Below are 115343 nucleotides of genomic sequence, written 5' to 3' on the forward strand. Positions count from 1 at the left end.
CTCAACAGATTTTGTCTTTCATAGCCTTCATGAAAGACTTTTTTCAACAACCTCAACAGATTTTGTCTTTCATAAGCTCAATGAAAGACTTTTTTCAACAACCTCACCAGTTTTTGTCTTTCATCCCAGAACAAGCTCTTTTCTTCTTCTCCATTCTTACTAACAACCCTATAAAATCAACAAGAAAAAACGGCCATTACCACTTAGCACACAAGTGACAATAACCGTCTTATATAAAAATCTAATTTGTTACGAACTCTTTTTGATTTGTCTTTAAATATTCTAAAACATTTTGAACAGCAGCTTCTCCTTGATCAATACAATCAGGAAGCCCAAGCCCTTCATATGAACCACCTGCTAAAAAGATACCTGGTAGTTGCTCATTCATCGAAGCTTTGATATCCTGCAGTCGATCCTTATGTCCTACTGTATATTGTGGCATTGCGTCCTTCCAGCGTGTAACAATAGCAAATTCAGGACTTGACGTAATATTCATTGTCTTATTTAAATCATCTAATACAACTTTGATAATTTCATCATCTGATTGATCAACAATTGCTTCATCACCAGCTCTTCCAACATAACAACGAAGTAAGACTTTGCCTTCTGGTGTTGAATGTGCCCATTTCTTATGCGTCCACGTACAGGCAGTAATCGTATAATCATTATTTCGTGAAACAACAAAACCTGTACCATCAATATCCTGCTTTATTGCGGAAGCTGGGAATGCCATTGCTACATTGGCAACAGAGGTTGACGGCATTGTTTTAAACGTATCAAAGAAGGAATAGTCCGAGAACATTGATTGTGTAGCTTGATGCGGAGTTGCTACAACAACACTATCAGCTATCAAGTGTTCCCCATTACTTAAACTTAGACTATATTGGTCATAAATCTTTGAAATTTGATCAACCTTTATTCCAAGCTTAACTGAACCAGGATTCAACTTAGACTCAATTTGTTCTACAAAAGATTGAAGACCTGTGGAAATAGTTAGGAACATTCCTTTAGGTTTAGTCTCTTTAGTTCCAGTACTCTTTGTTTTAGATGGAGAAGTCTGTTTCATACCAAGAATCAAACTGCGATGCTTCTGCTCAACTTGATAAAATTGAGGGAATGTTGACATTAAGCTTAAATGATCAATGTCTCCGGCGTATATGCCAGAAAGCAAAGGTTCAATTAAGTTCTCAACCACTTCATTACCTAAGCGCCTTCTGAAAAACTCACCAAGAGATTGGTCACCTGTCACACCAGATCTAGGTAAAACAAAATCAAAGCCTGCTCTCAACTTTCCTATTGGTGAAAATAAACCAGTTGTAACAAAGGGCCCTATTTGAGTAGGGATTCCCATGATTGAACCACCAGGCATTGGGTAAAGTTTCCCTCTCACAAGTACATATGACTTGCCTGTAGAGTTATTTACCAGCTTATCGGCCATTCCTACTTCCTCAGCCAGTCTAGCAGCACTTTTTTTACGTTCTAAAAAGGAATCAGGCCCCTTTTCAATGACAAAGCCATTTTTAACAACCGTTTGAATTTTACCACCAAGCTTATGACTTGCTTCTAGTAATTCAACATCAATAGTAAGACCGTTCATCCTTGCTTCTTTTTGTAAGTAGTAAGCTGCTGTTAAACCAGCAATCCCCCCACCAATGATGACAACCTTTTGGCTTGCATCACTCACTTAGATCGCCTTCTTTTCATTGTTCATTACTGCTTTTAAAAGTGAACTAAACAGTATGCTGAACATTTTTTTCAATTAAATATGCTTTAAGACCACTGTTGCCAAACAATCAATAAATTCTTCTTGTACATTTGGCATTTCTGGTCGATAATACGAAGCTCCTATCTCGTCTGTCACGATTTTACACTCGACATCATTATCAAATAGAACTTCTAAATGATCTGACACAAATCCTGCTGGTACATACACAAAAGAAGTGTATCCTTTAGATTCATGCAATTCTCTTGTTAAATCCTGTACATCAGGTCCAATCCATGGCTCTGGAGTGTTACCAGCACTTTGCCAGCCAATATGATAATTCTTTACACCTGCAGATTCTGCGATTAGATCTGCTGTTTCTTTAAGCTGATCTGGATATGGGTCACCAGCAGCGATGATTTTTTCAGGTAAACTATGTGCAGAAACAATTAATACAGCTTTTTCACGTTCTGCTTCAGACATTCCAGCAAAGGTGTTCTTCACCTTGTTTGTCCAATATTGAATAAACTTAGGCTCATTATACCAGCTTTCAACAGACGCTATCGTTGGTCCACCTATTTTTTCGGCTTCTTCTTTCGCACGACCATTATAAGACTTTATACTAAACGTTGAAAAATGAGGAGCCAATACAATACTAACAGCCTCTTCAATACCATCCTGATGCATTTGTCTTACAGCATCTTCAACAAATGGCTCGATATGCTTTAAGCCTAAATACATTTTAAACTCAATTTCATCTTGAACCTTATTAAGATGCATTTCAAGAGCTTTTGCTTGCTCTTCTGTGATTTTAGCTAATGGAGATATTCCACCTATTGCTTGATAGCGGTCCTTTAAGTCTTGTAACATCTCAGCTGAAGGAGCACGACCACGACGAATATGTGTATAATACCGCTCGACATCTTCTTCTTTATATGGAGTTCCATAGGCCATTACTAATAAGCCCATTTTTTTCTTAGTCATTTATAAAAACACCTCTTATAGTAATTATTAAGTAATACTAATTTTAATCTATTCATTATCATATGTAAATGAAGATGTCTTTATTTCATTGAATATTCATGAACAAAGGTAGCTAATCGCTTTAATGTTTCAGGTTTAACCTCAGGGAAAACACCATGTCCTAAATTAAAAATATAACCTGGTTGTTTCATACCTTGGTCTAAGATTTCTCTCGTTCTATCTTCGATCACTTCCCAAGGAGCTAATAGAATGGCAGGATCCAAGTTCCCTTGAACCGTTTTATTTATACCCATTTCACGTGCTTGACTAATAGGTAATCTCCAATCCAGTCCAACCACATCGATCGGTAGGTCATTCCATTCAAGTGCTAAATGACTTGCGCCAACTCCAAACATGATTAATGGCACTCCTTCTCCGCGCAGTTCAGTGAAGATACGGTGCATAATCGGTTTGATGAAATGCCTATAGTCGGCTACATTTAGTGCCCCTACCCATGAATCAAAAATTTGAATAGCGCTAACACCAGCCTCAATTTGCGCTTTAACATAAGCAATCGTCATTGTACCCAATTTGTCCATTAATGCAAACCAAGCCTTTGGTTCAGCATACATAAAGGCTTTTGTTTTGTTGTAGTTCTTAGATGGACCTCCCTCAATCATATAGCTTGCAAGTGTAAATGGGGCACCAGCAAATCCAATTAAAGGAACAGATAGTTGTTCTGTTGTTAGTAATTTAATGGTATCCAACACATATGGTACATCGTCTTTTGGTTGAATTTGCCCAAGAGCTTCTACATCTCTTAAAGAATGAATAGGGTTACTAATTACTGGACCAATTCCAGTCTTAATCTCAACATCAACACCTATAGCAGGTAGCGGTGTCATAATATCCTTATATAAGATAGCGGCATCGACATTATATTGATCTACCGGAAGTTTGGTAACATAAGCACAAATTTCAGGTTGGTGGGTAATTTCGAATAAACTATATTTTTCTTTTAATGCCCGGTACTCAGGTTGAGAACGACCTGCCTGCCTCATATACCATAATGGGACATGCTTTGTATCTTCACCTTTAGCTGCTTTTAAAAATGTATCGTTTGTAATCTTACTCATTTTATTAATCCCCTTCCATAACTAAAAAACAATTAAGTAACTCATATTTCTACTATGTATAAATTAAAAATCACATAAAGGTATATAGAGAAGAGGTTCTCAAAAACGAAGCGCCAGTTACCACTTGACCGAGACCTAAAAATTAGGTATAAAGTGATTCTTGACATTTCCAGAGATACCTTCTTCTTTCACTATAAATGTTTCTCCTCTATTTTGCATAGATTCATGCTCAAAAGTCAAAATTTCGCCCACTATTTTTTAATGCTTTGAGAAGAAATCAGGGCGAACAATATTGGATGCTGAACCTTCCTCATCTGTTTGTGGATTGTATGGAACAATATAGAATGATGGTAAAGAGAAAATGTTCGTATTCTCAAGTTCATATTCTCCTTGACCCTCAACAGTCGCAATCAGTTCATCAGTCTTGTCAGCTTTTTTATAAATGTGATATTGTACTCTTTCATCCTGAGAGGGTGTCCATTGTAATGAAACCGTAAATAATCCCAGAGGTCGAAATGAGATTCCTGCTGTTAAGTCATCTACATCTGACAGTCGAATAGGAGGTTCTAATTCTGTTACATCTGTTGGTATCGTGAAAGCAACTTCTTTTGGAAGACTGGACTTTTCAAGGATATCCTTCATCAGTTTAGTAGGGTAGCTGCTTCCATGTTCCAAGTAATGATTAACATCGGAACGATCATAGCCCATCCAAACAGCACCTACAACAGAAGGCGTGTATCCTACAAACCAAGCATCCTTAATTGTACCTTCCTTCGCAGGAAAATTCGTTGTGCCTGTTTTTCCAGCTAATGCACCTGAATAGTTTCCGGATCTTGCTGTACCTACATCCACGACACCCTCAAGCATCCTAGTCATATACCAAGCCGTCTGTTTTGAAAAAACATCTTTCTCCTCAAGGCTTGCTTCCCCTACTATTTTCTCATTTCGATCCACAATTCGTGAGATCACATGAGGCTGGATGATATTTCCGTTAGATGCAAATGCTCGGTAAGCCTTAGCCATATCCATAGGTGAAATCCCTTCCTCAAGCCCTCCTAATGCAATAGATAGTCCACTATCTGGTATAGAAATTCCCGACTTTGAAAGGTATTTTTTCCCTGTGTCAATTCCTAATTGATCTAGCATCCAAACAGCAGGTGCATTTGATGACTCTAGCAATGCATCATACATTGTTATCTCGTCTTTATAGACATTGTTATAATTTTTCGGCTCATAATCTCCATAAGTTAGTTTTTTGTCTACTAACATTGAATAAGGCTCAAATTTCCCCTCATCTAGTGCAGGACCGAAGACAGCTAACGGTTTTAGGGTCGAACCAGGCTGACGATTTACCAATACCCTGTTTAAGCCTTTTTGAACATAATTACGTCCACCTATAGCTGCTAACACACCGCCTGTTTTGTTATCTAATAGAACAAAGGAACCCTCAGCATTTTCATCAGTTCCGGGAAAATAGGAAGGATCTTGAAATAGTTGATACGCTATATCTTGCACTTCACGATTTAACGGAACAGTAATCGTGTATCCACCACGAAGTAACTCTTCATTTGATAGACCATACACGGATTTTGCCTCATCAAACACCATATCAATATAGGTCATTAGTGATGGATTTGATGATTGTTGATGTATATCTAACTGCACAGTCTTTCCTTCAAAACGGACTGCTTCCTCAGGCGTTAAATAACCCCTATTCGCCATCAAGTTAATGATTAAATCACGCCGTGCTTTCGCTTTTTCTAGATTTGAAATTGGGGAATAAGTAGATGGTGCTTTCGGTATCCCCGCTAAGAGAGCTCCCTCTTCCACGGTTAATTCGTTAGCATCCTTGTTAAAATATAATTTTGACGCAGATTGAATGCCATATGCCCCATGCCCAAAGTAGATTCGATTTAAATACATTTCTAATAGTTTGCTTTTGCTATATTCTTTTTCAAGATTGATGCTAATAATCACTTCCTTGGTCTTACGTAACCAAGTTTTATCATTCGTAAGGAATACATTCTTCGCAAGTTGTTGAGTAATTGTACTTCCACCTTCAACCTTACTTCCTGCAATAATATCTTTATAAAGAGCCCTCAGTATTGATCTAACATCAATCCCATGATGCTGATAGAACCTTGTGTCCTCTACGGCAATAAATGCATTCTGAACATGTTCAGGGATTTCATCGATTAGAACTAAGTCTCTGTTCTCTAGGTATAGCTTTGAGATTAATTCTCCATCCTCATTTACAAGCTTAGTAGCAGAATTCATCACTAGTTTCTTTTCATCGATTACATAATCACCAGCGTAAAGAATAACTATATAACCGATTAAGCTAAGAATAATTGTAAATGTAATAGCAGAACTAACTAGTAATAGTTTCTTTCTCATATGCATACCACCTCCCCTTTCCATTCGCTTATACAAAATCGTTTCTTATTTTCACGAATCTGTATACAGGGATTTCCTCTACCAATCATATAGCAAATTCGACAAATTTTGTAGTCTTTAGCTCCTACATATGATTTATTATGACTGTTAAACTTTCACAGTATGTATAAATTAAGCATTTAATGTCTAATATTTCCTCAAGTACTGGTATAATCATTTTAAATAAGCTTGGAGGTGGTTAAATGAACTTTTATATAACTCAAGGTACTCCTAATTATCTAAACAAGATTGTTACTCAATATCCTAATGAGGAGTTAATCATTTATCAAAATGAAGATCGCTGCATCCTCATTCATGAGACAAGTGGTGATACCATTTTTAGTGAACCTAGAAAGTATGAAGTTGTGGATTCAGTCGGGGAATTTTTAACTGAAGGGTTTATCGTATGTAATAATATTCCAGTAACTGATGAGGGTCGACCTATTTTTGAATACAGATTTAAAAATAGAGCAGGGTTAATAGAAAAAGAACCAGGATTTATTGCAATCCGAGTTCTTCGTCCACTTAATAGTGACACATACATCATAATGACCATGTGGGAAAGTGAAAAAGACTTTAAAAATTGGCAACAATCGAAAGCATATGAGCAAGCACATAAAAAGAGAGGGACCTCAGAGGGAATTGATCATCAAAAAACCTATTTTCCACGTCCTTCTTATGTGACTACTTACATTGGATATCAGGAAGAAGAAGATACATTATAAGAATAATAGGAGAGGGAAATATCATATCGTATTTCCCTCTCCTTTCTGAATAAACCTTTATCCCAATAACCGCCATTCACCTCTGTCGGAGGAATTTGACAATATCCTTCATATTTCCAAGGAAATTTTCACAAGTTTGACACATCTCCCTAAATTCTTTTTATAAATTTACGTCCTAGACTATATCTTCAGTTAATCTTTTCATGAAAATGAATGTCTAAACACACAGACATGCTTACTTAATTAATCTTTTTCTAATAAATATAAACCCTATACCTATTACTAACACAACGATAGTCGCGTAAATTATGTTTGAATAAATCTCCATTATATTTACAATATCTTCCCAAGAAGATCCAACTGAAGCCCCTAAATAAACAAGTACAACATTCCAAACTAGTGTACCTAATGTAGTTAGAATAATAAAAATACCAAATTTCATCTTTGACATTCCAGCTGGTATTGAAATCAAACTACGGATCAAAGGGATAAACCGACAAAAGAATACTGTAAAAGGTCCGTATTTATCAAACCAAGCGTCCGCCTTATAAATATCCTTTTTTTTCAATCGAAGAACCTTACCCCATTTATCAATGATTTTCTCTAATCTGCCTATAACAAGTTGATTACCTATTAAATAGAGAATAACAGCCCCTATTATAGAGCCTATTGTAGAAGCAATTATAACTCCTGAAATTGACAAACTTGTTTTAGTAGTCATAAATCCACTAAAAGTTAAGATTACTTCCGATGGTATTGGAGGAAATACATTCTCCAATGCTATTAAAAGCATTACACCTAAGTAACCATACTCTTCTATAAACGTAGTCAAAAATTTTTCCATACATACTCCCTTAAAATTTATTTTAAATTAACCTTTAGTAAACCAAGGCGCATTCTAAAACCCAACAAAAGGCTGTTACTTTACTGTTTACATTAATATCTTGTTGAATAAGGCTATGCCCAAAACTACTTTGATTTTATGATGTATTAAAAATTATATATCAAAGCTTATTATATCATTCCCGCCTATTTAACTTTGACATATCTCCCTAAATTCTATTAAAAAATAATTGTAGCACCTTCGCCTAATTTTCATATTCTGTATTACATTCATTAGGGTAGGTTGAAGTATTGTTGAGTTTCATTATTTTATTCCAACTGACACCTATTCCACAAATTGTTTCTTCTTTATTCGAAACTCTCGTTTTCCTTAACTAATGATGCCAAACAGTAAGGAGGACATTTTATGCTCATTGAATTAACTGCTCTGCATTGGATTTATGTTTCTTTCATATTGCTCATTATCGGGTTTATGGTTATGAGAAGAGATACTTCTCTCATCTGTATTATCGGAATTTTCATTTTGGCGATAACTGCTACAGGTTCTTTAAGTAGCTCCATTAGTGGAATTTTTAATAGTTTTATTTTTGCTATCACTGAATTACTTTCTACGATTCTAGTGATCTCGATTATCGTTGCTATGAGTAAAGCTTTAACAATAACAGGGATTAATGACTATATGATTTCTCCATTCACGAAACTGATTCGAACTCCGGCATTAGCTTATTGGACGATTGGAATATTGATGATGGTTATTTCCTGGTTTTTCTGGCCTTCACCTGCAGTTGCACTCCTTGGGGCAGTACTACTTCCTGTCGCGATGAGAGTTGGCCTTCCTGCTTTAGGTGTGGCAATGGCAATGAATTTATTTGGCCACGGGATTGCTCTTTCAGGTGACTTTATTATTCAGGCTGCACCAAAACTAACAGCTGATGCTGCAGGTTTGCCTGTGATGGAAGTCATTACAGCTAGTGTCCCCTTAGTGTTTGTCATGGGTGCAGTAACAACCGTTGTTGCCTACATTTTCTTGAGACGAGATATGAAGAAGGGTAATTTACAAGTGGGAACAATATCTCAATCAAATTTTATAACAGGAGACTTAAACGAGAAAGAAAGAGATGTTTTATCACAATTACTAACACCAAATACAAAAAGAATCTTCGCAATCCTAATTCCTCTTCTTTTTGCATTAGATGTAGTAGCTATGTCTGTTCTCAATCTTCAAGGTGGTGACGCTACTGCATTAATCGGAGGAACTGCCATCTTCATTTTAATTTTAATCACAATTGCAGCCCATAAAAATAAAGGCCTTGAAAAAACAACCTCCTATTTAATAGAAGGTTTTCAGTTCGGATTCAAAGTCTTTGGACCAGTTATCCCGATTGCTGCTTTCTTTTATTTAGGAGATTCTGGTTTTACTCAAATCATCGGAGAGTTTTTACCTAAAGATTCTCAGGGAATTGTAAATGACCTAGGGGTAGCACTAGCTTCTGTCGTTCCATTAAATGCACCGGTTGGAGCTATTACGTTGACAGGAGTAGGAGCTATTACAGGGCTAGACGGATCAGGCTTCTCAGGAATATCCCTTGCTGGATCAATCGCTCAGCTTTTTTCGACGGCAATTGGGGCGGGCGCTGCAACTCTAACTGCATTAGGTCAAATCGCGGCAATCTGGGTTGGTGGTGGGACGCTTGTTCCTTGGGCGTTGATTCCTGCAGCAGCTATTTGTGGGGTCGATCCGTTTGAGCTTGCTAGACGGAACTTGTTGCCGGTTGTGATTGGGTTGGTTGTGACGACGATTGTGGCGATGTTTTTGATATAGTTATAGCAAAGGCCTCTCACATAGTGGGAGGCTAAATTTTTTGGGAGCTCTGTCTAACAGAGATTGCAAGTTGTGCTGAACAGTATTCTTGTACTGCGCAGCACCTCAACTTTATCTGAATGAAAATCTTTCCAACTAAGCAGGTAAAGGTACTACAATGCATACCCCAACTGATATAGCCCGGACTTATTGCCAAATGGCAAGATTATAAAAAATACAAAGTGACACGTAAAGTTTGTGTCTTAGTTTTTTTAACTTAATTCTTTTTTTCAATCAACGCAGCCATGAATGCAAGAACAAGCCCCTGACCCCATCCCTGTATTCTTTTCTTAGGAACCAGCTTGTAATCTTCGGCTGTATACATTACTGCCGTACCAGAAGATACATTTCTAACTGAACCTTCTTCATCAATGTTTGACAAAATTCCCTCATATGCTTTTGCAATATATTTCTGATGCAATGGATGTGCGTTTACTGTCAATGCAGCTGCAATTCCGGCTGTAGCCGACGTTTCAAGGTATGAGGTTTCATCGTCTAAGATGGTATGCCACATATTATCTGGAGACTGTAATCTGACGAGCGCACTCAATTGGTCTCTCAAAGCATCACCAATCTGCATCCACATAGGCATAAAGGGGTTGAGCATTCTGAATGCCTTTGCCATCGTATAAGCCGCCCATGCATTTGCCCTTGCCCAGTAAATTCCAGACAAATTATCCTTTCTAGTATTATCCCATGCGTGATAGAACAAATTTGTCTTATTGTCCTGCAAATACTCCTCATGCCAATAGAACTGTTTCAGTGCGTCATCGATATATTCCTTGTTATCAAGCTTAAATCCAATACGAAGCAGGAAGTAAGCTGCCATGAACAATGTATCTGCCCATGCCTGTTCGGGAAAATCATTCTTCGATGAAACGGTATGTTGGAATACTCCATCCTCGAAACGAATCGCATCATTTCGAAGATACTCAGCTTTCATTACTGCTAGTTCAAGGTATTTCGAATCCCCTGTGGCTTCATGCAGTGTCAGCAATGTATGTCCCATAGCACAAGCATTAACCATCATTTTCGGAAGCCCTATTTCAAGATATTCGTCTACCCATTTGACCAAGAAGTCAATATACTCCTGGTTTCCGGTAACTTCCCAGGCTTTTCCGATACCATAAAAAGCTACGCCACACGACCAGCCCCATGTAAAATCCATATTCATTGTTCTTCGGACTACGCGGTCAATGATTTCCTTAACTTCATTTTCATCATATTCAAACGTTGCCATTTCCTTCTCCCTCTCTTCATAAAGTTTTTTGATCCTCTCCGATTTTGAGCCAAATACAATTCCGGGTCTAACTAGTTATAACCTTGGCCAATCATATCGTGGATTTGCAACTCTTCAACAAGAAACTACGACAGTTAAGAAACACTAGACTGCACCTTTCTACTTATCGTCATCTGACGCCATTTCCCTTGGCGCCATCTCCAAAGCATGAGTCCCCCCCTTAACCATTCATCAACCATGAATGCAATCCATACTCCAACGAGTCCGAGTTCAAAGTGTATTCCAAGAATATAAGCTAACGGTACACTAACTCCCCACATCGAGAGAATCCCTATGAATACAGGAAAGTTCACATCTCCCGCTGCACGTAAAGAGGTGATTACAACCGCATTAAACGAACGGCCTGGTTCAACTAAGGCTGTCAATAACAGCAGAATACTCCCTGTTGCAATGATATTTTCATTGGCAGTAAAAAGAGTTAAGATTGGCTTACTAAATAGATAAATAATTAAGCCGACTATACTTGTTAAGCCTATGGCAATTAAAAGACTATCAATACATCGCTTATATGCAGCATCAAATTGCTTCGCACCTATTTGATGTCCAATGATAATTTGATTGCCTTGACCGATGGCGATTGAAAAAAGCAACACAAACATCCCAATGTTCTGAGCATAAACCTTCGTTGTTATTGCTTCCGTACCAAGCATCACAATAAAAGAGGTGATAACAAGCTGTGATCCATTAAATGAAAGGTGCTCTCCCGCTGAAGGAACTCCAATTTTAAGTAACCTTTTCAGCTCTATATGTGGGAATCTCTTAAGTACATAAGAGAAAGGTAGTGTAGGTTTAATTCTTTTATATAAAATGATTATGATAATGGCTAATCCAATGAATCTACTAAGTATAGTGGAAATCGCTACTCCTGTTACACCTAGCACTGGAAGGCCAAACATCCCAAAGATAAAAAGATAATTACCAATGATATTAATAACATTCATTGCAAGTGTGACATACATAGCATCTCTTGTGAAACGATAACTACGTAAAATGGCTCCCATCGTCATAATACCTGACTGTAGAAATAGACAACCGCCAACGATCTGTAGATAGACTGTCGCTTCTGAATTAAGATTACTAGAAACACCCATCATGGAAATAATGTCTGAAGCAAAAAAGACAAGGGCCACCCCAATAACAAGCCCAACTAGTATATTGGAAACAATGGAAACCACCGCTATTTGACTTGCTTCTTTAAATGAATTTGCACCGAGACTCCTAGAAACAAGTACACTAGTTCCAGTAGCTATGAAGCCAAACAACACACCAATTAACATTAATACTTGATTTGAAACACCAACTGCGGCAACGGCATCATCTGAATACTGACTAAGCATTAGTGTATCAGCGTTACCCATCAGTAAATGTAGCATAGTTTCGATAAAAATTGGCCATGTGATTGCAAAGAGAGTGAGCTTTTGAACTGGATATTCTCTCGTCTTCATGTTGATTTCACCCTTCTTTTGACAATGAATTTTTTATGGAATTCCTCCTCATGACTCGTTTCATCTTTCACCTCTACAGTAAAACGTTTATGACTCTCCTCTTTTCCAGCTTGACGGAATATACATAGAGTGTGAAGCCTGTGGAAAACGCTCATACCATTTCTCTTGAATCCCGACATTAGAAGGGACTTTTAGAAAGTCTCACGGACCGTTCACCTAACTCTGTAGCCCGGATATTATGCTCTTGAAATGTCCTTAACAACTGTATTTCCACTCACAATATAGAGCTTTATAGCCATCTTGGTTCTTATTTGATAGTATAGATAGTAACATATGATCATCTGTTTCTGAATGCAAAAAAACTCAAATAACTTGTAAAAATCGAGCTTTTATATATGAAACACTAAAGGGGAAATGCAGGTTTGGAAATCCGTAAATACAATTTGAGTCACCTTGGGGTACATATTCATTTTGTTCTCGATAAAGTAACATATCCTGGCTGGGAAGACATTCGAAATCTTGTGAATGTTCATAGTTTGTATTGGATTCATGAGGGTGAGGGGACATTCTTGACTAATACTGAACACAAGGTACAGGCTGGTATGATGACTTATTTAAGACCAGGTCTAGAAATGTCAATGCGCTCAGAACCACATGCTCCACTCCGTATAACCATGATACTCTTCGATTGTGCAGAGCTAGTTTACGATGCACTATGGAAAGATATAATTCCCATAGATAAACTGCGGCTTCCTTTCCTGAGTCAGTACACTCTCAAACAGTCAGAGGAACTCGGCATATTATGCAGGGAGATCCATCATGAGTGGGAACCAGGGATTGCAGATGGTGCTTCCGTGTCTCAAGCAAAATTACAGATTCTGCTTCACAAACTTCATCAAATCGAGCAACCTGATTGGAGCATCACTGAATCAGGTGCACTCTCCGCCTTCGAGCAGGTGAAAAAACGGATAGAAAACGGATATAAGGAAAACCCACGAATTGAATTGTTGGCTGAGGAATACAACATATCAGCATCATACCTTCGTAAGCTGTTTATTAAATATACTGGTATGGGACCAAAAGAATATCTTATTCATTTACGTAACGAGCAGGCTTGCCGTTATCTAATATTTACTGATTTCCCTATCAAGGAAATCGCCAAGCTATGTGGATTTTATGAAGAATATCATTTCAGCAAGATGTTCAAGAAGATAAATGGCGTATCACCTAGTATCTATCGAAGCATGGAGAGGAGCGTAGAGTAGCTATTCCAGAAGAACATTTCCCTTTCGTAAGATATTACTTCATCCATAACTTGTTTTTAATGTTTAAGATTACTCCGAGTAATCTCAAACATCTTTTAACCATTAAATCACATAACCTTAACTTGTTAATCTAGTTGTTTGCTGAACAGTATAACGTCTACTTTGCATTAAGGAATGACGAGTTCTGATACAATATTGCCGAACGTAGTATGAATTGCATATTGTGATAACCCCACTATAATTCACATCATTATTGCGACTTTAATTCCCTATCTTCAAAAATACACTAGTCACAAAAAACAAACTCTCAGCTTTTTGCAACAGCGATTGGAGCTGGTGCTGCCACTCTAACTGCATTAGGTCAAATCGCGGCAATTTGGGTTGGTGGTGGGACGCTTGTTCCTTGGGCGTTGATTCCTGCAGCAGCTATTTGTGGGGTCGATCCGTTTGAGCTTGCAAGACGGAACTTGTTACCGGTTGTGATAGGGTTGGTTGTGACGACGATTGTGGCGATGTTTTTGATATAGTTATAGAAAAGGCCTCACCTAACTATGTGGGTGGCTAATTTTTTGATACTCTTTCAACACAGATTGTAAATTTTCTTGACCAAAGATAGATAGTTTTACCGATTTTTAAATTTTGGCTCGTTCACTAAGTAATTAATCTTAAGTGATATTTCCAAATTTCCCGAAAAATGTATGCATTTATTAAACAATTAAAGGGAATTCTCCTATTATAAAGTTTTAGGAGGTATTTAGATGGATATTGCTATAATGGGTGCCGGTCTCTCCGGTTTAGCATGTGCCATCACCCTTGAAAAAAATGGAATTTCTCCTACTATTTATGAGAAGAGAAGTAAAATAGGAGATCGATTTGTTAATGGGGAGACCTTACTGTCGATATTTGCTTTTCCAGTTAAAGATTGCATTGCTTCATTATCAGAGGAGTTTGGTATATACCTTAAGCCTTCTTCAACAATACAGCGAATGGAGCTCTATTCAAAAAATCAGAAAGCAATTATTAATGGACATCTTGGTTTTACTAATATACGTGGTAGAGAAAGGGATTCCTTTGAAGCTCAATTGGGAAGGCAATTAAGTTCACCCATTGTTTTTAATTCTGAGAAAACCTATGAACACCTGTTAAGTAAGTATTCCCATGTTGTCTTGGCGACTGGAGATGGAGCAGATGCAAAAGAGACTAGAAATTTTAGGGAAGATTTAACAGTTTCCATCAAAGGAGCAACAATTGAAGGTAGCTTTGATCGATATTCTGTCATGTCCTGGATTGATTATAACATTTCTCCATTTGGATACTGTTTTCTTATCCCATATTCAAAAAAAGAAGCAAATATATCATTAGCAATTCCTGATTTACAACAAAATAAAGATCTAAATATAGGTCAACTTTGGGATTCATTTTATCAAATGGTACGGTCTCAACTAAATCAGAAGTTACCTATAACAGATGAGTTTCAAATTACTAAGTATCCGATTGGAATTTGTCACACAGCCCGAATAGGAAATACCTTCTATGTGGGAAATTGTTTTGGAACCACGATGCCTTTTATGGGATTTGGACAGTACGCAGCAATTTTAAGCGGCATTTATGCTGCATATGACATATGCGGATTAGGAAATTATGAAGAACTTATGAAGCCGGTTCGCCATAGTTATGAAGATTCACTTGTATTAAGAAGAGCAATGGAACAAATGTCAAATGACGGTCTAGACATAATCGTTCGGTCACTCCAAGGATATTGGGGAGATACGCTGTTCCATACCAAAAGAGTAAACCCTTTAAAAGTAGCTAGTTATTTACTACGTCCATTTATTCATAGAGGAGTGCATTCCGATGACCAATCATAAATCAATCCCTATAACATCATCTGAACTAGGATACCTTTGGACAGGTTTTTCTATTAACGATATGTCTAAATGGTTTTTAACAGCATTTTTGGGACTAACCAAAGATGAGGAAATTAAGGATTTATATGTATTTGCACTACAAATAACAAATGATCTCCTTTCAGAGAGAAATACAATACTTAATAATGAAGGATATCCTGTTCCAATAGGTTTTTCTGAAGAGGATATTGAGTTAAATGCAACCCCTTTATTTTCCAATCGTTTTTTGTTAAAGTACCTTCATACAGGGGCACGTCTAGGCCTTGAATTCCACTCTAAATCTTTAGCATTGTCTACTCGAGCAGATGTGCGTCAATATAATATCAATTGTTTAAAATCCTCTATAAGATTAAATGATAAAATCGTAGATCTTCTTTTAAAAAAGGGGATATATTGGAGGACACCAACACTCCCTGCTCCTCACGCACCAGAATACATACAAAAATCTAGTTATCTAAATAGCTGGTTTGGGGATACAAGACCATTAAATAGCATGGAACTTGCTAACTTGTACCAAATATTAGACCTCTTAATTATTATGGAAGCACTTTGTATTGGTTTTGAGCAGACAGCCAAGTTAGAAGAAACACTTGAATTAGTTCGAGAAGGAATGACATCTATCAAAAATCAATATAATACTTTGACTGACTTATTAAAGAGAAATAACTTGCCAATACCATCCAGTTATTCGGCTGAGGTTATCGATTCAAAGGAAAGAGTTTTTTCAGATCGAATCATGGTTACACATTTAGCTGGTTTATATGGATCGCTCATATCTCAATATGGTTTTTCTCTTGGAGCAGTAATGAGACACGATTTAGTCAAAATGTATACACAGCAAATAGTTAGGGCCGGAGTTTTATCAGAAAGTATTACTCGTTTCCTTATTGAAAAAGAATGGATTGAAAAGATACCTGGAGCTTTGTCCCGTGAAGTATGATAAAGATACATAACGATTAAAAGGTTAGAAGTTTAGTTTGGATCATAAGCTCTTCATAACGGTACCTTCTAAGCTTAGATGAAGTGCTCTATTTAATTTTCACATGGGGGATAAAATAAAAAGAGCTTAACCAGGAATTGGTTTAAAACCTCATAGTTTCTATATATTGTAAACAATATGCTTCAACCTATAGTTAATCGCTTCTCTTTTAATTTCACAGCAAATGCTTCATATGGTTGTAATTCAAGCTTTTGAAAATTAACGGTAGATCTTTCATAATTATTGATAACGATTTTGTTACTCTGACCTAGATGTTCAATTTGTACTGTTTCAATTTCCTCACCAAAATTGGCTACTACAGCCCAAGTCTCATCCTCATAATGTCTTAAATACATAAAAACTTGTTGAGGAGTGTCTGTTACTAATTCATAGTCTCCCCATACAATAATGGGATTATCTTTTCTTAGTTTAATCAATTTTTGATAGCAGTAAAAGATTGAATCAGGATTGTCTAGATTAGTCTCTACATTAATTTCCTGATAATTTGGATTCACGTGTAACCAAGGTGTTCCTTTTGTAAATCCAGCGTTTTCTGTGCGATCCCATTGAATCGGCGTCCGTGCATTGTCACGCCCTTTGAAGTTGATTGAAGCAATGATATCTTCCTTCTGATAACCATTTGCTAATCGTTCGTTGTACATATTTACACTTTCAATATCTTCAACTTCACTGATATCTTTGACAAGATAATTGGTCATTCCAATTTCTTCACCTTGATAGATATAAGGTGTTCCCTTCATTAGGTGAAGTAGTATTGCAAACATTTTTGCACTTTCCACACGGTAGGTTGTATCATTTCCCCAGCGAGAGACGATTCTTGGAAGGTCATGATTGTTCCAAAAAAGACTATTCCACCCTTCATTACCTAAAGCTGTTTGCCACTTACTAAGAACTTGTTTTAGCTCATTTACTTCTAAGGGCTTATAATCCCATTTCTCTTTGCCTGGTTGTTGGTCCAAGCTAATATGTTCAAACTGAAATACCATTGATAGCTCATTCCGTTTTGGGTCAGAATAAAGCTTCGCAATCTCTGGGGTTGCTCCCCATGTTTCTCCAACTGTTAAAACATCGTATTTACCAAAGGTTTCACGGTTCATTTCTTGTATATAATCATGTATTTTCGGTCCATTTCCTGTTATTTCTTCATCAGGAAGCTTACCTATTAAGTCAATTACATCCATTCGGAATCCGCCAACACCTTTTTCTAGCCAGAAATTCATCATATCCCAAACTTCTCTTCTAACTTTTTCATTTTCCCAGTTTAAATCAGGCTGTTTTTTACTGAATAGGTGTAAATAATATTCACCTGTTTCATCATCAAACTCCCAAGCGGAACCACTAAATATTGATTTAAGAGAGTTAGGGACATCACCGTTAACTGGATTTCTCCAAACATAGTAATCACGATATGGATTATCTTTACTTTTACGAGATTCAATAAACCACTTGTGTTCATCAGATGTGTGGTTGACAACCAAATCCATGATAATCTTGATCTTTCTTTTGTCTGCTTGTTTGATTAGCTCATCCATATCATTCATTGTTCCAAATTCCGTCATGATATCTTGATAGTCACTTATATCGTAGCCATTGTCATCATTGGGTGATTTATAAACAGGACTTAGCCAAATTGCGGTAATTCCAAGTTTCTCTAAATAATCTAATCGTTGTATGATCCCCTTTAAATCACCAATCCCATCAGCATCACTATCCTGAAAGCTGCGTGGATATATTTGATAGATAACTGTTGTTTGCCACCATTTCACGTTCATTTATTCCCACTCCTTAATAAATCTACCTTTTTATAATCCCATACTAAGGATGGCTTTTCAAATGGTTGTTTACTATAGAGGACGTAGCGGATAGAGTTGCTTAGAGAATGACAAAAAAGGGGCGCTTGTCCCCTATTAGTCTACATAAGACGTTTAAGTTGGATGGCATTATACATATATCTTGCATCTTTCCCCATCTTCGTCCGACTATTCATGATCGCCTTTAATTGGTTTAAAAACCGTTCATCACAAATTGGATTCGAACCAAATTTTCGGTAACAAGCATCATGTTGCTTGCAAATAGCATCAAGTCTATTTACTGGAGCACCTGGCCCACTGCAATTAGGTCCACAATATCGATAACCTGGAAAACATGGCACTATTAACACCTCCTGTCGTTCATTCTCAGTCTCTAACATCTTATGTTTCTTATAAATATGTGTACTGGGAATTAGCCAATTTTTAATAGGATCGTATCCTATATCGACCGAGTCAGGTACAGAGGTATTGTTTCATATAAATAACAAGGTGTTTCTATTTAGTGTATAATAAAAGGAGAATTTGCATGAGAGGAGAGACAAGTTTGTTTACAAATGAAATAATCACATCATTCAATGAATTGGAGATGTTGATTTACAATTATGTTATGCAAAACAAAGAAAAAGTCATTTATATGCGTATACGAGATCTTGCTGATGAGGCTCATGTTTCCACTTCTACCATCATGCGTTTTTGCCGGAAATTAAACTGCGAAGGATTTTCAGAATTTAAAGTAAAACTAAAGCTTACCATTGATAAGAAAAGCGAAACAACTATTAAAAGCGGTCAACATATTTTAGCAGAATTTTTTGAACGTACTCAAAATGAAAAATTCAATTCTAAGCTTGAAGCCGCTGCAGAAGCTATATCTAAAGCAGATCATATCTACTTCATCGGAATGGGTAGTTCAGGCACTCTTGCTGAATATGGTGCTAGATACTTCTCTAGCTTAGGTAAATTTTCTACCTATTTAAAAGACTGGTTCACGCCCATTCACTCCAACTTAAATAATAGTATTACAATTGCACTGTCTGTTTCTGGGGAAAATGAGTTTACCATTTCTCACATTCACAAACTAAAAGAAAAAAACAGTAGCATTTTAAGTATTACAAACAATGGAAAGTCGACGATTGCCAAGATTTCCGACCAAAATGTTTCTTATTATGTGACAGAGGAATTCTTTGATATTTCAAATATTACTACACAAATTCCAGTTATTTTTATATTAGAGGAAATGGCACGAAAGGTGTATGAAAAGAGTATAAGGAGTGATTAGATTGGTTCAGATTGAATTAAAAAGGTAGCGCTATTTGTTGTTACACTACCTTTTTCCGGTTAATATCTTATCACTAAATATATTTAAATGTTATTTCCATTACCCCTTAATAAATTAATCTTGAAATTTAAATTAAAGCATAGTATGATAATTAAGATGAAATTTTATAACTTTATATACTACCTGTATAACCTCTAGAATATGGCTTGAGGGTCTCTACCAGGAACCATAAAATCCTGATTACAGAAAATGAATTCTTTTCATTTTTTGTAATCAGGATTTTTTCTTTTAAGAAAAGTCTCTTATCCTAATTATCTGCTAAATTACTAAGAAAGGTTGGAAAACAAATTGAATTTGAAAGTATTTATTTTAGCATTATCAACTGTTGCTGTTGGGTTAGTTGAATTGATCGTAGGCGGTATTTTACCGACAATCGCAGACGATTTCAATATTTCATTAAGTTCTGCCGGGCAATTAATCACTGTTTTCGCACTTATTTATGCCGTCGCCGGGCCAGTTCTACTAGTTATGACCAGCAAAATCGAACGTAAGAAGTTGTATCTTATTTCGTTATTCATCTTCTTTCTGGGGAATGTTATGACCTATTTTAGTCCTAATTATACTTTTATGATGATTGCTAGGGTGTTAACAGCAATGAGTACAGCATTGATTGTGGTGCTCTCCTTAACTATTGCCGCAAAAGTTGTTGCTCCTGCTCATCGTGCAAAGGCTTTAGGACTTATTTATATGGGGATTAGTTCATCACTTGTATTAGGTGTCCCTCTAGGCATTCTTGTTGCCAATTCATTTGGTTGGAGAGTCATATTCCTTGGAATTGCTGTATTGTCAATTGGATCTATGGTGCTTATTGCATTATTTCTTGAACGCATCCCTGGTGAAAGATCCATTCCACTTTCTCAACAATTAAGGGCTGTAGCTAGTGCGAAATTGGGAAGTGCTCATTTAGCGACATTGTTTATGTTAGCAGGTCATTATACACTTTATGCTTATTTTACTCCTTTTTTAGATACTGAGCTTCATTTAGACTCTTATGCGATAAGTATCTGTTATTTTGTATTTGGTCTTGCAGCAGTAGGTGGAGGAGCATTCGGTGGCACTCTATCAGATTGGATAGGAGCTCCTAAAAGCATTATCATTGTGATTAGTACATTTGCTGTTGTCCTATTCTTATTACCATTTACGACTTTTTCACTAATCTTATTCATACCAATGATGATGATTTGGGCAGCTTTAAGTTGGAGTCTTGCTCCACCACAACAAAGCTATTTAATCCAAACCGACCCTGCTACCTCAGATATTCAACAGAGCTTTAATAATTCCGCTTTGCAGGTAGGTATTTCACTAGGATCTGGAATTGGTGGTATCGTTTTAAACCAAACTGGTTCAGTATCAAGTACAGCTTGGTTTGGGGGTATTGTTGTCATCATATCCTTAGTATTTGCAGTATACTCTCTGACAAGACCAACAGTTCAAAGAGAAAGTACAAATTCCTCTCTTTTTGCAAGACAGTGATTTTTTGTCAAAAACAGATTTTAGCTTCTAAAAAAGGACTAAATGAGCAGCCATGGTAGCTCATTTAGTCCTTTTTATGTTTAGTTATTAGAAAATATCAGTTAATTGTGATTGAATAGAATTGGGTAATAATTGATAAATTAACCCTTCATATTTAATATCAAGTATACCTGCAATGATGAAGATAATAAGTATGATAAACAAAAATACTTTCTTATTTTTTGCTATTAAGTTCAACATTTCTCCTCCAGTGTTACGTCACTTGTATAAACCCTGGTCTCTCAGCCTTTTGGGTGAGAGACTAATCATCTTACTCTTATTTTATATAACGGTATTCTCTAAGACTGTTTAAGATTGATACTTCCTGTAATAATTCAACTCCAACATTCGTTTCCAACACCTTTTTCCGTTCTAACTCTTCATCTACTAACCTTTTTACAGATAATACATCTGTTCCATTTAGTAAAACTTCTTCTTTTGAATTAAATTGTTTATGGGCAACTATCTGCATTCCATATGAATTATATAACAATGTATATCCTGCAATACCTGTTGTAGATTGATAGGCCTTAGAAAAGCCTCCATCAATGACAATCATCTTTCCATTTGCTTTTATTGGGTCTTCTCCATCAATTTCCTTAACTGGTGTATGACCATTTATGATACGACCTTGTTCAGGATTAAGGTCAAAATCCATTAAAATTTTGCGACAAATTTCCTCTTGCTCACGTAAATAATAGTATGGATTTTTTCTCTCTTTATGAGTGGACTTATCTTTAATGAAATATCTTTCAAAGGTTGTCATTTCTCTCTTTCCAAATAATGAAGAATATTCTCCAGTCCATAAATACCAGATCATATCTGTAGAAAGATCATCCTTTTCTTCGGGATGTGAAAAAGAATGGCGTAAATGCCGTTCAAATATATCAAATAATTCCCGACCTTCATACCTTCTATTTTCAATCATCATTTTTTCCATATTTCCATTTTCATCCAATGGAATACAACCATGTATTAATAAATTTCCATTATATTTTAAATATAAACTTCCCTTTTTCATTAGAAAATTCATATGTCTTGCCAATTTTTCTGAATGTTGGACAGAAAATAGTAATTTTTCAATAACCTGCTCTTCTTCCTCTGTTAATTGTTCAGGAAGTTCTCTATTGACTGTTGTAAAGCATGTATTTTCTAAAGGATATGTTTTCCCATGAATCGTTATTTCGTTTTTATCAAAATCAACATTTTCCAGCAAAAGTCTATGTGACATATTAAAGGAAGGACGCCTTTTGATTATCGGTATTTCAAGTTTAAACTGTATCATTGCGATTGCTTGATGTATTTTTGTAATTTGTAATTTTTCATGTTCGGAAAATTGTTTATCAGAGTGTCTCTTTGGCCTGAAAGCCTTATTGTCACTATAGTACTTTTCCGCGAGATTGAGAAGTGGTCTAAGATTGATCCCGTAAACATCTTCAATAATATCCAAATTGTCATAACGAGCACAAATCCGAATAATATTTGCCAGACAAACCTTTGATCCTGCAAATGCACCAAGCCAAAGTACATCATGATTACCCCATTGAATATCAACTGAATGATAGTTTATAAGGGTATCCATAATTTTATCAGGTTCAGGTCCACGGTCGTAAATATCCCCTACTACATGAAGATGGTCAACAACTAATCTTTGAGTAGTGTAGGCAAGACCAGTTATAAGCTTATCAGCCTGTCCAAGGGAAATAACTTGTTGAATGATTTTAGAATAATACTGTTTCTTATTTGTGAATTCATCCGTTTTATATAGTAATTCTTCTACAATATATACAAACTGATTAGGCAGTGCTTTTCGTAGTTTTGAACGTGTATATTTGGAGGAAGCGTATGAGATAAGTTTGATCATATGATCAATATACTCTTTATACCATTGGTTTAAGTCCTGTACATTACTAAAATTGTTCTTTATTAATTGTAATTTCTCTTCAGGATAATAAACTAGTGTGGCAAACTCATTGATTTCTTTTTCAGATAAAGTATCTTTAAAAATATCTGTTATTTTCTCCTTCACTTTCCCTGAACCATTTCTTAATACATGTTGAAAGGCTTGATATTCGCCATGTAAATCACTGACAAAGTGTTCTGTCCCCTTTGGTAAATTAAGAATTGCTTCAAGGTTAATGATTTCAGTTACAACTTTCTCTTCACAATCATATCTTTGAGCCAATAAATCTAAGAATTTTGAGTTCAAATGAGTGCATCCCCTTTTATAATTAGCCTTATAACATCCAGAATATTGCAATTATAATTCTATTATAAACGAAAACTACCACTGAAGTGACTATAAAATCAATACAAAGGTACCCACAGTAATAACAATACCACCAATAATAGTATGTTTGACTGCTTTCTCTTTTAAAATAAGAAAGCTAAGGATGATCGTAATAACAACACTAAATTTATCAATAGGAGCTACTATAGATACTTTACCTAATGTAATGGCTGCAAAATAACATAACCAGGATAAGCCGGTTGCAATCCCAGATAGAATGAGAAAGAGATAACTTTTCTTAGAAATATTTTTCATTTCTTTATATGTTTTTTGAAAAAGCACAATTCCCCAAGCAAATATTAGAACAACAATGGTCCTTAGTAATGTTCCAACGTTAGAATCAATACCTTCCATACCAACTTTGGCTAGAATTGCAGTAAATGCAGCAAAAACTGCCGCTAGAAAAGCATAAAGGATATATACTTGCGATCCTGTAAATCTTTTATCCTGATTTTTCTTTCCAATCAGTATAAAAGTACCGATGGTGATAATAAATCCTCCTATCAACACTTTAGGTTCAGCAGGTTCTCCTAATATGAGGATAGATAATATAATTGTTAGCACGATACTAGATTTATCAATTGGTACCACCTTAGAAACCTCACCAATTGATAATGCTCTAAAAAAGAAAAGCCAAGATAGACCAGTTGCAAATCCTGAAAGGACAATAAATACTAATGCTCTAGTTGGTATTGTTGAAATTGCATGTAATTGATCAGTAAATAAAACAACAATAAAAGCCATTATTAGAACAACAATCGTTCGAATAGCTGTTGCTAAGTTTGAATTAACCTGATCCATTCCTATCTTGGCTAATATTCCAGTAATGGCTGCAAAAATAGCTGCAAAGAACGCTAAAATAATGCTCATTCTATTCCCTCTTTATTTTCTCTCTAAAGAAATTACGAAAGGTACTTTATTTTTTCTTGAATAGGTGTCCGCTCTTTTGGTTTGTTTATTTCTTCTGGATAACCTACACCAAATACGCCAATGACATCATATCCTTCCGGTACACCTAGAACTTGACGATTTTTTTCAACAATTCCCATCGATGACCAGAATGTACCTACACCTTCTGCCCAAGCAGCAAGATTAAAATTCTGTACAAAACAAGCTGTAGCTTGTGCGTTTTCAGCTGTTTCAATATCTGTAGCACCGTGCTTTGATAACACTGCAAATACAACAGGAGCACCAAAGAAATTAGTTTTGTGGTTTAACTTTGTTCTTGTATTGTCACCAATAAAATAGACTTCCCATGGTTCAGTCATTTTATGGTTAGGGGCCATTGAAGCAACTTCTAGCCATTTGTGGATTTGGTCCATACTAACCGGATTTGATTTGAAACTTTTTATATTACGACGAGAGTAGATGACTTCTAAAATATTCATGAAAAATTCCTCCGATAATTTTGTTTTTTTATTCATCTTGGCATGGGTCTTTTGTTTCGTTTTCATGAATTTCAAATAGTTGAGTGAATTCGTTAATAACCATATCAATGGCTTTTAATTCACCGATAAGAATTTGATTAATCGATTGAAATTCTGGAGCATCTAGTTGTTGCTTTATTGTTGAACGTTTAAGATTCATCATTTCGAGAAAAGCAAGCGCTCTACCTCTCCGAAAGGTTTTGGCACCCCGTTTATGAGAAGAATGTTCTCGTCTTTTGTGACGCTCACCACGGTGATGCACTTCGTCATCAAAACCCTTAAATTCATTTTCCATATTTTCAGGCCTCCTTTACATGTATATATCTGCAATTACATTGTATACAATTGTATACACGAAAATCAATCCATTTTTAAAAGGTTCTTTTATAAAAGATTGTTGTTTTAAGACTTATTTAATGTGGTAGAGCCCGTTGATTGGAACGGAAGGTATGTGACTCCTGCGGGATGCGCAGGATATCCCATGAGACCGTAAGATAAAGGAGGCTCATCACCTGCCCCGCGGAAAGCACATACCTGGAGTGCAAATCAACCTAACCTAGTCAAATACCAACAAAGTTTGCGAAAAGAGCCATTTAAAAACATTTTAATTATATAATTGATACTTAAGTTAAATAGTTACTGTCATATTTTTATAGGTTGGAGGTTTTCTTTTGAAGGATCAAAAAAAGCACAATAAACAGTTTGTTTACTATTTCCTACTAGCATTTTGTTTTTTTACTTCTGTCATATTCGTTCATAACAATCATTCATTCTATGAACATTCAATCGCCAAAGTGATTGAAACAAACCTGATAGAATCAGATGAAACAATCGACCTCTATCAAAATGAAGATCTGCTATACATACAGACTATAATTGCAGAAATACAAAATGGGAGCGAAAAAGGAAAGTTGATTCACCTAACAAATGAATACTCGTCATCTGGAGCTTATGATCAAGAGTATCATGTAGGAAATGAGCTATTTATCTCTCTTAATGAAAAGTCATCAGAAAAAGTCGGTTTAACCGGTAATATAGAAGATGTAAAACGTGATAAATTCATTTTAATTATAGGTTGGGTGTTTATTTTCACCTTACTAGTCGTTGGAAAAAGACAAGGTTTGTTTTCAATAATAAGCTTAGCAGTCAATGCTCTATTGTTATCATATGCATTAGATGTATATCTGAATACATCAGATCAAGGCTTGCTATTAATCTGCAGTTTAGCAGCGATCCTATTTACAGTCATTTCCCTGTTACTCGTTAATGGTTTTAATGAAAAGACATATGCCGCCATTTTTGCAACTCTACTTGGTACGTTTCTTTCTCTACTCATTACCTATCTAGTCATGAAGGTAACGTTTGAAAATGGCCTTCGCTATGAAGGAATGCAATTTCTATCTAGACATCCTCAAATGGTCTTTATGGCAGGTGTCTTAGTCGGATCGTTAGGGGCTGTAATGGATGTAGCTATCACGATGTCATCTTCTATCTTTGGGTTGTATGAAAAGAATCATCGCATCTCAGTAAAAGCACTTAAAACATCAGGAATGGAGATTGGAAAAGATATTATGGGGACCATGACCAATATTCTGTTTTTTGCCTATATAAGTGGTTCCATCCCAATGCTCATTTTATATTTAAAAAATGAGTCACCAATGGGATTCACCTTTTCTATAAATCTTTCATTAGAATTAGCTCGAGCACTAGCTGGTGGCATTGGCATTGTATTAACGATTCCGATTGGTTTATATATTTCTATTTTATTTGTGAATCGAAAGAGGGCACAAGTATGAATGTATTAGTTTTGCTTGCAGCTATTCTATTTATATTAATGATAATGATAGGTGGTAAAAAAGGGGCAAGGTCTTTTCTGACTTTATTCATTAACTTTATTGTACTCTTTTTTACAATCCTTATTATGTTAGATCCGAATGTGAATCCGGTTATTCTAACAATCATTTCAAGTATAATCATTAGTGGTATTACTCTATTTTTTATTAATGAGGTTAATAGTACTACAATTCCAGCATTTATCTCTACGATGATTACAATTATTATTATGATTGTCTTTATTGTTGTAGTAACAGAAATAACGATGATTCAAGGATTTAGTGAAGAAGAGATTGAAGAAATCGGTATATTTTCCCTCTATATAGGGGTTGATTTTATTAAAATAGGCGCTTCCATGATTATCATGAGTACAATAGGTGCCATTACAGATATTGCTATTTCTATTGCATCTCCTATGCGTGAAATATATAATCATCACCCAACAATTAGTAGAAGAGATTTATTTACCTCTGGATTAAATATTGGAAAGGATATACTAGGTACAAATACAAACACTTTATTTTTCGCTTTCTTTGGTGGTTACCTGGCATTACTTATTTGGTTTAAAGACTTATCTTATTCTCTTGGAGAAATTGTAAATTCTAAAATTTTCAGCGCTGAACTGATTACTATATTTTGTGCTGGAATAGGTGTAGCACTTGTCATTCCAATTGCTTCGTCCATTACAGTTTTATTTCTAATGAAAAAAAGTAACTTCTCATAAAAAAACAGCCATTCATTTTTTTGAATGGCTGTTTTTTTAATCAATGATGCCCTTCATGTTCGACACCAGTATTATTTTTTGGTAATGATTGAAGGTCTTCCTCTGTAAGAGAACCAACTATAAATTGTTTAGTTGGCATCACCTTAGATTCTATCGTATTAGCTTCTACTTTAACGAAGTATAGTCCCTCTTCTTCAAAGGTTTTCTCAATCGTATAAATACCTTTTCCTTTATTCTCTGGTATTAACTCTTCACCATTTTCCCCATTTTTCCAGAAAGTGAATTTTATATTTTCTATGTCAGTCACATTTCGGTCTCGTTCTGTGAAGATTGCTTTGAATTCGTATTGCTCATTAATCTTTATTTCAGCTGGTAGTTCAACTTCAATTTTCAATACATTCTCTTGTTTATATAAGGCTTCTGTTCCTTCTTTTAACGAACAGCCTGATACTACTATTGTAAAGATCATTAAGAATAGTAAGTTCTGAAATTTCATAATAGCCCCTTCTATGTTTATGAATTAAAGTACTTTTTTAATCTAGGGATTTTTCTAATGATTAGGAAATCAACTAAGAAAATGGCTACTAATGATAGCCCGACTAAAGGGAAAAGAACTCCCATAATCACCATCAAAAGGATAAAGCCTTTTGACGTTTTCTCTTCTAGTTTAGAAGCCCCTAAATGATTTGATGGCTTTCTTTTCCACCATAACAAAATACCACTTATGATAACCCCTATAACGCCTAGACATAGAAACAATAAAGCAAGTTGATTCGCGAAACCATACTCTAATCCTTTATGGACTGTTATTCCCCATGCCATGATCTTTCCAATTAACTCGTAATCCTTATAACGATAGTCAGCTAGAACCACTCCCGAATATTGATCTATATGAATGGTTGCTTCATCTCTTGCTTTAGGCGGAAATGCCGATAATGTATATACGCCCTCTTTCGTTTTTGGAAAAATGACTTTATAGGTTGGATGAACTTTCAGATCACTTGCAGTTTTGACAATATCATCAATGGACACTGGAATATAACCTTGTATCTGTGATGAAGGAACTGGTAGATTTTGTGCTGCCCATGAGACATCTGCAATTTCTTTCGTTTTAACATTCGTACTCGGAGCACTTCCCACCCATATAGAAGGAGGGTAACCAACACCATTATTAGTCGCTATGTTCTGGACATTTGTTCCCCAAAAGCCTGACCATAATAAACCTGTAATGATTAAAAAAGCTAAACCTGCTGAAATCCAAAATCCAGGAACAACATGTAAATCTCTCAATAATAGCTTCTTTCCTTTTCTAACTCTCGGGACTACCACACCAAATATCTTCGTTTTACTATTGGGAAACCATAAATAGAAACCTGTCACGATTAGAACAAGAGTCCAACATGCGGTTAGTTCAACAACTCTGTCGCCAAAGGTACCGAGCATTAATTCTCCATGAAATTCTTCCACTCGGTCAAATATACGCAAATCATTTGAAAGTTCCCCTATTAGGTTTCCGTTATAAGGATTAACAAATATGGTAAGAGATTCACCATCAACTAGGATGTGAACTTCAGAAGATCGATACGGATTCTCACCAGGTCTGTATTGAGTAATTACTGCCTCTGGGTAAGATTTCAAAACAGAACCTATTTGTTCTGAAGTTAGTATTCTCTCACCATTAGGTTCAACTTTATAGTATTCTTCATACATTAAGCTCTCAATTTGAGGTTTAAATAAATAGATGGAACCTGATATTGTTAATAGTAAGAGTAGAGGCGCAAAAAACAAACCCGCGTAAAAATGCCATCGCCACATCGACAAATATAGCTGTCTATTCTTTTTATTATTCATTTATTTTTAATAACCTCTTTTCGATATAGTAGAATTAGTTTGCTAGAGTTCATTTAATGCAAAATAATAGTATACCATGTATGAAATAAATTCTTATTAAATACATTCTTTTAACAATATTTTTCTGTAGGCATAACCTAATGTATCAAATAAAGGAGGAAAGACAAAATGACTTTACCTGCGGTTGATCTTGGGATTATGTCCGAACATTTAAGTACCCACGAAGGAGTAATCAATAAACTAAAGATGTATTACGTATCGGTTAGCAATCCTGTATTGAAAAAAATGTTAATGTTGCATATCCAAACTTTACGAAATCATGTGACCACGATGCTTGAACTAATGAATCCAAGTAGCCATCATGTTCATTTAAAAGAAATGGCTAATTTTGAGTCCCATTCTGTATTAGTTCAACTAACTGAAGTTGAAAAAGATATCACACTCGAGGTAAGAGCGACAGCAAAGTTGATGGGAAGTGATAACTTTAATTCTGCTTTGATGATGAAGGATCCTAAAGTTAAAAATATTCATCTTAAGATGTCCTATCAAGATATAACTTTACAAATGCTTTATGATAAACTCTTAAAAGACTTAGGTGGAGGAGAGTATATTCCAAAGGTAAGTGATGAAGTTCAAAGAATGACCTTTGAAAAATTTCATCATGTAAAAAATGAGTAGAATTTACAGGTAATCAATACAAAAAGTTCCTTGGATTAACTTCGGAGAGGGCTAATACCCCTCTTCTTTACCAAACTTATTTATCTTTTTTGCATCTATCTGTTCACTATTTCACATAATAAAAAAGAAATATTCGTAAAGGAGATTCAACAATGGATAAAAAAATGAATTTAATTATGTTTAGTGGTGAGTATGATAAAGCAATGGCTGGTTTAATTTTGGCAAATACAGCTCGTGAAATTGATGTTGAAGTGAATATGTTCTTTGCATTTTGGGGATTGTTTCTCTTAAGAAATCCTGACACCATGACAAATAAAGATAAAACGATTTATGAAAAAGTACTTGGAACGATCACACCAAAAGGTCCCGAGGATCTTCCTCTATCGAAAATGAACTTTGCAGGTTTTGGCAAAAAGCTATTAATTGAAATGATGGATGATGAGGAGGCCCCACATTTGATTCACTTCCTAAAAGGAGCAAGAAAGAAGAAGGTGAACTTTTATGCTTGTAAGCTTTCGGTTGAAATCATGGGGTTTAAGAAAGAAGAGTTTCTTCCAGAAGTTGATATTGTCGAAGCAAAGACCTATCTAAAGGATGCACTAGATTCAGACATACAATTATTTATCTAGCGGTAATCAATGAGTTGGCTAGTAATTTCCCAAAAAAGAGACAGCCCCTGAAAATCAAGCTAAAATGAGGGACTAATCTCTTTTTTAATATAAACAAATCTCTCTATTGATAAAGATCGATAAATATACCTTCGTTCTTTTTAAAATCTGCAAAAAAGACATCCTTAATGCTGCTAATCGATTTTTTCTTAAGTTGTCCCTCCAACCAGTTCTCATCTTTATTGATACTGGTCAGATTATCCCACAGGACCTCACCATCAATAATAAGAGTCACTGGAAGCACTGCAGGTTGGATTTGAATTTGCAGGTCCTTTTTGGTAGGTGATGCAAACTCAGGTTTTTTCATTACACTTAATTGACCATCTGTCTCTAAAATGGCAAAGTCAACCTCACGAATCGAAAATGCATTTTGCAAACGTAATAGATGCTGTAACTGATTGATATCAAGCTTGTTTCTTTTTAGAGCATCTCTCTGAATTTTACCCTCTCGAATGACGATAGCAGGATTTCCTTCCAGAAATCTCCTTGTTCTCTTATACCGTTGAGTAATTTGTTCTGTTATGTAGATCAGTAAAAACCATATAAATAAACCATATATAAGGTGCCTTACCTTAACATCTGGGTCAAATACCGCACTCCCCACTAACTCCCCTAACAAAATGGCTGCAATAAAATCAAAGGGAGTAAGCTGGGATATGGTCCCCTTACTCAATACCTTAGTTATCACAAAAAGGCCTATATACCCAACAACTAGCTCAACTGTAATTGTAAAAAAGTTCATTGTATACTCACCTATCATTTATTTATTCTAAATATAGTATAGGTAGATACAGGAAGATTTAAACAATATGAATACCATAATGAAAATTGAGTATAAATAAGGCCGTTTTCTCAAAGTTTGTTGTTTTAGAGATAAGTATTGAAATGTTGGATACGAGCAGGATGAATACACGTAGACTCCTGTGGGACCAGTGGCCAAAGTGAGACCCCGCAGGAGCGTTAGGGACGAGGAGGCTCACTGGTCACCCACCGGACGCGGAGTGTATTCAGCCTGCGGCTTTAAAAACAACAATTAATCGAAAACAGCCATAAATAAAAAAAACTTGTAGATCACTCTACAAGCTAACACTTTATCCTTATTTAAATATACTTTTAATATCTTCAAATAGTTGTTTAAAAAACGCTGCTACTGTATCTAGAAAATTTTGATCGCCAATTGCTTCTGAAATTTTATCTTGAATTGCATTTGATAAGTCCTCCAACTGACTTTTCACATTATCAAAATTAATATTTAAATCCCTCATTTTATCAAAAAGATCAATAAGCAACTGCCTGTCTTCCTCACTTAATTGAATGTTATGGGAGGCAAGTTGTTCATCAATAATTTTAACAATTTCTTCCTTTGTTTTTGGGGACTGTTCTGCCATTTGAGTCTTAATTTCTGCTAGAAGTTCACTAACAACTTCTTGGTTCAAGCCTTCTTGTTTGGCAAGTTCAGTTGCAAGTTCTAACTCTTCATTTGCAACTTCGGTGTGTTCTTTATTTAAACCTGCCCCTTCCTCATCATATGCTTTATAAATTCCAACAAGAGCTGAGTGACCGGTCACTTTAAGTGGTGATGTAACTTCAACAAGTGCGTCTTCAATACCAGCTGTAAGTAAGGCGTTTTTGTAGATATCTGTAGTCACTTCGGTGATGTTTTCTGGTGTATTTATTACAACTGTTAGCCCTTCCCCACTATTCTTCCGAGTGATTTTTGCACTCGAATAGAGATTTGAATGAGGATCTCCATCAATGTAATACACTAAATCCTTTGCTGTCACCACCAGTTCGCGAACTGTGGACGGATCAGTAATGTCTAAGCTTTGCATAACTAATTTTCGTTGTTCAGTTGATAAAGTCTCTCCATATACTACGATTGGCAAACCAAACTTTTCGTTAATGGTTTCAGTCTCATTTGAATCTGCCCAAGCATATGGTGCTTGGAAAAGTAGTATTAAACAGAGAAAGAAGAAAATGGTTTTTTTCATTAAGTTTGCTCCTTTTAAAATTATAAGTGGACAAATCTTCATTCTTTATCTTACTGTTTTTTTGGACATTTAAAAAGAAAATTTTAAAACAAGTTCTACATACTCGTAAATTCAAGTGGGAAGCAATTTAAACACTGTTTTGGAAATAATTATTTTAATACTTTTAAACAACCCTGGTGATATTAAAAAAGATTAAATATGAAAGGTAGGTTTTGTCCATGTTTTATCATGTGAAAGAACTTCAATATAATGCAAAACCTTCAAGTCCTGATCCTGTATATGCAAAAAAGCTACAAGAAATCCTTGGTGGTCAGTACGGGGAAATGTCAGTTATGATGCAATACCTTTTTCAAGGATGGAACTGTAGAGCCGAAAGTAAATATAAGGATATGCTCCTTGATATTGCGACAGAAGAAATAGCACATGTTGAAATGATTGCTACTATGATTGCACAACTTTTAGATGGAGCTCCTGCACATGATCAAGAACAAGGTGCAAAAGATCCTGCTGTAGAGGCTGTACTAGGTGGTATGAATCCACAGCATGCAATAGTTAATGGTCTAGGTGCTCAACCTAATGACAGTGTAGGATTCCCTTGGACTGCTCGGTATACAATTGCGAGTGGTAACCTGTTAGCAGACTTTAGAGCCAATTTAAATGCAGAATCTCAAGGAAGACTTCAAGTTTGTCGTTTGTATGAAATGACAACAGACCCTGGTGTAAGGGATATGCTCTCGTTCCTTATTGCAAGAGATACGATGCATCAAAATCAGTGGATGGCTGCTATTGAAGAACTTGAGAAAACACAAGGTGCTGTTGTTCCTAGTTCATTTAATCAAGAATACGAAAAACAAGAGGTTTCGTATTCCTTCATGAACTATTCCGAAGGTGAGGAAAGTAGTACAGGTCGTTGGGCGAGTGGTCCGACTCTTGATGGTCAAGCGAACTTTGAATATGTTCAAGCACCTAAAGCAATGGGACAGAAGCCACAACTTGCACCTGCTCCTAATTATATTCACGGCACACCACCTCTAGAAATGAGATTAATGCAAGGTGCCAACAAAATGGAACCACAAAGTGGTCAATCATTTCTTCAGTAGATATAAGATATCCCTCCAATTTATTCCTTAAGTAATAAATTGTGGGAATACAAGAAACCCTCTAGGAATCAGTTCCTATGAGGGTTTCTTGCTTTATAAGTGAATAGTAAAAAAATGAGTAAATTATACATTTTAGCAAGAAAGATATAGGACAACGGTGCGATAGTAAGTTACCTGAAAATCTGACAAAATTGCTGTTATGAACAAAAACATAATACATTTCAGTAAGGAGAAGAAGATGAAATCAATTCGTACAAAACTATTATTAGGATTTGCCATTGTTCTATTATTAGTGGTTTTCATGTCAGGATTTACGATTATAAATAGTAATAAAACAAATAATATTGCAGAGGAATTAGTTACAGATAATCTAGAAGAATTAATCATCTACCAAACACTCCGCTTTAACGTAGCAGAAAGAATAGCCGTTACTAGAGGGTATTTACTATATGGTGACCAAGAACTGAAGGATAAGTTCTTTAGCTATACTGAGGAAAGTAAAGAGCTAGAAAAAAAATTAGAAGGTTATTTATCTGAAACAGAAAGGAATGCAGCGGAAGAAGTAATTAAAAAGAGTATAGCTTGGGGTAATTATATTACTGAAGAAGTATATGGTGTATATGATACAAATCAAGAACTTGCAATTGAAAATAATAAGCTCTCTAGAGATCAAGCTGTAGAATTAATGAATTTACTAGGCAATTTAGTAGAAGAAGAGGACAAGGCTGTCCACGATTTGGGCGATCAAATTCTTAGCAATGCAAAGACTACTGAAACTTATAATCTAACACTCTCAATCATTGTTATATTAGCAGGTATCGCAATTGCTCTAGTAGTAGCAAATATCATTGTAAAACCAATTCTTAAAGTAGTCGAGCGTCTACAAGCAGTTGCAGATGGAGATTTCACAGGTGATGCACTTGTAACAAAATCAAAAGACGAAGTAGGAATCTTAACCACAACTATGAATAAAATGGTCACAGATTTAAGAGCGGTTATTGAACAGGTGCGTTTTACATCAGAACAGGTTGCGGCTTCTTCTGAAGAATTAACAGCTAGTGCAGAACAAACAAGTACGGCAACTGAGCAAATCTCAACAGCGATACAAGAGGTTTCAGAAGGTTCAAGTGAGCAACTTTCTACAGTCAATAAATCGAACGATATCGTTGTCGAAATTTCGAAAGGTATGACCCAGGTTGCAGATTCAATTCAGTCAGTTGCACACCTTACAGTTGAAGCTACAGAAAAAGTAACAGAAGGAAATAGAGTAGTAAATAGTACAATAGATCAAATGAATGATGTTCAAAAGCAAGTATTAGAAACATCTACAGTTATTAATGCATTGGATATGAAATCGAAAGAAATTGGCCAAATTGTTGAACTGATAAGCCAAATTGCAAGTCAAACGAATCTTTTGGCACTTAATGCTGCAATTGAAGCTGCAAGAGCTGGTGAGCATGGACTAGGATTTGCAGTAGTAGCTGATGAGGTAAGAAAACTGGCTGAACAATCAGGACAAGCAGCCGGTCAGATTAGTTCATTAATTGGTGATATTCAAAGTGAGACACTTAAAGCAGTTACTTCAATGGAACGTGGAACATCGTCTGTTAATGATGGAATCAATCTAGTCGCTCAAACAGGAAGTTCCTTCAATGAAATTTCAAGTAGAATCGAAGTAATATCTTCTCAATCACAAGAAGTATCAGCAATCGTTGAACAAGTAACAGCTGGATCTTCTGATATGGTTGCTATGATTGAAAATGTTGCTAATTTCAGCGAACAATCGGCTGGAAATGCACAAAACGTAGCAGCATCGGCAGAAGAACAACTTGCATCGATGGAGGAAATCTCTTCATCAGCCCAATCTTTGTCTACTATGGCAGAAGAGTTGCAAAACCTAGTAAGAAAGTTCAAGATATAAATAAAATAATTAAGCCAAAGGATCAGTGTTCATTACACATCCTTTGGCTTTTTTTGTATTGTAGTGAAAACTTTGTTGCTATTTGACTAAGTTAGGTTGATTTGCACTCCAGGTATGTGCTTTCCTTGGTGCAGGGATGAACCTATCGTCGCCAAGCTCCTGTGGGGTCTCATCCTTCCTGCGCATCCCGCAGGAGTCACATACCTTCCGTTCCAATCAACGAGCTCTACCAAATTAAACAAGTCTTAAAACAACAATCTTTTATAGAAGAGTCATTATTAATGAAGTACATCTTCATTCGGACTGGTATTATTAGCACATTTTTCAGTGAACGGACATTCACTACATTCTGAAATTGAATTGGTTTTTATATATTCACTAGGCTCAAGTAGAAGGCTTTTCATGTACTTTAAATACTGAATTCCTTGTTCAACATCATTCACAGTTGGAGAATATCTATATGTTTCACCTTTTACTAGTGTAATAATCTCGATACTTTCTGGAATCTTCCCAAAAGCTTTCTTTGAAAAAACCACAAGTAATTGATTATACAATCGAATCATTTCTTCATCAGCATCTAGTAAGTATTTTTTTACTGTAAATGTTTTTGTTGACCATTCTACTATATCAAAAGTTAGTGATAACTGCGTTTCCAACTCATTTATATATGTATTTATCTTTTCAAATAAAAATAATGGGGGCTGGTTGTTTTTCCTTGTTGTAAGAGATTGAAGCAACTGATCTGTTGTTGTCGCCAAAACATTATAGTAGTGTAATTTCGAACTAAATATTTTAATGTTTACATTTTCCCAGTATCTATCAACTAATTTTAATATATTTAACTTAGTTTGCTCTCTTTCAGGAAGCAAGTAATAGTTTAGTACAATCTTATTTATAAGTTGTTGAACTACCTGTCTCCACTTCATTTGGCTAGTGTGTAAAGATAACACATGTTGGTAATAAAATCTGTATGGACACCTAATAAAAGACTCTAGGTGATAATCGGTCATCGTTTCCATAGATATCTGGTGGTGTCTATTTAACATTTCTTTACCTCTCTTTTCCTCATGTTAAAATTTATATTTCATACATATCTTAAATGATAACGATTATCATTGTCAATCGTTTTTTATCTCAATTACTCGCTTTCATATAAAAAGGATGTTCCTTAGTGATAGACTAAGGAACATCCTTTATTGACCCATATACTATTTTACTGGAATGATAATTTGTGAACCTATGGTTAAATCAAAAACATTTACATTTGGATTTGCATCCATTAGATTTTGTACAGTAACACCATCATATACACTTGCTATTTCGTAAAATGTATTTCCTGGTTGAACCGTATGATAAACAATACTATCTGATTCAGCACTTCCCTCACCACTATGATTAACAACCACTACTTCCGAACCAATAGCCAATTGATAAGGATCAATTCCTTCGTTATATTCATATAAATCGCTTAGTGAAACACCTTCATAAACACTAGCAATCTCATATAAGGTATTTCCTGGTTGTACAGTGTGAGTTACGTGTTCTTCATTATTATTAGTGGTACTAATTTGAATTTCTGTACCAACAGGTATAGCAGTTGGATCTAGGTCACTATTCATTTCCACTAATTCATCTACTGTAACATTTTCATGATTCTGTGCAATGCTCCACAAAGTATCTCCCTTTTCTACTATTTCGGTAGCAGCGCTAGCTGAAAAACTAGTTGCCCCAAAAATCATTCCCGTTATAACTGCTGGTGCTAAAATTTTTGTTGCCTTTTTCATCTTTAACTCCTCCTTTAGTAGTTTGTTGCTTATATTAATGTGTACCTCGATTCCTCTATAACTAAACATAAAATGAGTAATTTCGACATTTTTCAATCAATCATGTAACAAAAAAAGGACCTCTAGTCCTTTTTTTATCCGTTCTCTATGAATTTAGTAGTTCATAATTCTACCCTTAATTACTATTAACATGTTTAATACATAAACTTATAAGATCTTCCGTATCCTCTCTCCACTCTTGGACTTGGTCCTTCAGGCTACAAAATGAATTGTAATTTTGACCACGAAAAAACACTTCAACACAGGTGATAAATTCGGAGTATTCAAAAAATTCAACTGTTAAATCTTCATTTAGCCTTAATGAATCATTCATTTCCGCTCACTCCCTTTTTTACTACTTAAAGCTATTGTATAGCCCCACTATCTATATAATACCAAAATTATAGTAAAACGCTTACATTTTTTTAGAAAACTTTAAAACTTGTACTGGTCACCCGCCGGACGCGGAGTGTATTCAGCCTGCGGCTTTAAAAGGAAGAATGAAATAAACGAATTTCACACTTCCTCATTGATAGTAAAACACTACTTAAAAATATTATCTAAAAACACTCTTATAACATCCGCGCCACCTATAAATGTCCCTAATGAACTTCCTAGGTTTGCTAATACCACAATAAGGAGGATTCTACTTACTTTATTACGCCAAAAACCCTTAACAGTAAAGACATCCTCAGATAAATTTTCAAAGTCATTAACACTTGGTCTTCTGATATATGCTTGAGTTAATCCTGCAAACCATCCAGCCGCTAGCAACGGATTTAACGAAGTAATAGGTGCAGCTACAAAAGCTGTAAGAATGGTTAGTGGATGCCCCATAGCAATTGCAGCTCCAATTGCTGATAACAAGCCATTCCATAAAATCCAACTAATGGTTTGTGCAAGTCCCGCTGATGGGTTTGCATAAAATGTATAAGCAATTATGGCTAAAATTAAAACTGGGATACTCCAACCAATAAGTTTAGGAATCTTAGATTTCGGTGGTATCTCAGTCAAACGAGCCATATTCTGTTCTTTCTTAATCTCCTCTTTAATCCCTGGAACATGTGCGGCACCAAGTACAGCAACTATTTTTTGACCTGGTGCATCTTTGATTTTTTGTGCAAGATACTGGTCTCTCTCGTCAATTAACGGAGTCTTTAACTTTGGAAAACTCTCAGTAAATTCATTTAGGAGTGTATTAATCATATCTTGGCTTTTCATTTTTTCTAAGTCTTCCTCGGAAATACTTTCTTTGCTGAAAATACTAGCAATCACTTGACTCAAAAGAAGTGCTTTTCCCTTAAGGCCAATATTCCCCCAAATTCTCGAAAACGTAATCTGGATATTTCGATCGGCTAAAACGAGCTTGGCACCAATTTCTTTGGCAGACTCAATCCCTTGTATCATTTCCTGTCCTGCTTTAATATCAAATTGCTTTGCCAAGCGGTTTTGAAAGGAAGAAATAGCAAGGTTTATTAATAGTAATGAAGCCTTCTTTTCTTTAACAACCTGAATGATGTCCATTTCCTTCCATTTACTGCCTTCAGTTATCGACTTATATCTTTGCTCATCTAATTCCACACAAACCGAATCTGGTTGTTCTTGTGCGATTACTTCCTTCACGAGCTCTGCACTATGTTTAGAAACATGAGCTGTACCAATAAGTATGTACTCTTTACCATCTAAATGAATTCTCGTTATATTATCCTCAACCATAGATACCTTCCTTTAAAAACAACATATTTCTTATCTGTTTACATTCGTTAATTATAACACGAATCATTAAAACAAGCCCTACAAGATGAAATAATCATGTAGGACTCACACTTAATTTTCCTTCAGTTCTTTACGGTTCTTCTTAAATATTTTTGATAAAACTTCATAAACAATTGGAACAACAATTAATGTTAACAATGTCGAACTTGTTAATCCACCAATTACTGTAATACCAAGGCCTTTGGAAATTAATCCACCACCGCCAGAGCCAACTGCTAAAGGAACTAAAGCACCAATTGTTGCAATTGCTGTCATAAGAATTGGGCGCAATCTTGTTGCTCCAGCTTCTAAGATTGCTTCACGCATACTCATACCGTCACGTTCCATATGAATAATTCGATCTACAAGTACAATCGCATTCGTAACAACGATACCGATTAGCATTAGTAGGCCCATCATAACAGGTACAGAAATAGTCTCACCCGCGATTAATAGCCCAACAAACGAACCAATTACGGCAAATGGTAAAGAGAAGAGAATTGCAAATGGTGCCACTCCTTCACCAAATGTTACCACGAGAATGAAATAAACGATTGCGATTGCTGCAAGCATCGCTAGCCCAAGTTGTGTAAATGTTTCGTTCATATCTGCTGCTACACCTGCAACACCAACGGTCACACCCTCAGGTAAGTCTAGCTTTTCTATAGCTTTATCAACCTCTGTTGTTGCTTTTGTAATATCATCACCTTTAATTGTACCGGAAACAGTGGCATAGTATTCACCTTTACTCCGTGCCAATGTATTCAATGTAGTGCCTTCTTCAACGGTTACAAGATCAGAAAGTGGTAATGTTGTCCCTAATGCAGTCGGTATCTCCGTTGCCAGTATATCATCGATTGACTTTGGCTGTTCCTCCTGCTTTTGCTGAACAATAACCTCTAATGTATTTCCATCTTTTTCAACCGTTGTTAAAACCTCTTGAGTACGATTCGGACTTAGCATCATCACGATTTGTCCAGTTGTTAAACCGTATTGTAGTAATTCATCTTGTGTTACTTTGAAAGTATACTCAACATATTCATCCTCAGCACTTGATGAAACATCTTCTAAACCATCTTCCTCGCGCATAACTTCTTCTACCATTTTCACACCTTGGTTTAGCTTGTCTAAATCCTCACTGTAGAAAGTGTAGCTAACCTCATTGGTAGACATAGACATGGACGTAAAGTTTTGACTTTTCCATTCACCTGTTTGACCTATGTTGAACACATACTCTTCAACTTCTTCACGAGCCTCTTGGAAGTTATCCATTTCGGGATCAAAGATCAGGTACATTAATGCACCATCTCCTCCGCCTCCCATCATTGCAGCTGATGGATCGCCACTTTCTGTTACTGATAATTGGATGATATCTATGTCTTCATGCTTTAATAACTCATTCTCAACAGATTCAATGTTTGCTAATGTCTCTTCCATTAGCTCACCTGTACCTGGTGTGTAGGTTAAATACATAACCTTTTCTTCTTCACTACCAAGAAAACTAAAGCCAATTAGCGGTGTTAGTGCCAAACTTCCTGCTAATAAAACCACTGAAATAATAGAAGTAATCATTTTATGATTAAGTGTCCATTCAAGGATACCCTTGTACCATTCTGATAACTTACCGACCTCTTTATGACTACTTTCCGTTTTTTCACTATACAGTTTTTTCCTAAATAGGTAGTGAGAAAGTGCAGGAACTATTGTAATCGCAACAATCAATGAAGCACCAAGAGCAAATGTCATTGTTAATGCAAATGGGGTGAAAAGTTCCCCGACCATACCACCAACAAAGATTAGTGGTGCAAATACCGCAACTGTAACTAATGTTGAAGACAGAATCGGCTTAAACATTTCAATTGTTGCTTCACGTACAAGTGCACGTCCTGTTAATTTCTCATCTTTTAAATGTAAGCGACGATATATATTTTCAACCACTACAATAGAGTCATCTATAACACGACCGATTGCAACAGTAATCGCTCCTAAGGTCATGATATTAAGCGTTATTTCCATCCAGTTTAATAATAGTAAAGCCATGAAAATGGAAACTGGAATTGACACAATCGATATAATTGTTGATTTGAAATCTCGTAAGAATAACAAGATGATTAGCACAGCGATTAACCCACCAAATAGTGCCTTTTCAATCATCGTATGCACAGATTTTTCAATTGGCTCACCTTGATCAACTGTCACATCAATAATAAGTTCATCACTATTACCCGTTTCTTCTTCAACTAAATCTTTAACACTATTTACAACACTTACTGTGTTAGCTTGTTGTCCTTTAACAATTTGTATAGCAATAGCATCTTTACCATTTGTACGTGAAACTGATTGGACTTTACCAACCATTTCAATTGTTGCTATATCACCAAGTTTTACAAACGGTGATGGGTTGCTTTCTGATGGTGTAACAGGAATAATCATTTCCTTTAATTCGTCAGCTGTCATAAACTTTCCATCAATTGAAACAGCCTGTTCACCTTCTTCGAACTCGTAAAGACCTAATGAAACTGCAAGATCACTAGCTTGAATCATTTGTTTAACTGTATCCTCAGTCAAACCAAACTCTTTCATTTTTACTTCGTCATAAGTAAGCTGAACTTCTTCTATATGCTGACCTGTAAGTGTAGCAGATGCAACACCCTCAATTTTCTCTATCTTTGGAAGTAAGGTTTCTTCAACAGTTGAAGTTAATTCAACAATATCCCCATCCTGACTACTTACACTTAAAGCAACAATTGGCATCATATTCATACTTATAGCCGTTATGACTGGCTCTTGTGCACCCTCAGGTAAACTTACTGAATCTAATGCAGATTCCAATGACCGCTTTGCTTCGTCCATATCTTCGCCATACTCATATTCAACTTGTATACTAGACATGTTTGAATATGAGTTGGAAAAGACTGATTTTACACCTTCAAGACCTTCAACGGCCTTCTCTATAGGAATAGAAACATCCTCCATCACTTGCTCAGGAGTTGCTCCTGGATATACATCCATAACCATTAAGTAAGGAATTGAAATATTTGGTATCGTTTCCATATTCATTCTTGTACCCGAATACATACCGGTTACAGTGATAATAATCGTAAGTAACCAAACTGCAAGTTTATTCTTTAAAACAAAATTAACTATACCCTTCACCTTCACACCCACCCTAAATAATCTTTTACTAGCTCATCCCTTATATTAATGACTGGTCAGTCATTTGTCAACAGAATTACTTTCAGGATACATTTATTAAGGCATACTATTTTCATTATGTAGAAAAAGAACCTTTATTACTGATTATATAAGCTATTTACAAAAAAAATAGACAACACGATCTAACTTAGTTCATGTAATGTCCGTTATATAATGACTACTTAGTCAAAACAAAAAAACTTCTGAGTTTTACTCAGAAGTTTTTCTACTCAGAATCTGAATCAGAATCCGATGTATTAGATATTGGTAGACTTTTATTACTATAATTATATTCAAGACGGTCTACTGGAGTAAATTCTTTAGGTGTATAAAATCGTAAAAGATCACCTTCTACAACTCGATCAGAATAACTAAGTTTCATAAGTGCATTTTCTTGTAATCGCTTTGTCTCTTCTGATTCTTCGATTTCCAAACCTGTAGTAGAATCATAGAATTTTCCACCAGTATAGGTTATTTCTGGACCAACGAAATCACCATTTCTAAATGGAATCAGCTCATCATGTTCTGCTGATAAAAGATCAGATCCAAACTGTACATATTGTTTTGTTTCAATTCCCATTAAGTGCATTAAAGTCGGTAGAAGGTCAATTTGTCCTCCATACTGATTCATTATGCCACCTTCAACACCTGGTACTCTAATAAATAGTGGAACTCTTTGTAATGCTGCACTCTCAAAATCAGTAATTTCCTTACCTAACACCTGGGACATTGCTTTCCTATGATTATCTGAAATACCATAATGATCTCCATACATAATAATCATTGAATTATCATATAACCCAGATTCCTTCAGGTAATCAAAGAACTCTTTTAACGCTTCATCTGCATACCTAGCTGTCTGGAAATAGTTATCAACAGACTTATCTCCAGTCGTATGCGGAGCAATTGTAGTTTCCTCTTGGTCCATTACATATGGATAGTGATGGGATACAGTAATAAATTTTGTATAGAATGGTTGCGGTAATGCTTCTAGTAACGGTATAGACTGTTCAAAGAATGGTTTATCCTTTAAACCATATTCCGCAAGATCCTCTTGTTCCATATCATAATAGCTTGAATCGTAAAACTCATCAAATCCAAACGATTTGTATATTTCATCACGATTCCAAAATGACCCATTGTTACCGTGGAAAACCGCTGAAGTGTATCCTCTTTGTCCTAGTATTGCAGGTGCTGCATGGTACGTATTCAAACCTTTTGTTGAAAATGCAGACCCTTGCGGAAGTCCATATAGTGAATTTTCCAAAATAAATTCGGCATCAGCTGTTTTCCCCTGAGCAGTTTGATGGAAAAAGTTATCAAAATACATCGTATTTGTATCTTCTGTTAATGAATTCAAAAATGGTGTAACTTCTTCGCCATGAAGCTCATAATCAATAAGGAAGCTTTGGATCGACTCAAGATGAATATAAATGACATTCATCCCCTCTGCTGCTCCAAAATATTCTGGATCTGGACTAGCATAATCAGATCTCGTATAATTAATTACTTCAGTAATATCATTACTGTCTGCCATTGCACGTTTTGCAGATGCTTTTGTACTCTGAACAGCATCATAAATCGTGTAGTTATACATTCCTAAATATTTTACAATATAGTTACGATCGAATGTTCTAGTTAACAACTGAGGACGATCAATCTCAGCCAACCCTAAATTAACCAACATAGTAAGAATGGCAGTTACAAATACAGTCCTAACCTTTCTTCTGTTTAGTTGGAATATTGTATCTTTTTTACTTATTACTATTGCAAGAACGATTAAAATCATCGTATCAATAAAGAATAATAGATCATAGGGTTTTAAAAGAGCAGTAATACTGCCACTAACATCACCAAAGTTTTGTGTCTGTGTTAACGTAGGTAATGTAATAAAGTCGCTAAAGAATCGATAGTATACTGCATTTGCAAACAATAAGAAACTTAATACAAAGTTTAATACAACAAGCCATATATATTTTCTTCTTCCTTTTGATAATAGTGCAAATCCAAGAAAGAATAATGACGAACCTAAAGGATTAAGGAAAAGCAGAAAATTCTGCACCCAATTTTCTAAGCCTAAATCAAATTCATTAAGCTGAACGATATAAGTTTTTATCCACAAAAAAACAACAGCTAAAATGAAAAGGTTCATAAAATTACTTTCAAATCTAAATTTGCTTGCTAATTTTTTCATAATTTTACACCTCTCCAACATTCTATTAATAACTTTATCTATTTATAATTTATATATATAAAAGAGCTAATCTTCTTTCCGTTTATTAAAAAGTTAATGACTAAATTGATAATAACTGTTTCTATGAAAAAGTCAATATGGTCCTAAAACTATCGTTTATTCAGAACCTTTGTCCATTAACAGTGAACGCGTTTACAACAATATTTTATTTAGAATGGATTATATCACTTTCCTTCGTTAATTATAGTAAAAAAAGGCCTTTTTTAAAGCCTTCATGGACAAACTAATTATTTCATATTTTTTACAGGTGTCACTACAGCATACAAACTATCAGTTGTGTCACTAATGTTAATTTCAATTATTTTAAAATCATGTTTTGTATCTTCACTTTTCTTATAAGTTAATGTCTTTAGTTGATTTTCATTCATCCGTCTCTCACTCCTTTATACTTTTCACACCGAAGACAATATATGCATGATTCAGGAATTGGTGACAATGTTTTTTCCATATTATCCTAATGTTCCAGTTACCCCCATTAGAACAAAAATGACCTCGGCACATACCGAGATCATTAAGAGTACTATGATTTATGTTTAATTAAAGCAAATTAAACTAAAGTGACAATAATCATCAATGAAAACACGATCATAAGATAGTTAATTGAATATACAAACATGAGTGTCGCCCATTTATGGTCAGACATTTTTCCAAAGCCTTTTATACCTAGAAAGAACCAGATTAATGTAAGAATGACCGTAATTGCTATAAAGAATCCTCCCAAATCTATGAAAAACATGGTAGAAGCTAGCAGCGGAATCAAATAAACTAACGTTTGAATTTTTGTTCTTCTAATTCCTTTCACAACTGGCAGCATCGGTATACCCGCTGCGCGATATTCCTCAACTCTTCTTGTAGCTAGAGCATAAAAGTGAGGGGGTTGCCAAAAGAGCATCATCACAAATAATCCGGTAGCTATGGGATGTGTTAAATCTGAAGAAATGGCTGCCCAACCAATTAATGGTGGAACCGCACCTGAAAAACAACCGACCTCTGTATTCCAAACTGTCTTTCTTTTTGTAAACATTGTATAGGCAAATACATATAAAACAAATCCAAGTAAACCCATTGTTCCAGCCATAATAGAAACGGAAAATAACATAATCGTGCCAATTAGCGTAAACAGAATGCCTATCCAAAGGGCGAACATAGGATGCAAGGTCCCATTTACAGTTGGCCTTTCCAAGGTGCGGATCATTTTAGAATCAATATCTCGATCGTAATAGTTATTGACCGCACATGCCCCACCTATGACTAGTCCTGAACCGACAAGAGTAAGAATAGCAACTGTTAGATAGTCTAGAAAAAGGAGGTTATTTGTATGAAGAGCTAAATAAAGTCCAACAAAAACCATGAATACGTTCGAATTTATAATGCCTATTTTTATTAACTTACTAAACGAAAACCATGTGAGTTTATCGCTTGGTACAATCAATTTACTTATGCTGCTACTATTACTCATATATATTCCCCTTTAGAAGTGGCTCTGTTAAACGATTATGTTAATGTTTGTAATGATTTAATATTCATAGAACTATCATAAGAATTACTAAATTTATTGTAACCCAAACATAGTAAGGCATAATAGTCCCTTCCCTCAAATGACAAATGTCTGTAACAATTTAGTTGTCATTTTTTATTATTCAAATTCTCTGTAAGCTCTATTTTTATATTATTGCGATATCTAGATTTCTCGTACGAAAAAGAGCTAGCATTTCGTAACTGGTTCGGTTAACTACCTCAAACATTAAATACGCAAAGCAAAATGACCTACAAATTGCGGTTAATTTGCAGGTCTATTTTTGTTGATATAAAGGGAGTTTAATAACTATTTTAGAAGAATTTGAAGTGCGATTTGAATATAAGAAGTAGGGTACAACCTAGTAAGAGGACTACATTTTCACTAGTAATTTGATATACAAAACAATTAAGCTTTGATTTTGTTCATATCTGAATATCGAGTTTACTCAGCATATGAAAAATAAACGGAAAAATTCCAGCTAATTTCGGAAATAGCCATCTTTTCTTAGTAATAATGGGAGTTTTTCCGTTTATATAAACATAATCCTTGGATTTGACCTGATTTAGATCCGTTAACCGGAGTATCTCCGCTTATGCTTACGTTTTTAAGCTTCCCCTATACAATAGCGGGAAATTCTCCGCCTATCCTCATACATGCACAAAAATCGATACGAAGGCGGAGATGTTCCCTAACTCGTTCTATAACTTTTTTTATCACTCTTAATCAAGTAGAGGATCTTCATTTTCACTAAAGGTGGGGAATATCTCTGGGTGAAGTATACTTGCAATCTTATTTAAACCAAGTAACAATCTAGGCGAAGGTCTACAAAATAACGGCTCGTCTAATATATATAACTGATTGTTCTTAACAGCATCCATTTGGTCAGCATGAGGACGCTTTAGAATAACTTTTGGATTAACTTTATCTTTCTGAACGCCAACCCAAATAACACAAATAACTTCTGGGCTTCTTTTATATACGTCTTCCCAGTCAGTTTTTACGCTTTTTTGTGGTTGATCATCAAATACGTTTCTTCCACCTGCAAGCTGACTTATTTCAGTTAACCAATTGCTTGCACCAGGTGTGAAGATTGGTTTTGCCCACCATTCCCAGTATAGAGTTTTAGGATGTTTTATTTGGTTAGATAGAAGTTGGTATTCATTTAATATAGCATTGAACTTATCATATAGTTTCTTAGCTTTGCTATAGGTATTTGTAGCTTCTCCAAGAAATAATAGACTTTCTCCTACCTCAGTTAATGACTTTGGATTAGGAATGGTAACATACGGGATGTTTCTTTTCTTTAGCTCTTCGATATTCCTTTCCATACCTGGAACACTTAGGGATGCTAAAACGATGTCAGGTTTTAATCCTTCAACTTTGTCCATGTCAATGTTCAAGTCTGGGCCAAGCCTCGGCAATTCATTGACACTCTCTGGCCAATTGGAAAAGTTATCCACTCCTACCAGAGATGACGTTAATCCAAGGTATGCTACTAATTCTGTATTACTTGGGCAAATTGATATGATTCTCATAATTGACTCCTTTCAATAAATTACTTCATTCTCTTTGATAATCCGTTCCACATATAATAGACTTCAGTTGATAGAGAAGCAGCATCCTGAGCGATCCACCCAGAGAGGTCTCTAAGACTTCTTTCATCCTTTTGAAGGGGAACAATTCCCTTCCCTATTTCTAGCATAATAAGTGTAATTTGACTGTTCCTATTTCTCTCTTCTTCAAGTAACCTCAGAAAAAAAACATTTATTTCATTCCTGATTTCGTTGATCGTATCTCCTTTCTCCAATTCAGAAGAAATCCACTGTTCCCATCCTTCCAGCACTAATGTTGTATTCTTCTCCCACTTCGTTTCCCAATCTTCAATTCGATCTCCATTGTAAGCAGAAATCCAACTACAGTTTCCATATGTCTCTCTTACCCATTTCCTTTTTCCTGAAAAGGCACCACCAATAACGAGTTGCATACCCATTCTCCCTTCTTCTGTTCCATGGTTAATTTCACACCATTACCATGATTGATTGTCACATCCCAAAAGGCTGTTTCAGGAAGAACCTTTGAAACAAAATAACGAATCACCCCTCCATGGGTCATAACTAGTATGTTGCTCTTATTTTTCTGGGTAGAATCATGAAATAATTCTTCCAAAAATAAATCTATTCTTGTTTTAAAAGTAACGAATGACTCTCCATTTGGAATTTGATAATCTTCCCAGCTATTAAGCCAAAGTTTGTACTCCTTATCCATCTTAAGATCCTGGTATGTCTTTCCTTCCCAATCCCCAAAATGTAGTTCTCTCAGTCTTGAGTCAACGGAAGCAAGCGAGGTTAAATTTAAATATGCTAATGTCTCCTTACACCGACATAGATCACTAGTATATACTTGATCAAAGTGAATTTTCTTTAGCTCGAATTTCAAGTCTGATAGTAACTCTAATTCACTTTTAATCACACCTTGGTCTGTATGTCCTAAATATCTTTTCTCCTTGTTCCAATCCGTTATCCCATGCCGAATGAGAAATAAATCCAAGTAATTAGAAGTCCCCATAATTCTCCTCCTTCAATCGATGTCCCTAGTAGATCACCATTCAATCCTTTGAACGTTTTCTTGATCCATAATCCAAACAAGCCGATAAAAAATCCATATGCTGGAATTAAGAAGAGCCATTGTGGGTAAAAGAATATCAGGACTATAATGGGAATACATGAATACAAACCATCTAATTTATGTATGTTTTTCTTCCACTCCCATGCCAGTCCATTAGGCTTTGCAGTTGGTAATTCGACCATTAGAATAACAGCAACCAGTCGTGAAAAAGCCAAAATAAAGACTAAATAGTGGAATGTAATTCCTGACTCGAGTAATGAATAAATGAAGATGAACTTCCAAGCAAGTAAGAATAAAAGGGAGATAATACCGAAGCTTCCTACATGCGGATCTTTCATGATCTCCCATTTCTTTTCAATTGGTGCATTCGAACCAATTGCATCAGCAACATCCATCCAACCATCTAAATGCAACCCACCAGTAATCCATACCCATATAGACAGAATAAGTAAAGTCATAACGAGAACAGGTAAATATGATTGAAGAAGTGCAAGAATCCCAATGATAATAGAACCAAGAAGCAAACCAACTAGAGGATAACTCTTAAGTGCCCACCTACTTGTTTTTGGATTCCAAGGACAGTTAATAGGAATGGGAAGTCTTGTTAGAAATTGAATGGCTAGAATAAATCCATAGAACATTTCTTTCATCTTACATCGTCCCCTTTCCAGAACGTAGGGATTCCTGCCTGAACTTGAACAACGAGATCTGACCTTCCAATAATTCTTTGATGGATCTGCTGCAAAGCAATCATATATGTTAAAACCAATTCACTTGAATGAGGAAGTCCTTCATTTAAGTCATTGGATACCAAGATAAGATATAATTGCTTTTCATCGGCAGTTGTAAGCAGTTGATCGATATGATTCTCAATCTCCTGTAAGCTGTATCCTAATTCGAACATGACATTGCTTAACCAAATCGTTAAACAATCAACTAAAATGACATCACCTTTTTTGAACTGTAATAGGACTGAGTTTAGATCAAAAGGTTCTTCAATCGTTTCCCACTCATTCCCACGTTCTTGCTGATGAATTTGAATTCGTTGACCCATTTCAACATCACTTTTTTTTGCAGTTGCAATGTAATATAATGATTTTTCTTTATTATTCTTCTTATTATAGATTGATAGGGCGGTTTCTTCTGAAAAATGACTTTTTCCAGACCTTGCACCACCTGAAATAAATATAATCATGTTTCATTTCTCCATTTTTGAAGAATCATAAGTAATCTTTCATTCTCTTCCTTAGACCTAATCGCTAATCTCAGGAAATCTCCATTTAGTCCTTTAAAATTATGAGTATGCCTAGTTAATATTCCATTCTGTAAGAGAAAATGAAACAGTTCTTCTGTTCGATGTGGTTGCTTCTTATCACGAAGAAGATAGAAGTTTACCTGTGAAGGCGAATGATAGAAGTCTATCGAAGCTAATTTCTTATAGACATACTGTGATTGCTCACTTAACCAATCCTTTGTTCTCTCTACAAATTGAACATCATCTAGTAATTTAGGAACAATAGCATCTACGATGGAATTTATGCTCCATGGAATTTGATCATCTCTTAATGCATTTATAATTAAAGGATTGGCCATAATGTATCCAATCCTTAGACCTGGGATTGTATACATTTTTGTTAAAGAGCGCAATAATATTAAATTAGGATATGTAGCCAACCATGATGAGAGGGAAGGTACCGAGGCTGGAAGAAAATTAACAAATGCTTCGTCTACCACAACGGATGTCCCTGTTTTTTTCCCTTCCTCTAAGAGTAAAAGTAAATCTCTTTCATTAATAACCGTTCCTGTAGGATTATTAGGGCGACAAAGGAAAATAACATCTGTTTCTTTAAGTTTTTCACACATCGTTTGGATTGGTAGTCCAAACTCATTTTCTTGCTCAAACATGATCTGTTCAACAGAAATATGATAATGCTTACAAGCACGTTCATATTCCATAAAAGTAGGATGAACAACCATTGCCTTGAGATTCTCAAAATACTTAGCGATCAAGAATATTGCTTCTGCCCCTCCATTTGTCAGCAATAGCATATTTGGATCAATCGATTCATGGGCTGCAACTGATATACTGCACTTCAAATAAGAAGGTTCTGGATAACTTGTAATCGTATGATACTGATTACTTATTTCTTCCTCAAGCCAAGCAGGAGGACCTAAAGGATTTAAATTCGCACTAAAATCATGAATATGAACATCCTCTTTTAGTTTAAAAAGTTGTTTGATTGTTTCAGGTTGTCCACCATGATTTGGCCACTTCACTTTTCTTCACCTCAATAAACAATGTATCCTATAAGGAGGAGGAGGCAAACACCTATCATCGTGAATACAATCCACCCACCATGCATATATACAATTGATTTTTTTATATCTGAACTTACTAATACTCTTAATGGATCACCCATGGTTGCCCGTTCTGATTTTCTTCCTTCATAATAGTTAACTCCGCCCAACTGAACTCCTAATAACCCAGCTACCATTGCCTCTGACCAGCCACTATTTGGACTTGGGTGTTTTCTTGCATCTCTCCATGTTATGCTTACCCCATGATTTTTCTTAGATCCTTTTATTACAAAAGAAGCCAGCCACATTGCCAATGCTGTTAATCTTGCAGGAATCCAATTTACTAAATCGTCTAGTTTAGCTGAGGCCCAGCCAAAATCGATAAATTTTTCATTTTTGTAACCTACCATAGAATCTAACGTATTTGTGGCTCGATAAACCATAGCTAATGGTGCACCACCAATCATTGCCCAAAATAAGGGCGCTGTTATACCATCAACTGTATTTTCTGCGACCGTTTCAACTGTTCCTCTAACAATTTCACTTTCAGGTAGCTGTTTAGTATCTCTTCCTACAATCATACTCAGTTGGAATCTAGCTTGTTTAAGATTTCCGATAAGTAATGGTGCCAGCACTTCCTTGGCCGCTGACGATAGACCTTTAATTGCGATCGTTGTCGAAATTAAATAAATTTCAATTACCATTCCCAAAATAGGATGTAGTTGAAAAGCAAAATAAACGATAGACGAGGTGAAAATAAAAACAGTAAATAATATTGTAATTGTTAAGTACAGACCTTTTCTTTTTCGGTTTTTCCCCTTATTCCACCTAGCTTCTAAATATGAAATAAATTTCCCCATTATGATCACCGGATGTGGGAACCAACGAGGATCACCTATTAGTAAATCTACTATTATAGAAGATAAGAGGATAAAACATATACTTACCATTGGATCTTGTATTAGATTTAACATATCTTATTCCTTATTAAAAGTTTGACCTTCTTGAAAGTTAATCATGATTTCATTGATTCTGTCTAACTCAATATTCTCTCTCACTACTTTAGCTAAAAGGTCAAAACCTTCTTCCTTCTTATTAGCAAAAGAGGATCGATTATGAATTGGGCTTAAACCCTTTCTATGCCTCAATTCATTAAGAATGACTTCTCGCAAGTAATCATTATGAAAAATCCCATGAAAATAAGTACCAATTATCATCCTATTAGAAGTCATTGTTCCTTCTACTCTGTCCGATAACTGAATGAAATGCATAAATTCCTTTTCAAGGTGAGCTTCACCCATATGAATCTCGTAACCAGTGACTGGAATTTCATATTCTCCGAAGATCGCTATCCCCTCAGATTGAACGGTTGTCTTTGTTTGTGACATTGTGGTTTTCATTGGAATGAGACCTAAACCCGTCATCTTTTGTTTGGAAGACTCAACACCATATTCATCCCATATGCTATTTCCTAGCATCTGATACCCACCACAAATACCAATAATCATCGTTTCTTTTTCTGATAAATGGAGAATCCGATTTGCTAAGCCTGATTCATGTAAAAACTCCATATCCTCAATCGTATTTTTACTTCCAGGGATAATAAGTAAGTCAGGCTCTCCTAGCTCCTCCGCCATTTTAACAAAACGAACATGGCAGTCTTGTTCTTCAAAGAACGGATCAATATCAGTGAAATTCGAGATCATTGGAAGGCGAATTACCGCAATATCAATGTCTTTAGTGGTATTCTTCTTCGATGTATAATGACTTAAAACAACTGAATCTTCTGCCTCAATTAATAGGTTATTAATGTATGGAACAACACCTAAAACAGGGACACCCGTATAGTCTTCAAACCATGTTAAACCAGGCTCTAACAAGGTCACGTCGCCTCTAAATTTATTAATAATTACACCAATCACTCTTTTTCGATCTTCAGGTTCTAGGAGCTGTAGTGTGCCTACCAGACTTGCAAATACGCCTCCCTTTTCGATATCACCTACTAGGATAACTGGCGCGTCCGCGATTTGTGCAACACGCATATTTACGAGTTCTCGATCATTCAAATTAATCTCGGCAGGACTACCTGCCCCTTCAATTACAATTCTCTCATACGCCACAGATAGGTGATTATACGATTCTCGAATGAGATTTAATCCTTGTTGAAAAAAGTCCTGGCGGTATTCCCCTGCCTTCATATTTTTATATGGTTTCCCATGGACGACAATTTGAGATTGATATTCTCCGCTTGGTTTGATTAGAATGGGATTCATATCGGTTGTTGCAATGATACCTGCTGCTTCAGCTTGTACTCCTTGTGCACGTCCAATTTCTTTCCCATCCACTGTGATATATGAATTTAACGCCATGTTTTGTGATTTAAATGGAGCTGTCTTATAACCATCTTGAGCGAAAATTCTACATAATGCAGTTACTAAAGCACTTTTCCCAGCATCTGAGTGGGTCCCTTGGATCATTAACGGAATCGCTTTTTTCATATGGAAGATTCACTCCTAACTTAAAATTCAATTCCTTTAACTGCTGGAATGCCTTCGTCGTAATAATGCTTTTCAGCTTCTACAACAGAAACGAGGTCAGCAATCTCTTTAATTTCCTGCTTAGCATCTCTTCCAGTAATAACAAGGTGAACATGAGATGGTTTATTTTTAATTAAATCGATAACCTCATCTAGTGGTAAAACATCGTCAACTGGGAATTTATCAATCGCTAATGCATTGTTCAGTTCATCTAAAACAACTAAATCGTATTCACCACTCATTACTGCTTCCTTTGCGATCGGCCATCCTTTTCTTAGGGCTTCTCTGTGTTCTTCAGGTGTCTTTGTCCATGTAAACCCAATTCCTAATTGAACCATTTCAACACCAAGCTTTTTAAGAGCTATTTGTTCACCATATGAACGTTCAGGTGATTTTATAAATTGAAAAATCCTAACTTTAAACCCTCTTCCTACCCCTCTTAGGGTTAACCCTAAAGCAGATGTTGTCTTCCCTTTGCCATCTCCTGTATAGACAAGTGTTAATCCTTTTTGCTTTTCTTTCGTTTTACTCATAATAACCTCCTGGAATGTTCGTAATTAATTCTTATTTGAAACTCCTGCTGATTGGAATGTTGCCATTTCTTTTAACATTAATGTTGCAGACTTCACAATTGGATAAGCAATGGCTGCGCCTGTTCCTTCTCCTAATCTAAGTCCTAGGTCTAGTATAGGTTTCTTTCCTAGTAATGAACTGGCTACTTGATGACCAGGTTCTACGGAGCGATGGGTAACAATCATATAATCAACAACAGTACTAGAGATAGACTTTGCTAGCAATGCGGCAACCGTACAAATAAAACCATCAACAAGGATTGGTTTCCGATAAGTAGCAGCAGCTAGCATTGCCCCTGCCATACCTGCAATTTCAAGCCCACCCATTTTCGCAATCATATCAATAGGATCTAGAGGGTTAGGGTTTCGCTTTTCAATTGACTCCTTTATAATGTTCACCTTATATTGTAATTGTTCATCTGAAATACCTGTGCCTTTTCCTACCAATGTTGAGACATCCTTATTACTAAGAACTGCTAGAATCGCACTACTTGCTGTTGTATTTCCGATTCCCATTTCTCCTAGAATCAGACATTCGGCACCTTTGTTTATTATTTCAACAGCTTGATCGTATCCTATATTGATCGCACTTTCAGCTTCTTCACTTGTCATTGCATCTTCTTTATAGAAATTTGCAGTTCCATAGCGAATCTTTTTATCAATCAGCCTCTCATGCTCAATATCTCCTGCAACTCCAATATCGATAATTTCAAGTAAGGCTCCTATTTCTCTACTAAATACATTGATTGCTGCTCCACCTTGTAAAAAATTTTGCACCATCTGTTTTGTCACTTCTTGAGGATAAGCTGAGACACCTTCTGCAGTAATTCCATGATCAGCAGCAAAAACAAGAACACCTGGCTTTGTCACATTAGGAAATGCTTCACCTTTCATTTCAGCTAGACTAATCGCTAACTCCTCAAGTCTTCCTAGGCTTCCAACTGGCTTTGTTAAAGTATTTATATACTCTGTAACAAGCAAACCCATTTCCTTGTTTAACTTAGGAATTGAATCAAATTGTACCCTCATACTGTTTCCTCCTATAATCAAGGCATGTCTTAATCCAATTATCTAGCATTTCAGGACAAGAAGCAAAATGAAAGTGGGTATAACCAGCTACTAAAGAATGTATGAGATATCCTTCCTTATTTACCCCTCTTAATCCTTTCGTTTCATACGCATATGGTATGTTCTCTTCAACAGGTTGATAGGAAGAGTAATGAAACTCATGTCCTCTCGCATCCAAATCTCTTAATATATAGTTTTCATTTTGTCCACTAATCTCTCTATATCCAAGTGCAGCTAAGTGTGATTGCATCTGAACTCTACCAGGGATAATCCCTACCATTTCATATTTCTCTTTTTCAGTCGTTTCAATTGATTCAGTTAAATACATAAATCCACCGCATTCAGCAAGTGTTGGTAATCCATTTTCAATGGCATCTTTGATCGAATTTTTTGAATGTAGATTAGAAGCTAGTTCTTGCGCGAATTCTTCTGGAAATCCTCCACCTATATATAGACCAGAAACTCCATCTGGCAATTTTTCATCTTCTAGTGGAGAAAAATAGACAACTTCCACACCATTTGCCTCTAATAATTCGATATTTTCAGGATAATAGAAATTAAACGCTGAGTCTTTAGCAACAGCCATTTTAATTGTAGGTTCTTTCTTTTGTTCAAAAATTGAAGGCTTTTGATTAACCTTTAGTGGCTCTGAAACTGCTAACTCAAATAGGCGTTCAACATCCACAGTCTCAAGGATTAAGTCTCCGAGTTTATCAAAAAATGGATCTAATTCTCCTCTTTCCAATGAAGGGATCAGACCAAGATGTCTCTCAGGAATCTCAATATCTAGTTCTCTTTTTAAATAACCTATTACTGGAACATGACATTCCTTCTCTATCGCTTTCTTAACAAGTTGAAAGTGCCCTTCACTTCCCACTTTATTTGCAATAACAGCTACAATATTGGGACCTTCTGAAAATGTTTGAAATCCTTTAGCAATGGCTGCTGCACTTCGAGCCATACTTTCACAATTCACGATAAGCAACACAGGACTCTGCGTTATTTCACTAATTTCAGCAGTACTTCCCTCGTTTGTTTCTGGATTTTTCCCATCAAAGAATCCCATTACTCCCTCAATAATTGATATATCCGAATGTTGACTACCCTTATTATAAATATCTAATAAGATTTCTTTCGAGAACATCCAGCTATCTAAATTCCGAGATGGCCTGCCAGTGACAGCAGTATGATAGGAAGGATCGATATAATCTGGGCCACATTTAAAACCTTGAACAATCAAACCTTTTTTCTTTAATGCAGACATTAATCCAATTGTAACCGTGGTTTTCCCTACCCCGCTTCCAGTTCCAGTAATTACGATTCTACGTTCTGTCACTGCAATTCCCCCTAATTGTCTATTTTATTCGGGTCAGATACTTTGTAATAGCTTCTTTTGTTGCACTATACACGATTTCGCCGATTCCTTTTCCCACAATCGTTCCTGAACCAGCATATGGGGTTTTTACTCCTTCTTGAGTAAGCGCTAATAATAAAGAGTCTGTTGATGTTCCTGAAGCAATTGTATTCGTATGTGGATCATGAATATTCAAATCCTGCAATGCTTTAACTTTCGCTTCAGTTGCTGACATATAACCATTAACTAGAGCACCATCAGTAAAATGCGCATCAATAAACACCATGGTATTTATTGTACCAATTGTACGAGATTCAGAGACTAGATTTTTTGAAATATCTACTGCATTTCCGGTTCCCGCTGTGACAATGACCATCATTTCTATTTGTTCTATTTTTTTAGTTAAAATCACCACATCTTCGATTTTCACGGCTGTCATCATACCGACCGCTTGCTCATGAGGAATAGAAAGCCTTCCCATCCACTCTTCCAAATCTTTCTCTGGAGCATCACAATTATAATTCTTTGGTACATGAAAGTTGCAGAAATGCTTGATCCACTGAATTCCATCACCTATAACTCCATTGGAAATCGTTCTTAAAGATTGGTCAAACGCGACATGTATATAATCTTTCGTTTGATCTATTTTATAAGAACACTCAAATGGTAAACGCTTGACTGATGTAGAATGGTTTGGTGTCATTAACAGCTGAGGTTTCGCTATTGTAGGATGTGGCTGGGTTTTCACTTTGACTTCATATACTTTTTTTAACTGATCTACTTTCCTTAAAGTATCTACATTACCAACTTCCAAAAAAGTCCCATTATGAAGCAAACCAATACGATCACCATAGAGCGAAGCCACATTTAAATCATGCAAAATTGAAAAGACTGTTAAGCCCGTAGTCCGTTGCCTCTCTTTTAAAAGATCTAACATTTCAAATGTATGTTTTATATCTAGATGGTTGGTAGGCTCATCCAATAGTAGTATTTCAGGCTCTTGTGCCAATGCCTTCGCTAATAAAACTCGTTGTTTCTCACCGCCACTAATCATTCTGAACTGAGATTTTCTAAAGTGACTGATTTTTGTAATTTCCATTACATGTTCAATTACGTTCCAATCATTTTTTGAAAGTTGCTTGATAATACCCTTTTGATGAGGGTAACGCCCAAGACTTATAATCTCTTCAACAGTATAATCAAATGAGACATTTGCCTCTTGTGTAAGAACTGCCATTTTTTTGGCTTTTTCAAGTTTTGAATATCTTGATATTTGTTTACCCGATAGGAAAATATCCCCACTCATAGGAGTCAACTGTCCTGTGATTAGTTTAAAAAGAGTTGTTTTCCCACTCCCATTTGGGCCGAGAAGAACGAAGAATTCACCCTCTTGAATGTCTAAGTCCAGGTCCTTTATAATCGGGGAATCAGCATATCCACCCACCAAGTTCTGTATGGTTATCATCTACGTTCTCCCCCTCCCATTTCTTTCTCTAATTAACAACAGTGCAAATACTGGCGCACCAATTAAGGCTGTAATCACACCGATTGGTAATTCCTTCGGTGCAATAATGGTTCTAGCAAGCAAATCAGCTACTATGAGAAAAGATCCACCTAGTAACACTGATAAAGGAAGTACATGTCGATGATTAGGTCCTGTCACCAAACGAACTAGATGTGGAATCACTAATCCAACAAACCCTATTGAGCCAGATACAGCTACTGCAGCACCAGTTAAAAGGGACGCGCCGATTAAAATATACGTCTTCCCTTTTTTCACATCCACTCCAATATGATCTGCTGCATCTTCTCCTAATGCAAGTGCATTTAATTCACGGTAATGATAAAGCAAGATAAATGAACCAACAATCATAAACGGAATGATTAATTGCACATGACTCCATCCCCGCATTCCAACACTTCCATATAACCAATAGATGATTTGTGACATAGAATCCCGATCACCTAGTGATATAAGTAAGGAAACAACCGACCCAATAAATGCACTTACGATAATACCTGCTAATATAATCGTCTCAATAGCTAAACTTCGACTACTTAATCGAACTAGTCCAAAAACTACGAGGAGTGATAAAAAACCACTCACAATCGACACAACCGGAAGTGTAAAGCTTCCAAGACCTACGATTGTTACTTGAAAAAAAAGAACGACAACAGCACCTAACGAAGCACCTGATGACACTCCAATCGTATATGGATCAGCCAATGGATTCCGCAAAAGTCCTTGAAATGCAGCTCCAGCTAATGCGAGTGATGCACCTACACAGAAAGCTAGTACTACTCTAGGGAAACGGATATTCCAAATAATCATCTCTTGGTTTTTCGCAATCTCAGTAAGCCACCCCATATTTACTGTTTTATCTAAGATAATATGTAAGATTGTAGGAACTGGGACAGTGACACTGCTTATAAATAAACCAAGAAGGCCTGTACATAGTACAAAGCCTCCACTTAGAATATATAACCAAACAATTTTATTATTTAAATGTTTCTGGGTAGATAAGTTTCGCAAGTGTTTCCACTCCTTCAATCAAACGAGGACCGGGTCTTGTCACTGTATCGTTATCAACATCAAATACATTTTTGTTTTTGACAGCAGGTACTTCAGCCCATCCTTCACGAGTTAAAACTTGCTCTGCTGGATTTTCTACATAATAACCATAAGTAGTAATAATCACTTCAGGATTTAACTGAACGATTTCCTCTTCCGTTAACTTCACCCAACCTTCATGATCCTGGGCAGCATTGATTGCCTGAATGGACTCAAGCATCTCGTGCATAAATGTATTTGTTCCAGTTGTATAAATATCTGGAGCTGGTGAAACTTCAACCCAAACCTTCTTCTTTTCAGTGATTGACTCTGATGCTTTGTCTTTAATCACTTGAAGTCGTTCTTTCATATCAGTAATGATTTCGCCTGCTTCAGCCTGAGTACCAGTTGCGGAACCAATCAATTCAATATTTCCGTATACATCTTCAAAAGAAGTAGCACTTCCAACTACAACAACTTTAATTCCTGCTTCTTCAAATTGCTTTAAGACATCAGGGTGTGTATTGTAATGGTAGTCTGTAACAAGAGCAACATCAGGAAGAAGAGTAAGAACCATCTCAGTATTGATATCTTGGCCTCCAACTTTCTCGATTGATTGTGCTTCAACTGGATAGTTACAATAATCTGAAACTCCAACCACTTTATCCCCTACACCAAGTGCAAATGCAATTTCTGTGTTACTCGCTTGTATTGAAACAATCGATTCAGGTTCCTCATCAATTGTAACCTCTCGATTAGCATCGTCTGTGATTGTTATAGGAAATTGTTGTTCATCTTTTTGTTCTACTTCAACCTGCTCATTAGAGGTAGTGTCTTTTTGTTCTTGTGTATCCTCTCCCTGTGTACCACAACCTACAATTACAGCCATGCTTAACAGAAAAACGATACTGAAAAGTCCCCACTTTTTAAACATTTCTTTAATCACTTCTTTTCCTCCTTCAGTTTTAAGCACAAAAAAACGCCATTCCGATAGAAAAGCGTTAGTCAAAGGCATCATCATCATTGGTCTAATTGACCAAATAATTAACGGACGTAATCTAAATTGTGAAAATAGAGAACTATTTACATGATTAAATTACCTTGCACTTTAAACATACCTTTCCTCGAGGAAGCTTAAAATAAAATAGGCAGGTCTCCTGACTTGCGAATCAACAGTCGATTATCCCTTCCCATGTTAAAAACACAGTGGGTTTCATTAATCTTCCTACTCGCTTACAGTGGCGGGACCGTGTTGGATTTTCACCAACTTCCCTCTTAGTCTTAAATACATCACCCAATCATGAACATTTAAGAAACCTATTTTTATAATATTCGTTTTTTTGCTCTAAAAGCAATTATAGTAGAGTATTCTAGCTTTGTAAAATACATTTTCATTTATCATAGCTTATTAACCTCAATATCGCTTTTATTTTCTTCAAAAAATTCAACAGGGCTTTTTTCCTCTTTATCTAAAAACTCCTTTAGTTCTTCTTCTAAAAAGCCTGGTGCTTTTTCAGTGGAACCTGTCCCTTTTTCCGAGTTAAAAAACGGTAAGATCCCGTCCATTATAATAGAGGAACTATTTGAAGCGAATTGTTTCCCTTTATCAATAACATCCTCTGGTGTGTAACCTAAGAATACTACTAATACTAAACCAACAATTACGATTGGCATTATCACTTTAACTAGTGAGCGGACGATAGAGAAAATGAAGACACCAGCGATGATAAGGATAACTAAGGTCACCAATTGATTACTTGAGTTTAAAAGTTCTGTTAATGGATCATTCATATAGGCATCCCTTCCAAAGAATAGTACATATTACTCCTTTATGAACGAAAACAGTGCCTTTTAAACATTCAGTAGTGGATTAAATTAGTATAGGAAACCATTAAAATTATATGACATGTTTAAGTGCCTGATAGATTGAACACCATGAACGTTTAGCATAGAAAATGGGAATAGACTGACTTTTTGCTTTTTGTTTAATAACCGTTGATAAATTATGGTTAACAAAATCTGTTAATATAAGAATAAAATGAATATTTTCTGGTATTCCTTTCTTTACCATTTGAACTTTTCTTCCATCAATATGTACAACATCCTCTATTCCCATATCCGCTAATTTATTAGGAATGACTCCCAAATGATCTGCTCCTATTATAAGTAATGAACGCATAACCGTTACTCCTCTCTATTATTAAATTCTATTTTCTGTATTAAATCATTTAACTTTTTCAAGTGATAACAATTATCATTTATACTTACATACTAATTGAAAATGATTATCATTGTCAATATATTATTTGTAAAGTTTTTGAAAATAAAAAAACTTCCCCATTCTAGATCGGAGAAGTCTGAGTGCAAACAAAATATATTGATTAAACGATTTTAACATTATCAATTAGCCATCATTTCTTTAATTAACTGCTTGTTACGCTCTTTAAAAATCACATTATGTGAGGAGACCATTCCAAACTCACCTGCATCGGGTTGAATGTATGATTTCGCCTTATTAACCGCATTTGCAGCATCCTGAAAAGCTCCTGCAATTAAATACAATTTCCCATCATGCTTTAGGATATCACCAGCTCCATAAAGCCCACCAACTGTTGATTCACTTGTACTACTGCCTTTAATAAAATAGTTATCTATTAATTCTATTTCAAGCTCACTATTCTCTAATAAGGAAGCATCTCTTTCAAATCCATGGTTAATAACGATATCATCTACTTCTAAAAGATTGATTTCGTTTTTCTCATGATTTGTTAGTTCAACAGACTGAATGACCTGTTGATCATGACTAGCCAGTAATTTTGTGATTGTTGTATTGAAATAGCATTTAACAGAGCTATTTAACAATTGAGTAATTTGTGCTTCATGCCCTGATAATTGTTCCTTGCGATAAGTTAAATACACCTGTTTCGCAATTGGCTCAAGTTCATTCGCCCAATCAATAGCAGAATTACCACCGCCAGAAACAATGACTGTTTTATCCTTGAAGTACTTAAGTGTTTTTACAGTGTAATGTAAGTTAGACACCTCATACTTCTCCGCTCCTTCAATATCCAACTTCTGTGGCAATAAGATACCGCTACCGACTGCAACAATAACGGTCTTTGATAAATGCTCCTCTCCAGAAGCAGTCTTTAAAACAAAGATTCCATTCTCATCACGGAACATCGAAACAACTTTCTCATTTAAAACGACCTCTGGCTTGAATGTCAAACCCTGTTTTACCAGTTGTTTTATAAGATTTTCTCCACTAATAGGTGTTTGACCACCAATATCCCAGATCATCTTCTCAGGATATATGTGGATTTTTCCACCTAATTGTGGTTGGAATTCTATAATCTTCGTCTTCATTTCTCTTAATCCACTATAAAATGCTGAGTACAGTCCAGCAGGACCTCCACCAATAATTGTTACGTCAAACAATTCTCTATTCTTACTATTCATACGTACTCACTCCTTATAGGGATTATTATAAAATTGTCGATTGACAATCATTCTCAATTTTTCATAGTTACATTGTAGCCTATAATGATAATGATTATCAATACTATTTGAAAGTTTTTATTAGAATTTTCGAATACTTGAGGAAGGTTAATCTTTTTCTAAAATAAAAGGTTGTTTTCTCAAAGTTTGTTGTTTTCGACATAAAACATTGAAATGGTAGTTACAAGCAGGCTGAATACACGTAGACTCCTGCGGGATCAGTGGCCAAAGTGAGACCCCACAGGAGCTTAGCGACGAGGAGGCTCATTGGTCACCCGCCGGACGCGGAGTGTATTCAGCCTGCGGCTTTAGAAGCAACAATCCATATAAAAACCATATAAAAAAAAGCGAATTCCCCATAAGTATCAGCACTTATAGAAAAATCGCGTATAATATCAGTTATTAATAATACTCATAAATATAAGGCTCTTTAGGTTGATCTATTAACTCTAACTCAGTAATTTGTAAGTATGGTAACGGCCAATCGTTATAGGTGATTTGAGAAATAGTACCCTTTGCTCTTACCCATTGATCATTTTCCAAGTCCTTGGTCATTTCTCCTGTTGATAATGTCCCATAAATAGACGCATCTGCTACACAGCAAGAAAGTCCAAATCTTGCTATAACCACTTGATTTTCTGTAAAGTCTTCTTCTCGATAAATAAAACCAACAATTTCTAACTCTTTTCCGACAAACTGATCCACATTAACATCAATAATATTCATGATTGGAATATACTTATCATCTTCTACTACAATCTTATCCTTTTGAAGAAGTTCTTCTTTTAATACATCGTAATATTCAGCAGGGGGTTCCTGTACCTCGAAGCCTTCTGGATGCTCTAACGGGGGCCCTTCAACACCTGCAATCTCTTGATCTAAATTCTCCATATATTCATCTGGGTTTTTTAAATATTCTTCTGCTCGTGATGTATCACTTTGTTCAAGTGCCTTAGCTTCTTCAGGACTAGGGGGCTTCGTATAAAGTCCTGAACCATACTTAATCCCTCTCTTTTCAATCACAGAACTGTCTAATACATTATTAGAGAACATAAAGCCTGTGACTACTGGAATAATAAACAGAGAATAAAGAAGGATAGACTTTATTGATGAACCTTTCACATGGTGGTCTGCACCACAATCACAGTGGACGTCATCTACCTTTTTACTACCACTTCTCCAGATTTGTATAACTCCCATTAACAAGAAGGTTCCAGTTGCAAAATAAATAAATGGCATCATTCTAGGTGCAATGAAATTGATGATATCACCATTTACAATCAACTTAAATAAAAGCATTGTAAATCCAATTAATATAATTCCACGAATGTACATGTGAAAATGTTGATCACGATTTATTTCCATATTACTTACTCCCCCCTAAATAAACGTCATTTGCTGATAAATCAGAATAGCTAAAAAGACAACAACTGTCACAACCACCATAAAGCAAATGACAAATCTAGCTTTAAAATAAGCAAATAGCATAATGGTATTCTTTAAATCTAACATTGGACCATACACTAAGAATGCAAGAATGGAACCTGTTGTAAAGGTATTTCCGAAGGAGGATGCAACAAATGCGTCCGCTTCCGAACATAAAGACAAAACATAGGCAAATCCCATCATTACAAGCGGACCAAGTACTTCATTTGAACCAATCGCCTGTAATATGCTTCGATCAAGAAACGTCTGAAACAAGCTTGCTATAAAAGCCCCCATTATAAGGTACTTTCCCATATCGAAAAATTCATCACTTGCATGATAAAAAGTTGCTTTCAACTTATTTCCGCCTAGCACAGGTTCGGTATTCCTTTTTCCAGCTATTTCTTCCATCGACCATTTTATCTGATCTTTATTCTTAAAGATCAGATAAAGAATCAGTCCTATAATGATTGATAATATAAACGCCAAGCCCATCCTTGCATAAACAATCTCTTTATTCGATTGAAATGCATAATAGGTTGAAGCAAATACAACTGGATTTAAGATTGGAGCTCCGACTAAGAAAACAACTCCCACATGAAGTGGCATACCTTTCTTTATTAGTCGTCTAACAATGGGTACAATCGCACATTCACAAATTGGAAAGATTGCTCCCAAAAGCGCAGCAGGTATTAAAGCTGCAAATGGGTTCTTAGGAATGTATTTTTGTAACCATTGCTCAGATACAAATGTTTGTATCAAAGCTGATACAAACACACCCAACAGGATAAACGGAATAGCCTCTAACACGATACTTAGGAATATCGTATTTACATTAAGCCAATCTCTTGGGATATTAAATTTATTAAATGAAGATATATCTACAAAAAGAAACAAATAGATGAATAGGACAATTAAGGCAAGTCCAATAAAATCTTTTACTATGGTCGAAAATGAACCCTTCATATCTTACTCCTTTGTGTATATGCTGATCTAACGATTCTCTAAACCCTTGAAGTTAATTTTTTACTAATCTAGTAAGTTTAGGAACAAACATCCATAAAAACATGGATCTTGAAAAACTGAAAAGGATAAATGCAATCCATAATCCATGATTCCCAAAATAAGGAGTTAATCCCCAAAGAGAGATAAGAAACACGATTAAAGCAAGTGCAATCGAATTTCTAATTTCCTTTGCTCTTGCTGCTCCTGAAAATATGCCTTCTAATTGAAGTCCCCAAAAACCTACGAAAGGAAATACAATCATCCATATAAAAAATTGGATGCTAGTATCTCGAACCTCTGTTATTGTAGTAAACAATCCTACAATATCTTGATTCATCGATAATAATGTTAATGCTAGTATTGTTGCAGTAATGAATCCCCATTGTGCAGATAGAGTGATCACCCTACTAAAAAGTCTAGTGTTCTTTTCTCCAAACGCTCTACCTATGAGAATACTAGAAGCATTTGCTAAACCACCAAAAAAGTATGCCAAGATATATTGAATTTGAAGTAAGATTGCATTTGCAGCTAACGTGACTTCCCCCATACGTGCACCTTCTCTAGTAAATAAGAAAGTCATAGTTAACAAGCAAACGGTCCGAAGAAATAAATCTCGATTCATTTTTATCATTTTAACAAATGGAACAGGATCAAAGATTGATCGAAGAAGTGCAGGTGAAAAATTTATATATCCCCCTCTACTAATAAGGATAAATGCAAATATAACAGCACTGATTTCAGAAATTAAGGTTGCACTAGCAACTCCTTTTACCCCATAACCTAAACCAATTACAAATAATATATCAAGGATGATATTCAACCCATTCATAAAAAGTTGAATGTACAACGTCTCTCTTACCTTTGACATTCCCATCATCCAGCCAATCAGAACATAACTAGCCAACGTAAATGGTGCACCCCAAATTCGAATATAGAAATAGTCTTTTACCTGGTCTGCTACTGACTCACTTGTTCCCATCATTGAAACTGTTACATGTAATATAGGATATTGTACTAGAATAAAAAAGAAACCCATAACAATGGCGATGGATAAAGGTCGGAAGAATGACAGTGATCGTTCGTTTACATTTTTTGAACCTTCAGCTTGTGCAGTAAAACTAGTCGTACTCACTCGCAGAAAGCCAAATAACCAATACATAATATTGAAAATGAGTGCACCAATCGCAACTCCACCTATCATACTAGGTTCTGCTAATCTACCTACCACTGCTGTATCTACTGCACCTAATATAGGGGTTGAGAGTCCTGAGATAATCAAAGGAAAGGCTAGGAGAAGATAGCTTTTATGAGTGATTTCGGTGTTATTATTTTGAAGGTCTTTGATGGCTGCTTGTTTCATATTAATTCTCCCAATTTCTATGTGTTTGAACTTTCATTCTTTAGTGTCGTTGATGTTCGTAATCATTACGATTTAAAAACCAAACTTTTACAGATAATACTTAGTGTAACTAGGAATGAATACGACCTTTATCATATATAAAATAGGGAATGAAATCAACCTTTATTTTATCTTCATCATATAAGCGACTCCCCCCTTGAGAAGCCGCTCTTTTAACCTATCTATTTATCATAGATAATGAATTCTTCATTTCTTCAACTGTCTCTATCTCAAAACCTAAATCATGGAGCATCTTATAATCTTCCAGTTCCTCTTGTCCGGAGGTTGTTAAGTAATTACCAACAAAGATCGAATTCGCTGCAAATAATCCTAGTGGTTGTAAAGATCTAAGATTTACCTCTCTTCCACCCGAAATTCGAATTTCCTTTGTTGGGTTAATAAATCGGAATAGCGCTAAAACCTTTAGACAATAAAGAGGACTAAGCTCATTTGTTCCTTCTAAAGGTGTACCATCAATAGCGTGTAGAAAATTAACTGGAATAGAATCTGCATCAAGTGCTTTTAAGCTTCGTGCTATATCAATTACATCTTGTTTAGTTTCCTTCATTCCTACAATTACACCTGAGCATGGTGACAATCCTGCATCTTTAGCCAACTCTACTGTAGTAACACGATCATCATACGAATGAGATGTGGTTATGTTGTCGTGGTTACTTTTTGAGGTGTTCAGATTATGATTGTACCGATCAACACCTGCATCTTTTAAACGTTTCGCTTGATTTGGATTCAAAATTCCAAGACAAGCACAAATTTTCAGTCCGTATGTTTTCTTAATATCTAAGACAGCATCTACCACTTGGTCTACTTCTTTATTAGATGGCCCTCTCCCACTTGCCACAATACAATATGTTCCTATATTTAAATCATGTGCTCGCTTTGCTCCTTCAATAAGTTTTTCCTTAGTTAACATCTTATATGATTCAATTGGTGCTTCTGATACTCGGGATTGTGAGCAGTAACCACAGTTTTCAGGACATAATCCAGATTTTGCATTAATAATCATATTAAGCTTTACTTTCCTACCAAAATAATGCTTTCGAATATGAAAAGCTGCATGCATTAGCAACAATATATCATCATCAGAGCATGTTAAAATTGACAGTGCCTCCACATCTGATAGTTCCTCTTCTTGTATAACTCGGTTTGCAAGATTCATCCATTCCATCACAATACCTCCAGTTAATTCCTTGTTTCCCACGTTTTGTATGTAAACCATTTATAATTTTAAGTTAACATATTTAGAGGTGTCAATAGATTTTTATACTAAAAAAGAAGGCTGTTTTCTAAAATTTAGTTGTTTTAGACATAAAACATTGAAGTGGTAGTTTCAAGCAGGCTGAATACACGTAGACTCCTGCTCATACCAGTGGCCAAAGTGAGACCCCACAGGAGCATTCGCGACGAGGAGGCTCACTGGTCACCCGCCGGACGCGGAGTGTATTCAGCCTGCGGATTTCAAAGCAACAATCTATACGAAAACAGCTAAAAAGAAAGAGGAGGTCCTTGGGCTGGATTAACGCCCTAGGACCTCCTCTTTTATCATGTAGTATGACTAAACTTCGATAATAATAGGAAGAATCATTGGTTTTTTTCTTGTTTGTTTGAATATATGTTGTCCTACAGATTTTCTCACATTTTGTTTTATTTCATTCCATTGATATTTGTTCTCACCTTTTATCTCTGATACTGTCTTTTTTATTAGGCGATTCACATCTTTAAGTAGCTCTTCTGATTCTTTTGCATATACAAACCCACGGGTTATCGTATCTGGTTCAGAAATCAATCTACGTTCTCTTTTACTCATTGTTAAAACAATAACAAGCATTCCATCTTCTGAAAGCTGTTTTCGATCACGTAGAACAATTTCTCCTACATCCCCCGCTGCAACTCCATCAACATACGTATTGCCAGTCGGAATATTTCTTGTTTGTGTAGCTACTTTATTCTTTATATCAAGAACATCTCCATTATTTATAAGAAATGTGTTACCTTCCTCTACTCCTACGGATTCAGCTAACTCTCGGTGTAAATGTAGCATTCTGTATTCTCCATGAATCGGTACAAAATAAGTTGGCCTCATTAAGGTAAGCATCAGTTTCAAATCCTCTTGATAACCGTGACCAGAAACATGCATCCCTTTTCCAGAACCGTAAATCACTTTAGCTCCTAATGTAAATAAATTATCAACAATTTTTGTGACATTACGCTCATTCCCAGGAATCGGTCCTGCTGCAAAGATTACGGTATCCTCAGGGAGTATTTCTACACCACGAAAGTTGCCAGTCGATAAACGAGCAAGCGCAGCATTGGGCTCTCCTTGACTCCCTGTACAAAGTACAGCAACTTGTTCAGGAGGTAACTCATTGATTTGATCTTGCTCTATTAACATACCTTCAGGTACATTTAAGTACCCTCTCTCCATTGCAATATCAACGACATTTAACATACTTCTTCCAAGTAATGCTAATTTGCGATTCGTTATATGACATGCATCAACAACCTGTTGCACACGATGAATATTGGAAGCAAATGTTGACAGGATTACTTTTCGTTTTGCTTTTCTAAATGCCTCTAAAACGTGATCTCCTACCATTTGCTCTGTTGGTGTTAAACCTGGCCGCTCAGCATTCGTACTCTCAGAGATAAGAAGTAATACCCCTTCTCTACCGATTTCCGCCATTTTGTGAATATCAGAGTGTTCATTTCCGGCGGGTGTCAAATCAAACTTAAAGTCCCCAGTATGTACAATCTTTCCTTCTGGAGTAGTAAAGACGATACCTAAACAATCAGGAATACTATGACTTACTTTAAAGAAATTCACACTGATCTCGTCAAAATTTAATTCAGAATCTCTATTTATTTCAACTAATTCTGTGTCTCTAAGTAGTTTGTGCTCATCCAACTTTAATTCGATCAAGCCTAAAGTGAACCTGGTTGCATAAACTGGTACATTCATTTTTTTCAAAAAGTATGGGATTCCACCGATATGATCCTCATGGCCATGTGTGACTATCAATGCTTTAATTCTGTCTTTATTTTCTTGTAGATAGGACATATCTGGAATAATTAAGTCAACTCCCAATAAACTTTCATCAGGAAATTTATTGCCACAATCAATCACAATGATTTTATCACCATATTCAATTGCATACATGTTCTTACCAATTTCGTGTAATCCTCCCAATGCAAAGAAGGATAATGAGGCTTCATGTTTACTCAAATTAAATTCCTCCTACTTTAATAAACTACAAATAGTATGCCCATATCCTAGTTGTGTAATTACAATTGGTCGTTTTCGTCTTTTAAAGCCGCAGGCTGAATACACTTCCCGTCCGGCGGGTGACCAGTGAGCCTCCTCGTCGCTACGGCTCCTGCGGGGTCTCACTTTGGCCACTAGTCCCGCAGGAGTCTACGTGTATTCAGCCTGCTTGTAACAAAACCATTTCAATGTTTTATGTCTCAAACAACAAAATTTGAGAAAATATCCTTCCAATTCGAACCATCTTACTTAAACAGATGAATATATTAACAATTCTTTGACATACTGAAAGAAAAAATGTACGTTACCTATGGTTGCCATTTTTTTAGAAAGCTAGGGGGGAAGATTCGTGGAAAATGTATTTGATTATGAAGATATTCAATTAATTCCAGCAAAAAGTATAGTTAATAGCCGAACTGAGTGTGATACATCAGTCACCTTTGGGAGTCATACCTTTAAGTTACCTGTTGTCCCGGCAAACATGCAGACAATCATTGATGAAAAGATTGCAGTTTATTTAGCTGAAAAGGGTTATTTTTATATCATGCATCGCTTTGAGCCTGAAAAGCGGTTAACATTTGTAAAAGAGATGAAAGCAAAAGGGTTATACTCGTCAATAAGTGTAGGAGTAAAAGAAGAAGAATATCAATTTATACAAGAATTAGCAGAGCAAGGCATTACCCCTGAGTACATTACAATAGATATTGCACATGGTCATTCAAATGCGGTCATTAAAATGATCCAACATATTAAGAAATACATACCTGGAAGCTTTGTAATTGCTGGGAATGTCGGAACTCCTGAGGCAGTGAGAGAACTAGAACATGCTGGTGCAGATGCTACAAAGGTAGGAATTGGACCTGGAAAGGTTTGTATAACTAAAATTAAAACAGGATTTGGCACAGGCGGCTGGCAACTAGCTGCTCTACGTTGGTGTGCAAAGGCAGCAAGTAAGCCTATTATCGCTGATGGGGGTATTCGTACACATGGTGACATTGCTAAATCGGTTAGATTTGGTGCATCCATGGTGATGATTGGATCGTTATTCGCAGGTCACGAAGAATCTCCTGGTGTCACAATCGAACAAGATGGAAAACTATACAAGGAATACTTTGGTTCGGCTTCAGAATACCAAAAAGGTGAAAGAAAAAATGTTGAAGGTAAGAAGATGTTAGTCGAGCACAACGGATCATTGGAAGAAACATTGAAAGAAATGGAACAAGACCTTCAATCCTCTATCTCTTACTCCGGAGGAAACAAGCTTGACGCAATACGTCATGTGGATTATGTGGTTGTAAAGAATTCAATCTTTAATGGAGATAAAACCTATTAGTTTTAAAGTGCGTAAGAATTCAAAAATCATATGAAAGAGACTGGGACAAATGTGTTTTAACTAGGTGATAATCCGAATATTCATAAAATGGTATAGAAACACCGCTCCTGAAATATACTTCGCTTCCCGCGGGAAGCTGGTGAGCCTCCTCGCGCTTCGCACTGCGGGGTCTCACCGTTGCTTTTCATCCCGCAGGAGTCTACGTATATTTCATCCGCTAAAGTTACTAATTTATTCGGAATTCTGTTAAACACTTTAGTTTTGTCCTAGTCTCATATTAGTTATTTTTCCAGCTAGCTATATATTCTGTTTCTTCGTTTGGTAAATTAACTTGCGGGTTCTCAATGACCCAACTACCTTCGATGCTAAGTTCTTTACATGCTAAATCAAACTGACACATCGCAATTCCCAGGTCTAATAATTGCATATCATATCCTAGGCTACTGCTATAATTTGGTGTATGTTCAATGAAAAAATGACAAGTATTACGATCCTGGGACAATACAATTCTCCATGGTTGTTTGTTTGATGCAGAAGGACCTAATCTCACCATTTCAATCGGAATTTCCAAATGGCCCGCGTTTTCCTTTAGTAAACTATTTTCAAATGTTGTATCATAAAATAGTTTTTCCCATGACTTTTTATTATCTGCTTTTACAACGATACGAAGTGCTTTGTCAAACATTCGCTGTTTTTCTTTCGCATAACCAAATGGTGTGATACAAGGAATAAATTCATTCTCGTAAAGCACAATCTCCTTTTCAAACGAATTTCGCTGAAAAGTCCCTCCCATCCAGCAACTTCCAATTTCTAATTCTGTTAAATATAAAACAAGCTTTTGAAAAATATAACCGAACTCTACTAGTGAATACTTATTATTTTCTGCTAAACCCACTAAAAATCCTTTTGGATTTTTAATAAAACCGTAGGTGCCTAACTTAATGCCTTTGTCAGTAACATTATTTTTAACTTGAATAAGTTCTATCCTTCCTCGTCTTCCAAAGGGGCCAATCAAATTCTGCTCAATTCTCAAGTATTCATTCAACTTTTCATCATGTGATATTGTTAGATCTTTACTGTCATATGTTCTTATAGATTGCCGTTTGCTCATTGTGTCAATAACTGATTTCTTATAATTCATTTGATCCCTCCGGCTAACTTCTATAAATGCTAGACAAACCTCATTGTAAGCTTAATTCTACTCCTTCTATTAGATAAATTGAAGTAGAAAAGAGATTATTCCATAATCGAAATGAGACGCGAGAACCGTCCCCTCACCTCAAAGGAAAAAGACTGTCTTGGCAAAAGACAGCCTTACTATTTGATTAAATCTTAAAAGTTGACAATTCTTCTTGGAGATTTTGAGCAATCTTCGCTAATTCTTTCGATATACTTGCCACTTCCTCAATAGTTGAGGCCTGTTCCTCTGTTGAAGCAGCAGCTTCTTCTGTAGACGCTGCAGAAATTTCAATAATTTCGTTAATGTTTCTTATCGACTCTAAGACATCATTAGAAGAACTCGTAATAACCTCAATTACTTCTTTAAGAGATGTCACACCTGTTTCTGTTTCTTTTACATTTTCAACGATTTGGTGAAGTGATTTTCCACCTTTCTCGATTAAGAATACCTGTTCTTTCACTGCTTCTAAATTAGTTTCCATCGTATTAACGGTTACTTTTGTTTCAGATTGTATATCTTCTATCAATGATGTAATTTTTTCAGCAGCTTGGTTTGACTGCTCTGCTAGTTTTCTTACTTCTGATGCCACAACTGAAAATCCTTTTCCATGTTCACCAGCTCGTGCTGCTTCGATTGCTGCATTTAATGCTAATAGATTCGTTTGATTTGCAATATCAGAAATTACGGTAATGATTCCACCTATCTCTTCAGAACGACTTCCCAGCTTTTGGATTGATTCGGTTGCAAACTCTACCGTATTCGTAACCTTTCCTAAATGTTTGATCGAATCATTGATTGCTTTATTTCCCAATTCAGCTTCACGAGATGAGTTAGTCGCACTATTCAATGTTTGATTAACAAATTCATTCCCCTTCTCTATTTGAGAAAGTGCTTTTTCCATTCCAGCTAAAATTCGAGTGGCTTCATCTGATTGACGGCTTGTTCCTTCAGCAATAGTAGTCGTTGTCTTAGCAATCTGTGAACCCATTTCTCCTGTTACTTCTGCACTTGCCGAAAGTTCCATAGAGGTTTCTGCTGTTCGATTTGCAGACTCTTTTATCCCTGTAATTAATCGTTTTAAATTTACACTCATCAAGTTAATCGATTGAGCTAATTCACCAATTTCATCTTTTGATTTAATTTCTATTTGATTAACAGTTAAATTGCCACCTGCAATTTCTTTTGCAACATTTGTTACTGATAATAGAGGTTTTACTTGTCTTCGCACCAAGAAATAAATAATGATTCCCATAATAATGATTTCAACTAAACCAAATATAATTAACTTATTCTGAAAGTCAAATGCCATTTTATGATAGGCTTCCATTGGATATCCAACAAAGAACATACCAATTATTTCACCTGAAGAATCTTTAATAGGCTCATAAATCGTAATAAGCTGTTTTCCAACAACTGTTGCTTCACCTGTATAGGTGTCTCCATTAGTTAACGTTTTGTCCGCCACTTCTTTTGAAACTTGAGTGCCAACCGCTCTCGTTCCATCTTCTAGCATTACATTTGTTGATACTCTTGTATCACCCATAAAAATAGTTACCGCATTATTAGTTAATGAGCCAATTTTATCAACCATTTCAAAATTATCATTTAACTTTACATTTCCCTTATATAACTGATCTTCCTTAATCGTCCAATCACCTGGGTATTGTTCATCCAACAGTTCCTCTGCAACACTATATGCAGTCTTTAAATTTTCATTTGCAACATTTATGACATCTCTCTTAACTGTTGTAACAGAAGTAAAAATGAGTATGATTGAACCTATGCTAAAGAACACAATAAATGCAATCGTAAGCTTTTCCTTGATTCCTATTTTCATATATTTCCGTTCTCCTTCTTAACGAGTTTCCCCATAACATTTTCTACTGACGTATCAATCACGAATAATTGATCTAGCTTGGCAATCTCAAATAACTCTTTAATGAATTCATCTTTAATAACTAGGTATATTTTTGATTCTTTATTTTCTATATGATTCATAAAAGTAATAAATAATCCCATACCTGTACTATCAATATTTTCTAAATTTGATAAATCAAATATATAATTAAATTTTCCTTCTTGTATGAAATCAATAAGTTTTCCCTTCACAGATTCTGATTGGTTATATTGTAATTTTCCGGAAATTTCTATAATGATCGTACCTTCTTCTATTCTATGCTCTAAAACAGTCTTCATTGTTTTATCTCCTTTTTTCAATACTGACTTTGAATCCCTTTCCTTCATTTAAGAAGGAAATCTTATCTACCATTTTCTTAACCATCAACAATCCACGACCTCTATCTTGGAGCAGGACTTCTTCCAACTGTTTATGATCAATAGGATTTAAATGATGAGCCATTCCATCCCCTTGATCAGTAATCTCTACTAAAATAACATTTTCTTCCATTTTTATATATAAATTAATAGGGTAGTTTGATGCTTGGTCGTTATATTTCCTCAATGTTGCTTCAAAAGCATTAATGATTAGTTCATGGATAGCAAATACTAATCTTCGATCAACATCTCCAGATAAACACTTGAGAAAGGATTTAACTACATCATCTATTTGTTCTATAACCATTTCCTTGCATGGTATCTGAATATTCATATTCACACTCTAAATTCCTACCTTTCTATTTGTTTCAATTTAAAGGATAGTACACACACGTCATCCTCTAAATCTTCTTTTCCATCTAGTTGTTCCTCTATATAGGCAGTAAATGAAGAGGTTGCCTTTAGAGAATTATCAATAAGTCTGCTAAGTATATCTCTCGCACTAACTTTTCCATTTTTCCTAAAATGATCTGTTAATCCGTCTGTAAATAGAATGAGCGTTGCATCTTGGGAAAAATGAACAACTCCTGTATTACAAGGTAAATCCTTGAGAATTCCAAGTGGCACTGTTCCATCCTTTAGAAAATCTCGTTTCTCATCCTTGTCTGTTATGATAATTCCTGGTGGATGCCCAGCATTCAAATACTGTATTTCTCCTTTATTTAAGTCTAAATAAACATAAATTCCAGTCACATATATATAGAAATCTTCATGTTGGAAGAGTGAGATTAACAACCCGTTTATCTTCTTCATCACTTTATATGGTTCTTTTTCTTGTTGAATCAAGTCCTTTAATTGTGGATAAATCGCCATTCCAATTAAAGCCGACGACACCCCATGACCCATTACATCTAAAACGACTGCACCATAAACTCCCTCTTCGATTTGATTCCATGCATATAAATCACCTGATAACATCGCTGAAGGTTTATATAGATAATCAACTTCTAGATTAGGATCCTTAGGTACGTTATCCAGAGTGGCTAACTGAATTTTACTTGCCAATTGCAGTTCTTTTTTTGCTTGGATTTCATTATTCTTTATTCTAACAACTGTCTCTTCCAACTCAATTGTATTCGCGATTAAACTGGCATAGATTAGCAGTTTAGGAATATCAGCCTCACTTAAAACGTTTGGATCTGGGTCCAATGCACATAATGTACCAAAAACACTTCCATCCTCTAAAACAATAGGCACCCCTAAGTATGATCTGATTGAAACTGTTTGAGTTATTTGTAATTCTCGTACTAAAGAATTTTGTAATGCATCTGTAATCAACAAAGGCTTTTTCTCATTAGTAACATAACCACAATATGAAAGATCTAATGGTTCATCTACTTTATCTGGGATCGTACATCCACCTTCATTATTGATTGTATTAAGGATCTTAAAACGATTTTGTGTTGTACTACTAATAAAAAACGACCTTGCTTCAACTGTTTCATTCATTAAACTAAGAACATTATGAGCAGCTTCCTCAAACTTACGTTGTATGTTTTTCAAGTTGTTTCCCCTTTTAAATAATTCATGATTTTATTGAATAATAAGTACTTTCACTATAAGGTCAGCATACAAAGGGAACTTTAATTAAATATTTTTAGACTTTATACTACATATATCGACAATTTATTGAACTTTTTTAGTTTTATTTATAACTTTAAAATATAGATAATCGAAGTATATAGAGGTAAACAGAACACTTAATGATGTGGCTTCTAGTAGTAAATATCTATTATTGATTTCCCAAACTGTTTAATAGCGGAATTAATAAAAAACGGGTAAAATCATATAGTACTTATTAATGAAAGGGGAAAGAACAATGCATATAACAAATGAAGCATCAGCTTTTATAAAAGAATTGCTCGCTGAACAAAATGCACATAATATCCGAATTCATTTCGCAGGCTATGGCTGAGGATCTCCACAAATTGGACTAGCTCTGGATGAGCCAGCAGAAAATGATACAATTGAAACAATTAACGAAATAGTAGTAGCAATTGACCCTATGATCAAAGAGCATATCGAAACCCTTACTCTTGATATAAGCGAAGATAAAACGGGTTTAACATTCTTAGGAGACAACGGGAACTGTTGTTAATATTTAAAAGAGGAGTGATCTACTCCTCTTTTAAAAGATGAAGAACTCGTATGATCATTCATGCTAAAGTTCCTCCCTCTTCATATTTATATGAATCCCCTTTTATTAAATTCCCTCACATTCTTTAACTTAAATATAAGTTCTGCTACAAGCTAAACATTTTTTATGTTAATATATTATATATGAGCACAAAATAGGCAGTGGAAATTTGCGCTAATTGATAAAATCTTCTATATTTGATATAATACATTGTTTTTAACATTACTAAGGGGGAACTTTTTTTGTCAATCGAAGTAGGCAGCAAGGTACAAGGTAAAGTAACAGGGATAACAAATTTCGGAGCTTTTGTAGAATTACCTGGAGGCTCAACAGGTCTTGTTCATATTAGTGAAGTAGCAGATAGCTATGTAAAAGATGTGAATGACCACTTAAAAGTAGGAGACCAAGTTGAAGTAAAAGTAATTAGTGAGAAAGACGGAAAAACTGCCTTATCCATCAAAAAAGCGATAGACAGACCTGAAGGACAGACACCTTCTTATCCTCAACGTCAACCACGTCAAGGAAGAGATGATAGGCAATCTAAAGACTTCCGTTCAAAGGGTAATTTCAAACCTAAGGAAAGCTTTGAAGATAAAATGGCAAAATTTTTAAAAACAAGTGAAGAAAACTTATCTACTCTTAAACGCAGTACTGAAACTAAACGTGGCGGTAGAGGTGGAAGACGCGGATAACTCGCTTCCTTTTTAATAAAAATTTTTCAACCAATAATGGCAAGCCAAATAGTTGGCTTGCCTATTTCCTATGTAATGACATAGAGAGCATATAGGAATCAGTGCAAATACTCATTTTCAACACTCATAATTCGTTATTGTATACATTGTACTAATGTATCATATCCCTGAACACAGTTCCTCCCACTTCTCTTTGCTTCATATAAAGCTTGATCAGCTTGTCTCATGAGAATATTTAACGATTGATGTTGATCACTCCCACTTTTAATCATCGTTGAAATTCCAAAGCTTGAAGTAACAGAGATCTCCTTATCACCGATCAGAATTGAAGCTTCTGATATTTTCATCTTAAGAGTATTGGCTAAGTCTATTGCTTCACTTAATAATGTATCAGGTAAGAAAATAATGAATTCCTCTCCACCATATCTGCCTAAAATATCTGTTGTTCTAAGTGATTTCTTTACCAAGGACGCTAAGGAAGTCAAAACTTGATCCCCTGCCTCATGCCCATATGTATCATTTACAATTTTGAAATGATCGATATCAAACATAATACAAGCCCCTCTTGTGTGAAGGTTATTAAAAATCCCTTCAGCTTTTTGCATGAAAAATGTTCGATTATATACTTGGGTTAAGCCATCAATGCTTGCCAGGTACTCAAGCCTCTCATGCATATTAACTCTTTCCGTTATATTTATAAAAGTGATAATTTGTCCAATTTGTTGTTGATTATTTTTATTCCAAATCGGAGTGTAACGAATTTGGAAATGTTGGGAGTGTTCTCCAGCTATTCTATGTTCATAATCACATTCTTTTTGCTGCTCAATGAACTCTGCTAATTGCTGGTGATTATTTTCAAGTAAATGACTAATGGTTTTGCCTATTGAATTCCGATTTAGAGTTGGTATGACATTAAGAATCGCGTGGTTATAATCAACAAGTTTCCCCTTCTGGTTTAAAACAATAACACCGCCCTGCATGTTCTCAAACACCTTTTCCCTTGCAATAGGTGCTACATTAAACATTTGAAAGGATAATAGTGCTGAACCATGTAAAAGGAAGGAGACACTCATAAATACCGGCCCCAAGTCAATCCCATAAGGACTAGATCCTTCTAAATAAAAGTGACTAGCAATGATGGGAACGACAAGACCTGTTACCATTAGTAGAATTTGCATCCGGAATCTAAAAAGCGAGTTTTTCATTTGCATGAGAAGTACGATAATACTAATCATAAAGCAAAGAAAAACATAGATTGAGTGGACGTAAAACCAGGGACCATACTCAAATGTTACAATTGGGAATGGAGTATCACTTCTTAGTATTACCGAAGTGTAATATAGATGATGAAGATCATTTGTACTATGCATAAAGATGGTGATTATTGGAATAACAAAGAGACTATAGTAAACCCTTAGAGGAAGCTTTTGTCCTACATATTCATAACACATAAGTAAGAGAAATGTAGGTATGAAAGGTAAGGCAAGATATTCAACTCTGAGCCAAAACTTAATTGATTCTAAAGAAATACTAGCCAACTCAAAACTGTAAGAAAAAGTGAAAATCGCTGACAAGAATGTAACTAAGATATAGTATTTTGCACCAGGTGCATCTTTAAGTTTAACAAGTGCATATATCGATAAAGAACTGCTCAATATACCTGCAATTACAACAATTATTATGTATTTTAATAGTTCATGTTCCATAACATCTTCTCCAAATAGTCATAAAGTACTATAAAATAGTATATAGGATATATTCACTATATTACTAGTATTTATTGTGATTATGTTTATTTAATTTACTTACACGATGAAAGACTTTTAGGTTGGCTCTCCACCGATTTTTGTCTTTCATTGATTTGATGAAAGACTTTTTCCTGAGTCTCCACCAATTTTTGTCTTTCATAACCTTGATGAAAGACTTTTTCTTGAGTCTACACCGATTTTTGTCTTTCATCGCCTTGATGAAGGACTTTTTCTTAAGTCTCCAACGTTTTTTGTCTTTCATTGCCTTGATGAAAGACTTTTTCTTGAGTTTCCACCGACTTTTGTCTTTCATAGGCCTGATGAAAGACTTTTTCTTGAATCTCCACCGATTTTTGTCTTTCATAGGCATGATGAAAGACTTTTTCTTGAGTTTCCACCGACTTTTGTCTTTCATAGGCCTGATGAAAGACTTTTTCTTGAGTCTACACCGATTTTTGTCTTTCATAGGCCTGATGAAAGACTTTTTCTTAGTGCTCAGACGATTTTTGTCTTTCATAGCCTTGATGAAAGACTTTTTCCTGAGTCTCCACCGATTTTTGTCTTTCATCCCCACCAACAAAAAATAACCCAAGCAATTTCACTCTAGAAATCACTTGGGTTATTACTTATAACACTTATTAAGCTGGATAAGAATCTTCCTACATTAATGTGCTGGGAAAAAAGCCATTTGTATAGCGAAAATCACACCAAAGACATAAATAATAGGATGAACCTCTCTCCCTTTACCACTAACAAGTTTTAAAATTGGATACGTAATAAATCCCATCGCAATCCCTGTTGCAATACTTGAAGTTAATGGCATAGTAAGAATAATCACAAACGCTGGGAAGGCTTCATCAAACTCTTTCCAATTGATCTTAGCTAACCCTTCCATCATAAAACACCCAACAATAATCAACACAGGAGCCGTAATTGCAGGGAGCGAGGATATTGCAGCCATCAATGGTGAAAAGAATAAAGATACCATAAATAACAGAGCAACAACCAACGCCGTTAATCCTGAACGACCCCCAGCAGCTACCCCAGAAGTGGATTCAATATAAGCAGTAGATGGACTCGTTCCTAATGTAGCACCAACTGTTGTTGCAACAGCATCTGCTACTAGTGCTGGTTTGGCTCTTGGAAACTCTCCATTTTTCATAAAACCTGCTTGTTCAGACACACCTATCATAGTTCCTGTTGTATCAAAGATTGTTACAAGTAAAAACGCAAACACGACCGTATATAATCCATTCGTAAATACACCTGCAATATCTATATCAAAAAATACAATCGATGGTGGTGCTGACATCAAACCATCAATTTGTAAAAGATTCATAAAATAACCAATCAAAGCTGTAAGTAACATCCCAATAAACAGGGCTCCCTTTACTTTACGAGCCATTAATATCAATGTAACAAATAAGCCAACAATTGATAATATCGTTCCAGGTGCATGTAAATCACCTAAAGTAACAAAGGTTTCTGGATTCGAGGTCACAATACCAGACATTCTTAAGCCAATGAATGCAATAAATAAGCCGATACCCGACGTAATTCCATATTTTAATGAATTAGGAATTGACTTAATTAATGTTTCTCGAAATTTCGTTAGAGATAAAAGAAGAAACAAAACACCTGCTAAAAATACAGCGCCTAAAACAGTTTGATAGCTTACACCTTGTGTTGCAACAACACTTGTAAAATATGCATTAAGACCCATACCAGGTGCAATCGCAATTGGATATTTCGCAAATAATGCCATAATTAATGTTCCGACCACTGCAGATATAATAGTTGCCGTGAATACCTGATCAAACGGGATCCCAGCAGCAGAAAGAATTGCAGGGTTTACGACAAGAATATAAACCATTGTTAAGAAGGTTGTTGCACCTGCTAATACTTCAGTTTTAACATTTGTTCCTAATTGTTTTAAGTTAAATAAGCGTTCCATATGTCCTCCTAAAATATAAAAATTCCCAACAACAAAAATGGGTAGACTTATCCACCCATTCGTAGTCAGGAATTTTCGGTACCCGGTAGAAACTCTCAGACCTTCATACTGAGAATATACGAATGAACTAATTCACTTACAGATAATTTTATGCTCCGAAGGTTATATTAAACGAACACTAATAGGATGTCAATGATAAATGTTCGTTTTTTAGACACCTAGATCAATTATTTTAAATAAAAGAGTGCCATATTACCTCTCTTCATTAGGAGAAGCTTATATGGCACTCTGATTAGTTAATTACTACGTAGTGCTACACGACGAATCTTACCTGAATCTGTTTTAGGAAGAGACTCAATAAATTCTATGATTCTCGGATACTTATAAGGAGCAGTAATATTCTTAACAAATTGCTTAAGATCGTTGCCTAATTGATCTGTTCCTTCAATACCATCTTTTAGTACTACAAAGGCTTTTACTACATTTCCTCTAATTGAATCTGGAGATGCAACAACAGCACATTCCTTGACAGAATTATGTTTCATTAAAGCATCTTCCACTTCAAACGGCCCAATTGTGTACCCAGAACTGATAATAACATCATCATTTCTACCTTGGAACCAATAGTAATTATCTTCATCTTTTGAAGCTCTATCACCTGTTAAAAAGTAATCACCAACATAAGAAGACATCGTACGCTCATGATCCTTATAATATAATTCAAAGAGAGCAGGAAAGTCTCTTCTTACAGCAATTGTTCCTACTTCATTTACAGGTACAGGTTGGCCATTTTCATCTACAATTTCCATAAATTCCTTCAAGAGTGGCTGTCCCATTGAACCTGTCTTTTCAATTCGCTCATTTAAGTTAGCAATGAGAAGAGTGCTTTCAGTCTGTCCATATCCATCACGAATCTGAATATTAAAGTTGGTTGAAAACACATCAATTACTTCACGATTTAATGGTTCACCAGCAGACACCGCTGTATGCAATTGATTTAGGTTGTAGTTAGCAATCTCATCATGCTTAGCCATCATCCGATATTCTGTAGGAGTGCAGCATAAGACATTAATCTTTTTATCCTGTAGTAATTGCAGGTATTTTCCAGGCTGAAATTTTCCATGATATACATATCCTGTAGCTCCAGACCCGAGTATGGACAATAATGGGCTCCAAACCCACTTTTGCCAACCAGGGGCAGCAGTTGCCCAAACCGTATCCTTCTCGCTAATATTTAACCACTTTCCAGCAGCTATTCGTAAATGGGCGTAACCCCACCCATGGCTATGTACGACTCCCTTAGGCATTCCTGTTGTTCCAGATGTATAAGCAAGAAATGCATAATCATCCTTACGAGTTTCCACAGTGTTAAATGATTCAGATTCAGCAGATATAATGCTTTCAAGTGAAAGCCAGTCTGAAACCTCTTTACCAAAGACTATTCTATGTTGTAAAAATGGAGTATCTTCACTTATCTTCTCAAATTCAGTAACATATGGATGGTATGTAATAATGGCTTTTGCTTCTGAATGATTTAATCGATATACAAGATCCTTTGATCTTAATAATTCTGAAGATGGGCTAATGACAACCCCAGCCTTCAAGCATGCCAAATAAATAACATAGGACTCTATTAAACGAGTTGTCATCACAACAACACGATCACCCTTTTCTATACCTAGTGTTCTTAGGCCATTGGCAAGTTGGTTTGACTTTTTAATTAACTCAGCATAGGTCACTGATTTTTGTTCTCCAGACTCATCTTCCCAAATCAATGCCAGTTTTTGATCTGAATAATGCTTGTCAATCTCATTTGCTATATTATACTTTTCTGGTGTTAATAAAGTGCTTAAATCCAAGTTTAACCAACCTCAATTCTTCTTTTTTACTAACTAAATTTTCTTTAACTTTAATTCAGTATATATTCAATGATATGACATATAGTAAAAAAAAGTAAAGTTATAGACACTATGTAAAATGTGTCTTTTTAAAAAGCTCGAAAAGGTGACACATTTTGAATTTTAGATAATCAAAAAAGGAGCACCATTATTATGGAATACTCCTAGTCAATGTTATATTACTCTTTCGTAAATTCCTTTGTACTTCTGACCGTATCAATTGGTCGTACCATTTTTTCTATTTCTTCTCGTTTTGATTCAAGAAATGGAGGAAGTGATAATTTTTCTCCTAGTGTTTCGTATGGTTCATCTCCCATAAATCCTGGGCCGTCTGTAGCAAACTCAAATAATATTTGTGGTGCAACTCTAGCATATAAGGATTTAAAGAAGTAACGGTCAACATACCCTGATGTTTGAAAGCCAAAGCTTTCCAAACGTTTTGTCCATTCATCTAAGACAGCACGATCCTCAATTCTAAATGCCACATGGTGTACTGTTCCAAATCCTTGTCTCGCTGAAGGCAAGGTTTCGTTATGCTCTACAACCACTTGTGCCCCATTGCCACCTTCTCCTACTTCAAATAAATGCAATGGCCCGCTCTTATCAATCTCTTTAAATAATAAAACCTTTTCCATCACTTCTTTAAAATAATCAAAATGAGCAATTCGAATATAAATGGGACCTAAGCCAGTTATAGCGAATTCAATTGGAATTGGACCATTTTTCCATGGAGTCCCTGATGCAACTCCTTCATTGTTTTCATCGGAAACTAATTGATATTGTTGATCATCAAAATCAACGAATGATAGAGTCTTTTTCCCAAATTGTTCTATTATTCCAGTATGCTTTATCTCCAGGCGATTAAAACGCTTCTCCCAATAGTCTAATGCTGCATCACTTGGAACTCGAAAAGATGTTTTAGAAATTTCGTTCGTTCCATGTTCACCTTTTGAAATCCCAGGAAAATCAAAAAATGTCATATCTGTTCCTGGGCTTCCAGTGTCATCTGCAAAGAAAAGATGATAGGTCTGAATATCATCTTGGTTTACCGTTTTTTTAACCAATCGCATACCTAAAACATATGTGAAAAATTCATAGTTCTTTTCAGCACTACTTGTAATAGCTGTAACGTGGTGTACTCCTTTTAAATGGTTCATTTCTCTTCCTCCAATTACAATTTAATATTTACCTATATTCTTCCCTAAAAGTTGGTATTAGTCATCAATAATTACTTTTAATTAAAATATCTTTAATTCGAGATAAATATAGCATAGCAAAAATACAGTTGTCAAATAGTATCATTGTCTCACCCAAACTGTTAATGCTGCATATAGTTAATAGTATATTTTCAGAAGGAGGATATCATTATGTATTATTATCACCCAGGTTCATACCACCCCATCTACCCTAGATATTACCCAGGTATAAGACAGCAGACACCAGTAGATTCAAATATCTTGTATCAGTCTGCAAACGTATCTAAGAAACTTATGAAAGAAGCAAGTATTGTTCTAGATCGCTTGGCACAATCAAAAGAGTTCGATTCCAAATTAATGTACGCTGCACAAATTTCTGATATCAATGAAGTAAAACGATTAATCCATTCTACTGGTGTTACATCTGATGTAGATGTTTACTATAACCCTGATGGATTACGATTAGAATTCAAATCAAACGTAGAAGCATTAGATTGTTGTAAATTAACGATTACTTTACGCTGGAGATAGTTTAATAGAGAATTGTACTTCATGATTACATGTAAACTGGCTAAAATAAAGTAGTGCCCAATAAAAAAAATCTGTTTAGTTACCTATTTTTTTTCAGTTCCTATGATTTAGGGCACCTATCTCTACTTTGGTGACCTTTTTTCATGACCCAACACCATTTCGGGCACCTATCTCTACTTTGGTGACCTTTTTTTCTGACCCAACATCAATTCGGGCACCTATCTCTACTTTGGTGACCTTTTTTCATGACCCAACTTCATTTCGGGCACCTATCTCTACTTTGGTGACCTTTTTTCATGACCCAACTTCATTTCGGGCACTTATCTCTGTCCTAGATTACTTTAGAGTTAACCCCATCCCATTCCATCTCTATCAATATAAAAAATACCAAACTGCTTCTTTAATCACTCACCTTGACCGTTCACCAAAGTTGCTTTATGGTTACCTAGGTAACTATTTTTCCTATAGGAGTAATTAAAATGAATAATCACGATTTATTTCACTCATTACAGCAAATTTCTAGGAAATTAACAAAGAACCTCAATGAGACTTTAGAGCCATTTGGCTTATATAGCTCACAATGGTCTGTTTTATATGTCTTACATACGAAAGGAATTCTGACTCAAAAACAACTCTGTGATTATTTGTCAGTAGAAGCACCCCCGATGACAAGAACGATACAGAGACTTTTAAAGCAAGGCCTTGTGGAACAAGTCCAGGGGGAAGACCGTAGAGCAAAATATATTCAGCTCACAGCTAAATCAATTGAGGAGTATCCCTCCTGGGAACATGCGGTGTTAGAAATGAACAAAAAACTCATTTCTCAGTTCCCTTTAGAATTACAAAAGGAATTACTTCTATTAATTAACAAATGGCTTCACACCTTTTCAGAAAAATAACGATGGGGGATTATCATCATGACTAAACCAAAATTATGGACGAAGGATTTTTTGCTTGTTTCAATAAGTAATTTATTTCTATTTTTAACTTTCTATTATCTACTTGTAACTCTCCCAGTCTATGCTTTACAGGAAATGCAAGCCAAGGCTTCAGAAGCCGGATTATTAATCACTGTGTTTCTTATCGCTGCCATTATAATTAGACCTTTTGCAGGTAAAGCGATGAGTATATTAGGAAAACGCAAAGTTCTATTCATTTCTCTCATTATCTTTTTTGCCTCTTCTGCTCTCTACTTTTTCCCTGCTTCCATTCATACATTACTGATCCTCCGCTTTTTCCATGGGATTGGTTTTGGAATCGCAACAACAGTGTGTGGAACGATTGTAGCTGATTTAATCCCAAGTTCTAGACGAGGTGAAGGAATGGGATATTACATCATGTCATCAAACCTTGCAATGGTTTTAGGTCCATTTCTCGGGTTAACCATTATGAACCAATGGGGAAAGGAGACAATGTTTACTATTAGTGCACTTTTTGCCTTTTGTACGTTAGTTTTTTCTATTTTTATTAAACTGCCAAATATTCAACCCACCAAAGAGAGTGTTACATCTAAGCAGAGTTTTAATTTAAAGGACTATTTCGAAGCATCAGCAATAAGGATATCGATTGTTGCAGCATTATTTGCTATTGTTTATTCATCTATTCTTTCATTCGTTTCAGTTTATGCCAAAGATCTTGGTCTACAAACAGTTGCGAATTTTTTCTTTGTTATTTACGCACTTGTTCTCTTACTAACAAGACCATTTACAGGGAGATGGTATGATCGATATGGTGCAAATATAATCATTTATCCTTGTATCATTTGTTTTGCGATTGGTATGTATATTTTGAGTCAAACCACAACATCAGCTGTATTTTTGATCGCGGCAGCACTTATTGGACTTGGCTGGGGAACACTGTTTCCAAGCTTTCAAACTATAGCAATTCAAGAAGCTTCACCTGAGCGCAGAGGCCTAGCTACCGCAACATTTTTATCTATCTTCGATTTTGGAATTGGACTCGGTTCATTTATCATTGGATTGGCGGCTGCAAATGTTAAATTTAGCTCCCTTTACTTCTATTGTTCATTATTTATCCTTTTAGGAATTGGTTTTTATTATTTATTACATGGGAAACGAGAAACAATCTCCGTTAATAAAGAGCAAGCACGAAACGCATAATTTCATAAAAAGATGGAGTGTTTCTTAGAAACACTCCATCTTTTTTCATGCGGCTCTATTTATCGATATATCTTTTCGTTCCATTCCAATCCATATCAATCCTAGAATAATGATTACTCCCCCAATTATTTGAGTAAGAAGTATTTTTTCATCAAAAAACAGCGCACCAGCAATTGTCGCAGAAGCAGGAACAAAATATCGGAAAAAGTTCGATTTTGAAGCCCCCACTTTCTTCATCGAAACATTCCAAATGACAAAAGCAGCAACAGTACAAAGTAATACGTTATAACCAATCGCGCTCCAAACTGTTACAGAAAACTGGCTCCATTGAATATCCTGCCACCCAGTTAAAGTAATTGGGAATAAAAAGGCGCTCCCAAACAAGATATACCATGATGTCACTCTCATTGGAGAATACTTTTTCATTAGAGGCATACAAGAAAGATTAAATAAAGCACCGATTAAACTAATCGACAGAGCCAGGAGATTTCCAAGCATATATTGAGAACCCATCTCAAAGCCTTCATCTCCTCCTAAGATGATTAAAGAAACACCGATGAATGCAACAAAGCCCCCAGTTGCTACTCTTAAGGTGAAGCGTTCTTTTATAAATAGAGGAGCAAAAAGAGCAGTAAAAATAGGCCATGGGGCCACATTTAATAAGGAAGCATTAGCGAGAGTCGTAAATTTTATCGAATACATGACGAGAATCTCTAACACCGTTACTCCAAAAAAACCAATAATGGCTAACTTAATCATGTCTCTTTTCTCTACTTTAATACTGCCTTCGGTTATTTTTAAAATCAAAAACAAAATAGGTAACGCAAGACCAAAACGTAAAAAAACAAAAACTTCAGGAGTAAAAACGTCCATTGCAAATCGCGAAATCCCAAAGTTCGCTCCCCAAATAATTGAAACAAAAATAAGACCGATAAAATAAAGTAAATTAGTTTTCATATTGTCTCCCTTATACCCTTTTTTCACTATCCAATAATCGTCTGTATAAATAATAAAATCCCTATACTCATTCTACCTAGATGTCCCTGAATTTAATAGATAATTCCCAATTTATACTGGTAATTTTTTTAGAAAAATGAATGTAAACATAATTATCATCCGTCATGGCAAACTAAATTAGGTATAAATACATTAGAAAAGAGAGATTGCAATGAATGATATTATCTTAATTTTTCTATTACAAATCGTATTAGTTCCTGTGTTATCCCTTAGAATCATCTTTGTTGTTAAAGGTATGAACATTCTTGCGTCGCTTTTTGGCTTCCTAGAAGCACTCATCTATGTTTTTGGTTTATCTATTGTTTTTAGCGGGGACCAAACAGTGGCTGCAATGCTTGTTTATGCATTAGGTTTTGGAATAGGTATACTCATTGGAGGCGTGATTGAAGAGAAGTTGGCCATCGGTTATACAACCCTCACTGTTAATTTACTTTCAAGAAATACTGAACTAATTACCCTTTTAAGAGACAGAGGGTATGGAGTAACCGTGTTCGAAGGAATGGGCAAAGATAGTATTAGATATCAATTACAAATTTTGACTAAAAGAAACTTAGAGGATGATGTCATTAACCTAATTGAACAACATGAACCACATGCTTTTTTTATTGCATATGAACCTAGAAGATTCAAAGGTGGTTATCTTCTGAAATCCATGAAAAAGTCAAAAAGTCCAATGCAGAATTAGGAATCCATTTCTTTCTCCATTGGGCTCTTCTTCACTATTTATTTGCAATAACTTCCAATTGTTCTGAAGGATAGATCGTAATTCCCGGACTTTCTCTCTTTGCAATTTTATACATCGCAAGAGCTACTTTTCGCGCTTCAATTCCCCTTATCTTCCTTAGTGGACCATGAAATAAAAATGAGAAGGTTTTATACACTTTCTCTGCCATCTTTTCACCTAACCTAAATTCTTGGCGATTCCCCATTAAGAGAGAAGGTCTTATAATCGATATTGATTGAAATGGAATTTGAGTTATTTTTTGTTCAAGTTCTCCCTTCATTTTTGAATACCAGATTGGAGAATTTGGATTTGCGTTCATTGAGCTAACTAAAATAAAATGGCTAACTCCCTCTTTACGTGATAACTCCGCTAACTCTAAAGGATATTCTACATCAATCTTATACATTACTTCCTTTGAACCCGCTTTTTTAATTGTGGTTCCAAGACAACAGTAAACATGATCAACAGTAGAAAATAATTGTTTCTCTTTCGATAATTCGTCAAAATTAACGATGTGTTCTTTAAGTTTCGGATGCTGATATGAAAGCGGTGTTCTTACAATCGCAATAATTTCCTCATATTCATCACCTTCTACTAAGATTTCAAGTAAATTTCGACCAACTAACCCACTTGCTCCTGCAATAAGTGCCTTTTTTCCCATTAAACTAATCTCTCCTTAAACACCTTACTTTTATTTATTATACTCTTCTAGTTAAGAGTTACACCAATCAAAGATTCACAAATATAGTGCTAATTCGCACAACTAGATAAAGGTCGACAAAAATAGAAATAATCTGATGAAGGAATCGACAAGGTCAATCTTTAATATATAACGTATGACTACACTAAACAAAGGAGTAGGTGATACGATTGTCAAAGTTATTAACGAGAATGATTGTAAAGGAATATGATATCACCCTTTTTCAAGCACCTTCTTTTCATCAACGGAAGGGCTACAGAGCGATTTATAGATTAACGATCAAAGCTGAATCGCATAAGGATTGCTTACAAACTGTGTTTAGTAAATTTAATGTGCCAGATCGAATTCCTTCAGATTTCAAAGGTAGATTTATAGCAACAGGTGATATTATCTATATTGATGAGGGACTAAGAGGTCAAAATTATTATCAACTCCAACCAGGTGGTTGGAACTTAATTAATCGAATCCATATTAGATAATAATAAGAGCATCAATCTACCGTTAGAGGAAGGTTGAAGCCTCTTATTACTTTGTTATTCTTACAATTCAAACTCCCATTCATCCCTTAGATGTAAATAGAGTGCTAGCAATGTGTTTTCAACGTCTGCTTCACTTCGCCCTTTAGCATCCAACCCGATTTTCGGGAACAGGATATTTGCCACCTTTACTGTTAGTTGTTTTCTTTCAAAGGCCGGTAATTGGAGAAGTCGATTGCTATATGTGTTTATTAGCTTCCAGTCTTTTAATACAAACGATTTTAATATCCATTCCTCTAGCATTAGACTCTCTTTAGAAATCCCTCTTAATTCTATTTCTTTTTCAATAGCTGATTTCTTTCCCTTTTTCTTTTCTTTCCTTTCATGTACGACAATTGTACCGGCAACAAGGTCTCCTATTCTTTTATGCTTTGAATGGAAAAAAATCATTAATATTCCAACCAAATAACCGGTTGGTAGTGAATCAATAATTCTTAAAAGATTTCGAATGAAGCTTGAGAGAATCGTAATACTATGGCCATTTTCCTGAATGACTCGGATTCCAGCAAGTTTCTTTCCAATTGTTCTCCCTCCATTAAAATATTCAAAAGCAAAAAAATATCCCCAGTTAAGAACGAAGATTAGAATAATCGCGATTGCAAGAGGTCCTGTAGTCACGTTTTCAAAGAAAAACAAACCAGGTCCGCCCATAAAAACAAAGAAGGTAATGATTAAAATTAGGCTATTAATTAAAATTAATAAAAGTTGATCAATGATAAATGCAGATGCCCTACTGCCCAAGCCTGCTGCTTGAAATTGAATCGAAACATATTCAGGTGTTTTAATATCGATTTGATCTTGATCCATATAACTTAACCTCGTTCCCTTGTTGAATTGTTTCTATTTAATTACTAAGCTATTATAATATTAAGAAAAGCGCAAGCGCCTTGTTCAGCCCCGACAGGCATAAGGCAAAGCACGTAGGAAATCTTGTTTTCCGTAGTGATTTGACTTATGACCCCGAGGGGCTAGGCGCTGGAGCTAGACACTAAAACTAAGTTCGAAATTTTACTTTCTTAATTTTTAAAAAATACTTCTTTTTCCAGTACATAATTAACATGAATGAAGGTGAGTATATGTCAATAAAACAATTTGTCAAACAACACCGTGAAGAATGGAAGCAGCTTGAACAATTTGTAACCAAGTTCACTAAAAGTCGTAGACAGCTTAATGAAACCGATATTGAAGGCTTTCATCATCTCTATCAGAAAGCAGCACAGCATTTATCATATAGTCAAACCTATTTCCCTAAGGAAGATGTAACACCATACTTAAACGGATTGGTCTCAAAGTCTCATAATTTATTATACAAAGATCAAGTTTCTAGTTTTCAGCAACTTCGCCATTTCTTTACAACTACATTCATTCGGTTATTTATTGAGCAATGGAAATTCATTCTAATTGCAATGATTCTTTTCACAATTGGCGCATTAGGAAGTTTTCTAGCTGTGCAGAATGATCCATTACATATCTATTCGATCTTGCCAAGTAATATTGCCCAAAGCGTTGATCCAGAGCAGCTTGGTAAACAAGATGGTGCAGTTGACTCTTCACTTATGTCAGCTAGTATTATGACCAATAATATTCAAGTCGCTATACTCGCTTTCGCTGGTGGTGTTACCTTTGGGTTATTGACTGTCTACATCTTAATTTATAATGGTCTGCTAGTTGGAGCACTTGCTGCACTCTTTTGGCATTATGGAAAAAGTTATGAGTTTTGGGCCTATATTGTTCCTCATGGAATGATTGAGCTTACAGCCATTTTCATTGCCGGTGGAGCAGGACTATTAATGGGCTATAAGCTCTTTGTTCCTGGGAGCTACTCAAGAGGATATCAGCTAAAATTACAAGCCAAAAGATCTGTCCAATTATTACTAGGAACGATTCCCTTATTCGTAATTGCAGGAGTTATAGAAGGTTTTATCACCCCAGCGGCCATTTCATTAGAAGCTAAGTATATAGTCGCAATGCTAACTGTTGTTGGATTGATTCTATATGTCCTTATCGGAAAACTTATTTTTATAAAAGATAATCCGTCAAATTGAACTTGGGACCTCTCAACATTCAATTACAACAGTCCGCGGTTCATGATTTGGATATAGGATGAAACAGCTGCTACAGCAAGGTTTTCCTCTCTTGCTTCAACTAGTTGAAGACCTTGCTGTTCCCATTTAGCTTTTTCACGTTTTTTGTGAATCATTTGTTTCTGTGCCATGCTTTTAATCATCGCTCTTTGAAGTGTTATTGGTTCATCCTTAATTCTATTTAACAATGTTTCATCCTCAAGCCCAATCATTAGAAATAAATGCCTTTGCCTAATTCGTTTTAAATATAGTAAGGCACTTTCTTCATGAAGAAAGGTTCGAACATCACTAAATAACAATAAGAGACTACGTTTCTTTTGAACAGTTTGTAAATATTGAAGAACTTCTCCATAATTCGATTCTGCAGCATCAACTTCAAGATGATAGATGGCTTGTAAGATCCGTTGTAAATGTGCCATCCCTTTTGCAGGAGGAATATATACTTTCACATTTTTTGAGAAGGCTAGAACAGCTACATAATCACCTTTCGCTAGTGCAGCAGCCGTAACAGTTAAGGCTGCTTCCAGCGCTTTCTCTAAGCGATTACCCTTTTTAAGTTCTGCTCCCATCATTCTTCCACAATCAATTAATATTGTAATATACTTTCCATGTTCTGGCTCGTACTCGTTTGTCATAACCTCATGTAATTTGGCAGTTTGGCGCCAGTTAATCTTCCGTGGGTCGTCGCCTACCACATAATTTCTAATTTTGGCAAATTCGCCAACTCCCTGTTGCTGTTTACGAATCTTAATTCCCTCATACATTAAAAAGCGTTGAGCATTCTCTAAATATTGTTTTGTTGAAGTTAAATCTGGTATTACTTTGACCGTGTTTCCAAGCAATTCTGCCTTTTGCTTTTCCCACAAGCCTATTTTACTCTTATACCGATAATATAACTTTTCAATTTCATATTTTCCTCTAGCAGGTGCAACCGTTTCGTAGAATTGAAGATTCTTTGACTTTTCTCCTACATCTCCTTCCATTGGAAAAGGTCTTGTAAAAGTTTGAGGTAATCCATCAATTAAACGATACACCACTGGAAAATTAGACTGATTCCAAACCTCGAGTTCTACCTTATATGTATGACCTCTTTCCATCTCATCTGGAAACGACCGTTTAAAAAAGATCTCGTCCCTCTTAGGTATAAATAGTAAATCAATCATTGTAATAGAGATAAAGGCCAAGTTAGATAATATAATAAATGTCCACGCGATATCCATGAGTGCCAAAAGGACTAATCCAATTGAAAAAAGGATGTAGATGCCAATTAATCGTTCTGTTGGCAAGATCCCTCTATCTCGGAACTGGAATAACCCCAACAAGCTCTTCAATTGTCTGGTCAATCGTTACTCCCTCCAATTCCGCATGTGGCGATAATTGAATTCTGTGTCTTAACGCAGGTTTTGATACCATTTTCACATCATCTGGTGTTACATAATCTCTACCAGCTAAATATGCCCATGCTTGACCTGCTTTTCCTATTGATATCGCAGCTCTTGTACTCGCTCCATGACGAATGGATTCAGAATCACGTGTTTTTCTAACTATTTTCATGATGTAATCTATTATGCTATCACTAATAGTAATCTCTTCAATTTCACGTCTAATTGATATAAAAGTCTCCAGATTAAGTACAGCACGATCAACTTCACTGGCAACCTTGTTACCTTCTAATACATACTTCAATACATTTACTTCTTCATCAAAGGATGGAAAATCAATATTTAATTTAAACATAAAACGGTCTTGTTGGGCTTCTGGTAAAGGATATGTTCCTTCAAACTCAATTGGATTTTGTGTAGCTACAACAAAAAATACGTCAGAAAGCGGATATGTTTCACCTTGGATAGTTACTTGCTTTTCTGCCATCGCTTCAAGGAGGGCTGCTTGTGTTTTTGCAGGTGTACGATTGATTTCATCTGCCAATAGGATATTGGTAAAAATGGGACCTTTAAGAGTTTGAAATGTACTTTCCTTTAAATTGTAAATGGTACTTCCAGTAATATCACTCGGAAGAAGGTCAGGTGTGAATTGTATCCTGCTAAATTGTCCACCTAGCAGGGTAGCGAGTGTTCGTACCATATGTGTTTTCCCTGTTCCTGGTACACCTTCAAGCAAAACATGCCCACCTGACAGAATCGCTGTTAATAGAAGTCTCAGATTTGTATGTTGTCCAATTAATCTTTTTTCATATTTATCAATTAAACTCGTAAGCTCATTATTCATTGTCAACCTCCAGCTCTTTACGTAGTTGATCCATTTTCTTTGACCATGCTAAATATTCTTTTTTACTAATTCGTTCCTTTTTCAATATCTCTGGAAGTCCCATTACAAATAGTTTGATTTCTTGTCGAGGAATTTTCTTCATTTTCTTTACTAAAGAGTTTTCAATATCTTCCCACTCTTTGCTATAAGGAATTCCCCACTTTTCTTGTAAAAGTAGCTTATTATAGTTAGCCTGAATCATTAATGATTCACGATACATTCTCCCTCTTGTGTACCAAGAAGCCAATGCTTTCAGTCCTTCATCACTGAAACGTACAGACTCTTCTCTAGGTACGATGATCGAACCGAATCTTTTACCCACTGCCCAAAGCCAAAGCATTGTTAATAAGACTGTTTGAAGCATTAACAGAAGAAGCCAAGTAGGAAATATAGTCGTAAATGTTGATTTGTTTTGCTGACCATGTAAGTATTCATCAAACAGAATTGTTTCTGGATAGTCTAGGTTATTGATTAAATTAACAATAAGAGTGATATGGTCTTGTTTCTGAATTGTGCCATTTGTCATCCATTCGGGAGTAACAACACTTATAAATTCTCCCTTACCGATTTTACGTTTTAAAGCAATAATTCCTGATTCATCTGACAGCAGGATTGTGTCATCATTATTGGGAACTAATCTAACTAGAGATTCGACCCTGGCACGATATTCCTTATTATTTCGTTGTACTATTTCAATGTTATCATTGTTTTCCTGATCATCAATAGGATAGGATTTCAAGTCAAACATTCCTTTTGGATTATTTTTAAATAATAGGATGCTGTTTCCTTCTTCAATAAAACGTTTATACGAATTCATATCCTCTGTATTTGGAATAAACGTCGGCTCCACCATGATAAGCAATTGATTTTCTTTACCGCCATTTAACAAAAACTCAGGTTGATGTGACCATCTTTGAACATGACTATGTTCTGACTCCAGGTAAGTGAAAATAGCTTTTACTCCAGTAGTCGAAGGTGAATGAGAAACGTAGCTCTGATAGTTCTTTGGTTGTTGAAAAAGAAGCACATAGCTTATAATCATAAAAAGCAAGAGCACAACGATTAGCCCAAGCCATGTTCCTTTTTTTGAAGTTGGTATCAGCAAAACGAACTCACCCCTCCTCTCCTCTGGACTTCAAGATTGTTGTTTCATCCTGTTCCTCAAACAGCTTCATTACACGATCATAATAATCAAGAAAATCCGTACTCTGAACTTCACGTTCTCCATAAGCAACTTCATCAAATAAGAGGGCAAGAAGATAAAATTTCTCTGCCTTCATTTGATTTATTTTCAAAAGCTCCTCATAGTAATCCCAATTGGTTTTCCAAATCTTGGCTATAAGCCACTCTTGCTCATGAAAATAAAGCAGGAGAGCTAAAAACATATGCCTTGTCGCTAGCATATAGTTTTTCAGGCCTTCTTGAACTTGTGCTTCTTTTAAATGCTGTTGATAAGACCAATTCATTTCATTAATCGTTTGAAGTGGTTGATAGCTTTGTAATCCATTTTTTCGTTTTTTGTTCCGCACCCTTAATGCAATAAAGAAGACTAACCCAACAACTAAGGCAAAAATAACGATTGATAGTACCACTGATGCCAAATTACTACTAGATTCAACCGATGGAATCATATTTGATAACAGGTCAGCAATCCAGTCTCTTACCTTATCCCACAGTATTTCTAGTACACTCTTAGATTCTTCTTGATACATTCGATATTCTTTTGCCTCTAATATATTCTCAATGTCATTCTTTGCATCATTAGAATTGAGCATCTAGATCACCTAACTTTCACCCAAGACAAGGTTATTTCTCAATATTGTAGTCTTCAATCAAATCCTTCAAGTCATCTGCTTCATGTCTTGTTTTTAAATCTAGATACATAATTGTATAACCTACTGATAATATCATCATTGTTACTAATGAAACGATATTAACAATTAACATTAATAAGACACTGTTCCCAAGAGCAAGTCCTAATGATGTTTCCACTGCAAAACTAATACTACTGATAATCATATAAAAGATAATATAGAGCCCCATCAATTTCCAGGTTCTACCTGTTGATAATCTCCAACTGCGGGCAAAACCAGGGGACTGTTTGTCAAATACAACTGATCCAAAATAAAAACTCCAGCGAGTAAGTAGTAATCCGATTCCAACCGCAGCTCCAAGAAAGATTAGAATCCCTAACCCGATAGCAAGTAAAGGATTGACTGCTGATACTACAAAACCAATCATGACGATTGCAATAATTGGAACAATAACGAGACCAAAAACAATGAGACCAAACAAGATACTACTTCCGATAATCGGCCAAAATCTTCCAAATGCTTCTTTTATAACTTGGCCAATTGTATAGTCTTCATTTTTTCTAATATGATTTATTGCAAACATAATGGCTGCTTGAGCTATAGGTAATAACAACACACTTAATAATCCTACTATTAATAAGCTGATATCCTGACCTAAATTAGTAGGAGTTTCTGTATATGTAGGATCTTTAAAGCTTGCTAATATCTGTTCAAACCATGCATCTCCTTCGCCAACTTCCCTAAAGAAGTTTATGCCAGATGAAAGTTGAATAATTGCTTGTATGATGTAGATTGGACCTCCAAAGATTAACGCAATCAAAAAAAAGTCCTTAAACTTATTTTTACTCAACCTAAATGTTTGGTCCAAAATTTCTCCAAAGCCCTTTGGACTCGTAAACTGTGTATTCATTTGATTTCCTCCATTCAATATGCTTGTCATCTAATATGTATATGGCTTATTTTAACATTATTTCACTATATTTAAAGAAAAATTTGACAATAATAGACAATTAATCTATTAACTATTAATTATATCTTTTTATAAGAAGGCTGTTTTTGTATAGATATGTGAGTTATGAAAGCCGCAGGCTGAATACACTCCGCGTCCGGCGGGTGACCAGTGATCCCGCAGGAGTCTACGTGTATTCAGCCTGCTTGTAGTACCGTTTTTATTTTGGGTCTAAAACAACAAACTTTGAGAAAACAACCTAAGAAAAGCGCAAGGCGCCCGTTTATCGGCGACAGGCATAAGACGAGCCGGCTTGAAGGTTGTTTTTTAACCTTCTAGACGGATTGGCTTATGACCCCGAGCCGATGGCGCCTGGAGCTAGACACTAAAACTAAGTATGAAAATTCTATACTTTCTTATCTTATAAAAAAAAAGTGTCTGACCTTTTCTATTTCTAGAATTTGTCAGACACTTTGTTATATCTTTATTATTTTAATGACCAGATAGTTTTGCTCCAGGTTTATCATAAACCGCTAAACGCTCTACTAATGTAGAACTCGGTTCGTTTAAACCAAGAATTGTTACATCTGTATTATGTTCACGGAACTTAATGACAATTTTATCAATGGCTGCAACAGCTGAATCATCCCAAACATGTGCTTGTGTAAAATCAATTTCTACTTTTCTAGTATTCTCTGTAAAATCAAAACTGTTAACTAAATCAGTTACAGAAGCAAAAAACACTTGACCTTTTACACTATATAGACGTTTTTCAGAAGCTGAATCTAATACACTTGTTACGGAAACTTTGGATATTTTGGCAACAAAGAATATTGCACTTAAAATAATACCAGCAAAAACCCCTTTTGATAAATCATGAGTCAATACAACTGTTAATACAGTAACAACCATTACAATTGAATCTGTAAGAGGTGCTTTCACCACTAGTTTTAGAGAAGCCCAATCAAAAGTACCAATTGAAACCATAATCATGACTCCAACTAATGCTGCCATTGGAATCTGAACAACTATATTTCCTAATACCAAAATCAAGAACATTAAGAATACACCAGCTACTAATGAAGAAAGTCGACCTCTCGCTCCGGATTTCACGTTAATTACAGCTTGCCCGATCATCGCACAACCTGCCATTCCTCCAAAGAAACCAGTCACAATATTTGCAATTCCTTGTCCACGACTTTCTTTATTTTTATCACTACCTGTATTTGTCATATCATCAACAATCGATGCAGTAAGCAATGACTCTAACAACCCAACTAATGCTAATGAGAGTGCATATGGGAAGATGATTGCCAATGTTTCAAAATTTAAAGGCACTGTTGGGATTGCAAAAAACGGTAATGCTTGAGTTAATTCTCCCATATCTCCAACAGTACGAACATCACTACCAGTATAAATTGCAATGATTGAAATCACGATAATCGCTACTAGTGGAGATGGAATGATTTTAGTGAATCTAGGTAAGATATAAATAATCGCTAAAGCTCCAGCAACCATTGCATACATTTGCCAAGACTCTCCTATAAAGTGTGGAAGCTGTGCACTGAAAATCAAGATGGCTAGCGCATTAACAAAACCAACCATAACTGTTCTAGGAATGAACTTCATATAACGGGCTAATTTAAACACACCAAAGATAATTTGTAGCACTCCTGTCAAAATAGTCGCTGCAAATAAGTATTGTAGTCCATGGTTGGCAACCAAGGTTGTCATGAGCAACGCCATTGCTCCTGTTGCTCCCGAAATCATTGCAGGTCTACCACCTACAAATGCAATCACAACTGCAATACAGAACGCAGCATAAAGACCAACCATTGGATCAACTCCAGCTATGATTGAAAATGCAATTGCCTCAGGAATTAGCGCAAGTGCAACAACAATCCCAGCAAGAATATCCCCCCTGATATTGCCAAACCACTCTTGTTTAATTGTCTGTAGATTCAAAATGTCATCTCTCCTTATGTTTTATGATGACTTTCAACTCTCATGAAAGTCGGGTCCGTTTTTAACATAATGAATCTTATCACAACAATGAGTTTATTAAAACAGCGATGTAAGCGTTGTTAAATTATGATTTCTTAGAAATACTATGTATTTCTTCTGTTTTCATATAAAGTTTAATAAAATGCATGATAATAAAATAAAGATTATTCATATTATATATTCAATTCTACTATTTAAATAAAAAACGCTAAAAACTCCTACTTAAATAGGGTTTTTAGCGCTAATACTCTACTCTATTTTGATAATACCTTAATAAACTCTCTCATATAGTCCGGTAAATCAGGTGGGCGACGACTTGATATAAGGTGACCATCAACCACGACAGCTTCATCCAACCAGATTGCACCAGCATTAGTCATATCATCTTTAATTCCTGGTGTACTTGTTACCTTTTTCCCTTCAAGAATTTTAGCTGAGATGAGTACCCAGCCTGCATGACAGATTTGCCCCACTGGTTTCTGTTGGTCATCCATGGTTTTTACCATATGCAATACTTCTTCATACCTTCTTAATTTGTCAGGGGACCAACCACCCGGAACCAAAATCGCATCATAATCGTTTGGTTCTATCTCTTGGAAAGATAGATCTGAAACAATAGGAACACCATATTTTCCTATGTACTGCTCTCCCTTTTTCTCACCAACAATATGTACTGTTGCGCCTTCTTCTCTCAGACGTAATACTGGATACCAAAGTTCTAAATCTTCAAAGTCATCACTAACAAGTTGAATAATTTTTTTATTTTGTAGTTGCAAGATTCATCCTCCTATCTTTTCTCTTCCTTATATTTTGTATGAAGAATTGCTTAATTGCAAATATCCGAGACTTTGATAAATAGCTTATTTTCCCACTTGTGAAAAAAACATTATCATGGTATATTAATTAAGCGATGAGCTGAATTGTGTAAGTCGCTAGACACGCCTTTGGCAATGCGCTATGTGGAGTGCAGTCTAACGCCTCAATACGCAAGATGTCTCTTTTTAAGAGGCATCTTTTTTATTTTACATATTCTATGGAAATAGGATACTAATTATCTTTCATTATACTCATGATAGAATATCTGTAAGGATGTGAGAATATGAGTATCAAAAGAAAGGTTTCATCGATTCTAGTCATTCTATTATCTCTCCCCATTTTATTAAGTTTGGATTCTCCAGCATATGATTCAACCTATTATGCAAAGTTTAAATCACCTGAAAACATTATGTTCCTCAGCTATACAGAGAATTGGAATGAACAAAAACTTGAGCAACTTTACCATGAACTGATTAAAAATAAACATGGTGAAGAGATATTTCTTTTGCAAGAAGTACGTGTTATAGGTGAACCTAAATTCTCTGATTTACGAACAAGAGGCCAATATCACTCACTTACAAATACCATTACCCTTTACCATGCTGATACATCTCTAGAAGCCTCTGAGTTGGCTGGAACTCTATCACATGAATATGGGCATCATTTTACTTATCATTATCTTAAAGAACATCATCTCCCAAACTCCACATGGGCAAAACTAAGAGGATTACAGGGAGAGCCTGTACGCTGGGACGCTTTCTGGAATTATTCCACTTCCCATCATATGTGGTATCCACAGGAAATCATTGCAGATGATTATGTATTATTATATGGGGCAACTAAACCTGTCAAAATAGAGGACGTTTTTACAAACGAAGCCTTTTACCGGAAGACAATCCATGACAATCAGGAAGTAGCAAATGTATTGGATAATACTGAACTTCATCGCTATTTAGAGGAGCAAACTGGAATTGCTGTGGATGAAGACCGATTGCTTAGTCTCCCGGAATTCATTAAATACAAAGAGAATGTTATTTCTTATAAAATCAGCCAGAAAGCGAATGTGGCATACAGACTTAATGTCACATCTTTTAATAAAAATAATAAACAATATCATGAGTTTTTAATAATAACTGATGAGCACACACAAGATGTAATTAACTTTCCAATACCAGAGATGATCCTCTCTATGTCAAAAGCAGAAATCAATTTAGAAATCGTTGATTTAAATACATCTATAGGTTTCCAAACAAACCTTGAATATATTGTATTAACAGATTAACAAACAAGGATAGTCAGATCTCAGGTTTTTACTCTGTGATCTGACTTTTTTTCTACCTATTCCTCAGGTCTTGGACCAGCATCTAAACCAGAGCTTTCTACTGTCATGATTGGCCGAACTGTTACATCGCCTTCAACCCGAACTTGACATGACAAGCGAAGATTATCTTCAATTCCTTTTTGAGCAAATGCATTTTTTTCAATATTGCTTAGATCTTCGAAATCACCCTCAAGCACTTCTACTCTACAGGAAGTACACTTTGCTTTACCACCACATCGATGAAGGACACTTATACCGTGGTCTTCTAAAGCAAGAACTAACTTCGTCCCCTTTTCTACTTCAAATGATTTCTCCCCTAAAACAGTAACTGTTGGCATCCGTACAAAACCTCCTCTTTACTATGAATCGATTACTTAATTATTGCCATACCCTTTATGTTATAATCACAAACGTTCAAAATTGTTACAGCTCCAAATCCAAGGGGCGGAGTTGTGCTTCAATTTGCTCCCGCTTTGGTTCAAGGAATGGCGGAAGAGCAAGTCTTTCTCCTAAGCTTTCCAATGGTTCATCTGCAGCAAAACCTGGTGTATCTGTCGATAATTCAAACAAAATATGGTTAGGTTCTCTAAAGTATAATGCTTTGAAATAATACCTCTCTACCTCTCCAGAATTCATTAATCCACTTTCTTGAATTCGCTTTGTCCAGTATTTAAATTCTTCTTCGTTTGGAATTCGAAATGCAACATGATGGATACTGCCTCTCCCTGGTCTTTCTTTTGGAAGGTCTGGTCTTGTTTCGAGGTGCACTTCTGCCCCTGCTCCACCTTCACCTGTTGCAAACACTTCAATAGCCGGAAAGTCACCGGCTAGTGATGGATATGATCCAACATGCCTAAAGCCCATCACATCAGTTAATACTTTAATTGTTGGTTCTGCAGCCGTGACAGTTAACATAACTGGCCCTAAACCAATGATTGCATGTTCTACTGGTATATCTGTCTTGTCCCAAGGTACTCCTGCAGCTACACCTTCTTCTCCATTATCGGCAACAAGGATCACATTCGTACCATCGTAATCTCGGAAAGCTAATGTGTCTCGATTCGCTCTTTTCATAATGTCCTCATGAGCAATGTTCAATCGTTCCAAGCGCTCAACCCAATAGTGAAGCGAGTCTGTACTTTTTACTCTCAGAGATGTTGAAGAAATACTTCTAACACCAGGGTAAGTCCTTCCTAGGCTTGGCATATCAAAGAAAGTAATTTCAGAACCCGGGTTTCCTTCTGCATCTCCATAAAATAGGTGATAAGAGCTTGTATTATCCTGATTTACGGTTTTCTTAACTAGCCTCATACCTAGTACTTTTGTATAAAATTCAAAGTTTTTCTCTGCATTTCCAGTTAATATTGAAACATGATGTAAACCCAATAATTTCATATCTACCATCCTTTTTTTCGTATTTTCTTAGTCTACCCTGAAATTATCTAGATTTTCAATTTCAGTCGTCGTAAAGCTGTAAATGATAAAAAATATCTCGAATTCAAGATAATAGTAAAAGATAGGAATTCTTTTGTCAATAAAATGAAATTATGGATTGGTTTAAATAATGAGTGTATGTGATAACTGTATTTTCATTATACTTTAAGGTATAATTTTCAAGTACTTCCACGCATATGAGGAAAATCCAACTACTCAGGTGGTGTTTTTATTGAGGATAAATAAATTTATTAGTGAAACAGGAATCTGTTCCAGACGAGAGGCCGATAAATGGGTCGCTGCGAAAAGGGTCACGATTAACGGCATACTTGCAGAACCTGGAAGTCAAGCCGAACCTGATGATGATGTTAGAGTCGATGGGAAACCAATTAAGTCAAAACCAAATCTAGTCTATATTGCTTTAAACAAACCTGTAGGTATCACTTCCACTACAGAGCGTCATATTCAAGGAAATATTGTTGACTTTGTTAATCATCCACTTCGGATATTTCCGATTGGGCGACTTGACAAAGATTCTGACGGACTAATTTTATTAACAAATGATGGAGACATTGTGAATCCGGTTCTCCGTTCAGAAGGAAAGCACGAAAAGGAATATAAAGTAACAGTGGACAAGCCCATCACACCTCACTTTTTAAAGAGAATGTCAGAAGGTGTTGAAATTCTCGACCAAGTTACTCTTCCTTGTAAGGTTCATAAAGAGTCAAGATATGTGTTTCGAATTATTTTAACTCAAGGTTTGAATAGGCAAATACGACGGATGTGCTCTGAATTAGGTTATAATGTCCGCAAACTACAACGCATTCGAATCATGAATATTCACTTGGATTCTCTTCAAACCGGAAAATGGAGAGACTTAACAGAGGCTGAGTTAAAGCAACTTTTTAGAAGTTTAAATTATGAGCCTAATCGAAATTAGTATTAAAGTTTTTTAGAGGCTGTTTTCGTAAGCTTTGTTGCTTTTAAAGTTTTTTTATCTAGAACAACAAACTTTGAGAAAACAGCCTTAACTTTAAACCAATTACTTACTCCCATTCTTTATATATTCAGCGATGGTTACTGTGCGTTTTGCTTGATGTTTAACAGCAGCTTTAACATCTTCAACCATTTCGCCTTCTTGACTAACAGTTACACTTGTACCGTATGGGTTCCCACCTGCAGAATACGTAACCGGGTCAGTATAACCGGGAGGAGCAATAATTGAACCCCAATGATAAAACGTGTTATAGAGTGACAATAGTGTTGCCTCTTGGCCACCATGAGGGTTACTAGCAGAGCTCATTGCACTTACAACCTTATTAACTAGCTTTCCATTAGACCACAACCCACCTGTCGTATCTAAAAATTGCTTCATTTGCGCTGGCATATTACCAAAACGTGTTGGTACACTAAAAACAATTCCGTCCGCCCACTCTAGGTCTTCGAGACTCACTTCTGGTACGTTTTGTGTTGCTTCAACGTGTGCCTTCCATGCTGGATTAGAATCAATGGCAGCTTGGGGAGCGAGTTCTGGTACCTTCAAGACCTTTACTTCTGCCCCAATCTCTTTGGCACCTTCTTCAGCCCATTTTGATAATTGATAATTGGTTCCTGTAGAACTGTAATAAATAACAGCTAATTTTACATTTGTCATGATTAGCTACTCCTTTCCCTAAATACACTTACAATTTACCCTGCCTATTTATTCTTGAAACAAAAAAAGATTGCTGCGCGCAATCTTTTTTCTCATAATCCTACTTGCTTATCTTACTCATGTTAGTAATTTCGGTTTGTGGAAAGTAAAACTGAAGAATTTCTTTATAGTTCTTTCCTTGGTCCCCCATAATACTCGCCCCCCATTGACTCATCCCAACACCATGTCCATATCCTCTTCCATTCATGGTATAAAGATCCTCATTGTAGGTTAGGGAATCAATCAAATAACTTCTAAATACATCTCCCCCGATTAGTGGACGAATTTTATTAATATTTGTATTCTTCAGCTCAAGCTGTTCGTACATAATAGTACCATCAAATAGTTGGTGAAGAAATGAAACAGTCATTGAACCTTCTTCGGTTCTTCCAGACTCATTTCTTTTTTTAGAGATTTCAAACTCTGGTATAGACAAAATTTTAATTTCTCCTAGATAGCCTTTTTGTCTAAGTGATTTTTTCATATTTGTAGCTATTCTCTCATCCATCTCAGTGAGACTATCCCATGCATCTGATTGATCCCAATCAATGTTTTCAATCGCTAACTGTTCTCGGTGAAAGCTAAATTCCCATGGATGAATGGGATCATATTTATCCTCTTTAATTGGATAGATAGAAATTGAATCCCCACCCCATACATTTGAATTATTTTCCGTCATCCCACCATTGCTGGCAGAATAAAACGCAGTAATAGGAGTTCCATTATGCGTAATGATCTCTCCCTTTGTCTCTTCTACAGCTTTAGTTGTTTCTGGATTCCAGGTGAATCCCCCATATACTTGATATTGAATTGTATCGTTCATCTCTTTTTCTTTTTGTGTAAAAGCATAAGTTCTTGCAGCAAGTGCCTGTGCTTTTAATGTCTCAAGATTCCAAGAAGGGAAAACTTCAAAAGGAACAACACCTTTTAAATAGTCTTCAAGTGGAAGCTGATTAACAGGGCGAATATATTTTTGCTTCTCTTCGGTAAATTCAATTACCCCTAAGTGGGGTTGACCATTTATCTCTATATAATGATTAGTATCATATATTGATGGTATTAGCATAAATGCCCCATCAATCTTTTGCTCATCACTATTACTTATTAAATAGAAGCTGCCACTTCTTTTCACCCTTAATTTATATGTCACTCCTTCTTTTAATTGTATGCTTGGATCAAGAGTTAAATAGTCTCCATGTAGCTTGATTTTGACCTCACTTGTATTTCCTATATCCTTAACTAGTTTTACAGTTACCATTTCTTCGGCTTGGGCTTCATATGGCACTGACAAAATGATTAATAAACTAAATAATGCAATTAAATATCTCATATGCATAGTTTGCTCAACATGAAATGATAATATAATAAAACCAACTGTATTATTAAGTAGTTGGCTTAATGAAAGACTTTTTCCACTTACTCAGCTAAATTTTGTCTTTCATCCACCTTATGAAAGACTTTTTCCACTTACTCAGCTGTATTTTGTCTTTCATCCACCTTATGAAAGACTTTTTCCACTTACTCAGCTGTATTTTGTCTTTCATCCACCTTATGAAAGACTTTTTCCACCTGTTCATCCACATTTTGTCTTTCATCTTCCGTTGAACAGGATCCTTTAAACGGTAATGTAAACAACACCGAGGTACCTTTATTCACTTCACTCTTTATTTTTATACTTCCGCAATGGTTTTCAATTATTTTATAGGAAACCATCAACCCCAACCCTGAACCTTTTTCTTTATTTGAATAAAAAGGTTCACCTAGGCGTTCTATTCGATCATTAGAAATCCCAATTCCTTCATCAATAATTTCAATTGTATAATGAGAATCACTAGTCTTACGAATTTTTATCTCAATGTTTCCCCCCTTTTCCATCGCTTCAATTGAATTATTAAGCACATTAATGAACACTTGTTTTAGTTGACTTCTTTCACACCAAATACAAAGAGTATCATATGGAAAATCAATAACTACCTTCACATTAGAGAACATCATCTTAATTTTCAAAAAAGATAATACCTCATTTAGAATCTCAATAAGATCCTGTGTTTGGAATAAATCTTCTTGGTTAGGTTTTGCAAGAAATAAAAACTCATTTATTATACACTCAATTTGCTTAAATTCTGAATCAATCAGGTTAAAGTATGGCTCAATCGCTTCTTTTTGTATTTGTATAAAGCCTTTAATACTAGTTAATGGATTTCTTATTTCATGAGCAAAGCTAGCTGCTAGTTGACCAACTGCTGTTAATTTATCAAACTTTCTTAATAAATCTTCGTTAATCTTAGCCTCTGTAATTTCTTCGGCAATTCCTGTTAATTTACAAAGTTGTCCTTCACTATTATAGATAGGTACCATTCGGTCCTTAATCCACTTAACCGAACCGTCTGGTTGTTGGATTCTATATTCAACCACAGTATTTCCTTTAATATTTTGCACAAGCTTTGTAATTCCCTTATCCTCTGGATGAATTGATTCATCCCACAACCAAGGGTTCTCATAATAATCCCCAATCGGTCTTCCCCAAATATCTTCCCAGGCTGGACTAATATATAATATTTTTTTTTGCTGAAAGTCATAAATCCAGAGCGCTTCTTGAATGTTTTCCGCCATTTGGCGAAATAATTCTTCACTTTCTATTAAGGCCTGTGTATTCTTTCTATGCTGTTGTTCCATCTGAACCATTATTAATTGATTGCTTATAAGATAAACATAGTCTTCCATTACTATTTTTTCCGAATCCCCATATTGGGTTGAAGCATAATTAATAAGAGAAAGAGTTCCAACACAATGTTCATTTATTATTATAGGAAGTACTGCTAAAAAGAGTGGATGTCCTATTAATCTACCAAGGCGCTGCGGCTCTATCTTAAAATCATTCGATTCATTGATAACGATCATTTCATGATTATTTTTTACAGATAGGCAAAGATTCCTAAGTTCCTGATTAAAGATAGGTGCTCCATCCTTCTCACCCTTTGATTCTAACACCCACTCTTCCTTAAACAAGTAAATAAGTGCTTTCTCTATATTTAATTGCATTTTTGCTAAATTTATTAATTTTGTTAATGTGAGAGTAAGTTGATCGTTAGCTTGGTACGAATCCTTTGAATATTGATAGAATTGATCTGTACCTAATTTTAGAACATCGAAATTTTTCATAAACAAGCTAACCCCCTCCTTTAAATAAGTAGAACAAACAATCATAGTTGACTCAATATATACTTTCTATTATAAATGATAAAGTTTCAAAATCATTCATTTAATAATGATTTCTCATAAATAAGGAAAATTAAAGATAGAACTTTTTATAATTTCATGGTAAAAATATAGTAATCTACTGATGTTATCTACTAAGTAAAATCTAGAATGAATAGGAGCTACTATGAAATATTTGAAGTCCCTGAAAGATGCAGTTTTACGCTTTTGGAAAGAAAAGCACCTATCAAAAATTTTGCTTCTACTTTTTTCTGTAGTTATCTTAATAGCCTTATTATTTTTTGCATACTTAGCAAGCACTGCCAATATCCAATCACTAAAGGATGGCATCAATCAAGCAACAGTTATTTATGATAAGGATGGAGATGTAGCAACATCACTTTCAACAAACCGCACACAAGGAGTTACAATTGAACAATTACCTGACCATGTCACAGATGCAATTATCGCAATTGAGGATCAACGATTTTATGCTCACAATGGTTTTGATGTAAAAGGAATTGCTAGAGCCTTTTTTAAGAACCTATTCACAGGGAGAATTACAGGTGGTGGAAGTACCATTACCCAACAACTTACGAAAAATGCGTTATTATCACCTGAAAAAACATATAAAAGAAAGATAGAAGAATTATTTCTTGCTGTTGAAATTGAGAAGAACTATTCAAAAGATGACATCTTACAAATGTATATGAATCAGGTCTATTTCGGTAGTGGAGCTTGGGGAATTAACCATGCAACTAAAAAATACTTCAATAAAGATGTGTCACAAATCACTATTAGTGAAGCTGCTCTACTAGCTGGATTATTACAAGCTCCTTCTGCGCTAGACCCTTATAAAAACTATGAAGGTGCGATGAAGAGGCGTGATATTGTTCTGTCAAAAATGCTTGAAATTGGGGCAATCAATGAAGAAGAATATAAAATTTCTCTTTCAGAACAAATTGTACTTGAAGATGGTGGTGGCAACTTTATTGAAAGAAACTTTCCGTATTATGTAGATGCTGTACTTGATGAAGCAGTTCAAAAATACGGTTTGACTCAAGATGAAATTCTGACCAGGGGTTATCGGATTTATACGGAAATGGATCAAAATATCCAGCATAGTCTTGAAACAATCTATACAAATGATTCAAATTTCCCAAGAGGAGCAAATGGTGTACTTATACAAAGTGGAGCAGTATTGCTCGACCCTTCTAACGGGGGAGTAAGAGGGCTTATTGGTGGGCGTGGAGAATATGTTTTCCGTGGTTTTAACAGAGCCACACATATGAAAACACAACCGGGTTCTACATTGAAACCTATTACAGTTTATACTCCAGCATTAGAGGCTGGTTATGAAAGTACTTCCATTCTAATGGATGAACCAAAAACTTTTGACGAATATACACCTAAAAATGCAACTAAAACGTACCGTGGTGAAGTACCCATGTATGAAGCAGTTCAAGATTCATTGAACCTTCCTGCAGTAAGATTGCTAGATGAGATTGGATTAAAAAAGGGTTTAAACTCACTAAAGAGGTTTGGAATCAATTACACTCAGGAGGATGAACATTTAGCCATTGCTCTTGGTGGAATGCACAATGGAATTTCACCCTTACAATTAGCTGAAAGCTATTCAACCTTTCCAAATGGAGGAAAGCGACAAGATGGACATTTAATTACGAAAATTGTTGGTCCAACAGGTAATATCATTGTCGAACACGTACCTAAAACAGTTAAGGTAACTTCAAAAAAGGTTGCAAACCAAATGACCTCAATGCTATTAAATGTAGTTGAATCAGGTACTGGATCAGCTGCAAGCATCAAGGGAGTCCAAATCGCAGGAAAAACAGGGTCCACACAAGTACCATTTCCGGAGATTAATGGCACAAAGGATCAATGGTTTGTTGGCTATACACCAACCTTAGTTGGGGCGGTTTGGCTAGGATATGATCACACTGATCGTGAGCATTATTTGAAAGGTAGCAGTTCTGAAACTGTAGTTCCTCTTTTTCGAGATATTTTTGAGAAAGCTACACAATATGTTGACAGTAGGGAGTTCGAAGTGGTTTCTGTTAATTCAAGGTTGGCAGGCAAGGAACAACAAAAGGTTAATACCGAGGAAATCATAGAAAAAGCCGAAAAAATAGAACAAAAGCTTAAAGAAGAAGGATCCAAATGGAAACAAGTACTAGAACAGGCGAAAGAAGATGTAAAGTCTATTAATGAAAAAATCTCAGAAATACTTAAGGAGTTTTAGAGATGACTTCTTTTACCAAATGATACTAACAGAGGATGTCCATTGTTAATTGATGAACATCCTCTGTTTATTTTATTGAATTTTAACTTTTGCAAGTAATTGAATCTTTTCTGATGAAAGATGATGTAGCTGATTTAGAAATTCAATTTGAAAGCTACCTGGTCCCTCTTGCCCTTTTATTTCTGCAGCGATTTCTGCAGCTACACCATAGCAAACCAATGCCGCAGTAGTAGCTTCCATTAAGTTATCTTCAACTGCTGTGAATGCACCAATTACAGAGGTAAGCAAACAACCAGTTCCAGTTACTTTTGTTAAAATAGGATGACCGTTCTCAACGATAAATGTTTCTTTTCCATTCGCAATTATATCCTGTTTCCCTGTGATTACAACAACAGTATTCAACATTTGAGCAGCTTTTTGAGCAAGACTTACAACATCTCCCGCTCCCTCACCTGCATCTACACCTTTTATAGACCATTCTTCACCAATAACATTTGCAATCTCAGCTGCATTTCCTCTTAGAACAGATACATTCACTTCAGCCAAAATCCGTCTTGCCGTCTCTGTTCTATATGGAGTTGCCCCTGCCCCTACAGGATCGAAAATAACTGGTTTATTAAATTGATTAGCAGTTTTACCTGCTACTATCATTGCTTCAACACTATCTGCTGTTAAAGTACCTATATTTAAAACTAATGCACCCGCGATTTTTGCCATATCAGCTACTTCTTCAATCGCATTTGCCATGACAGGAGATGCACCTAATGCTAATAGTCCATTTGCTGTGAAATTTGTAACAACTACATTAGTGATGTTATGTACAAGTGGTGTCTCACTTCTTAGTGTTTCAAATGAATTAATTATAAAATCCTTATTCATATTATCTTACCTCATTTCATTTTTTATCACTCTACCATTATACAACCTTTCTAGCTAGTATGGAATTTACTAATTGACATGGTCATATAAGTGACTATAATAAATCCATAGTATATTGAACAAGTCTCATTTAAGGGGTGATGTTTGAATGAATAGAAAACCAATCATTGGAATTACTGGCGCTTATGTAAATCATAATTTTCACATGGAGGGTGTCTACGTACATCACGACTATCACAATACAGTTGCAGCAAATGGAGGACTTCCGATCATTCTTCCTTATATTGACCCACAACTAGCAATTGAGAGTGTAGCACTATGTGATGGCATTATCTTAAGTGGTGGAGAGGACGTGGATCCCCAATTTTATCAACAAGATCCGCATCCTAATATAGGTCAGACAATTCCAGAACGAGACTTAAGCGAAATAGCACTTGTTCACTACGCCTTAGAGCATAATATTCCATTATTGGCTATTTGTAGAGGTGTGCAAATTCTAAATGTTGCATTAGGTGGAACACTAATACAAGATATCCCTACTCAATGTGAGGCACCAATTAAGCATTCGCAAACAATACAACGAAATAAAGATTCCCATTTCGTTAAAGTATCTTTAGATAGTAAGCTTTATCAAATGCTGGGTCATACAACTGTAAGAGTAAATAGTCTTCATCATCAAGCAATTGATCGTTTAGCACCGACTTTAAAGCAAACTGCTGTATCTTCAGATGGAATTATTGAAGCAGTTGAATATATCCATGATTCTCATTTTACAGTTGGTGTTCAATGGCATCCAGAATCTATGGCAAAATCAAATAGTATGATGAACAGGCTTTTTGAAACTTTTATACAAAGTTGCATAATATCAGATAAAACTAACATAAAATCTTACAAGGTCTTTTAGTTGAATATACGCCCAATAATGGCGTATAATTTCATTAATAGTTCAATGTTTTTTCTAAAAATACCCAATTTATATTTACAAAGTCAGAATTTTTAGATAAAATAAAAATAAAAATTCTTATCGAAGGGAGAAAGGGAAACATTTATGGACCCCAGTGATAAAGAAACATCAAAGATCTACCGTAAGTTGATTACTTCTGATGATTTTAAAGCCTACATCTTATATGAAAAGCTTAATGATCAGATGAGAATGAAAATTATCTCAAAACTTAATCAAAACGGTTCCAACAGAGCAAATCTCTTACTAAAAAAACTAGAAAAGTTCTAGGTTTAGTACCTCTAAGATAAATTAACAAGTTCAAAGGCTAATGAGCACATTGGCCTTTTTTACATGTTCTCTAAACACTTGCTAAGAGACAAAGTCATCACTTTACTAGCCTATTTTGTCTATAAGACGCCTCCTATTGAACTAAATCATTCATCAGACCGTTAGTTTTATCTATTACAAACCTCCAATTGAATTAATCCATTATATGAACCATGAATTTTATCTAAACTAGCCACATAAAAAAGCTGCCTATAAGATTAACTGTAAGGATTACAGTCACTATTATCTTATAGACAGCTTTTATTTTTTAAAAATAGTATTACTTAACTGGTTTTTTCCATAATCCAACCATTAGTGCAGTTACAACAGATCCGATGATGATTGCAAGTAGATAGAGAAGTGGACTTCCTTCTACTAACGGGATAACAAACGCACCACCGTGTGGAGCTGGTAAACCAATACCAAAGATCATTGTTAAAGCCCCTGCAATAGCTGAACCTACTACTAATGAAGGAATAACGCGACCTGGGTCTGCAGCAGCAAATGGAATTGCTCCTTCTGTTATGAACGATGCACCCATAATATAATTTGTTTTTCCAGCTTCTTTTTCAGCTTTTGTAAATTTATTTTTGAATAAAGTTGTTGCCAATGCTAGGCCAAGAGGTGGAACCATACCACCAGCCATAATTGCAGCGTGTGGAGCTAAGTTTCCAGCATCAATCATCGCAATACCAAAAGTGAATGCTGCTTTGTTTATAGGGCCACCCATATCAATAGCCATCATTCCACCTAGCAACAATCCAAGGAATACTAAGTTACCTGTACCTAAACCTTCTAGCCAATTACTTAAACCAGTATTTAACGCACTAACTGGTTCAATGACTAGGAACATCATAATTAATCCAGAAATTAAGATACCAAACACTGGATAAAGTAGTACTGGTTTAATTCCTTCTAATGCTTGTGGTAAACCATTGAATAATTTTTTAAGTCCTACTACAATGTAACCTGCCAAGAAACCTGCGATTAATCCACCAAGAAAACCTGCTCCACCAGTTGCTGCCATAAAACCAGCAACCATACCTGGTGCGAAACCTGGACGATCTGCAATACTCATTGCAATAAAACCGGCTAATACAGGAATCATTAATCCAAATGCATTGCCTCCGCCAATTGTCATTAATGCTTCGGCAATTGGATGGTATGAAGGATCTTCAGGATCGAATGCTTTGATACCGAAGATGAAAGATAGTGCAATTAAGATACCACCACCAACAACAAATGGTAACATGTTTGAAACACCATTCATCAAGTGCTTATAAAATCCTGATTTTTGACCAGCTTCTTTTTCAGTGCTGCCCTGTGCTGTTCCACTTCCTTGGAAAATTGGACCTTGTTTATTAATCGCCTTGTCAATCAATTCTTGTGGTTTACGGATAGCAGCAGCAACCGGAACCTCGATGACAACTTTTCCTTTAAAACGATCCATATCCACTTTGGTATCTGCTGCGACAATAATAGCAGTTGCATCTTCAATTTCTTGAGAAGTTAGTTTGTTTTTCACTCCACCTGAACCATTTGTTTCAACTTTAATCTCTATGCCAAGCTCTTTCGCTTTGTTTTTTAAAGCGTCTGCAGCCATATAAGTATGAGCAATTCCGGTAGGACACGCTGTAACAGCTAATAAACTGCCTTTGGATGCTTTTGTCTCAATATTTTCATTTACTTGCTCTGCTGCCTCTTTGGCATCAATGGCACTCAACACCTCATCAACTGAAGTTGCAGATGAAAGCTTTGCACGGAACTCTGTATCCATAAGAAATGAAGAAAGTCGTGAAAGGGTTTCAAGATGTGTATTGTTCGCACCTTCACTTGCAGCAATCATAAAGAACAAGTGACTTGGTTGACCATCAAGTGCATTGAAATCAACACCTTGGGTTGAGCGACCAAAACAAATAGCAGGTGTACGAACTGCACTCGTTTTTGCATGTGGTATTGCGATCCCCTCGCCTATACCTGTTGTACTTTGTGCTTCTCTAGCCAATATAGCTTCTTTAAATTTATCCTTATCCGACAACCTACCTGCTTGATTTAGCTTATTTACTAATTCATCAATTACAGATTCCTTTGAATTAGCTTCTAGATTTAACAGAATTGTATCTCTCTTTAAAAGATCTGTTATTTTCATTTTTTTCAACTCCATTTCTATTTATCTGTACCCTCTTGATGTAACGGTTATTCAGTATCTACGACCTTAATATTCGTCTTATCTTTAAATTCTATTAATAAGTCTTGCTCGATTTTATTAGTGATAATAATTGCCTTATCTATATCTGATATTTTCGCAAAAGTAATTTCATTGAATTTTGAATCATCAGCTAGGACAAATCGACTTTGTGAAAGTTGAAGTGCTAATCTTTTAACAGCAGCTTCTTCCGGGTCTGGTGTTGTAAAACCATAATCCGGATGAATTCCATTAATTCCGAGAAAACACTTATCAAACCTATATCTTCTCAATCCCTCTAATGCTCCACTACCAATTAAAGCTTTTGTTTTATTTTTAATTAACCCGCCAATTAGATAAGATTCAATATTATGTTCAAGCAATGCATCCAACAACATTACACCATTTGTAACAACAGTCACTTCCATTGAACCAATATACGGGATCATTTTATTTGTTGTTGTTCCTGCATCAAGATAAATACAATCACCGTTACGGATCAAACTAGCTGCATACTTAGCAATTCGTTCTTTCTCTGCATGATTTTTAGTTGATTTTTCTGTGTAACTGGGCTCACTCCGTTTTTGAAGTAATAATGAAGCCCCACCATGTACACGCTTTAATTTACCTTCCTCCTCGAGCTGGCTTAAATCTCTCCTGATTGTGGATTCTGACGAAGATGTTGCATCAACAAAGTCTTGGATTTTAGCTACCTCATTTTGAGCTAACACATCTAAGATAATGCGATGCCTTTCAGGTGTTAGCATATTACCCTCGCCTCCTACTTTAGGATTAGTGCTTCTATGAGTAAATAATATCGAAAGCCCTTACAAAAGTCAATCATTTTCTATTAAAATACTTCAATTACAATCATTTTTTCTACTAATTCCTTTCAAAAACAATCATACAATGAATAATATCCATCTTTTGTATTATAATAAGATTGTATTCTAAATTTTCTGAATAAAACATTGATTTTTAAAGGTAAAGAAGTGTATAATATTCAAAATACCTCAGGTGAAAAATTAAGATTGTACCTCGGCTTCAGCAAACCACTTAACCGTTCAGAACTTAACACTTCTATATAGATCTGTTGATTCATAGTTATTAATTCATACCCTTTTCCAACTGTATTTGTACCTAAGTTATGTAAGGAGGAATATTCTAGATGGGAATACACATTTACTT

Annotated in this window: 103 protein-coding genes, 1 pseudogene and 3 riboswitches (1 of these 107 running past the window's edge); of the genes and pseudogenes, 28 read left to right on the forward strand and 76 right to left on the reverse strand. The window is 35.6% G+C overall.

Going from position 1 to position 115343, the window contains the following annotated elements:
* Positions 1-241 precede the first annotated feature (241 nt).
* The 4 genes from hemY to BLQ56_RS11800 all read right to left on the reverse strand — a co-directional run bounded on the left by hemY (position 242) and on the right by BLQ56_RS11800 (position 6198).
* On the reverse strand, positions 242-1684 hold the full coding sequence (hemY, locus tag BLQ56_RS11785; protein ID WP_090854217.1) for a protoporphyrinogen oxidase: 1443 nt from the start codon (positions 1682-1684) through the stop codon (positions 242-244).
* 75 nt (positions 1685-1759) lie between these two features.
* A complete protein-coding gene (gene hemH / locus BLQ56_RS11790; RefSeq protein WP_090854220.1) occupies positions 1760-2686 on the reverse strand; it encodes a ferrochelatase in 927 nt (308 codons plus the stop codon).
* An 80-nt stretch (positions 2687-2766) separates the two neighbouring features.
* A complete protein-coding gene (gene hemE / locus BLQ56_RS11795; protein ID WP_090854222.1) occupies positions 2767-3801 on the reverse strand; it encodes a uroporphyrinogen decarboxylase in 1035 nt (344 codons plus the stop codon).
* Positions 3802-4059: 258 nt separating this feature from the next.
* A complete protein-coding gene (locus BLQ56_RS11800; RefSeq protein ID WP_090854225.1) occupies positions 4060-6198 on the reverse strand; it encodes a transglycosylase domain-containing protein in 2139 nt (712 codons plus the stop codon).
* A gap of 242 nt (positions 6199-6440) precedes the next feature.
* On the opposite strand from BLQ56_RS11800, the gene BLQ56_RS11805 reads away from it, so the two are divergent.
* Positions 6441-6962 (forward strand): antibiotic biosynthesis monooxygenase family protein, encoded by a 522-nt coding sequence (locus BLQ56_RS11805; protein ID WP_090854228.1) that lies wholly within the window; start codon positions 6441-6443, stop codon positions 6960-6962.
* A 235-nt stretch (positions 6963-7197) separates the two neighbouring features.
* On the opposite strand, the gene BLQ56_RS11810 is transcribed toward BLQ56_RS11805, so the two are convergent.
* Positions 7198-7806 carry a DedA family protein gene (locus BLQ56_RS11810; RefSeq protein ID WP_090854230.1) on the reverse strand — a complete coding sequence of 203 codons (609 nt, stop codon included), beginning with the start codon at positions 7804-7806 and terminating at the stop codon, positions 7198-7200.
* Between the two features lie 405 nt (positions 7807-8211).
* Here BLQ56_RS11810 and BLQ56_RS11815 point away from each other — a divergent pair, with 405 nt between their 5' ends.
* Positions 8212-9627 carry a hypothetical protein gene (locus BLQ56_RS11815; protein WP_090854234.1) on the forward strand — a complete coding sequence of 472 codons (1416 nt, stop codon included), beginning with the start codon at positions 8212-8214 and terminating at the stop codon, positions 9625-9627.
* A 256-nt stretch (positions 9628-9883) separates the two neighbouring features.
* On the opposite strand, the gene BLQ56_RS11820 is transcribed toward BLQ56_RS11815, so the two are convergent.
* Both BLQ56_RS11820 and BLQ56_RS11825 read right to left on the reverse strand, forming a co-directional pair.
* On the reverse strand, positions 9884-10906 hold the full coding sequence (locus BLQ56_RS11820) for a glycoside hydrolase family 88/105 protein (protein WP_090854237.1): 1023 nt from the start codon (positions 10904-10906) through the stop codon (positions 9884-9886).
* A gap of 134 nt (positions 10907-11040) precedes the next feature.
* Positions 11041-12411, reverse strand: a complete 1371-nt coding sequence (locus BLQ56_RS11825) for an MATE family efflux transporter (RefSeq protein WP_090854240.1) — start codon at positions 12409-12411, stop codon at positions 11041-11043.
* 422 nt (positions 12412-12833) lie between these two features.
* Between BLQ56_RS11825 and BLQ56_RS11830 the strand changes: the two genes are divergently transcribed.
* The 4 genes and pseudogenes from BLQ56_RS11830 to BLQ56_RS11845 all read left to right on the forward strand — a co-directional run bounded on the left by BLQ56_RS11830 (position 12834) and on the right by BLQ56_RS11845 (position 16523).
* A complete protein-coding gene (locus tag BLQ56_RS11830; protein WP_090854242.1) occupies positions 12834-13676 on the forward strand; it encodes an AraC family transcriptional regulator in 843 nt (280 codons plus the stop codon).
* Positions 13677-13981: 305 nt separating this feature from the next.
* Positions 13982-14203, forward strand: a pseudogene (locus BLQ56_RS11835) (hypothetical protein); the annotation flags it as partial.
* A 231-nt stretch (positions 14204-14434) separates the two neighbouring features.
* Complete coding sequence (locus BLQ56_RS11840; RefSeq protein WP_090854245.1) at positions 14435-15544, forward strand: NAD(P)/FAD-dependent oxidoreductase; 1110 nt, start codon at positions 14435-14437, stop codon at positions 15542-15544.
* Positions 15531-16523, forward strand: coding sequence for a DUF3231 family protein (locus BLQ56_RS11845; RefSeq protein ID WP_090854250.1), 993 nt, complete (start codon positions 15531-15533; stop codon positions 16521-16523). The genes BLQ56_RS11840 and BLQ56_RS11845 overlap by 14 nt, the downstream gene beginning before the upstream one ends.
* 182 nt (positions 16524-16705) lie before the next feature.
* Here BLQ56_RS11845 and BLQ56_RS11850 read toward each other — a convergent pair whose 3' ends face one another.
* Together BLQ56_RS11850 and BLQ56_RS11855 are read right to left on the reverse strand one after the other, a co-directional pair.
* Positions 16706-18355: a glycoside hydrolase family 13 protein gene (locus tag BLQ56_RS11850; protein WP_090854253.1), complete on the reverse strand. Its 1650-nt coding sequence runs from the start codon at positions 18353-18355 to the stop codon at positions 16706-16708.
* A gap of 140 nt (positions 18356-18495) precedes the next feature.
* Positions 18496-18735: a Parvovirus coat protein VP1-like protein gene (locus tag BLQ56_RS11855; protein ID WP_238457253.1), complete on the reverse strand. Its 240-nt coding sequence runs from the start codon at positions 18733-18735 to the stop codon at positions 18496-18498.
* Between the two features lie 203 nt (positions 18736-18938).
* Between BLQ56_RS11855 and BLQ56_RS11860 the strand changes: the two genes are divergently transcribed.
* Positions 18939-19670, forward strand: coding sequence for a MurR/RpiR family transcriptional regulator (locus tag BLQ56_RS11860; RefSeq protein WP_090854780.1), 732 nt, complete (start codon positions 18939-18941; stop codon positions 19668-19670).
* A 163-nt stretch (positions 19671-19833) separates the two neighbouring features.
* Positions 19834-19933, forward strand: a riboswitch (purine riboswitch).
* An 85-nt stretch (positions 19934-20018) separates the two neighbouring features.
* Positions 20019-21203 carry an MFS transporter gene (locus tag BLQ56_RS11865; protein ID WP_090854259.1) on the forward strand — a complete coding sequence of 395 codons (1185 nt, stop codon included), beginning with the start codon at positions 20019-20021 and terminating at the stop codon, positions 21201-21203.
* 87 nt (positions 21204-21290) lie between these two features.
* Here the strand turns inward: BLQ56_RS11865 and BLQ56_RS23520 are convergent, their stop codons facing one another.
* The 5 genes from BLQ56_RS23520 to BLQ56_RS11885 form a co-directional block, all read right to left on the reverse strand.
* Complete coding sequence (locus BLQ56_RS23520; protein ID WP_204381077.1) at positions 21291-21440, reverse strand: hypothetical protein; 150 nt, start codon at positions 21438-21440, stop codon at positions 21291-21293.
* Positions 21441-21519: 79 nt separating this feature from the next.
* Positions 21520-23451 carry a fructose-1,6-bisphosphatase gene (gene fbp, locus BLQ56_RS11870; RefSeq protein ID WP_090854262.1) on the reverse strand — a complete coding sequence of 644 codons (1932 nt, stop codon included), beginning with the start codon at positions 23449-23451 and terminating at the stop codon, positions 21520-21522.
* 90 nt (positions 23452-23541) lie between these two features.
* On the reverse strand, positions 23542-24402 hold the full coding sequence (locus tag BLQ56_RS11875; RefSeq protein ID WP_090854265.1) for an EamA family transporter: 861 nt from the start codon (positions 24400-24402) through the stop codon (positions 23542-23544).
* 32 nt (positions 24403-24434) lie between these two features.
* Positions 24435-24920, reverse strand: a complete 486-nt coding sequence (locus tag BLQ56_RS11880; protein ID WP_090854267.1) for a nitroreductase family protein — start codon at positions 24918-24920, stop codon at positions 24435-24437.
* Positions 24921-24948: 28 nt separating this feature from the next.
* Complete coding sequence (locus BLQ56_RS11885; RefSeq protein WP_090854270.1) at positions 24949-25254, reverse strand: hypothetical protein; 306 nt, start codon at positions 25252-25254, stop codon at positions 24949-24951.
* Between the two features lie 376 nt (positions 25255-25630).
* On the opposite strand from BLQ56_RS11885, the gene BLQ56_RS11890 reads away from it, so the two are divergent.
* Both BLQ56_RS11890 and BLQ56_RS11895 read left to right on the forward strand, forming a co-directional pair.
* Complete coding sequence (locus tag BLQ56_RS11890; protein WP_090854273.1) at positions 25631-26755, forward strand: YibE/F family protein; 1125 nt, start codon at positions 25631-25633, stop codon at positions 26753-26755.
* Entirely contained in the window at positions 26752-27516 is a 765-nt protein-coding gene (locus BLQ56_RS11895; RefSeq protein ID WP_090854276.1) for a YibE/F family protein, read from the forward strand. The genes BLQ56_RS11890 and BLQ56_RS11895 overlap by 4 nt, the downstream gene beginning before the upstream one ends.
* Positions 27517-27556: 40 nt before the next feature.
* On the opposite strand, the gene BLQ56_RS11900 is transcribed toward BLQ56_RS11895, so the two are convergent.
* Positions 27557-28012 (reverse strand): FixH family protein, encoded by a 456-nt coding sequence (locus BLQ56_RS11900; RefSeq protein WP_090854279.1) that lies wholly within the window; start codon positions 28010-28012, stop codon positions 27557-27559.
* Between the two features lie 17 nt (positions 28013-28029).
* Entirely contained in the window at positions 28030-29367 is a 1338-nt protein-coding gene (locus tag BLQ56_RS11905) for a PepSY-associated TM helix domain-containing protein (protein ID WP_090854282.1), read from the reverse strand.
* Positions 29368-29535: 168 nt separating this feature from the next.
* Here BLQ56_RS11905 and BLQ56_RS11910 point away from each other — a divergent pair, with 168 nt between their 5' ends.
* Both BLQ56_RS11910 and BLQ56_RS11915 read left to right on the forward strand, forming a co-directional pair.
* Positions 29536-30045, forward strand: coding sequence for a hypothetical protein (locus BLQ56_RS11910; RefSeq protein WP_090854285.1), 510 nt, complete (start codon positions 29536-29538; stop codon positions 30043-30045).
* Between the two features lie 152 nt (positions 30046-30197).
* Positions 30198-30674 (forward strand): DsrE/DsrF/DrsH-like family protein, encoded by a 477-nt coding sequence (locus BLQ56_RS11915; protein ID WP_090854288.1) that lies wholly within the window; start codon positions 30198-30200, stop codon positions 30672-30674.
* Between the two features lie 103 nt (positions 30675-30777).
* Here BLQ56_RS11915 and BLQ56_RS11920 read toward each other — a convergent pair whose 3' ends face one another.
* Together BLQ56_RS11920 and BLQ56_RS11925 are read right to left on the reverse strand one after the other, a co-directional pair.
* Positions 30778-31455: a DUF421 domain-containing protein gene (locus BLQ56_RS11920; protein WP_090854291.1), complete on the reverse strand. Its 678-nt coding sequence runs from the start codon at positions 31453-31455 to the stop codon at positions 30778-30780.
* Positions 31456-31810: 355 nt separating this feature from the next.
* On the reverse strand, positions 31811-32704 hold the full coding sequence (locus tag BLQ56_RS11925) for a DUF1002 domain-containing protein (RefSeq protein WP_090854294.1): 894 nt from the start codon (positions 32702-32704) through the stop codon (positions 31811-31813).
* A 218-nt stretch (positions 32705-32922) separates the two neighbouring features.
* Here BLQ56_RS11925 and BLQ56_RS11930 point away from each other — a divergent pair, with 218 nt between their 5' ends.
* Both BLQ56_RS11930 and BLQ56_RS11935 read left to right on the forward strand, forming a co-directional pair.
* A complete protein-coding gene (locus BLQ56_RS11930; protein WP_090854297.1) occupies positions 32923-33804 on the forward strand; it encodes a manganese catalase in 882 nt (293 codons plus the stop codon).
* 238 nt (positions 33805-34042) lie between these two features.
* Positions 34043-35725, forward strand: coding sequence for a methyl-accepting chemotaxis protein (locus BLQ56_RS11935; RefSeq protein ID WP_175490278.1), 1683 nt, complete (start codon positions 34043-34045; stop codon positions 35723-35725).
* Positions 35726-36003: 278 nt separating this feature from the next.
* On the opposite strand, the gene BLQ56_RS11940 is transcribed toward BLQ56_RS11935, so the two are convergent.
* From BLQ56_RS11940 to BLQ56_RS12080, 30 genes are all read right to left on the reverse strand, one after another.
* On the reverse strand, positions 36004-36771 hold the full coding sequence (locus BLQ56_RS11940; RefSeq protein ID WP_090854303.1) for a hypothetical protein: 768 nt from the start codon (positions 36769-36771) through the stop codon (positions 36004-36006).
* Positions 36772-36933: 162 nt separating this feature from the next.
* Positions 36934-37509, reverse strand: a complete 576-nt coding sequence (locus BLQ56_RS11945) for a LysM peptidoglycan-binding domain-containing protein (protein WP_175490279.1) — start codon at positions 37507-37509, stop codon at positions 36934-36936.
* Positions 37510-37684: 175 nt separating this feature from the next.
* Positions 37685-37882: a hypothetical protein gene (locus tag BLQ56_RS11950; RefSeq protein WP_090854309.1), complete on the reverse strand. Its 198-nt coding sequence runs from the start codon at positions 37880-37882 to the stop codon at positions 37685-37687.
* A gap of 209 nt (positions 37883-38091) precedes the next feature.
* Positions 38092-39264 carry a TraB/GumN family protein gene (locus tag BLQ56_RS11955; RefSeq protein WP_090854312.1) on the reverse strand — a complete coding sequence of 391 codons (1173 nt, stop codon included), beginning with the start codon at positions 39262-39264 and terminating at the stop codon, positions 38092-38094.
* Between the two features lie 111 nt (positions 39265-39375).
* The gene (locus tag BLQ56_RS11960; protein ID WP_090854315.1) at positions 39376-42459 is read right to left on the reverse strand and encodes an efflux RND transporter permease subunit; all 3084 of its coding nucleotides are present in this window, start codon (positions 42457-42459) and stop codon (positions 39376-39378) included.
* A gap of 265 nt (positions 42460-42724) precedes the next feature.
* Positions 42725-44692, reverse strand: a complete 1968-nt coding sequence (gene ltaS, locus BLQ56_RS11965; RefSeq protein ID WP_090854318.1) for a lipoteichoic acid synthase — start codon at positions 44690-44692, stop codon at positions 42725-42727.
* Positions 44693-44979: 287 nt separating this feature from the next.
* A complete protein-coding gene (locus BLQ56_RS23525; protein WP_175490281.1) occupies positions 44980-45120 on the reverse strand; it encodes a hypothetical protein in 141 nt (46 codons plus the stop codon).
* Between the two features lie 179 nt (positions 45121-45299).
* On the reverse strand, positions 45300-46211 hold the full coding sequence (gene cyoE, locus BLQ56_RS11970) for a heme o synthase (RefSeq protein WP_090854321.1): 912 nt from the start codon (positions 46209-46211) through the stop codon (positions 45300-45302).
* 779 nt (positions 46212-46990) lie between these two features.
* The gene (locus BLQ56_RS11975; RefSeq protein WP_090854324.1) at positions 46991-47806 is read right to left on the reverse strand and encodes a cobalamin-binding protein; all 816 of its coding nucleotides are present in this window, start codon (positions 47804-47806) and stop codon (positions 46991-46993) included.
* Positions 47807-47826: 20 nt separating this feature from the next.
* Complete coding sequence (locus BLQ56_RS11980; RefSeq protein ID WP_090854327.1) at positions 47827-48255, reverse strand: bifunctional adenosylcobinamide kinase/adenosylcobinamide-phosphate guanylyltransferase; 429 nt, start codon at positions 48253-48255, stop codon at positions 47827-47829.
* A complete protein-coding gene (locus BLQ56_RS11985; RefSeq protein ID WP_090854331.1) occupies positions 48207-48836 on the reverse strand; it encodes a histidine phosphatase family protein in 630 nt (209 codons plus the stop codon). The genes BLQ56_RS11980 and BLQ56_RS11985 overlap by 49 nt, the downstream gene beginning before the upstream one ends.
* Positions 48788-49546 carry an adenosylcobinamide-GDP ribazoletransferase gene (gene cobS, locus BLQ56_RS11990; protein ID WP_090854334.1) on the reverse strand — a complete coding sequence of 253 codons (759 nt, stop codon included), beginning with the start codon at positions 49544-49546 and terminating at the stop codon, positions 48788-48790. Before cobS ends, BLQ56_RS11985 begins: the two co-directional genes overlap by 49 nt.
* A complete protein-coding gene (locus tag BLQ56_RS11995; RefSeq protein WP_090854337.1) occupies positions 49543-50091 on the reverse strand; it encodes a bifunctional adenosylcobinamide kinase/adenosylcobinamide-phosphate guanylyltransferase in 549 nt (182 codons plus the stop codon). Before BLQ56_RS11995 ends, cobS begins: the two co-directional genes overlap by 4 nt.
* Complete coding sequence (gene cobD / locus BLQ56_RS12000; protein ID WP_090854340.1) at positions 50088-51173, reverse strand: threonine-phosphate decarboxylase CobD; 1086 nt, start codon at positions 51171-51173, stop codon at positions 50088-50090. Before cobD ends, BLQ56_RS11995 begins: the two co-directional genes overlap by 4 nt.
* Positions 51174-51184: 11 nt before the next feature.
* Positions 51185-52168, reverse strand: coding sequence for an adenosylcobinamide-phosphate synthase CbiB (gene cbiB / locus BLQ56_RS12005; protein WP_090854343.1), 984 nt, complete (start codon positions 52166-52168; stop codon positions 51185-51187).
* Positions 52169-52171: 3 nt separating this feature from the next.
* Positions 52172-53692, reverse strand: a complete 1521-nt coding sequence (locus BLQ56_RS12010; protein WP_090854346.1) for a cobyric acid synthase — start codon at positions 53690-53692, stop codon at positions 52172-52174.
* A 20-nt stretch (positions 53693-53712) separates the two neighbouring features.
* The gene (locus BLQ56_RS12015) at positions 53713-54264 is read right to left on the reverse strand and encodes a cob(I)yrinic acid a,c-diamide adenosyltransferase (protein ID WP_090854349.1); all 552 of its coding nucleotides are present in this window, start codon (positions 54262-54264) and stop codon (positions 53713-53715) included.
* Between the two features lie 24 nt (positions 54265-54288).
* A complete protein-coding gene (gene cobT / locus BLQ56_RS12020) occupies positions 54289-55332 on the reverse strand; it encodes a nicotinate-nucleotide--dimethylbenzimidazole phosphoribosyltransferase (protein WP_090854352.1) in 1044 nt (347 codons plus the stop codon).
* Positions 55316-56707, reverse strand: coding sequence for a cobyrinic acid a,c-diamide synthase CobB (locus BLQ56_RS12025; protein WP_090854355.1), 1392 nt, complete (start codon positions 56705-56707; stop codon positions 55316-55318). The genes cobT and BLQ56_RS12025 overlap by 17 nt, the downstream gene beginning before the upstream one ends.
* A 19-nt stretch (positions 56708-56726) precedes the next feature.
* Positions 56727-58190, reverse strand: coding sequence for an adenosylcobinamide amidohydrolase (locus BLQ56_RS12030; protein WP_090854359.1), 1464 nt, complete (start codon positions 58188-58190; stop codon positions 56727-56729).
* Positions 58191-59258, reverse strand: a complete 1068-nt coding sequence (locus tag BLQ56_RS12035; protein WP_090854362.1) for a FecCD family ABC transporter permease — start codon at positions 59256-59258, stop codon at positions 58191-58193.
* A complete protein-coding gene (locus tag BLQ56_RS12040; RefSeq protein WP_090854783.1) occupies positions 59224-60210 on the reverse strand; it encodes an ABC transporter substrate-binding protein in 987 nt (328 codons plus the stop codon). Before BLQ56_RS12040 ends, BLQ56_RS12035 begins: the two co-directional genes overlap by 35 nt.
* Before the next feature lie 196 nt (positions 60211-60406).
* Positions 60407-60607: riboswitch (cobalamin riboswitch) on the reverse strand.
* Positions 60608-60674: 67 nt separating this feature from the next.
* Positions 60675-61067 (reverse strand): hypothetical protein, encoded by a 393-nt coding sequence (locus tag BLQ56_RS12045; RefSeq protein ID WP_090854365.1) that lies wholly within the window; start codon positions 61065-61067, stop codon positions 60675-60677.
* A 106-nt stretch (positions 61068-61173) separates the two neighbouring features.
* A complete protein-coding gene (locus BLQ56_RS12050) occupies positions 61174-61455 on the reverse strand; it encodes a DUF2325 domain-containing protein (RefSeq protein ID WP_090854368.1) in 282 nt (93 codons plus the stop codon).
* Between the two features lie 221 nt (positions 61456-61676).
* A complete protein-coding gene (locus tag BLQ56_RS12055; RefSeq protein ID WP_090854371.1) occupies positions 61677-62735 on the reverse strand; it encodes an NAD(P)/FAD-dependent oxidoreductase in 1059 nt (352 codons plus the stop codon).
* Positions 62736-63176: 441 nt separating this feature from the next.
* Positions 63177-64139 (reverse strand): TIGR03943 family putative permease subunit, encoded by a 963-nt coding sequence (locus BLQ56_RS12060; protein WP_090854374.1) that lies wholly within the window; start codon positions 64137-64139, stop codon positions 63177-63179.
* 15 nt (positions 64140-64154) lie between these two features.
* Positions 64155-65165 (reverse strand): permease, encoded by a 1011-nt coding sequence (locus tag BLQ56_RS12065; RefSeq protein WP_090854377.1) that lies wholly within the window; start codon positions 65163-65165, stop codon positions 64155-64157.
* Between the two features lie 52 nt (positions 65166-65217).
* Entirely contained in the window at positions 65218-66564 is a 1347-nt protein-coding gene (locus BLQ56_RS12070) for an MATE family efflux transporter (RefSeq protein ID WP_090854380.1), read from the reverse strand.
* A gap of 217 nt (positions 66565-66781) precedes the next feature.
* A complete protein-coding gene (gene bioB, locus BLQ56_RS12075; RefSeq protein ID WP_090854383.1) occupies positions 66782-67792 on the reverse strand; it encodes a biotin synthase BioB in 1011 nt (336 codons plus the stop codon).
* Between the two features lie 384 nt (positions 67793-68176).
* Entirely contained in the window at positions 68177-69844 is a 1668-nt protein-coding gene (locus BLQ56_RS12080) for a ribonuclease J (protein ID WP_090854386.1), read from the reverse strand.
* A gap of 388 nt (positions 69845-70232) precedes the next feature.
* On the opposite strand from BLQ56_RS12080, the gene guaC reads away from it, so the two are divergent.
* Positions 70233-71216 (forward strand): GMP reductase, encoded by a 984-nt coding sequence (guaC, locus tag BLQ56_RS12085; protein ID WP_090854389.1) that lies wholly within the window; start codon positions 70233-70235, stop codon positions 71214-71216.
* A 277-nt stretch (positions 71217-71493) separates the two neighbouring features.
* On the opposite strand, the gene BLQ56_RS12090 is transcribed toward guaC, so the two are convergent.
* From BLQ56_RS12090 to BLQ56_RS12110, 5 genes are all read right to left on the reverse strand, one after another.
* A complete protein-coding gene (locus BLQ56_RS12090; protein ID WP_090854392.1) occupies positions 71494-72357 on the reverse strand; it encodes a nitroreductase family protein in 864 nt (287 codons plus the stop codon).
* Between the two features lie 184 nt (positions 72358-72541).
* The gene (locus BLQ56_RS12095; RefSeq protein WP_090854395.1) at positions 72542-74233 is read right to left on the reverse strand and encodes a methyl-accepting chemotaxis protein; all 1692 of its coding nucleotides are present in this window, start codon (positions 74231-74233) and stop codon (positions 72542-72544) included.
* Positions 74230-74592: an STAS domain-containing protein gene (locus BLQ56_RS12100; RefSeq protein WP_175490282.1), complete on the reverse strand. Its 363-nt coding sequence runs from the start codon at positions 74590-74592 to the stop codon at positions 74230-74232. The genes BLQ56_RS12095 and BLQ56_RS12100 overlap by 4 nt, the downstream gene beginning before the upstream one ends.
* Positions 74593-74596: 4 nt before the next feature.
* The gene (locus BLQ56_RS12105) at positions 74597-75004 is read right to left on the reverse strand and encodes an ATP-binding protein (protein ID WP_175490283.1); all 408 of its coding nucleotides are present in this window, start codon (positions 75002-75004) and stop codon (positions 74597-74599) included.
* A 17-nt stretch (positions 75005-75021) separates the two neighbouring features.
* On the reverse strand, positions 75022-76233 hold the full coding sequence (locus BLQ56_RS12110; protein WP_090854404.1) for a PP2C family protein-serine/threonine phosphatase: 1212 nt from the start codon (positions 76231-76233) through the stop codon (positions 75022-75024).
* 876 nt (positions 76234-77109) lie between these two features.
* Between BLQ56_RS12110 and BLQ56_RS12115 the strand changes: the two genes are divergently transcribed.
* A complete protein-coding gene (locus tag BLQ56_RS12115; RefSeq protein WP_090854407.1) occupies positions 77110-77559 on the forward strand; it encodes a S1 domain-containing RNA-binding protein in 450 nt (149 codons plus the stop codon).
* A 134-nt stretch (positions 77560-77693) separates the two neighbouring features.
* On the opposite strand, the gene BLQ56_RS12120 is transcribed toward BLQ56_RS12115, so the two are convergent.
* The 5 genes from BLQ56_RS12120 to BLQ56_RS12140 all read right to left on the reverse strand — a co-directional run bounded on the left by BLQ56_RS12120 (position 77694) and on the right by BLQ56_RS12140 (position 84316).
* Positions 77694-79265, reverse strand: coding sequence for a histidine kinase N-terminal 7TM domain-containing diguanylate cyclase (locus tag BLQ56_RS12120; protein ID WP_090854410.1), 1572 nt, complete (start codon positions 79263-79265; stop codon positions 77694-77696).
* A 275-nt stretch (positions 79266-79540) separates the two neighbouring features.
* A complete protein-coding gene (locus BLQ56_RS23530; RefSeq protein WP_175490284.1) occupies positions 79541-79705 on the reverse strand; it encodes a hypothetical protein in 165 nt (54 codons plus the stop codon).
* A 266-nt stretch (positions 79706-79971) separates the two neighbouring features.
* The gene (locus BLQ56_RS12130) at positions 79972-81261 is read right to left on the reverse strand and encodes an NCS2 family permease (protein WP_090854416.1); all 1290 of its coding nucleotides are present in this window, start codon (positions 81259-81261) and stop codon (positions 79972-79974) included.
* Positions 81262-81303: 42 nt separating this feature from the next.
* Positions 81304-81403: riboswitch (purine riboswitch) on the reverse strand.
* 154 nt (positions 81404-81557) lie between these two features.
* Positions 81558-83120 (reverse strand): acyl-CoA synthetase MbcS, encoded by a 1563-nt coding sequence (mbcS, locus tag BLQ56_RS12135; RefSeq protein ID WP_090854420.1) that lies wholly within the window; start codon positions 83118-83120, stop codon positions 81558-81560.
* Between the two features lie 218 nt (positions 83121-83338).
* Positions 83339-84316 (reverse strand): ring-cleaving dioxygenase, encoded by a 978-nt coding sequence (locus BLQ56_RS12140; RefSeq protein WP_090854423.1) that lies wholly within the window; start codon positions 84314-84316, stop codon positions 83339-83341.
* 210 nt (positions 84317-84526) lie between these two features.
* Between BLQ56_RS12140 and BLQ56_RS12145 the strand changes: the two genes are divergently transcribed.
* The 3 genes from BLQ56_RS12145 to BLQ56_RS12155 all read left to right on the forward strand — a co-directional run bounded on the left by BLQ56_RS12145 (position 84527) and on the right by BLQ56_RS12155 (position 87006).
* Complete coding sequence (locus BLQ56_RS12145; RefSeq protein WP_090854426.1) at positions 84527-84886, forward strand: YuzC family spore coat inner layer protein; 360 nt, start codon at positions 84527-84529, stop codon at positions 84884-84886.
* Positions 84887-85365: 479 nt separating this feature from the next.
* Positions 85366-85785, forward strand: a complete 420-nt coding sequence (locus BLQ56_RS12150) for a MarR family winged helix-turn-helix transcriptional regulator (protein WP_090854429.1) — start codon at positions 85366-85368, stop codon at positions 85783-85785.
* Positions 85786-85803: 18 nt separating this feature from the next.
* The gene (locus tag BLQ56_RS12155) at positions 85804-87006 is read left to right on the forward strand and encodes an MFS transporter (RefSeq protein ID WP_090854432.1); all 1203 of its coding nucleotides are present in this window, start codon (positions 85804-85806) and stop codon (positions 87004-87006) included.
* A 45-nt stretch (positions 87007-87051) separates the two neighbouring features.
* Here BLQ56_RS12155 and BLQ56_RS12160 read toward each other — a convergent pair whose 3' ends face one another.
* Positions 87052-87963 carry a DMT family transporter gene (locus BLQ56_RS12160; protein WP_090854434.1) on the reverse strand — a complete coding sequence of 304 codons (912 nt, stop codon included), beginning with the start codon at positions 87961-87963 and terminating at the stop codon, positions 87052-87054.
* Positions 87964-88174: 211 nt separating this feature from the next.
* Here BLQ56_RS12160 and BLQ56_RS12165 point away from each other — a divergent pair, with 211 nt between their 5' ends.
* Positions 88175-88708 carry a DUF2179 domain-containing protein gene (locus BLQ56_RS12165; RefSeq protein WP_090854436.1) on the forward strand — a complete coding sequence of 178 codons (534 nt, stop codon included), beginning with the start codon at positions 88175-88177 and terminating at the stop codon, positions 88706-88708.
* Between the two features lie 34 nt (positions 88709-88742).
* Here the strand turns inward: BLQ56_RS12165 and BLQ56_RS12170 are convergent, their stop codons facing one another.
* Positions 88743-89408 carry an oxidoreductase gene (locus BLQ56_RS12170; RefSeq protein ID WP_090854439.1) on the reverse strand — a complete coding sequence of 222 codons (666 nt, stop codon included), beginning with the start codon at positions 89406-89408 and terminating at the stop codon, positions 88743-88745.
* Between the two features lie 230 nt (positions 89409-89638).
* On the opposite strand from BLQ56_RS12170, the gene BLQ56_RS12175 reads away from it, so the two are divergent.
* Positions 89639-89926, forward strand: coding sequence for a YodL domain-containing protein (locus BLQ56_RS12175; RefSeq protein ID WP_175490288.1), 288 nt, complete (start codon positions 89639-89641; stop codon positions 89924-89926).
* Between the two features lie 60 nt (positions 89927-89986).
* Here the strand turns inward: BLQ56_RS12175 and BLQ56_RS12180 are convergent, their stop codons facing one another.
* The gene (locus BLQ56_RS12180) at positions 89987-90790 is read right to left on the reverse strand and encodes an RDD family protein (protein WP_090854445.1); all 804 of its coding nucleotides are present in this window, start codon (positions 90788-90790) and stop codon (positions 89987-89989) included.
* A 269-nt stretch (positions 90791-91059) separates the two neighbouring features.
* Between BLQ56_RS12180 and BLQ56_RS12185 the strand changes: the two genes are divergently transcribed.
* Positions 91060-92028, forward strand: a complete 969-nt coding sequence (locus BLQ56_RS12185; RefSeq protein WP_090854448.1) for a stage II sporulation protein M — start codon at positions 91060-91062, stop codon at positions 92026-92028.
* A gap of 23 nt (positions 92029-92051) precedes the next feature.
* Here the strand turns inward: BLQ56_RS12185 and BLQ56_RS12190 are convergent, their stop codons facing one another.
* The 7 genes from BLQ56_RS12190 to BLQ56_RS12220 all read right to left on the reverse strand — a co-directional run bounded on the left by BLQ56_RS12190 (position 92052) and on the right by BLQ56_RS12220 (position 99875).
* Complete coding sequence (locus BLQ56_RS12190) at positions 92052-93410, reverse strand: DUF58 domain-containing protein (RefSeq protein ID WP_238457254.1); 1359 nt, start codon at positions 93408-93410, stop codon at positions 92052-92054.
* Positions 93361-94293, reverse strand: a complete 933-nt coding sequence (locus BLQ56_RS12195; RefSeq protein ID WP_090854451.1) for an AAA family ATPase — start codon at positions 94291-94293, stop codon at positions 93361-93363. The genes BLQ56_RS12190 and BLQ56_RS12195 overlap by 50 nt, the downstream gene beginning before the upstream one ends.
* Positions 94286-95437 carry a DUF4350 domain-containing protein gene (locus tag BLQ56_RS12200; RefSeq protein WP_090854454.1) on the reverse strand — a complete coding sequence of 384 codons (1152 nt, stop codon included), beginning with the start codon at positions 95435-95437 and terminating at the stop codon, positions 94286-94288. The genes BLQ56_RS12195 and BLQ56_RS12200 overlap by 8 nt, the downstream gene beginning before the upstream one ends.
* Before the next feature lie 7 nt (positions 95438-95444).
* Positions 95445-96107: an EGFR-like transmembrane domain-containing protein gene (locus BLQ56_RS12205; protein WP_090854457.1), complete on the reverse strand. Its 663-nt coding sequence runs from the start codon at positions 96105-96107 to the stop codon at positions 95445-95447.
* Positions 96108-96138: 31 nt separating this feature from the next.
* Entirely contained in the window at positions 96139-97056 is a 918-nt protein-coding gene (locus BLQ56_RS12210; protein ID WP_090854460.1) for a hypothetical protein, read from the reverse strand.
* A 531-nt stretch (positions 97057-97587) separates the two neighbouring features.
* The gene (locus BLQ56_RS12215; RefSeq protein ID WP_090854463.1) at positions 97588-99060 is read right to left on the reverse strand and encodes a SulP family inorganic anion transporter; all 1473 of its coding nucleotides are present in this window, start codon (positions 99058-99060) and stop codon (positions 97588-97590) included.
* A 293-nt stretch (positions 99061-99353) separates the two neighbouring features.
* A complete protein-coding gene (locus BLQ56_RS12220; RefSeq protein WP_090854465.1) occupies positions 99354-99875 on the reverse strand; it encodes a type 1 glutamine amidotransferase domain-containing protein in 522 nt (173 codons plus the stop codon).
* A gap of 323 nt (positions 99876-100198) precedes the next feature.
* Between BLQ56_RS12220 and BLQ56_RS12225 the strand changes: the two genes are divergently transcribed.
* Entirely contained in the window at positions 100199-101197 is a 999-nt protein-coding gene (locus tag BLQ56_RS12225; RefSeq protein WP_090854468.1) for a hypothetical protein, read from the forward strand.
* 56 nt (positions 101198-101253) lie between these two features.
* On the opposite strand, the gene BLQ56_RS12230 is transcribed toward BLQ56_RS12225, so the two are convergent.
* A complete protein-coding gene (locus tag BLQ56_RS12230) occupies positions 101254-101574 on the reverse strand; it encodes a 2Fe-2S iron-sulfur cluster-binding protein (protein WP_090854471.1) in 321 nt (106 codons plus the stop codon).
* Between the two features lie 85 nt (positions 101575-101659).
* Positions 101660-102631: a ring-cleaving dioxygenase gene (locus BLQ56_RS12235; RefSeq protein ID WP_090854474.1), complete on the reverse strand. Its 972-nt coding sequence runs from the start codon at positions 102629-102631 to the stop codon at positions 101660-101662.
* 271 nt (positions 102632-102902) lie between these two features.
* Between BLQ56_RS12235 and rluF the strand changes: the two genes are divergently transcribed.
* Positions 102903-103610 carry a 23S rRNA pseudouridine(2604) synthase RluF gene (gene rluF, locus BLQ56_RS12240; protein WP_090854477.1) on the forward strand — a complete coding sequence of 236 codons (708 nt, stop codon included), beginning with the start codon at positions 102903-102905 and terminating at the stop codon, positions 103608-103610.
* Positions 103611-103712: 102 nt separating this feature from the next.
* Here rluF and wrbA read toward each other — a convergent pair whose 3' ends face one another.
* The 3 genes from wrbA to BLQ56_RS12255 form a co-directional block, all read right to left on the reverse strand.
* Positions 103713-104324 (reverse strand): NAD(P)H:quinone oxidoreductase, encoded by a 612-nt coding sequence (gene wrbA / locus BLQ56_RS12245; protein ID WP_090854479.1) that lies wholly within the window; start codon positions 104322-104324, stop codon positions 103713-103715.
* A 100-nt stretch (positions 104325-104424) separates the two neighbouring features.
* Positions 104425-105693 (reverse strand): SpoIID/LytB domain-containing protein, encoded by a 1269-nt coding sequence (locus tag BLQ56_RS12250; protein WP_090854789.1) that lies wholly within the window; start codon positions 105691-105693, stop codon positions 104425-104427.
* Positions 105694-105881: 188 nt separating this feature from the next.
* On the reverse strand, positions 105882-107525 hold the full coding sequence (locus tag BLQ56_RS12255) for an ATP-binding protein (protein WP_175490285.1): 1644 nt from the start codon (positions 107523-107525) through the stop codon (positions 105882-105884).
* 223 nt (positions 107526-107748) lie between these two features.
* Between BLQ56_RS12255 and BLQ56_RS12260 the strand changes: the two genes are divergently transcribed.
* Positions 107749-109821 (forward strand): transglycosylase domain-containing protein, encoded by a 2073-nt coding sequence (locus tag BLQ56_RS12260; protein ID WP_090854485.1) that lies wholly within the window; start codon positions 107749-107751, stop codon positions 109819-109821.
* A gap of 72 nt (positions 109822-109893) precedes the next feature.
* Here BLQ56_RS12260 and thiM read toward each other — a convergent pair whose 3' ends face one another.
* On the reverse strand, positions 109894-110700 hold the full coding sequence (gene thiM / locus BLQ56_RS12265; protein WP_090854488.1) for a hydroxyethylthiazole kinase: 807 nt from the start codon (positions 110698-110700) through the stop codon (positions 109894-109896).
* Between the two features lie 148 nt (positions 110701-110848).
* Here thiM and BLQ56_RS12270 point away from each other — a divergent pair, with 148 nt between their 5' ends.
* Together BLQ56_RS12270 and BLQ56_RS12275 are read left to right on the forward strand one after the other, a co-directional pair.
* Positions 110849-111604: a gamma-glutamyl-gamma-aminobutyrate hydrolase family protein gene (locus BLQ56_RS12270; protein ID WP_090854491.1), complete on the forward strand. Its 756-nt coding sequence runs from the start codon at positions 110849-110851 to the stop codon at positions 111602-111604.
* A gap of 144 nt (positions 111605-111748) precedes the next feature.
* Complete coding sequence (locus tag BLQ56_RS12275) at positions 111749-111931, forward strand: hypothetical protein (protein WP_090854494.1); 183 nt, start codon at positions 111749-111751, stop codon at positions 111929-111931.
* Positions 111932-112250: 319 nt separating this feature from the next.
* Here BLQ56_RS12275 and BLQ56_RS12280 read toward each other — a convergent pair whose 3' ends face one another.
* Together BLQ56_RS12280 and BLQ56_RS12285 are read right to left on the reverse strand one after the other, a co-directional pair.
* On the reverse strand, positions 112251-114119 hold the full coding sequence (locus BLQ56_RS12280) for a PTS fructose transporter subunit IIABC (RefSeq protein WP_090854498.1): 1869 nt from the start codon (positions 114117-114119) through the stop codon (positions 112251-112253).
* 47 nt (positions 114120-114166) lie between these two features.
* Positions 114167-114922 carry a DeoR/GlpR family DNA-binding transcription regulator gene (locus BLQ56_RS12285; protein ID WP_090854501.1) on the reverse strand — a complete coding sequence of 252 codons (756 nt, stop codon included), beginning with the start codon at positions 114920-114922 and terminating at the stop codon, positions 114167-114169.
* Between the two features lie 401 nt (positions 114923-115323).
* On the opposite strand from BLQ56_RS12285, the gene BLQ56_RS12290 reads away from it, so the two are divergent.
* Positions 115324-115343 carry the 5' end (the start) of an HD domain-containing protein gene (locus BLQ56_RS12290; RefSeq protein ID WP_090854504.1) on the forward strand. 640 nt of this gene lie beyond the right edge of the window, so only the first 20 of its 660 coding nucleotides appear in the window; it begins with the start codon at positions 115324-115326; its stop codon lies off the right edge, out of view.

This window comes from Litchfieldia salsa (genome assembly GCF_900104555.1).
Lineage (GTDB): Bacteria > Bacillota > Bacilli > Bacillales > Bacillaceae_L > Litchfieldia > Litchfieldia salsa.

Excerpts from the sequence above, each read along its gene's own strand:
- BLQ56_RS11945 (WP_175490279.1), bottom strand. The coding sequence starts at position 37,509 with ATGAAAAAGGCAACAAAAATTTTAGCACCAGCAGTTATAACGGGAATG.
- BLQ56_RS11905 (WP_090854282.1), bottom strand. The coding sequence starts at position 29,367 with ATGAATAATAAAAAGAATAGACAGCTATATTTGTCGATGTGGCGATGG.
- BLQ56_RS12105 (WP_175490283.1), bottom strand. The coding sequence starts at position 75,004 with ATGAATATTCAGATACCATGCAAGGAAATGGTTATAGAACAAATAGAT.
- BLQ56_RS12275 (WP_090854494.1), top strand. The coding sequence starts at position 111,749 with ATGGACCCCAGTGATAAAGAAACATCAAAGATCTACCGTAAGTTGATT.
- BLQ56_RS12235 (WP_090854474.1), bottom strand. The coding sequence starts at position 102,631 with ATGAAATTATTGGGTTTACATCATGTTTCAATATTAACTGGAAATGCA.
- BLQ56_RS11940 (WP_090854303.1), bottom strand. The coding sequence starts at position 36,771 with ATGTTAAATAGACACCACCAGATATCTATGGAAACGATGACCGATTAT.
- hemE (WP_090854222.1), bottom strand. The coding sequence starts at position 3,801 with ATGAGTAAGATTACAAACGATACATTTTTAAAAGCAGCTAAAGGTGAA.
- BLQ56_RS12160 (WP_090854434.1), bottom strand. The coding sequence starts at position 87,963 with ATGAAAACTAATTTACTTTATTTTATCGGTCTTATTTTTGTTTCAATT.
- BLQ56_RS12195 (WP_090854451.1), bottom strand. The coding sequence starts at position 94,293 with ATGAATAATGAGCTTACGAGTTTAATTGATAAATATGAAAAAAGATTA.
- BLQ56_RS12055 (WP_090854371.1), bottom strand. The coding sequence starts at position 62,735 with ATGAATAGTAAGAATAGAGAATTGTTTGACGTAACAATTATTGGTGGA.
- BLQ56_RS12130 (WP_090854416.1), bottom strand. The coding sequence starts at position 81,261 with ATGGAACGCTTATTTAACTTAAAACAATTAGGAACAAATGTTAAAACT.
- BLQ56_RS11815 (WP_090854234.1), top strand. The coding sequence starts at position 8,212 with ATGCTCATTGAATTAACTGCTCTGCATTGGATTTATGTTTCTTTCATA.
- BLQ56_RS12285 (WP_090854501.1), bottom strand. The coding sequence starts at position 114,922 with ATGCTAACACCTGAAAGGCATCGCATTATCTTAGATGTGTTAGCTCAA.
- ltaS (WP_090854318.1), bottom strand. The coding sequence starts at position 44,692 with ATGAAAAAATTAGCAAGCAAATTTAGATTTGAAAGTAATTTTATGAAC.
- BLQ56_RS12155 (WP_090854432.1), top strand. The coding sequence starts at position 85,804 with ATGACTAAACCAAAATTATGGACGAAGGATTTTTTGCTTGTTTCAATA.
- cyoE (WP_090854321.1), bottom strand. The coding sequence starts at position 46,211 with ATGAGTAATAGTAGCAGCATAAGTAAATTGATTGTACCAAGCGATAAA.
- cbiB (WP_090854343.1), bottom strand. The coding sequence starts at position 52,168 with ATGTTAAATCTAATACAAGATCCAATGGTAAGTATATGTTTTATCCTC.
- BLQ56_RS11825 (WP_090854240.1), bottom strand. The coding sequence starts at position 12,411 with ATGAAGACGAGAGAATATCCAGTTCAAAAGCTCACTCTCTTTGCAATC.
- BLQ56_RS12210 (WP_090854460.1), bottom strand. The coding sequence starts at position 97,056 with ATGAATACACAGTTTACGAGTCCAAAGGGCTTTGGAGAAATTTTGGAC.
- BLQ56_RS12255 (WP_175490285.1), bottom strand. The coding sequence starts at position 107,525 with ATGAAAAATTTCGATGTTCTAAAATTAGGTACAGATCAATTCTATCAA.
- BLQ56_RS12260 (WP_090854485.1), top strand. The coding sequence starts at position 107,749 with ATGAAATATTTGAAGTCCCTGAAAGATGCAGTTTTACGCTTTTGGAAA.
- BLQ56_RS12175 (WP_175490288.1), top strand. The coding sequence starts at position 89,639 with ATGATTGTAAAGGAATATGATATCACCCTTTTTCAAGCACCTTCTTTT.
- BLQ56_RS11975 (WP_090854324.1), bottom strand. The coding sequence starts at position 47,806 with ATGAGAATCATATCAATTTGCCCAAGTAATACAGAATTAGTAGCATAC.
- hemH (WP_090854220.1), bottom strand. The coding sequence starts at position 2,686 with ATGACTAAGAAAAAAATGGGCTTATTAGTAATGGCCTATGGAACTCCA.
- BLQ56_RS12280 (WP_090854498.1), bottom strand. The coding sequence starts at position 114,119 with ATGAAAATAACAGATCTTTTAAAGAGAGATACAATTCTGTTAAATCTA.
- BLQ56_RS11920 (WP_090854291.1), bottom strand. The coding sequence starts at position 31,455 with ATGAACTTTTTTACAATTACAGTTGAGCTAGTTGTTGGGTATATAGGC.
- cobS (WP_090854334.1), bottom strand. The coding sequence starts at position 49,546 with ATGAAAGAAATGTTCTATGGATTTATTCTAGCCATTCAATTTCTAACA.
- BLQ56_RS12070 (WP_090854380.1), bottom strand. The coding sequence starts at position 66,564 with ATGAAACAAGCAGCCATCAAAGACCTTCAAAATAATAACACCGAAATC.
- BLQ56_RS11910 (WP_090854285.1), top strand. The coding sequence starts at position 29,536 with ATGACTTTACCTGCGGTTGATCTTGGGATTATGTCCGAACATTTAAGT.
- BLQ56_RS12015 (WP_090854349.1), bottom strand. The coding sequence starts at position 54,264 with ATGAGTAAAACGAAAGAAAAGCAAAAAGGATTAACACTTGTCTATACA.
- BLQ56_RS12150 (WP_090854429.1), top strand. The coding sequence starts at position 85,366 with ATGAATAATCACGATTTATTTCACTCATTACAGCAAATTTCTAGGAAA.
- BLQ56_RS12165 (WP_090854436.1), top strand. The coding sequence starts at position 88,175 with ATGAATGATATTATCTTAATTTTTCTATTACAAATCGTATTAGTTCCT.
- BLQ56_RS12270 (WP_090854491.1), top strand. The coding sequence starts at position 110,849 with ATGAATAGAAAACCAATCATTGGAATTACTGGCGCTTATGTAAATCAT.
- BLQ56_RS11810 (WP_090854230.1), bottom strand. The coding sequence starts at position 7,806 with ATGGAAAAATTTTTGACTACGTTTATAGAAGAGTATGGTTACTTAGGT.
- BLQ56_RS12185 (WP_090854448.1), top strand. The coding sequence starts at position 91,060 with ATGTCAATAAAACAATTTGTCAAACAACACCGTGAAGAATGGAAGCAG.
- BLQ56_RS11980 (WP_090854327.1), bottom strand. The coding sequence starts at position 48,255 with ATGCAACTCGTTATTGGTGGTGCCTTTTCAGGAAAAAGGAAATGGGTA.
- BLQ56_RS12140 (WP_090854423.1), bottom strand. The coding sequence starts at position 84,316 with ATGAACCATTTAAAAGGAGTACACCACGTTACAGCTATTACAAGTAGT.
- BLQ56_RS12170 (WP_090854439.1), bottom strand. The coding sequence starts at position 89,408 with ATGGGAAAAAAGGCACTTATTGCAGGAGCAAGTGGGTTAGTTGGTCGA.
- BLQ56_RS11900 (WP_090854279.1), bottom strand. The coding sequence starts at position 28,012 with ATGAAATTTCAGAACTTACTATTCTTAATGATCTTTACAATAGTAGTA.
- BLQ56_RS12230 (WP_090854471.1), bottom strand. The coding sequence starts at position 101,574 with ATGCCAACAGTTACTGTTTTAGGGGAGAAATCATTTGAAGTAGAAAAG.
- BLQ56_RS12090 (WP_090854392.1), bottom strand. The coding sequence starts at position 72,357 with ATGAATTATAAGAAATCAGTTATTGACACAATGAGCAAACGGCAATCT.
- BLQ56_RS12250 (WP_090854789.1), bottom strand. The coding sequence starts at position 105,693 with ATGAGATATTTAATTGCATTATTTAGTTTATTAATCATTTTGTCAGTG.
- BLQ56_RS11850 (WP_090854253.1), bottom strand. The coding sequence starts at position 18,355 with ATGAACGTGAAATGGTGGCAAACAACAGTTATCTATCAAATATATCCA.
- BLQ56_RS12095 (WP_090854395.1), bottom strand. The coding sequence starts at position 74,233 with ATGAAAATAGGAATCAAGGAAAAGCTTACGATTGCATTTATTGTGTTC.
- BLQ56_RS12205 (WP_090854457.1), bottom strand. The coding sequence starts at position 96,107 with ATGCTCAATTCTAATGATGCAAAGAATGACATTGAGAATATATTAGAG.
- BLQ56_RS11895 (WP_090854276.1), top strand. The coding sequence starts at position 26,752 with ATGAATGTATTAGTTTTGCTTGCAGCTATTCTATTTATATTAATGATA.
- BLQ56_RS11995 (WP_090854337.1), bottom strand. The coding sequence starts at position 50,091 with ATGATTATATTTATTTCAGGTGGTGCAAGGTCTGGAAAAAGTCATTTT.
- BLQ56_RS12060 (WP_090854374.1), bottom strand. The coding sequence starts at position 64,139 with ATGGAAATAAATCGTGATCAACATTTTCACATGTACATTCGTGGAATT.
- BLQ56_RS11805 (WP_090854228.1), top strand. The coding sequence starts at position 6,441 with ATGAACTTTTATATAACTCAAGGTACTCCTAATTATCTAAACAAGATT.
- thiM (WP_090854488.1), bottom strand. The coding sequence starts at position 110,700 with ATGAATAAGGATTTTATAATTAATTCATTTGAAACACTAAGAAGTGAG.
- BLQ56_RS11915 (WP_090854288.1), top strand. The coding sequence starts at position 30,198 with ATGGATAAAAAAATGAATTTAATTATGTTTAGTGGTGAGTATGATAAA.
- wrbA (WP_090854479.1), bottom strand. The coding sequence starts at position 104,324 with ATGACAAATGTAAAATTAGCTGTTATTTATTACAGTTCTACAGGAACC.
- BLQ56_RS11985 (WP_090854331.1), bottom strand. The coding sequence starts at position 48,836 with ATGGGGACTTCTAATTACTTGGATTTATTTCTCATTCGGCATGGGATA.
- BLQ56_RS12045 (WP_090854365.1), bottom strand. The coding sequence starts at position 61,067 with ATGAATGATCCATTAACAGAACTTTTAAACTCAAGTAATCAATTGGTG.
- BLQ56_RS11950 (WP_090854309.1), bottom strand. The coding sequence starts at position 37,882 with ATGAATGATTCATTAAGGCTAAATGAAGATTTAACAGTTGAATTTTTT.
- BLQ56_RS11880 (WP_090854267.1), bottom strand. The coding sequence starts at position 24,920 with ATGAATATTTTAGAAGTCATCTACTCTCGTCGTAATATAAAAAGTTTC.
- BLQ56_RS12050 (WP_090854368.1), bottom strand. The coding sequence starts at position 61,455 with ATGCGTTCATTACTTATAATAGGAGCAGATCATTTGGGAGTCATTCCT.
- BLQ56_RS12065 (WP_090854377.1), bottom strand. The coding sequence starts at position 65,165 with ATGAAGGGTTCATTTTCGACCATAGTAAAAGATTTTATTGGACTTGCC.
- BLQ56_RS11935 (WP_175490278.1), top strand. The coding sequence starts at position 34,043 with ATGAAATCAATTCGTACAAAACTATTATTAGGATTTGCCATTGTTCTA.
- BLQ56_RS12120 (WP_090854410.1), bottom strand. The coding sequence starts at position 79,265 with ATGGAACATGAACTATTAAAATACATAATAATTGTTGTAATTGCAGGT.
- BLQ56_RS12010 (WP_090854346.1), bottom strand. The coding sequence starts at position 53,692 with ATGAAAAAAGCGATTCCGTTAATGATCCAAGGGACCCACTCAGATGCT.
- BLQ56_RS12145 (WP_090854426.1), top strand. The coding sequence starts at position 84,527 with ATGTATTATTATCACCCAGGTTCATACCACCCCATCTACCCTAGATAT.
- BLQ56_RS11885 (WP_090854270.1), bottom strand. The coding sequence starts at position 25,254 with ATGGAAAATGAATTTAAGGGTTTTGATGACGAAGTGCATCACCGTGGT.
- BLQ56_RS12040 (WP_090854783.1), bottom strand. The coding sequence starts at position 60,210 with ATGTTTAAAAAGTGGGGACTTTTCAGTATCGTTTTTCTGTTAAGCATG.
- BLQ56_RS12225 (WP_090854468.1), top strand. The coding sequence starts at position 100,199 with ATGAGTATCAAAAGAAAGGTTTCATCGATTCTAGTCATTCTATTATCT.
- BLQ56_RS11955 (WP_090854312.1), bottom strand. The coding sequence starts at position 39,264 with ATGGTTGAGGATAATATAACGAGAATTCATTTAGATGGTAAAGAGTAC.
- BLQ56_RS12030 (WP_090854359.1), bottom strand. The coding sequence starts at position 58,190 with ATGATAACCATACAGAACTTGGTGGGTGGATATGCTGATTCCCCGATT.
- BLQ56_RS11800 (WP_090854225.1), bottom strand. The coding sequence starts at position 6,198 with ATGAGAAAGAAACTATTACTAGTTAGTTCTGCTATTACATTTACAATT.
- cobT (WP_090854352.1), bottom strand. The coding sequence starts at position 55,332 with ATGAGGGTACAATTTGATTCAATTCCTAAGTTAAACAAGGAAATGGGT.
- BLQ56_RS11840 (WP_090854245.1), top strand. The coding sequence starts at position 14,435 with ATGGATATTGCTATAATGGGTGCCGGTCTCTCCGGTTTAGCATGTGCC.
- BLQ56_RS12100 (WP_175490282.1), bottom strand. The coding sequence starts at position 74,592 with ATGAAGACTGTTTTAGAGCATAGAATAGAAGAAGGTACGATCATTATA.
- BLQ56_RS23525 (WP_175490281.1), bottom strand. The coding sequence starts at position 45,120 with ATGAATGAAAATCAACTAAAGACATTAACTTATAAGAAAAGTGAAGAT.
- BLQ56_RS11820 (WP_090854237.1), bottom strand. The coding sequence starts at position 10,906 with ATGGCAACGTTTGAATATGATGAAAATGAAGTTAAGGAAATCATTGAC.
- BLQ56_RS11875 (WP_090854265.1), bottom strand. The coding sequence starts at position 24,402 with ATGAGCATTATTTTAGCGTTCTTTGCAGCTATTTTTGCAGCCATTACT.
- BLQ56_RS11930 (WP_090854297.1), top strand. The coding sequence starts at position 32,923 with ATGTTTTATCATGTGAAAGAACTTCAATATAATGCAAAACCTTCAAGT.
- BLQ56_RS12180 (WP_090854445.1), bottom strand. The coding sequence starts at position 90,790 with ATGGATCAAGATCAAATCGATATTAAAACACCTGAATATGTTTCGATT.
- BLQ56_RS11925 (WP_090854294.1), bottom strand. The coding sequence starts at position 32,704 with ATGAAAAAAACCATTTTCTTCTTTCTCTGTTTAATACTACTTTTCCAA.
- BLQ56_RS11845 (WP_090854250.1), top strand. The coding sequence starts at position 15,531 with ATGACCAATCATAAATCAATCCCTATAACATCATCTGAACTAGGATAC.